The organism is Streptomyces sp. NPDC087270 (assembly GCF_044744625.1).
Taxonomy (GTDB): Bacteria; Actinomycetota; Actinomycetes; order Streptomycetales; family Streptomycetaceae; genus Actinacidiphila.
Genome location: NZ_JBIUYR010000002.1, coordinates 445801 through 561143, shown reverse-complemented (window position 1 = coordinate 561143; position 115343 = coordinate 445801). Strand labels below are relative to the sequence as shown.

Below are 115343 nucleotides of genomic sequence, written 5' to 3'. Positions count from 1 at the left end.
CAGGCCGGCGGCGGCGAGCACGAAGGCGCCGGTGCACAGGCCGATGATCCGGGCACCCTCCTCGTGCGCGCGACGGATCGCGTCCAGCGCCTCGGGCGGCGGGGCCTGGGATATCGAGCGCCAGGTCGGCACCACCACGGTGCCGGCCCGGGCGAGCGCCTCAAGGCCGTAGGGCGCGGTCAGTTCGAGCCCGCCGGTGGTGCGCAGCGCACCCTCCTCGCCGGCGCAGACCAGCAGCCGGTAGCGGGGCACGCCCGCGTCCTGCCGGTCGATGCCGAAGACGGACAGGGGTATGGAACTCTCGAAGATCGGACCACCGCTGAAGAGCAGCACCGCGACGACCTCGGGCCGGCGGCGCGCGGAGAGCTTGCGGATGGCGCGAGGCGATGCCGATGGTGCTTGCGACGGAGTGTCCGCCGCCGTACCGGAACTGGACTCCTGGCTCATGGAGCTCAAGCCCCCCTCGTATCGACGCGTCGTCCCCTCGGTCCTGCACGTAATCCCCCGCTGTCCAGCGCAGTCACCCATGATCAAATCTACTGTGTCAGGTGGGGCGTTAGTGACAAGTTCACCATCTGACGCTAAGTCGACAAGGCAACGTGGCGTAAAGCATTCGATCACGAAGCGTTTCACCCAGGCGGCCCGCTGGGAAGTACGCCTCATGTCGCCGGGACCCCGGACCGCGCCGTCCGCGTCCTGCCGCATCGTAGAACCGCTGGTGGCGCAGGTGTTAGTGCGCACGGCCGCCAACGAATGCGTAACGGCGCCAAGTTGGCCGAAAATCGCTGCTCCGGCGCGGAATGCGCGTACGGCTTTCGCGGGTATTCCGGGGTGAACTTGCACCTGTGTGACCGCCGCCGGCGCGGTGCACGCGGTGCTGGTCGGGCTGGGCGGAAGGTGGTGACGGGAGTTGTCGGGGAGGTGGCCGCAATGCGCCCCCGCGGTGCGCCCGTGCGCCGAACCGTGCAGCCGGTTGGCGCGATGGCGTCGCACTCATTGGCGCGGTGCCGTTGCGCTCTTGGCTTCCCTCCGGCATTCTCCTGGGAACTCCGGGTACGGAAGACGTACGGAAGAGCCTGTGAAGGGCACGTTAGCTCTGTGCAGGCGCTTGCGCCGGCCGTACCCTGGAGGGAGTGGGACGGGAAGTGGTGAACTGGCCGAAACCGGCCGCTGCGGCGGCCCGCCCCGCGAGAAACGTCTTGTCCGCTGCTCGGCGCGTCAGCGCCGCCCTCGCCGAGAATCCGCATCATGGCCGCTCATGAGATTCCCGAGCCCGCCGACGGCAGGCCGCTTGCCGACTCCGCGGCGGTCCCCGAGCTGGCCACCGCGCGGCACCACTCCTGCGACCCGGCCTTCCGGCACGGCGTCGTCGTCGGCTTCGACGGGTCCCTCTCCAGCGAGCGGGCCCTGTCGTACGCGATCGGGATGGCCCGCAGAACGCACTCCGCACTGATCATCGTGCATGTCGCCAACCGGCTGCCCGCCACCGTCTGGGCCGGCTGCGAGCCACCCGTCTTCGTCGACGTGCCCGACCACCGCACCGAGGTGCTCGGTCTGGAGCTGGCCTGCGCCGACCACCTCGCCGAGATCTCCTGGGTGCTGGTGGAGCGCGGCGGCGACATCTGCCACGAGCTGGAGGAGGTCGGCAAGGAGTACGAAGCCGACGCGATCGTGGTCGGCGGCACGCACGGCATGGTCGGCCGGATCTTCGGTTCGGTGGCCGGACGGCTGGCTCGCCGGGCGCAGCGGCCGGTGGTGGTCATTCCGTAGCGGCCCGGCCGGTGCGGGCGCGGTCGGTTCGGCCCGTGCGGCGGGCCCGGCCGGGGTGCGGTCCGGGCCCACCACGGGTGTTCCAGGGGCCGCGACTCACTCCACGGTGACCGACTTCGCCAGGTTGCGCGGCTTGTCGATGTCCCGGCCGAGCGCGAGAGCGGTGTGGTAGGCGAAGAGCTGCAGCGGGATGCCCATCAGGATCGGGTCCAGCTCGTCCTCGTTCTTCGGCACGATGATCGTGTGGTCGGCCTTCTCCTGCTCCTGGTGGGCCACGGCCAGGATGCGGCCGCTGCGGGCCTTGATCTCCTCCAGCGCGGCCCGGTTCTTCTCCAGCAGGTCGTCGTCGGGCACGATCGCCACCGTCGGCATCGCCGGCTCCACCAGCGCCAGCGGGCCGTGCTTCAACTCGGAGGCCGGGTACGCCTCGGCGTGGATGTAGCTGACCTCCTTCAGCTTCAGCGACGCCTCCCGGGCCACCGGGTAGCCCCGCACCCGGCCGATGAACAGCATCGACTTCGCGTCCGCGAAGTGCAGTGCCAGCCGCTTGATCTCCGGCTCGGCCTTGAGGATCTCGTCGATCTGGCCGGGCAGCCGCCGCAGCCCCTCGATGATCCGCCGGCCGTCGGCGACCGACAGGTCCCTGATCCGGCCCAGGTGCAGCGCGAGCAGCGCGAAGGCCACCACCGTGTTGGTGAAGCACTTCGTGGACACCACGCACACCTCGGGCCCGGCGTGCACGTAGGTGCCGCCGTCCGCCTCCCGGGCGATCGCCGAACCCACCACGTTGACCACGCCGAGCACCCGCGCGCCCTTGCGCTTCAGCTCCTGCACGGCCGCCAGCACGTCGTACGTCTCGCCGGACTGCGACACCGCCACGTACAGCGTGTCCGGGTCGACCACCGGGTTGCGGTAGCGGAACTCCGAGGCGGGCTCGGCGTCCGCGGGGATACGGGCCAGCTCCTCGATGAGCTGCGCGCCGATCTGGCCCGCGTGGTAGCTGGTGCCGCAGCCGAGGATCTTGATCCGCCGCACCCCGCGCGCCTCGCGCGGGTCCAGGTTGAGGCCGCCCAGGTGCACCGTGGCGAACTTGTCGTCGATCCGTCCGCGCAGCACCCGGTCCACCGCCTCGGCCTGCTCGGCGATCTCCTTGTGCATGTAGGTGTCGTGACCACCCATGTCGTACGACTCGGCCTCCCACTCCACGGTGGTCGGCGTGGCGGTGGTCCGTGAGCCCTCGGTGGTGTACGTGCGGAAGTCGTCGGCCTTGAGGGTGGCCATCTCGCCGTCCGCGAGCGTGACGACCTGGCGGGTGTGGGCGACGAGCGCGGCCACGTCGGAGGCGACGAACATCTCCTTCTCGCCGATGCCGAGCACCACCGGGGAGCCGTTGCGGGCCACCACGATCCGGTCCGGGAAGTCGCGGTGCAGCACCGCGAGGCCGTAGGTGCCCTCGACCGCGCGCAGCGCCTCGCTGACCCGCTGCTCCAGCGTGTCGGCCTGCGAGCGGGCGATGAGGTGGACCAGTACCTCGGTGTCGGTCTCCGAGGCGAAGACGGTGCCCTCGGCGGTGAGCCGGGCGCGCAGCTCCGAGGCGTTGTCGATGATGCCGTTGTGCACGATGGCGACGGCGCTGTCCGCGTCGAGGTGCGGGTGCGCGTTGGCGTCGCTGGGCGCGCCATGGGTGGCCCAGCGGGTGTGGGCGATGCCGGTGGTGCCGGCGAAGCGCTTGGGCACGCGCGCCTCCAGGTCGCGCACCCGGCCCTTGGCCTTGACGGTCCGCAGCTCGCCGGACCTGCCGGTGATCACGATGCCGGCCGAGTCGTAGCCTCGGTACTCCAGCCGCTGCAGGCCCTCCAGCAGCAGTGGTGCCACGTCACGCCTGCCGATGTAGCCGACAATTCCGCACATGTGCCGTCCCTCTCGGTCGTACCTGTCGGGGGTGCCCGGTGCGCCCCTGAGCGCCCGGTCGGGTGGGGGTGCCCGGTCAGCCGTAGACGATCCGGCGCAGCTGGCGCTGGGAGAGCGCGGCCGGGGCGACCGCCCGGTGCGGCAGCTCCTCGCCGATCCGCTCGAAGATCTCCGTGTTGACCAGCCCCTTCGCCTGGAGCTCGCGGTGCCTGCGGCGGACGTACTCCTCGGTCGTCTCGTCGAAGTAGGCCAGGACGTCCAGCACCACCCGGGACGCCTCGCCGCGGTGCAGCGACGTGGTGCGGACCAGGTGGTCGATGAGGTCTTCGTAGGACGTCCGGTGTTCGGGCACCCGTTGATACTCATCAGATCATCCCTGCTTTGCAAGAATCCTGCCCGTTTTCGGGCACCCCTGCGCGATTAGTGAGGGCCGAACGGGTGAGCGGCGAGCGGATTGTCCAGTATTCCGACGAACTGGAGTGCCGCCGAGGGGTCGGCGAGGTCGACCATGCTGCGGTTGTTCCGGAGCTGGAGCCGGTTCAGGCAGGACCGGGCGAAGCTCGGCGCGAACAGGTCGTGGCGGCGGAAGCGCCCGGCCAGCTCGGGGTGGGCCCGCTGGTAGTCCGCGACGCACTCGGCGACCGTCCGCCAGAAGGCGTCCTGGTCCAGGACCCGGCCGGTGTGCAGGATCGCGGACAGGAAGCGGAGGAAGCAGTCGAAGACGTCCGTGAACACGCACAGCGCCTGCTCGTCGTCCGGGATGGCGGCGCGGACCCGCCGCACCTCCGGCGGCAGATCCGCCTCCGGGTCCATCACCACGATCTCCTCGGCGATGTCCTTGAAGACCACCCGCTCCACCCGGCCGTCGGCGTCGAGCACGAGGATGACGTTCTCGCCGTGCGGCATGAAGGCCAGGCGGTGGGCGTACATGCAGTGCACGACCGGCACCAGGTACGCGTCCAGGTAGCCGCGCAGCCAGCGCTCGGGCGGCTCGCCGGAGCGGGCGATCAGCGCGGCGGCGAAGGAGCCGTCGTCGGGATCGACGTGCAGCAGCGAGGCCATCGTCGCCGCCGACCGCCCCGGGCCCAGCCCGGGCACCGGGCTCTCCCGCCACAGTGCGGCCAGCATCTTGCGGTACGGCGAGCCCGGCTCGGTGGCGGCCTCGTACGGCAGCGGGTGGTAGCCGACGGCGGCGCGCTCGCGCAGGATCGAGAAGCGGGCGGCGGTCAGGGTCGGGTCGGCGGCGACCAGGTCGGCGACCCAGTCGTTGATCGCGGGGGTGCCGGCCATGTACGCGGCGGACAGGCCGCGCAGGAACCCCATGTTGAGGACGGACAGCGCGGTCTTCACGTAGTGGCGTTCGGGGTGGTCGGCGTTGAAGAAGGTGCGGACCGACTGCTGGGCGAGGTGCGTGTCGTCGCCCGGGCCGAGGTGGACGAGGTGCCGCTGGGCGACCTCGCCGGCGAAGGTGGTGGCGAGGCGGTGCTCCCACTGCCAGGGGTGGGCGGGGATCAGGAGGTAGTCGGCGGGGTCGAGGCCGAGGTCGCGGAGGGTCCGCGCGAAGCGCTCCCGGGTGGAGGCGTCCAGCTCGCCCGCGATCAGGTCGTCGTAGCTGAGGCCGGCGCCCACGCTGAAGCGGGCGCGGTCGCGGTGGGCGGCCAGCCAGGTCAGCCGGACGGGGGTGGCGGCCTCCGGGGTGTACACGGCCAGGTCGTGGGCGCCGAAGCCGATGCGGCCACTGTTGGCCACGAAGCAGGGGTGCCCTTCGAGCATGGCGGCTTCGACGGTCTGGAAGGGGGCGCGGCTGAGGGCGGCGGCGCTGGGAGTGGCAGGGGTGGCGGGGGCGCCGGGTGCGTGCCGGGTGCCGTCCGCGCCAGGGGTGCCAGGGCCGGCGGTCGTGCCGTCGCCGGTGTGCTTGCCGTACTTGTACGCGAGCGACGCGAGGGTGGAGGTGATCTCCTCCAGGTACAGCGGCAGGACGTCGTCGCCGAGTGCGAGGGAGGTGCGGAACTCCGCGAAGAAGGCGAGCGCGTCCAGCGGCAGGTCCTCGCCGATGGGGTCCGGGGCGGCCGGGCTCTGGGCACTCTCGCGGGTCCGGGTGAGGGAGGCCGGGTCGAGGTGCCAGTGGTCGAGCGCCAGCCGGTCGGCGCGGAAACGGTACGCCGTGCCGCCGTCGTCGCTGCGGACCGTGTACCACCCGCTGCCGCGCTCCTCGTCGCGGGCCGGCGTCAGCAGCTTCTCGTGCGCGAACTCCGCGAGCGCCTTGCGGACCAGGTGGCGGGTCGCGCGCGCCCACAGTTCCGGGTTCAGGTGGGCGGTGGCCGGGTCCAGGGCCGGTTCCAGGCCCGAGCGGACGGAGGTCGTCATCGCACCCGCCCCCCGTCGAGCGCCGCTTCGTACCCCGCGCGGGTGCAGATGCTCAGCAGCGCCTCCTTCTCCGGCTTGCGTATCCGGCGTATCACCTCGAAGCCGACCGTCTTGTTGAGCGCGTGGACCGCGGTGTTGCGGACGTCCGGCTCGACCACGACGCGGCGTACCGAGGGGTCGGCGAACAGTTCGCCCATCACCGCGGCGATGACCGCCCGGGTGAAGCCGTGCACGGGCCGGTCGGCCGGCGCGACCAGGAAGTGCATCCCGACGTCGCCGGGCTCGGCGTCGTACAGCCCGGGCAGTTCCACCCGCGCGGGGTCGTACCGCTCCAGCAGGCAGACGGGTTCGCCGTCGGACGACCCGATGAACGCGTCCTGGTACGGCGCCTGCGCGATGTCCGCGTAGGCGCGCTCGACGTCGTACCGGCTCGCGTCGGACATCAGCCAGAACGACGCCTTGGGGTGGGTGACCCAGGTGTGCAGCAGGCCGGCGTCGGCGGGCGGGTCGACCGGGCGGAAGGTGAAGCGGGCGGGGGCGGTCATACGGTGAACTCCTGGAAGGCGATGGCCGTTTCCACCCGGTACGGCTCCTCGCCGTCGAGCAGGTGGCGGATGATGCGGGAGTTGCGGTAGGCGGCCATGCCGAGGTCGGGGGCGGCGAAACCGTGGGTGTGCAGCTCGGCGTTCTGGACGTAGATGCCGCGGCCGGTGACGTCGATCGCGTAGTCCCGGCTGACGTCGTAACGGCCCTGGTCGTCCCAGCGGATGCGGTCGCGGACCGGGTCGAGGAAGTCCGGCACCTGGTAGCGGTAGCCGGTGGCCAGCACCAGGCCCTCGGTGGTGAGGGTGTGCGTGCGGTCCTGCTCGTGCTGGCGCAGCCCGAGGGTGTACGTGCCGGTGGCCGGATCGTGATCGGCGCTGTCCAGCGAGGTGTTGGTGAGCAGGCGGGTGGGGACCTTGCCGCGGCGGCTCTTGGCGTAGAGCAGGTCGAAGATCGCGTTGATCAGGTCGGAGTCGATGCCCTTGTACAGGCTCTTCTGCGTGCTGTTGAGCGAGTCGCGGACCGGGGCGGGCAGCGCGTGGAAGTAGTCGATGTACTCCGGTGAGGTCATCTCCAGGGTGAGCTTGGTGTATTCGAGCGGGAAGAAGCGGGGGGAGCGGGTCACCCAGGTGAGGTGGTAGCCGAGGGCGTCGATGTCCTGGAGCAGGTCGTGATAGATCTCGGCGGCGCTCTGCCCGCTGCCGACGATGGTGATGCTCCGCTTCTCCTGGAGCCCGGGTTTCGCCGCCAGGTAGCGGGAGTTGTGCAGGAGGTCGCCGCCGAGGCCGTCCACCGCGGAGGGCAGGTGGGGCGGGGTGCCGGTGCCCAGCACCAGGCGGGGCGCGTGGTACGTCTCACCGTTCGCCGTCCGCACCTCGTATTCCGCGTGGCGCTCGTCGTAGACCACCTCGGTCACGGTGCGCTCGAAGCGCACCGAGGACAGGCGGGCGGCGGCCCACCGGCAGTAGTCGTTGAACTCCTCGCGCAGCGGGTGGAAGTTCTCGCGGATGTAGAAGGGGTACAGCCGGCCGGACTGCTTGAGGTAGTTGAGGAAGCTGAACGGCGACGTGGGGTCGGCGAGGGTCACCAGGTCGGACATGAACGGGGTCTGGAGGCTGCTGCCCTCCAGGAACATGCCGGAGTGCCAGTCGAAGTCGGGCTTGCTCTCCAGGAACACGCCGCGGGGGTGGGGGAGCGGGGCGGTGAGGCAGGCGAGGCCGAGGTTGAAGGGACCGAGGCCGATGCCGATGAAGTCGAGCGCGTCGCCGGAGCCGGCCGGTTCCGTAGCCGTGGCCGCGGCGTTGCGGGGGTCACGAGGCGTGGACAAGCGTCTCTCCCGTGGTCGTGGTGGCGAGGTGGCGGTCGGCGTGCCCGGCGAGCAGGTCGAGGACCGCGGTGATGTCGGCGAGCGTGGTGTTCGGGTTGAGCAGGGTGAACTTCAGGTAGTGGCTGCCGCGGACCTTCGTGGCGGCGACCACGGCCTGGCCGGCGGCGGACACCGCCTGGCGGGCGTGCAGGTTGGCGCGGTCGATGTCGGACGGGGTCGCGATGCCGGACGGCAGCCAGCGGAAGACCAGGGTGGACAGCGTGGGGCGGACGACGACCTCGAAACGGGGGTCGGCGTCCAGCGCCGTCCAGGCCGCGTCGGCCAGGTCCAGCACCTCGTCGAAGAGCGCGCCCACCCCGTCGGCGCCCATCACCCGCAGCGTCATCCACAGCTTGAGCGCGTCGAAACGGCGGGTGGTCTGGAGCGACTTGTCCACCTGGTTGGGGATGCGCTCGGCCGCCGCTCGGCGGGGGTTGAGGTAGTCGGAGTGGTAGGTGGCGTGCCGCAGCGTGCCGCGGTCGCGCACCAGCACGGCACTCGAACTGACTGGCTGGAAAAAGGACTTGTGATAGTCGACGGTCACGGAGTCGGCGGCCTCGATGCCGTCGAGCAGGTGCCGGCGGGTGGTGGAGGCGAGCAGCCCGCAGCCGTAGGCGGCGTCCACATGCAGCCAGACGCCGTGCCGGGCGCAGAGCGCGGCGAGGGCGGGGAGCGGGTCGATGGAGCCGAAGTCGGTGGTGCCGGCGGTGGCCACCACGGCCATCGGGACCAGCCCGTCGCGGGCGCACTGCTCCAACTCACGTGCGAGCGCCGCGGGTTGCATCCGGCGGTCGCGGTCGCAGGGCAGCGTGATGACCGCGTCCGCGGACAGGCCGAGGAGCTTCGCGGACTTGCGGACGCTGAAGTGGCCGCACTCGGAGGTCAGGATGCGCAGCCGGGCCGGATCGGCGCCGTGACCGACCGCCTCCTCCCGGGCCAGCAGCAGCGCCTGGAGGTTGGACTGGGTGCCGCCGCTGGTGAACACCCCGTCGGCGGCCGGGCCGAGGCCGATCCGGGCCGCCGTCCAGTCGATCAGCCGGCGCTCGATCAAGGTGGCGCCGGCGCTCTGATCCCAGGTGTCCAGCGAGGAGTTGACCGCGCTGAGCACGGCCTCGGCGGCGATCGCGGGGATCGCCACCGGGCAGTTGAGATGGGCGAGATAACGGGGATGGTGGAAGTAGACGGCGTCGCGCAGATAGACCGACTCCAGCTCCTCCAGGGCGGCGGCGGTGTCGCCGAGGGGCTGGTCGAGGTCGACGGCGTCGACCCGGGGAGCGAGGGCGTCGGGGCTGATGCCGGTGAACGGCCGGTCGGTCGCGGCCAGGGTGGCCGCCACCCGCTCGACTCCCTCGGCGACGGAGCGCCGGTACTGCTCCGTCGTGGCGTCACTGAGCAGGTGTGAGCGCATGGGTGGACCTCTCACTGGGGGGATGAGTTAGGTTAGCCTAACCTAACTCACCGGCCCCGGTGGGCCCACCCCAGCACTTCTGCCCCTTTCGCCGGCTACCTCTGCCGCGTTATTCGGACAATCCCAACTCCCTTGCGATCAGCATCCGCTGGACCTCGCTGGTGCCCTCGCCGATCTCCAGGATTTTGGCGTCCCGCCACATCCGGGCCACCGGATACTCGTTCATGAAGCCGTATCCGCCGTGGATCTGGGTGGCCTCGCGGGCGTTGGTCACCGCGATCTCCGAGCTGTAGAGCTTCGCCAGCGCCGCCTCCTTCTTGAACTTCTCCCCGCTCACCAGCCGCGACGCCGCGTCCCGCCAGGCCAGTCGAGCGGTGTGGGCGCGCATCTCCATGTCCGCGAGCTTGAACTGGATCGCCTGGTTGGCGCCGATCGGCCGCCCGAACGCCTTCCGCTGCCGCGCGTAGGCCAGGGACTCGTCCAGGCACCCCTGCGCCAACCCGGTGGCCAGCGCGGAGATCGCGATCCGCCCCTCGTCCAGAATCCGCAGGAACTGGGCGTATCCCCGGCCCTCCGCACCCAGCAGGTTCGCCGCCGGCACCCGGCAGTCCGCGAACGACAACTCCCGGGTGTCCGAGGCGTTCCACCCGACCTTGCTGTACTTCTTCGACACCGTGAACCCCGGGGTGCCGGACGGCACGATGATCGAGGAGATCCGCGGCCGGCCGTCCTCCTTGCGACCGGTCACCGCGGTCACCGTGACCAGGCCGGTGATGTCGGTGCCGGAGTTGGTGATGAAGCACTTCGTGCCGTTGATCACCCACTCGCCGCTCGACTCGTCCAGCCGCGCGGTGGTCCTGGTGCCGCCCGCGTCCGAACCGCACTCCGGCTCGGTCAGCCCGAAAGCACCCAGCATCTCGCCCGAGCACAGCCGCGGCAGCCAGGTCCGCTTCTGCTCCTCCGTGCCGAACCGGAACACCGGCATCGCGCCCAGCGACACCCCCGCCTCCAGGGTGATCGCCACCGACGAGTCGACCCGCGCCAACTCCTCCAGCACCAGCCCCAGCGCGAAGTAGTCCCCGCCCATCCCGCCGTACTCCTCCGGGAACGGCAGCCCGAACAGGCCCATCCGCCCCATCTCCCGCACGATCTCGTACGGGAACTCCTCCCGCTCGTAGAAGTCGCCGATCTTCGGTGCGATCACATCGCGGGCGAACTCCGCCACGGTCGCCCGCAGCGACTCGTGCTCCTCGGACAGACGGTGGTCGATCGACATGGCTACGGCTCCCGGTGGGTGAGGGCGCGGACGGTACGGGACGGGCTCGGCCGTCCCAACTGCTCCGCCATCCAGACGCTTGTGGCGCTGAGGCGGTCGAGGTCGACCCCGGTCCTGATGCCGAGTCCGTGCAGCATCCAGACGAGGTCTTCGGTGGCGAGGTTTCCGGTGGCGCTCTTGGCGTAGGGGCAGCCGCCCAGGCCGCCGGCCGAAGCGTCGACGACGCCGACGCCCCGCCGGAGTGCGGCCAGCGTGTTCGACAGGGCCTGACCGTAGGTGTCGTGGAAGTGCACCGCGAGGTGTCCGATCGGGACCCCGCCGGCGGTCAACTCGTCCAGCAGCGCCACCACATGGCCCGGCGTCGCCACCCCGATGGTGTCGCCGAGGCTCAACTCGGTGCAGCCCAGCTCGTACAGCCGCCTGGCCACCCCCGCCACCTGCCCGACCGGTACCGGGCCCTCCCAGGGGTCGCCGAAGCACATCGACAGATAGCCGCGCACCCGTACTCCCTCGGCCCGGGCCCGCGCCACCACCGGCTCGAACATCGCCAGCGACTCCGCCACCGTCCGGTTCAGGTTCGCCCGGGCGAAGGACTCGGTGGCGCTGCCGAACACCGCGATCTCCCGCACCCCCAGCTCCAGCGCCCGCTCCAGCCCCCGTGCGTTCGGCACCAGCACCGGCAGCCGCAGCTCCGGGTCCCGGGCCAGGTCGGCCAGGAGCGGCATCAGCTCGGCCGCGTCCGCCAACTGCGGCACCCACGTGGGGTGGACGAAGCTGGTCGCCTCGATCGTGGTCAGCCCCGCTTCCGCCAGCCGGTGCACGAACCGCGCCTTCACCTCCGTCGGCACCGTCGACTTCTCGTTCTGCAGGCCGTCACGGGCGCCGACTTCATGGATGCGGACGTACTCCGGCAGTCCCGGCATCGGCACCGCCATCGGCAGGCCCGCGGGCAGCCCCTCCGTGCGACTGCTCGTGCCCGCTTCCGGGCTGCTGCCGCTGCTCCCGCTGCTCCCGCTGCTTCCGTCAGTCCCGTCAGTCCTGCCGGCACCGCCGGTCCCGGTGCCGCGCACCGCCGATCCGTCGCCGGCCGTCATGACGCCTCCCCGGAGCCGAGGGCCGAAGCGTCCGGGTCGCCGTCCGGCGCCACCACCGCCAGCACCTGGTCCATCGCCACCGTGCTGCCCGCGGTGACGTCGATCTCCGTCACCGTGCCGTCATGCGGCGCGGCGATCACGTGCTCCATCTTCATGGCCTCCACCACCAGCAGACTCTGCCCCGCCACCACCTGCTCGCCCTTGGCGACCTTCACCACCGTGACCGTGCCCGGCATCGGCGCGGTCAGCGCACCACCCCCGGCGCCCGCCGCCGCACCCCGCAGCGCCGCCGCCACCGGGTCGTACGACTGCACCCGCCAACTGTCGCCGTCCCGGCCGAGCCACTCGCCCGCCCGGTCGAAAGCCGACGCCCTGTCCTCGCGGTACAGCACCACCCGCGAGCCGGTCACATCGATGCGTGCCCGCACCGGCGGACCGTCGCCGATCCGCACCCGGCCGTCGCGCACTCCCACCCGCACCGGCTCCCGGCCCGGCACCCGCAGATGGTGCACCGTCCAGGCCGGCTCCCCGCCCAGCCGCCACCCGCTCGGCACCGAGAACGGGTCGACCCACCCGCCGTCCTCCGCCGGCGCTGCCAACTCGCGCTGCCGCAGCAGCGCCGCCGCCTCGTACACCTCGTCCGGCACCCCGTCCGGCAGCAGCCCGGCCGCGTCCCGGTCGATCAGCCCGGTGTCCAACTCGCCCGCCACCACGGCCGGATGCGCGAGCAGCCGCCGCAGGAACCCGGTGTTCGTCTCCAGGCCCAGCACCACCGTGCCGGCCAGCGCCGCCCGCAGCCTGCGCAGCGCTGTCGCCCGGTCCGGGCCGTGCGCGATCACCTTGGCGAGCATCGGGTCATAGGCGGTGCCGACCTCGGTGCCCGCCGCCAGACCGGAGTCCACCCGCACCCCGGGCCCGGCCGGGTCACGCAACTCCAGCACGGTGCCCGCCGACGGCAGGAAGTCCACCGAGCCGTCGCCCGGCCGGGCCGTCTCCGCGCAGATCCGCGCCTCGATCGCGTGCCCGGTCAGCGTCACGTCCTCCTGGCCGAAGTCCAGCGGTTCCCCGCAGGCCACCCGCAGCTGCCACTCCACCAGGTCCAGCCCGGTCACCAACTCCGTCACCGGGTGCTCCACCTGGAGCCGGGTGTTCATCTCCATGAAGTAGTACGCGGCCGGGTCCGCGCCGGGCACGATGAACTCCACCGTGCCCGCGCCGGTGTACCCGCACGAACGCGCCGCCTGCACCGCCGCCTCGCCCATCGCCGCCCGGGTGGCCGGGTCCAGCAGCACCGACGGCGCCTCCTCGATCACCTTCTGGTGCCGGCGCTGCAACGAGCACTCCCGCTCGCCGAGGTGCACCACATTGCCGTGCGCGTCGGCCAGCACCTGGATCTCGATATGGCGCGGCCGGTCGATCCACCGCTCCACCAGCAGCGTGTCGTCCCCGAACGAACCGCGCGCCTCCCGGCGGGCCGCCGCGATCTCCTCTGGCAGCCGCGCCGTGTCCCGTACCAGCCGCATGCCCTTGCCACCGCCGCCCGCGGACGGCTTGAGCAGCACCGGCATGCCGATCTCCCGCGCCGCCTCGGCCAGTTCGTTGTCGGTCAACCCGCTGCCGCTGCTGCCGGGCACCACCGGCACCCCGGCGGCCTGCACGGTCTGCTTGGCCCGGATCTTGTCGCCCATCAGCTCGATCGCGTCGGCCGGCGGCCCGATGAAGACCAGCCCGGCCTGTGCGCAGGCCCGGGCGAAGCCCGCGTTCTCGGCGAGGAATCCGTATCCGGGGTGGACGGCCTGAGCACCGGCCGCGCCCGCCGCCCGCACCAGCTCGGACGCCGACAGGTAACTGTCCACCCGCACCGCGGTGTCGGCCTCCCGCACATGCCGGGCGCCGGCGTCCGCCTCGGTGAACACGGCCGCCGACCGCACTCCTGACTCCCGCAGGGTGCGCATGACCCGCACCGCGATCTCTCCCCGGTTGGCCACCAGCACGGTGTCGAACATCGCCGGCCGGCTCGGGGTGGTGTTGCTGCTCATCTCGGCCCTCACATCCGGAAGACGCCGTAGCCCGGCGCGGTCGGATCGGCTTCGGGCAGTGGCGCGTTGGCACAGGCGGTCAGCGCCAGACCCAGTACGGTGCGGGTCTCCAGCGGGTCGATCACCCCGTCGTCCCACAGCCGGGCCGTCGCGTAGTAGGCGTTGCCCTGGGTCTCGTACTGCTCGCGGATCGGAGCCTTGAAGTCCTCCTCCGCCTGCTCGCTCCACTTCTCGCCGGCCGCGGCCAACTGGTCCCGCTTCACCGTCGCCAGCACCGAGGCGGCCTGCTCGCCGCCCATCACGGAGATCTTGGCGTTGGGCCACATCCACAGGAAGCGGGGGCTGTAGGCCCGGCCGCACATGGAGTAGTTCCCGGCGCCGTAGGAGCCGCCGATCACCACCGTCAGCTTCGGCACCCGGGCGCACGCCACCGCCGTCACCATCTTCGCGCCGTGTTTGGCGATGCCGCCCGCTTCGTACTGCCGGCCCACCATGAAGCCCGAGATGTTCTGGAGGAAGAGCAGCGGGATGCCGCGCTGGTCGCAGAGTTCGATGAAGTGCGCGCCCTTGAGGGCGGATTCGGCGAACAGGATGCCGTTGTTCGCCACGATGCCGACCGGATGGCCCTGGAGGTGGGCGAATCCGGTGACCAGCGTGGTGCCGTACTCCGCCTTGAACTCCGCGAAGCGGCTGCCGTCGACCAGCCGGGCGATCACCTCCCGCACGTCGTACGGCGTACGGGAGTCCGCCGGCACCGCGCCGTACAGCCCCGCCGGGTCCACCGCGGGTGGTTCCGCGGGCCGCACCGTCCACGGCGGCGCGCCCCGGGCCGGCAGGGTGGCCACGATGTCGCGGACGATGCTCAACGCGTGCGCGTCGTCCTCGGCGAGATGGTCGGTGACACCGGACGTCCGGGAGTGCACCTCGCCGCCGCCGAGTTCCTCCGCGGTGACCACCTCTCCGGTGGCGGCCTTCACCAGGGGCGGGCCGCCGAGGAAGATCGTGCCCTGGTTCCGCACGATCACGGCCTCGTCGCTCATCGCCGGGACATAGGCACCGCCGGCGGTGCACGAACCCATCACCGCGGCGATCTGCGGGATGCCGCGGGCCGACATGGTGGCCTGGTTGTAGAAGATCCGGCCGAAGTGGTCGCGGTCGGGGAAGACCTCGTCCTGCCGGGGGAGGAAGGCGCCGCCGGAGTCCACCAGGTAGACGCAGGGCAGCCGGTTGTCGAGCGCGACCTCCTGGGCCCGCAGGTGCTTCTTGACGGTCATCGGGTAATAGGTGCCGCCCTTGACGGTGGCGTCGTTGGCCACCACCACGACCTCGCGGCCCGAGACCCGGCCGATGCCGGCGATCACCCCCGCCGCGGGGGCCTGGCCGTCGTACATCCCGTCGGCGGCGAGCGGAGCAAGTTCGAGGAAGGGGGAGCCGGGGTCGAGCAGTCCGTCCACGCGGTCCCGCGGCAGCAGTTTTCCCCGGGAGGTGTGCCGTGCGCGCGCCTTCTCTCCGCCGCCGAGCCGCGCGGCGGCAAGCTTGTCACGCAGAGTCGCCGTGAGTGCGGTGTGCGCCTGCGCGTTGGCGCGAAATGCCTTCGATGCCGGATCTGCGGCACTGGACAGGGCGGGTGCTGCCATGGGTCGGCCCCCCGGGTGTTAGCGAGCGTTAACCTGATGACTCCACGTTAACGCTCGCTAACGGGATTGTCTAGACTCGATTTCATGAGTCCGACCAAGGCTGTGGAAAACCGGCGCGAGCAGATCCTCCGAGAGGCCGCGCGGCTCTTCGCCGAGCGCGGGTTCCACGGAGTCGGCGTGGACGAGATAGGGGCCGCGGTCGGCATCAGCGGCCCCGGGCTGTACCGGCACTTCGCCGGGAAGGACGCGATGCTCGCCGAGTTGCTGGTCGGGATCAGCGGGCGTTTGCTGGCCGCGGGCCGGATGCGGGTCGCGGAGACCACGGAGCCCGCCGAGACGCTGGACGCGCTGATCCGCGGCCACATCGACTTCGCCATCGACGACCGGCCGCTCATCACCCTGCACGACCGCGAGCTGGACCGGCTGCGCGAATCCGACCGCAAACTCGTCCGCCAGCTCCAGCGGCAGTATGTGGAGGAATGGGTGGCGGTGGTCCGCCGGGTGTACCCCGGCGCCACCGAACTGGAGGCCCGAGCCGCTGTCCACGCCGTGTTCGGCCTGCTCAACTCCACGCCCCACCTCGGCGCGCAGTCCGGCCTGCCCGACCGCGCCGGGATGGCCGCTCTTCTGCACCGCCTCGCGCTCAGCGCGCTGGACGCCCTCGGCGGCGGCCCTGCCCTGGACAGCGGTGACGACCGGCGGGTAACTTTCTGAGCGCTTGCTTAATTCTCGGATGGGAGGCGCGCTGTGCGTCGTACGGTGTTCAACGAGGACCACGAGGCGTTCCGCGAGACGATACGCGCCTTCATCGAGGCCGAGGTCGTCCCCGTCTACGACGAGTGGCTGGCGGCCGGGCAGGTACCGCGGGAGTTCTACTACAAGCTCGGTGAGCTCGGTGTGTTCGGCATCGAGGTGCCCGAGGAGTTCGGCGGCGCGGGCGAGCGCAGCTTCAAGTTCCAGGCCGTGATCGGCGAGGAGCTGGCCCGCGCCGGTGTCAGCTTCGGCGGCAGCAGCGTGCACGTCGGCCTCTGCCTGCCGTACGTGATGGCGTACGGCACCCAGGAGCAGAAGAAGCGCTGGCTGCCCGGCTTCGTCAGCGGCGAGACCATGTTCGCCATCGCGATGACCGAGCCCGGCACCGGCTCCGACCTGGCCGGCATGAAGACCACCGCGAAACTCGCCGACGACCGCAGCCACTACGTCCTCAACGGCGCGAAGACCTTCATCACCGGCGGCGTCCACGCCGACCGCGTGATCGTCTGCGCCCGCACCGCCCCGCCCACTCCCGAGGACCGCCGCGCCGGCATCTCGCTCTTCGTCGTCGACACCAAGTCCGACGGCTACGCGGTCGGCCGCAAGCTGGACAAGCTCGGCCTGAAGACCTCCGACACCGCGGAGCTGTCCTTCACCGACGTCCGCGTGCCGGTGGAGGACCTGCTGGGTGAGGAGGGCAAGGGCTTCTCCTACCTCGGTCAGAACCTGCCGCAGGAGCGACTCGCCATCGCGGCCGGCGCCCACGCCCAGGCCGCGGCCGCGATCCGCTTCGCGCAGGCGTACGTCCAGGACCGCACCGTCTTCGGCAAGACCGTCGCGTCGTTCCAGAACACCAAGTTCGAACTCGCCGCCTGCAAGGCCGAGGTCGACGCCGCCGAGGCCGTCGTGGACCGCGCGCTCGAAGCCCACGACCGGCGCGAGCTGTCCGCCGCCGACGCCGCCTCGGCCAAGCTCTTCTGCACCGAGGTCGCCGCCCGTGTCATCGACCGCTGCCTCCAGCTGCACGGCGGATACGGTTACATGAACGAGTACCCGATCGCCCGCCTCTACGCGGACAACCGGGTCAACCGGATCTACGGCGGAACCAGTGAGGTCATGAAGTCGATCATTGCCAAGTCGATGGGCCTGTGAACGAGAAACCGACACCCCTGCAGTCCCTGCTCGGCCTCCTCGACCTGGAGCGGATCGAGCAGGACATCTTCCGCGGCTTCAGCCGCTCGGCCGTGGTGCCGCGCGTCTTCGGCGGGCAGGTCGCCGCGCAGGCGCTGGTCGCCGCCGGCCGCACCGTGCCCGAGGAGCGCGCCGCACACTCCCTGCACGCGTACTTCCTGCGCCCCGGCGACCCGGGCGCGCCGATCGTCTACCAGGTGGACCGGATTCGCGACGGCCGGTCCTTCACCACCCGGCGGGTCGTCGCGATCCAGCACGGCCAGCCGATCTTCCACCTGTCGGCGTCCTTCCAGATCCATGAGGACGGCCTGGAGCACCAGGAGGCGATGCCGCCGGCGCCCGACCCCGAGACGCTCCCCAGCGCCGACGAACTGCTGCCGGCCCACGCCGACAAGTTCCCCGATCCGACGGTCATCGACCGGCTGCTCGAAGCGCGGGCCGCCGTCGACCTGCGCTATGTCGAGGACCCGCCCTTCCTCACCGCGGGCGTGCGCCGCGAACCCCGCTCCCAGGTGTGGTTCCGCACCCGTGGCAAGCTCGCCGACGACCCCTTGCTGCACGTCTGCCTGGCCACCTATGTGTCGGACATGACGCTGCTCGACTCGGTGCTCCTCGCGCACGGGCGCGGCGGCTGGGCGGTCGGCGACGTGGTGGGCGCCAGCCTCGACCACGCCATGTGGTTCCACCGCCCTTTCCGCGCCGACGAGTGGCTGCTGTACGACCAGCAGAGCCCGTCCGCCTCGGGCGGACGCGGACTGGGCACCGCGCGCATCTACACGCAGGACGGCGCGCTGGCCGTGTCGGTGATCCAGGAGGGCCTGGTCCGGGTGCCGTGGGACTGAGGCCGGCACGCCCCGCAGAGGGTCCCGGTCGGCGATAGGGGGGCGGGGTCGGCGATCGGGGTCGGTGTCCGGGCTCCGACGCTCCCTGGTCCCCGGTTCCTAGTCGCGGGTCTTGCGGGTTCTGGTCCTTCGGGTCCGGGGGTCCGGGCGGTGCCGGCCGCCACCGCCCGGCCGGGGCGCCGCCGGGCGGCGCCGCAGGTCGGCCGCGTCCAGCAGGTAGGAGGCCATCGGCGCGTAGAAGTGCGGCTGCACGTTGTCGTCGAGCGGCACGCTCACCAGGACGCTGCCCTCGGACTCGCCGACGAACAGCGCCGGGTCGTTGGAGTCCGCGAAGCCGACCGTGTCGATACCGCGCGCCCCCGCGCAGCCCGCCCAGCCGTGGTCGGCCACCACCAGGTCGGGCAGCCCCCGCCCGTCGCGCTCCAGGGCGTTGAGCACCTCGGTCATCGGTTCCGGTGAGTGGGTGTGCACCAGGCCGCCACCCCGGTGCAGCATGAAGACACCGCCGAGGTAGCGGATCTCGCCGCCGTCCGCGTACAGGTTCTCCGCCGGTCCGACCACCTGGCAGCCGACCGCCCGCAAGGCCCCGGCAAGTACGTTGTGCACCGCGAACAATCCCGCGGGATGCCCGCTGGCCAGCAGGACCGTGGAGCGGCTCTCCGCCGCCTTCTTCAGCACCTCCGCCATACGGTCCAGGCCCTCGACGGTCAGCTCAGGATCGATGGTGTCCTGCCCGTGCACGTGCTCGGGGTCGGCGACCACCCCGCAGCGCTCCGCCATCAACTCCAGCACCGCCGACTCCTCGGTCCACCGGTCACCGAGGTCCAACCCGAACCAGAAGTAGCGGTTGCCCTCGGCGAGCTCCCGGTAGTGGTCGAGGTTGTTCTCGCGCGTGGTCGCGACGTCTCCGGCGATCCGGGTGCGTATCAGGTGCGAGACGAGGGCCTGGCGGGTGGGGGTGGCAGGCAGCGGGTCCATGGGCATGGAGACATTCTCCCGCCCCCGCGTCCCGGTATGCGACGTGCCCTGGATCGACGCCGAGGCGTAATCACCGTCGCCGATTGGAGGAAACGTACATTTCGGGGGCCGATGGGGGACCGTAGGGTCGGCGGGCACCGGCCGTACCGAGAAGCGCCGTACCGAACCGCCACACCGAGAAGAGGCAGCCACATGAGCAGCGCCCAGCCGCGCGGCCCCGTCGACTCCTCGCGTGTCCCGCGCTACGCGGGCCCCGCGACCTTCGCCCGTCTGCCCCGGCTCGACGAGGTGGGCAGTGCGGACGTCGCGGTCGTCGGCGTGCCCTTCGACACCGGGGTGTCCTACCGCCCCGGCGCGCGGTTCGGCGGCAACGCCATCCGCGAGGCGTCCCGGCTGCTGCGCCCGTACAACCCGGCGCAGGACGCCGCCCCCTTCGCGCTTGCCCAGGTGGCCGACGCGGGCGACATCGCCGCCAACCCGTTCGACATCGGTGAGGCGGTCGAGACCATCCAGACCGCCGCAGACGACCTGCTGGCGACCGGTGCCCGCCTCATGACGCTCGGCGGCGACCACACCGTCGCCCTGCCGCTGCTGCGCGCGGTCGCGCGCCGGCACGGGCCGGTGGCCCTGCTCCACTTCGACGCGCACCTCGACACCTGGGACACGTACTTCGGCGCCGCGTACACCCACGGGACGCCGTTCCGCCGCGCGGTCGAGGAGGGCATCCTCGACACCTCGGCGCTCTCCCACGTCGGAACCCGCGGCCCGCTGTACGGCAGGAAGGACCTCGACGACGACGAGAAGATGGGCTTCGGCATCGTCACCTCCGCCGACGTGATGCGCCGCGGCGTCGACGAGGTCGCCCAGCAGCTGCGGGAGCGGATCGGTGACCGGCCGCTGTACATCTCGGTGGACATCGACGTCCTCGACCCCGCGCACGCCCCCGGCACCGGGACCCCGGAAGCCGGCGGCCTCACCTCACGCGAGCTCCTGGAGATCCTGCGCGGCCTGTCCGGCTGCCATCTGGTGTCGGCCGACGTGGTGGAGGTCGCCCCGGCCTACGACCACGCGGAGATCACCTCGGTCGCCGCTTCCCACACCGCCTACGAGCTCACGACGATCATGGCCCGGCAGATCGCGGCAGCCCGCTGAGCCGTCCGAATCACTCGAAGTGATTACGACCAAGGTCGCACTCATGTGCGACCTTGGTCGTTGGTTTTGTTGCGGGAGGATGAAACGCGCGGTGCGGCGCGTTGGGAGCGTCGGCAGGACAAGCGGCGGCGGGTCGCGGGACGAACGTGGTGGAGGACGGCGTGGCGAAGGCGAGACCGGGGGCAGCGGCTGAGGACGGCCCCGAGCAGGGCTGGCTCCGGAGGCTGAGCGGCTATGCCTGGCGGTACAAGCGCAGCGTGCTGCTGTCGCTCGGCGCGTCCCTCGCGGGCATGGGCGTCACCGCCCTGGTCCCGCTGGTTCCCAAGCTGATCATCGACGACGTCATCGTCAAGCACGACAGGCCGCTCGCGCCGTGGGCCATCGCCCTGGTGGTCGCCGCCGTCGTCGTCTACGTGCTGACGTACCTGCGGCGGTTCTACGGCGGGCGCCTCGCCCTCGACGTCCAGCACGACCTGCGGGACGAGATGTTCCGGTCGATCATGCGGCTCGACGGCCGCCGCCAGGACGAGCTGAGCACCGGGCAGGTCGTCGGCCGCGCCACCAGCGACCTCCAACTGATCCAGGGGCTGCTGTTCATGCTGCCCGTCATGATCGGCAACCTGCTGCTCTTCCTGCTCTCCCTCGTGGTGATGCTCGTCCTCTCCCCGGTGCTGACCCTGGTCGCGCTGGCCGTCGCCCCCGCGCTGTGGTTCATCGCCGACCGCTCCCGCAAGCGGCTCTTCCCCGCCACCTGGTACGCCCAGGGCCAGGCGGCGGCAGTCGCCGGCGTCGTCGACGGGTCGGTCACCGGGGTGCGGGTGGTCAAGGGCTTCGGCCAGGAACAGCAGGAGATGGGCAAGCTGCAGAAGGTCAGCCGCCGCCTCTTCGCGGGCCGGCTGCGCACCGTCCGGCTCAGCGCCCGCTACACGCCGGCGCTCCAGGCGGTCCCCTCGCTCGGCCAGATCGGCATGCTCGCGCTCGGCGGCTGGATGGCCACCCGCGGCCAGATCACCCTGGGCACCTTCGTCGCCTTCTCCACCTACCTCGCCCAGCTCACCGGCCCGGTCCGGATGCTCACCATGATGCTGACCGTCGGCCAGCAGGCCCGCGCCGGAGTCGAGCGCGTCCTCGAACTCATCGACACCCGCCCCACCCTCGACGAGGGCACCAAGACTCTCCCGCCGGGCGCCCCCGCCACCGTCGACTTCGACAACGTCTCCTTCGGCTACAGCGCCCAGCGCCCGGTCCTCGACGGCTTCGACCTGAGCATCGAGCCCGGCGAGACGGTCGCCGTCGTCGGCGCCTCCGGCTCCGGCAAGTCGACCGTCTCCCTGCTGCTGCCCCGGATGTACGACGTGACCGGCGGCGCCGTGCGGATCGGCGGTGTGGACGTCCGCGAGCTGACCTTCGAGTCGCTGCGCTCCGCGATCGGGCTGGTGCCCGAGGACAGCTTCCTGTTCTCCGACACCGTGCGGGCCAACATCGCCTACGGCAAGCCCGACGCGACCGACGAGGAGGTCCTGGCGGCCACCCGCGCCTCCCAGGCCCACGACTTCATCACCGCCCTGCCCGACGGCTACGACACGGTCGTCGGCGAGCAGGGCCTGACCCTCTCCGGCGGCCAGCGGCAGCGCGTCGCCCTGGCCCGCGCGATCCTCACCGACCCGAGGCTGCTGCTCCTGGACGACGCCACGTCCGCGGTGGACGCCCGGGTCGAGGCGGAGATCTTCGACGCCCTGCGCCAGGTGATGCGCGGCCGTACGACGCTGCTGATCGCCCACCGCCGCTCCACCCTGTCCCTCGCCGACCGGATCGCCGTCCTGGACGCGGGGCGCCTGGCCGACCTGGGCACCCACGACGAACTGCAGGCGCGCAGCCCGCTCTACCGTGCGTTGCTCACCGACCCCGAGGCGCTCGGCGCCGACGTGGTCGACCTCGACCCGGCCGGCGCCGCTGTGTCGCGGACCGTCGAGCGGTGCGGACACGAGATGGCCGCGGACGGCACCTGCGCCGACCCGGAGTGCCTGCTGCTGGCCGAGGAAGAAGCGGTGGCCGAGGCCGAATCGGTGCGGGACGCGGCCGCGGGCATCACCCCGGAGCTGTGGCCCGAGCACCTCCGGGTGGACGAGGACGACGATCCGTCCGGCGGCGGCACATCGGCGCCGGCGGCCGCGCGCAGGACCGCGGCGGGCCCGGGCGGAATGGCCGGCGCGCTCGCGGGGATGCCCGCCACTCCGGAACTCCTCGCCAAGGTCGCCGCCTTGCCGCCCGCCCTCGACACCCCCGACATCGACGAGGAGCGCGCTCGCTCCGCCGACCAGACATTCGGGCTCGGCAGCATGCTCCGCGGTTTTCGCACCCCTCTGCTGCTCAGCCTGCTGCTCGTCGCGATCGACGCGATCGCCGGACTGCTGCTGCCGGTCCTGATCCGGCACGGCATCGACGCGGGCGTGCGCAGGCAGGCGCTGGACGCGGTCTGGGTGGCCTCCCTGCTCGGCCTGGCACTGGTCCTGCTGCAGTGGGTGGTGGAGTGGGGTTCGACCCTGCTCACCGGCCGCACCGGCGAACGCGTCCTGTACACCCTGCGCGTGAAGATCTTCGCCCACCTGCACCGGCTCGGACTGGACTTCTACGAGCGGGAGCTGTCCGGCCGCATCATGACCCGGATGACCACGGACGTGGACGCCCTGTCCACCTTCCTGCAGACCGGTCTGGTCACGGCGCTGGTCAGCGTGCTGACCTTCGTCGGCATCCTGGTGGCCCTGCTCGCCATCGACGTGCAGCTCGCTCTGCTGGTCTTCGCCACCCTGCCCCTGCTGGTGATCGCCACCTGGGTCTTCCGCCGCAAGTCCGTGCGCGCGTACGAGTCCGCCCGCGAGCGGATCGCCGTTGTCAACGCCGACCTGCAGGAACACGTGGCCGGTCTGCGCGTGGTCCAGGCGTTCCGCGGTGAGCAGCACGGCGCCCGGCGCTTCCTCAGCCGCAGCGACGAATACCGCACGGCCCGGGTCCGCGGCCAGTTCCTGATCTCGGTGTACTTCCCGTTCGTACAGCTGCTGTCCAGCGTAGCGGCCGCGCTCGTGCTGATCGTCGGCGCCCACCGGGTCAACGCGGGCACCCTGACCGCGGGCGCCCTGGTCGCCTACCTGCTCTACATCGACCTGTTCTTCTCCCCGGTGCAGCAGCTCTCCCAGGTCTTCGACGGCTTCCAGCAGGCCTCGGTCTCACTCGGCCGCATCCGTGAACTGCTGCGCCGGCCCACCACCACACCGCAGGCCCGGGACCCGCGGCCGGTGCACCGCCTGCGCGGCGAGATCACCTTCCAGGACGTCTTCTTCCGCTACGGCGGCGCCGACGCCGAAGGAACCGACGCCCTGGCCGGCATCGACCTGCGGGTGCCCGCCGGCCAGACCGTCGCCTTCGTCGGCGAGACCGGCGCGGGCAAGTCCACGCTGGTCAAACTCGCCGCTCGGTACTACGACCCGACCGGCGGTGCCGTCCTCGTCGACGGCACCGACATCCGCGAGTTCGATCTGACCGGCTATCGGCAGCAGTTGGGCGTCGTCCCCCAGGAGCCGTACCTGTTCGCGGGCACCATCCGCGACGCCATCGCCTACGGGCGGATGGACGCGACCGACGCCGAGGTGGAGGCCGCCGCCCGCGCGGTGGGCGCCGACGGGATGATCGCCTCCCTCGAAGGCGGCTACCTCCACCACGTCGCCGAACGCGGCCGGAACCTGTCCGCGGGCCAGCGCCAGCTCATCGCCCTGGCCCGCGCCGAACTCGTCGACCCCGCCGTCCTGCTGCTCGACGAGGCCACCGCGGCACTCGACCTCGCCACCGAGGCCCTGGTCAACCAGGCCGCCGACCGGCTGTCCGTCCGCCGCACCACCCTCGTGGTCGCGCACCGGCTCAGCACCGCGGCCCGGGCCGACCGGGTCGTGGTCCTCGACCACGGCCGTGTCGTCGAGGACGGCACCCACGAGGAACTCCTCGCCCGCGACGGTCGGTACGCCGGGCTCTGGCGCACTTTCACCGGCGAGGTCCGTTCGGCGGCCTGACCTCCGCCGCCGCGAACCCGTCACCCGGCCCGTCACCCAGCCGTCACCCAGTCCGGGTGACGGGCCGGGCTACGCGGCCTGCTGCCAGTGCGCCCGGAGCGTGTCGACGGCGGCCGTGATCGACGGCCGCCGTGCCGCGCCCTTCCGCCACAGCGCGTACAACCGCCGCACCGGCGCGGGCTCCAGCCGCAGCACCCGCACCCCCTCGGGCAGCGGCCCCCGGCCCAGCCGAGGCACCAGCGCGATGCCCAGCCCGGCCGCCACCAGTGCGACCTGCGTGCCGTACTCCCCGACCTGGTACGCCATGTCCGGTTCGGTACCGGACTCCCGCAGCGTCCGCACCAGCCAGTCGTGGCACACCGAGCCCGGCGGCTGGCAGATCCACCGCTCCCGCGCGATGTCCGTCCGCAGCACGGACCCCCTTGCCGCCAAAGGGTGTTCGGCGGGCACCAGCACGTCGCACCGGTCATCACCGATGACCGCTCGCCCCAGCCCGTCCGGCACGGGGAGCGGCGCGATGTCCCAGTCGTGCGCCACCGCCAGGTCCACCGCGCCCCGCAGCACCAGATCGACCGACAGGTGAGCGTCCACCTCCACCAGCCGCAGATCCAGCACCGGGTGCGCGGCGGCCAACTCGGCCAGCACCGGCGGCAGCAGCCCACAGGCCGCGGTCGGGAACGCCGCCACCGTCAGCCGCCCGCTCGGCCGGCCGCGCTGCTCCTCCAGCGCGACCTCGGCCGACTCCACCACCCGCATCAACTCCTGCGCCGCGGCCACCAGCAGCCGCGCCGCATCAGTCAGCGCCACCCCGCGGCCCTGCCGCTCCAGCAGTACCGACCCGGCCTCGCGCTCCAGCTTCGCGATCTGCTGGGACACCGCCGACGGTGTGTACCCCAGCGCCGCGGCCGCAGCACCGATCGAGCCGTGCGTGTGCACCGCGTGCAGCGCTCTCAGCCGTCCCAGATCGAGCACGCCCGCGTTCTCCCTTCCCTCTCCTGGCCGACGCCCGTCCGGGCCGGGCCCGTCGCCGACCGGCGCTCCAGCGCGCCCGTACTCCTCGGGCCGCTCAGGCCGACTCCGACAGCAGCCGAACCAGATGCTCCCGCCCGGCCTCCAGCAGACCCGGCAACTCCTCCGCCTGCGGATACCACCTCTTCTCGTACTCCCAGCACAGCCAGCCGTCCCACTCGGCGCGGCTGAGCACCTCGACCGTCTCGGCCAGCGGCAGCGCCCCCTTGCCGAGCGGCAGCGGCGTCCGATCCTCCGTCGAGGAGATGTCCTTGACCTGTACATAGCCCAGGTAGGGCGCCAGCGCCGGGTACGTCGAGGACGGCTGCTCCCCGGCGAGCCACGTGTGCATCACGTCCCAGATCGCGCCCACGGCGTGGTGCCCGACGGTGCCCAACACCCTCGCCACGTCGGCGCCGGACCGATGCGAGTCGTGTGTCTCCAACAGCACTCGGACCCCTCGGTCGGCCGCGAGCGGCGCCACCGCGGCCAGCCGCCGTTCTGCGAGGGCGTCCGCCTCGGCGGCGGCCAGGTCGCCGCCACCCGGGAAGACCCGGACGAAGGACGCGCCCAGGTCCGCGGCCAGATCCACCGCGGCCTCTACCTCGGCCAGCACCGGACCGTCCTCGCCGGGTGCCGCCATTTTCGCGTAGGCGGCGACAGTGAGAACGGCGATGTCGGACGCCGCGAACTGCTCGACCACGCGGGCACGTTCACCTGCGGAAATCCCCGGGTGGACCGGTTCCTCCTCGCTCGCGCGCAACTCGACGCCGTGGTAGCCGTGCTCTGCCGCGAGCCGCACGACCTGCTCGATGGGCAACGCGGGAAGTCCGAGGGTGGAGAAGGCGAGTTTCATTCGCCGGACACTAGGCACGGGCCCGCCCGCGGTCAACCGGGGTCAGGTATCCCTGAGCTGCCGTGCCGCCTGCGTATCACGCCTGATACGACCTCCTTTCGGCTGTGGCCTCGGCTTCGGAGCGGCTTCCGGATTCGGCTACAGGGCCAGACGCCAGTCCTGGCCCATCAGCTCCCGGCCGAAGCTGCGGTGCGGTTTCTGGGCGACCAGTTCGAACCCGGCCCGCTCGTAGATCCTTCGGGCGCCGGCCAGCACGTCATTGGTCCACAGGACGAGTTCGGTGTAGGCGGCCTGGCGGGCGAAGGCGATGCACGTGTCCACCAACCGCCCACCTATCCCGTGGCCACGCGCTGCCGGATCGACCAGCAGCAGTCGCAGCCGCGCGGTATCGGGCGCGTCGTCCCGCATGCAGAACACACATCCCGCCCGCTCGCCGTCGAGTTCGGCCACCCACATCGCCTCGCGCTGCGGATCGTGGTCCGACGCGTAGTCCGCGACGATGCGCGCGACGAGGGTTTCGTAGTCCTCGTCCCAGCCGTATTCCGCCGCGTACACCGCGGCGTTGCGCTCGATCGCCCACCCAAGATCGCCCGGGCGGGGGGCACGCAGGGTCACGCGCGGGCCGGTGGTGATCCGGTGGTCGTCGTGCAGGATCTCGCGAACCGTGCTCATCGCATCGGTCAGCCGTGGCCGGTCCTCCGGAGCTATCCGGCCGACCAGGGAGCCCACGGCCTCCTGGGAACGCTCCTCCAGCAGCGAGGCCGCTTCCTTCCCCCGTGCGGTCAGCTCTATCCGCTGCCTTCTCGCGTCCTGCTCGGAGGGCCTGCGGGTGACGAGCTGCCGCTCCTCGAACTTCGACAGCATTCGGCTGAGATGGCCCGCGTCGAGCGACAACTCCATCCGCAGGTCAGCAGCGTCGGTGCGCCGCGCGTGCGCGAGTTCGTACAGCACGCGAGCCTCGGTGAGCGTGAACGGTGTGTGCAGGTGGCGGCTGTAGTCGAGCGCGCCGATGAGGTTGGTGTAGAACCGGTTGAACTCGCGGATCTCCTGAACTGCCATGACGACCTCGGCCTTCCGTTATTCCTTTGCCTGAGTCAAAGGTATGCCCGTGCCGAGGCTGTGTGGAAGTCCCTTTTTCCAGCCTGTGGATAACTTTCAGCGAGCGGTGGCCGCCGGCGGCGCGGTGGAGCTGCGGACCATCAGCTCGGTGGTCACGGTGGCGACCGAGCCGGGCGGCGGGGCCGACCGCCCCAGTACCAACCGGCCGGCCCGCGCGCCGGCCTCATGGAGCGGGATGCGGACCGTGGTCAGCGCCGGCGAGGCGTCCGCAGAGAACGGCAGGTCGTCGAAACCCGCCACCGAAATGTCGCCGGGCACGCTCAGCCCGCGGTCGCGCAGGGCGGCGCACACTCCGAGCGCCGCCGTGTCGTTGGCGGCCACGATCGCGGTCACCGTGGGGTCCTTGCGCAGGAGTTCCAACGCGCCGTCGTAACCGGAGGAGCGGTCGTATCCGCCGTGTACGACGGGTTGGCCCGGGATCTCGCCGGGGTCTGCCCCGTTCGAGGTCTGCGGCGCGAGCCCGTAAGCGGCCAGGGCCGCGCGGTGGCCTTCGAGCCGGTGCCGTGTCGTGCTGCGCTCGACCGGGCCGGCGACGCAGCCGATCCGGCGGTGTCCCAGTGACAGCAGGTGCTCGGTCAGTCGCCGCGCCCCGCCCCGGTTGTCGAAGGCGATGGTCATGATGCCCGGCGCGGTTTCGGGCAGCGGGGGGCGACCGCACAGCACGATCCGGGTGCCGGAGGACGCCAGCCGGGCCAGCCGGGTGGCCACCGCGGCGGTGTGCCGCTCATCCTCGACCGCGCCGCCGGTCAGCACCACGCCGGCTGCGCGCTGGCGTTCGAGCAGGGTGAGATAGGTGAGTTCGGACTCGGGTGATCCACCGGTGTTGCAGACGACCGCGAGCTTGCCGCCGCTCGGGGGGTTGCCGGGACCGGCGGCGATCTCGCGTTGCAAGGCGCTGGCGATCAGGCCGAAGAAGGGGTCTGCCACGTCGTTGACGAGGACGCCGACGAGATCGGAGCTGGCCGCCGCGAGTGCTCTCGCCTGCCCGTTGACGACGTAGTCCAGCTCCGCCACGGCCCGCCGCACCCGTTCCCGGGTGCTGCCGGCCACAGGGTAGTTTCCGTTGAGCACTCGGGAGACGGTCGCCGACGACACTCCCGCGCGCGCCGCGACGTCGGCCAGTGTCACTGCCATATCGGTCCTGACCTCCTTGTGCGGCGGCCGGGATCGTGACCACCCGGACCGGCGTCGTACGGCCGCCGACCACCGCGGCACATGCTCTCACCTCGATGGCGCGCGCGGCAGCGGCACCATCCTCGAATGGTCCACCATGCCAGCAAGCGCTTACATCCGCATCCAGGAGAGGGTTGTCCATCGCCACCCTTGCAAGCTAGCGTGACGCGGAAGAAAGCGCTTGCTATACGTGAGTACCTCACAGCCGGCCTTCGCGCCCCACCCCCAACCGCTCAGGAGAGGCCCCCATGACACGCAAGACCGTGCGGATCGCCATGAACGGCGTCACCGGACGCATGGGCTATCGGCAGCACCTGGTCCGATCCATCCTCAGTCTGCGCGAGCAGGGCGGCCTCGACCTCGGCGACGGCACCGTTCTGTGGCCGGAGCCGATCCTGGTCGGCCGCCGAGAGCACGCACTGCGCGCGATCGCCGAGCAGCACGGCATCGAGCACTGGACCACCGACCTCGACGCCGTGCTCACCGACCCCTCGGTCGAGATCTACTTCGACGCGCAGGTGACCTCCGCCCGTGAGGAGGCCGTCAAGCAGGCCATCGCGGGGGGCAAACACATCTACTGCGAAAAGCCGACCAGCACCACGCTGGCCGGGGCTCTTGAACTCGCCAGGCTCGCCAACGAGGCCGGCGTCAAGCACGGAGTGGTGCAGGACAAGCTCTTCCTGCCCGGCCTGCGCAAGCTCCGACGCCTGGTCGAAGGCGGCTTCTTCGGCCAGATCCTCTCCGTCCGCGGTGAGTTCGGCTACTGGGTCTTCGAGGGCGACTGGCAGAGCGCACAGCGTCCGTCGTGGAACTACCGCACCGAGGACGGCGGCGGCATCGTGGCGGACATGTTCCCGCACTGGGACTACGTGCTGCACGAGTTGTTCGGCCGGGTGCGCAGCGTGCAGGCGCTCGCCACCACGCACATCCCGCAGCGCTGGGACGAGCAGGGCAAGCCGTACGACGCCACCGCGGACGACGCCGCCTACGGCGTCTTCGAGCTGGAGGGCGGTGCGATCGCGCAGATCAACTCCTCCTGGGCGGTGCGGGTCAACCGGGACGAACTCGTCGAGTTCCAGGTGGACGGCACCCATGGCTCCGCCGTCGCAGGTCTGCGCAACTGCCGCGCCCAGCACCGCTCGGCCACCCCCAAGCCGGTCTGGAACCCCGACCTGCCCGCCACGGAGTCCTTCCGCGACCAGTGGCAGGAAGTTCCCGACAACGCCGACTTCGACAACGGCTTCAAGGCCCAGTGGGAGCTCTTCCTGCGCCACGTGGTGCTCGACGAGCCGTGGCGGTGGGACCTGCTGGCCGGCGCCCGAGGCGTGCAACTCGCCGAACTCGGCCTGAAGTCCTCCGCGGAAGGCCGCCGCTTCGAGGTCCCGGAGCTGTCGCTGTGACCATCCTGCTGCCCGACGTGTCGGGCGAACCACGCGCCTACCAGCCCAGGACGGAGTCGGTCGTCCACTCCGCCGGCCTGCCGCTGCGCAGCAGGGTGGTGTACTCGGCGGCCCATGTCGTCGCCGACCCGCTGCGCACCGCCGCCGACGCACCCGCGGCCGTCGACTGGGACGCGACCCTCGCGTTCCGCCGCCACCTGTGGAGCCATGGGCTCGGGGTGGCCGAGGCGATGGACACCGCACAGCGCGGGATGGGCCTGGACTGGCCGGTCGCGGCGGAGCTGATTCGACGATCATCCGCCGAGGCGCGCGCGGTGGGCGGCCGGATCGCCTGCGGTGTCGGCACCGACCAACTCGCCGGTCCTGCCGCCTCCGAGGTGACCCTGGTCGAGGTCACGGCTGCCTACGAGGAGCAGCTGGCGGTGGTGGAAGCGGCCGGCTCGCAGGCCATCCTCATGGCCTCGCGTGCCCTGGCCGCCGTCGCCAAGGGGCCGGACGACTACCTGGAGGTCTACGGGCACCTGCTGCGGCAGTCCGCGGAACCGGTGATCCTGCACTGGCTCGGCCCGATGTTCGACCCCGCGCTCGCCGGCTACTGGGGGAGCGACGACCTCGACGCCGCGACCGAGACGTTCCTGGAGGTGATCACCGCCCATCCGGACAAGGTCGACGGCATCAAGATCTCGCTGCTCGACGCGGACCGCGAGGTCGCGCTGCGCCGCCGCCTGCCGGAAGGAGTGCGCTGCTACACCGGCGACGACTTCAACTACCCCGAGCTGATCGAGGGCGACGACGAGGGCTTCAGCCACGCCCTGCTCGGCATCTTCGACCCGCTCGCACCGCTGGCCGCCGCCGCGGTCAGCGCACTGGACACGGGGGACGTGGCAGGGTTCCGAGGGCTGCTGGACCCGACCGTCGGCCTGTCCCGGCACCTCTTCGAGGCGCCCACCCGCTTCTACAAGACCGGTGTGGTCCTGCTCGCCTGGCTGGCGGGACACCAGGAGCACTTCACCATGGTCGGCGGCCTCCAGTCCGCGCGCTCCCTCCCGCACCTCGCGCGGGCGTACGAACTCGCCGACCGGGTCGGGCTGTTCCCCGACCCCGCACTCGCCGAAGCCCGGATGCGCGGGCTGTTGGCCGTATACGGAGTGGACGCATGACCGAGACCCAGGCCGCCGCACAGGGCCTTGAGCGCCTCAGCATCAACCAGGAGACCCTCAAGCAGTGGTCACTGCCCGAACTCGCCGAGGGCTGTGCGGCTCTCGGCATCACGTCGGTCGGGTTGTGGCGCGCGCCGGTCCAGGAGTTCGGCGTGCGGGACGCGGCCGCGCTGATGAGCGACCACGGGATCAACGTCACCTCGCTGTGCCGCGGCGGCTTCTTCAGCGCGTCCGACCCGGCACAGCGGGCCGAGGCGCTGGACGACAACCGTGCGGCGATCGATGAGGCAGCCGTGCTCGGCACCGGCACCCTGGTGCTGGTCTCCGGAGGTCTGCCCGAGGGCGACCGCGACATCGCCGCCGCCAGGGAGCGGGTCGCGGACGCGATCGGCGCGCTCGTGCCGTACGCGGCGGAACGTGGTGTGCGGCTGGCGATCGAGCCCTTGCACCCGATGTTCGCCTCGGACCGCTGCGTGGTCTCGACCCTGGGCCAGGCCCTGGACATCGCGGAGCGTTTCGCGCCCGAACACGTCGGCGTCGTGGTGGACACCTACCACCTGTGGTGGGACGACCGTGCGGAGGGGGGGATCGCCCGGGCCGGTGCGGGCGGCCGGATCGCGTGCTTCCAGGTCGCGGACTGGGTGACGCCGCTGCCCGAAGGGGTGTTGCTCGGACGCGGACAACTCGGTGACGGCTGTGTCGATCTGCGGGGATTCCGCGCGCGCGTCGACGAGGCCGGGTACCGGGGACAGGTGGAGGTGGAGATCTTCAACCCCGCCTTGTGGGCCAGGAAGGGCACGGAGGTGCTTGCGGAGGTCGCGGAAAGGTATCGGCAGCACGTGCTCTGAGAAGATCTTGGAATTTTGTCGTCCGCGGTACAACCCTTCCTCCACCTGGCGTGTCGTACATGGCATCAGGGCTCCTGGAGGGGGTTCAAGGAGCCCGGCTGGTACGCCCGAGGGGGGCTTCGGGAGTACAGGGGGAGGGAAGAGGGGTCCGGCTTCGGCCGGGCTCCTCTCCGCTTGTCCCTGCTTGCCATCGGGGTTGTCCACAGCCGCACGGGTGACCGACGACGCGGTGTCGGTCACTGCGAGTACCTTCGGAGCAGATCACCGACCGGCCCGAAGGGAGCCCGCAGATGGGTGAGGCGCCGCACCTTTCGGTCCTGGAGGGCGTCCTCGAGCGGATCACGTACGCCAACGAGGACAACGGCTACACGGTCGCGCGCGTCGACACCGGCCGCGGTTCCGGCGATCTCCTCACGGTGGTCGGTGCCCTGCTCGGCGCACAGCCCGGCGAGTCCCTGCGGATGCACGGCCGTTGGGGCTCCCACCCGCAGTACGGCAAGCAGTTCACCGTGGAGAACTACACGACGGTCCTGCCGGCCACGATCCAGGGCATCCGCCGCTACCTCGGCTCGGGGCTTATCAAGGGGATCGGGCCGCGCATCGCCGAGCGCATCGTGGATCACTTCGGTACCGACACCCTGGAGGTCATCGAGACCGAGGCGGCCCGCCTGGTCGAGGTGCCGGGACTCGGGCCGAAGCGGACGAAGTTGATCGCCGTCGCGTGGGAGGAGCAGAAGGCGATCAAGGAGGTGATGGTGTTCCTCCAGGGCGTGGGGGTGTCCACGTCGATCGCCGTGCGGATCTACAAGAGTTACGGCGACGCCTCGATCTCCGTGGTGAAGAACCAGCCGTATCGCCTTGCCTCCGAGGTGTGGGGCATCGGGTTCCTGACCGCAGACCGGCTCGCCCAGGCGGTGGGCATCCCGCACGACAGCCCTGAGCGGGTCAAGGCCGGTCTTCAGTACGCCCTTTCGCAGGCCACCGACGGCGGCAACTGCTTCCTGCCCGAGGAGCGGCTGATAGCCGATGCGGTGAAGCTGCTCCAGGTGGACATCGGCCTGGTGATCGAGTGCCTGGGGGAGTTGGCCGACGAGGAGGGGGTGGTGCGTGAGCGCGTGCCGTCGCCCGACGGCGACGGCGAGCCGATCAAGGCGGTGTACCTGGTGCCGTTCCATCGCGCGGAGATAGCGCTCGCCGCCCAGGTGCTGAGGCTGCTGCGCGGCCCGGAGGACCGTATGCCGGCCTTCCAGGACGTGGCCTGGGACAAGGCGCTGTCCTGGCTCGCTGACAAGACCGGTGCGGATCTCGCCCCCGAGCAGCAGGAAGCGGTGCGACTGGCGCTCACGCAGAAAGTGGCGGTGCTCACCGGCGGTCCGGGCTGCGGCAAGTCGTTCACGGTGCGCTCAGTGGTCGCCCTCGCCACGGCCAAGAAGGCCAAGGTGGTGCTTGCCGCGCCCACCGGCAGGGCTGCCAAGCGGCTCGCCGAGCTGACCGGAGCCGCCGCGTCGACCGTGCACCGCCTGCTGGAACTCAAGCCGGGCGGCGACGCGGCCTACGACCGCGACCGGCCGCTCGACGCGGACCTGGTGGTGGTCGACGAGGCGTCGATGCTGGACCTGCTGCTGGCGAACAAGCTGGTGAAGGCGGTGCCTCCGGGGGCGCACCTGCTGTTCGTCGGCGATGTGGACCAGCTGCCGAGCGTGGGCGCGGGGGAGGTGCTGCGGGATCTGCTGGCACCGGGCGGGCCGGTCCCGGCAGTGCGGCTCACCCGTATCTTCCGCCAGGCCCAGCAGTCCGGTGTGGTGACGAACGCGCACCGGATCAACTCCGGGGTGCCACCGGTCACCCAGGGGCTGGCCGATTTCTTCCTCTTCGCCGAAGAGGACTCGGAGGAGGCGGCCAGGCTGACAGTGGACGTGGTGGCCCGACGAATTCCGGCCAGGTTCGGTCTCGACCCGCGCCGCGACGTCCAGGTGCTCACTCCCATGCACCGCGGCCCGGCCGGCGCGGGCGTGCTCAACGGACTGCTCCAGCAGGCCGTCACGCCGGCTCGCCCCGATGTGGCCGAGCGCCGGTTCGGCGGGCGCACCTTCCGGGTCGGCGACAAGGTCACCCAGATCAGAAACAACTACGACAAGGGCGCCAACGGCGTCTTCAACGGCACCGTGGGGGTCGTCATCAGCCTCGACGCGGTCGAGCAGCGACTGACGGTGCGGACCGACGAGGACGAAGAGGTCGGCTACGACTTCGACGAGCTGGACGAGTTGACGCATGCCTACGCGGTCACGATCCACCGTTCGCAGGGCAGCGAGTATCCGGCAGTAGTGATCCCCGTCACTACCGGCGCCTGGATGATGCTCCAGCGCAACCTGCTTTACACCGCCGTCACCCGGGCGAAACGCCTGGTCGTGCTGGTGGGCTCCCGTCGTGCGATCGGGCAGGCGGTGCGCACGGTCTCCGCGGGTCGCCGCTTCACCGCTCTCGACCATCGGCTTGATCTGGGCGCAAAATAGGCACTCCGTGCCACTTTTCGGCCCGATGGCCGACCCCGAGTGCACACCCCAGTGCCAAATGGGGGACAGTGGACCTAGTCAGGGCACCTCGAAGAAGAGGCAAAACCGTCGGTGAGGGAATGACGTGAGCGACAACTCTGTAGTACTGCGGTACGGGGACGGCGAATACAGCTACCCCGTTGTGGACAGCACCGTCGGCGACAAGGGCTTCGACATCGGCAAGCTGCGTGCCGACACCGGGCTGGTCACCCTGGACAGCGGCTACGGCAACACCGCGGCGTACAAGTCCGCGATCACCTTCCTCGACGGTGAGCAGGGCATCCTGCGTTACCGCGGGTATCCGATCGAGCAGATCGCCGAACGCGGTTCCTTCCTGGAGACCGCGTACCTGCTGATCAACGGTGAGCTGCCGACCGTCGACCAGCTCTCGGAGTTCCAGGGCCAGATCACCCAGCACACCCTGCTGCACGAGGACGTCAAACGGTTCTATGACGGCTTCCCCAGGGACGCCCACCCGATGGCGATGCTGTCCTCCGTGGTCAGCGCGCTGTCGACGTTCTACCAGGACAGCCACAACCCGTTCGACCCCGAGCAGCGCGACCTGTCCACGATCCGGCTGCTCGCCAAGCTGCCGACCATCGCGGCGTACGCGTACAAGAAGTCCGTCGGCCAGCCGGTGGTCTACCCGCGCAACGACCTGGGCTACGTCGAGAACTTCCTGCGGATGACCTTCTCCGTCCCGGCCGAGGAGTACGAACTCGACCCGGTCGTGGTCAGCGCCCTGGACAAGCTGCTCATCCTCCACGCCGACCACGAGCAGAACTGCTCGACGTCCACGGTCCGGCTGGTCGGCTCCTCGCAGGCCAACCTGTTCGCCTCGATCTCCGCCGGCATCAGCGCGCTGTGGGGGCCGCTGCACGGTGGCGCGAACCAGTCGGTGCTGGAGATGCTGGAGCGCATCAAGGCCGAGGGCGGCGACGTCGACTCCTTCATCCGCCGGGTGAAGAACAAGGAAGACGGCGTGAAGCTGATGGGCTTCGGGCACCGCGTCTACAAGAACTTCGACCCCCGGGCGAAGATCATCAAGGCGGCGGCGCACGACGTCCTCTCGGCGCTCGGGAAGTCCGACGAGCTGCTGGACATCGCGCTCAAGCTGGAAGAGCACGCGCTCAGCGACGACTACTTCGTGTCGCGCAAGCTCTACCCCAACGTGGACTTCTACACCGGCCTGATCTACCGGGCGATGGGCTTCCCGACCAGCATGTTCACCGTGCTGTTTGCGCTCGGTCGGCTGCCCGGCTGGATCGCCCAGTGGCACGAGATGATCAAGGAGCCCGGCTCCCGCATCGGTCGGCCGCGGCAGATCTACACCGGTGTCGTCACCCGCGACTACATCCCGGTCGAGGCCCGCTGACCTGGGCACACGCACAAAGAGAGCGCCCCGCGACGGATCCCCCCACGGGTCCGGCACGGGGCGCTCCCGTTTCCCGGAGCGGATCCCCCCACGGGTCCGTACCGGGCGTTTTTCGGCGGCTGCGCCAAGCCGGGACGATAGGGCCGGGAGGGCCGCTCAAGCTCCCCGGCGTCGCCCCGGCGACGCAACTCGATCCATCCCCCAAGACGGACCGTACCTCAACCCCCCGCACCGGCTCCGCCGGGGGCCGGTGTTCAAGACATAAGACCCACGAAACACCGTAATGGTTACGTTCCAAGTGGTGTGATCTACGTCTCTTTGGTGAAGGTGTTTTCGCAGGCTACCCCGCGCGCTGCCGGTCCAGTGCGATCCCGTAGCGTGCTGTTTCTCCTCGAGGGGCGGAGCACATGGCAGAGAACGGGACAGCGGTCCGGGACATCGTGGTGACCGGTGGCGGCACGGGCATCGGCCTGGCCATCGCGATCCGGTTCGCGGAGGACGGCCACCGCGTCACGATCGTCGGCCGCCGCCGCGAGGTGCTGCACGCCGCCGCGGACGAGTTGCGTACCGAACGCGGCCTGGATGTCACCCCCGTCGTCTGCGATCTGGCCGATCCCGACGACGTGGAGGCGGTCCTGTCGCAACTTCCCGAGCGGGTCGACGTCCTGGTCAACAGTGCGGGCAGCCGTGAGCTCGCGGTCGGCGCCGGCCCGCACGGGCTGCTGGCCCGCTGGCGCGGCGACTTCGAGCGGAATGTCCTGACGGCGGTGCTGCTCACCGAGTCGTTGCGGGACCGCTTCACCGACGGCGGCCGCGTCGTGACGGTGACCTCGGTCGCCGCACTGCGCGGCGGTGGCTCCTACGGGGCCTCCAAGGCCGCTCTGCACGCCTGGAACCACTCCCTGGCCGCCCAACTCGGTCCGCAGGGCGTCACGTGCAACATCGTGGCTCCTGGGACGGTGGCGGGCACCGAGTTCTTCGGGTCGCGGCTCAACGACGCCGAGCTGACCCGGCGCGCCGGGCGCACCCTGGTCGGCCGGGTCGGGCGGCCTGCGGACGTTGCGGCGGCAGTGCTCTTCCTGGCCTCCCCGGAGGCGGGCTTCGTCACCGGGGAGATCCTCCAGTGCAACGGCGGCGAGTTGCTCGGGCGCTGACCCTGGGTCTGGGCCCTGCCGGGCCGGCGCGCCCTGGCCCCTGGCCCCGCCTCGTATCCGGCGCCCGGGTGTGTTCGGCGGCGCGGTCTGCTCCTCGCACCAACTCGATCCCGCCACCTCACCGAGCGTCTCCACCCACAGGAGTAGGACCGCTGCGCCCCGAGGATGAGATTTCCGGGGAATCGGCGGAGAAGTGCCCCTACACCGCCAAACCCGCTTGCCGTGCCCCCGGAACCGCTGTCAGCGTTGATTCCAGGGGGTGGGAAGAGGGGCGGTGATATGGACGTTGCACTGAACGTGTCGTCATTGGACTTCACCTCAGGTCTCGCCGAGCACCTGCGGGGTGGCAACGTCTTCTGGGCGTACGCGCTGCTGGCCGCGACGACGGCTCCGCCGCTCGTACCCAACGCCGTGTTGCTCGTCACCGGCGGTGTGATGGCAGCTGAGGGCCGCCTGGACATCGCCCTCGTGCTTCTCGTGGTGGCGGGCAGCGCCGTCCTCGGCGACATGCTGCTGCACCGCGCCGGACGCGCGCTCAGCGGCCGGGTCCTGCAACGCATGCGCCGCCGGCCCCGCCAGGCGGCCCTCCTCAAATGGGCGGCCCTGCGCATTCAGCGACACGGGGTGCCCTTCGTCATAGGCGTCCGCTTCCTGCCCAGCGGCCGGGTGATAGGCGGCCTGGCGGCGGGCGTCGTACGCTATCCGGCTCGGCGGTACGCGATCGGTGCGGGCGTGGCGGAGGCGGTGTGGGCGTCATATTCGGTGGGGGCCGGATACATCAGCGGTCGGGCCGCCTCGAACTCGTTCTACGCGCTCTCCCTGGGACTCGGCATATCCCTGCTGGTCGCGGGGGTCGGCACGATCGTCCAGTGGGTCTCGCGCGGCCGGGACCGCAGGCGCGGTGAAACCGCCCGGCCCTCGCCCGTCGTGGCGGCGTCCCTCGTGGCCGGCGTGGGTGGCGGTGCGGCCGGCGTCGCGACGGCTGCCGGTGGTTCTGGCAGCACCTTGGCCCCGAACCCGCTCCCGCCCCCGACACCGGCCGCAGCGGCTTCCTCGGTGCCCGTCCCCCCCGAGCGACCACCGCCCCTCTCGGTGCCGACTGAGGGCAGGGAGATTCTGCCCTCCCCACTGCCGCCCCCGGACAATGACGCGGATGACAGTTCCTGTCCGCTGACCGGGCGCGGTACGTAGCCATGTCCGGGCCGGGGCGCACCCCCGGCCCTCTTCCCGGCCCGCGCGCGGTGCGTCCTTGTTGCCGCCGCGGGTCGGGCCGTCCCATGGGGCTCAGCCGGGGTCCCGGCGTCCCCTGTTGCCTGGGCGCCTGGCGCTCCACGACCGAATCGTGTCCGCGTACCAGAAGGGCTTCCCGCCCCGCACCACGTCGGGGTCCGGCAGGTGCCCGTGTTTGCGGTAGGAGCGCACGGTGTCGACCTGCACGCGGATATGGGCTGCGATGTCCGCGTACGACCACAGAGTCCGATCGGTCATGAAGAACCTCCATGCGACAGGGATGTCGATCAGCACCTTCGTCCGGTCAACGACGGGGTGCGACGACCGCATGCGGTTGTTGATCTTCTGTGACACGGAACCCGTGTAACGGTGACATCCCAGGTCGCGGCAGGTACGACTGAAGTGTTGATCACACCGGAACTGTTATCGGTCACTCGTTCGAGTCAACCGCGGGTGCGGATCGTTTCGGGTCGGCGAGGTTGCGGGAGACTTCGAGTGCGGGACGATCTCGCTTCGTTCGCTTCAGTCCTTCTGCTCGGGCTCGCCGGCCACGACTCGCAGCATGTGGGCGGCGGTGGCAGTCATCGCGTCGCGTGCCGGGCGCAGGTAGCGGCGCGGGTCGACCGCCGTGGGGTTGGCTGCGAGATGGTCGCGTACGGCGGTGGTGAAGGCGATGTTGAGTGCCGTGCCGATGTTGACCTTCGACATTCCTGCGGCGACCGCCCGCCGCAGTTCGCCGTCGGACACACCGGACGAGCCGTGCAGGACCAGCGGCACGCCCACGGACTCGCGCAGCCGGCCGATGAGTTCGTGGTCGAGGTGGGCAGTGCGCTCGGTCATGGCGTGCGAACTGCCCACCGCGACGGCCAGTGAGTCCACACCAGTGGCGGCGGTGAAGGATGCCGCTTCCGCCGGGTCGGTGCGCACTCCCGGGGCGTGCGCGCCGTCCTTGCCGCCGACCTCGCCGAGTTCGGCCTCCACCCACACCCCGTGGGTGTGGGCGAACTCGGTGATGCGGGCGGTGGCGCTGACGTTCTGCTCGTAGGGCAGGACGGACGCGTCGAACATCACCGAGGTCACGCCGGCGGCGACCCCGGCACGGAGAAGCGCCTCGTCCTCCACGTGGTCCAGGTGGAGGGAGACGGGCACGGATGCCGCTGCGGCGACGGCAGCCGCGCCGGCGAGCACACCGTCGAGGCGGCCGCCGTGGAACTTCACGGCGTTCTCGCTGATCTGGAGGATGACGGGCAGGCCGGTCTGCTCGGCGGCGGCGGTGATCGCCTCGGCGTGCTCCAGGGTGATCACGTTGAAGGCGGCCACGCCACCACCGGACGCGTGGGCGGCGAGGACGAGTTCGGCGGTGGCGGCGGTCGGCATGCGGGCTTCCTCGGGGTCCGGGTCCCCCTGGGCGGCGCGGGGACCGGTGGGTCGGCACGGAACGTGCCGACGGTTCGGGCGGGTTGATCAGCCGTGGGAGCGGCGGACGGGAGGTGCGGAGCGGGTGCGGACGGAATCGGACGGATCGTCAGCGGTGGAAGGGAGGTGGGTGGTGATGGGACTCACGAGAGGATGACCGAGCGGGTCAGGTTGCGCGGGCGGTCGGGGTCGTAGCCCTTGGCCTCGGCGATCGCGACGGCGAGACGCTGGGCGCGGATCAGGTCGGCCAGAGGATCGGCGGCGGGCCGGTGCTCGAGGTGACCGCCGACGGCGGCGACGTTCGCGGCCAGGCCCTCGGGCAGCGGGCCGAAGGACCAGGCGACGCGGCCGGGGCCGGTGATGCTGATCGGACCGTGGCGGTACTCCATGGCCGGGTATGCCTCGGTCCAGGCACCGGCGGCCTCGCGCATCTTCAGCGCGGCCTCCTGGGCCAGGCCGTAGGTCCAACCGGTGCCGAGGAAGGTGATCTGCTCGGCGGCGAGTGCCTCGGATGCCAGTTTGTCGCTGACGGCGGTGCGGGCATCGGCGATCGCGGTGGTGAGGTCCTCACCGAGGTGGGCGCGGAGCAGGGCCAGTGCGGTGGTGGCGAAGCGGGTCTGCACCACGGACTGCTCGTCGGCGAAGTCGAGGACGACGATCTCGTCGGCGGCCTGCATCACCGGGGTCTTCGGGTCGGCGGTGATGGCGGTGACCGGAGTGGAGCCGAGCAACTGCTCGCAGGCCCTGAGTACTTCGGTGGTCGTGCCGGAGCGGGTGATCGCGAGCACCCGGTCGTAGCTGCGGCCGAGCGGGAACTCGGAGGCGGCGAAGGCGTCGGTCTCGCCGTGCCCGGTGCTCTCGCGCAGGGTGGCGTAGGACTGGGCCATGAACCAGGACGTGCCGCAGCCGATGACCGCGACCCGTTCGCCGCGGGCCGGCAGCTTGCCGGACTGCCCCGGGGCGAGGTCGGCCGCGCGCTGCCAGCAGTCGGGCTGGGTGGTGATCTCGGTGGTGGTCAGGGATGGGGCGGCCATGCGGGCTCCTCGGGCAGGGCGGGGCGCGGTGGTGCGCGGGCGGGTGTCGTGCGCGTACTTCGGTCAGTGTAGATGATTGATTCTGCTTGAAGAGAGGGTGTAATGAACAAGAGTGTGCAGTTCGGTGTTGTCATGCCGACCACGCGGGGATCAAAGGCGGCTCGACGGGAAGCGGCGGGGGCGGGCCGTGGGCTCCACGGTCGACGGTGGACCGGAGATCGCCTTGCGGCGGTTGGGTCTCCGCCGCGCGGGCGAGGCCGCGTGGCGGCGGTCCGGACCAGGGGAGCTGTTCGAAGGATGCTCGGGCGAACGGATGCTGGGGGAGGAGAAGAAGGGCGAACGCGCCTTGTTCCGCGAGTGGTTGGCGGCGGTCGAGCAGCGGTCATCCGATGGCTCGGCCGAGATGAGCTGCTGGGCGCAGCGGCCGCGTGGCATCGCGGAAGGCCGCCGTCGTCGGAGGGAGGACGAGACGCTGCTGCCGGCCAGGTCGGCGAAGATGCCGGCGGGGTGGCGGGGGCAGTCGGACGATGGTGCGCGGGCGGGAGCGCGGCAGCGCGGCGGCGTGGGTGCCGTGGATCGCCGGTGGGGTGGCGCCGGTGGGGGCGAGGGGGATCGGCGGGCCCGGCGCCCCGCGCGACGGCGTTTGTCGAACCGCCGGTGCTGGAAAGTGCGGTGCGGGGGCCGGGCCCGGGCTTGGAAGGGGGAGGGGGCGCGCGTCAGCTTTCGGTGAGCTCGTCCGTGGCGATCCGCCCCGCCTTGGCGCTGCGCAGCAGGAAATCGGCTATCAGCGCCAGTTCATCGTCGTCGTACCCCGCGCACACGTCGTCCATGGCGTGGCTGAGGCCGGAGAGGAGATATGCGATCTCGGCTTCCTTCTCCTTGATCACTTGGACGAGTATCGCCCGGCGGTCGCTCGGGTTGGGGGTGCGGACCACCCACCCACCGCGTTCCAGCCGGTCCAGCACGCCGGTGAGCGTGGCCGGATGGAGCCCCGCGCGCCGGGCCAGTGCCGTCGGGCCCGTCGGGCCGTGCCGGCTGATCAGGTCCAGGCACTCCAGGTCGGCGTCTCGGAGGTCCAGGTGCGCCCCTACCTGGTGGTTGAGTAGCGTGAGCTGCACGTTGAGGTCCCGCACGTGCTCCTTGATGCGGTTCGTCAGCCGTCTGCGTCGCCGGGCTGTCGAAGTCGCCCCGGACAGTGTGGAGTCCATACGCAACGATCCCTCGCATCGTTTGCTTGCTCGCCGGGGTGGCCCATGACCGCCCGCGCGATCGCCCCGGCGGCGAGCGCGATGCCGGCAGGTGCTCGAAGCCTGCCGGGGGCAGCTCAGGCGCACACCTTCTCACACCGCTCATTCACGCTCGTAGCCCTTTCGGGCAAACCATGCCCGTTCCTGCTCACCTGAGTTCGGGTTCGCGGGAGGGGAGATGCGCTGGTGAAGAGGAGGGGAAGGGGAGGCGATCGCGACGGTCCGCGGGGACGCTCCTCGTCGGCCGGAACTCGTCCACGGCGCCGGCGGTGCCGGGCCGGGCCGGGGTGGCGTTTCCGTCGGAGAGTGGGGCGGTCGCCCTTCGTTTCAGGGCGCGTGAGGGTGGTGCGGGTCGGTCAGGCGGCGTGCCGCTGCGGCGGGGAGTCGGCTTTTGGGGCGGCTGTCCGGTCGTATTCGGTCACGGCCCGGTCGGTTTCGCTGCCTCCGGCTTCATCCTCGGCCGCGTCCACGGCCAGCTCGGCTCCGACGACCTCCGCGCGGATCGCCGAACAGGACCGGCTGATCAGTCGTGACACGTGCATCTGGGATATGCCGAGCTGGTCGGCGATCATGCTCTGGGTCATTCCGCGGAAGAAGCGGAGGTAGAGGATGTGACGCTCGCGTTCGGGCAGGCGGCACAGCTGCGGCTTGACCGCCTCGCGGTCGAGGACGACGTCGAGCGCGGGGTCCGGGGCGCCCAGCGTGTCGGCCAGTGACATGGGCCCGGTGTCCATCGGCTGCCGGCACTGCGCGTCCAGCGACAGCGAGCTGAAGCTCTCCAGTGCCTCCAGGCCGGCGGCGGCTTCCTGTTCGGTGAGGTCGGCGTGCTCGGCGATCTCGGCCGCGGTGGGTTCCCGGCCCGGTCGGCTCTGCGCCAGTTCCTGGTGCGCGGCCCGCACCCGGGCCCGTAGTGCCTGCACCCGGCGCGGTACGTGCACCGACCACATGCAGTCGCGGAAGTGCCGCTTGATCTCGCCGTCTATGGTCGGCACCGCGTAGCTCTCGAAGGCGGTGCCGCGCGCCGGGTCGTACCGGCTCACGGCCTTGACCAGGCCGAGTGCGGCCACCTGCCGCAGGTCGTCCAGCGACTCGCCGCGGTTGCGGTAACGGCCGGCCAGGCGGTGTGCCATCGGCAGCCAGTCCGTGGCGATCTCCTGGCGCAGCCGTTCCTTGGACGCGCCGTCCGGCAGCCGGGCGAGGCGGCGGAACGCCTCGGCGGTGTCGGGGGCGTCGTCGTGCGGATGCCTGCCGCGCGGGGAAGCGGGTGTGTGCGCGGGTGTGGGCATGGACGCGGGGGTGGAAGCGGAGACGGAAGGGGACATCGATCACCAGCTCCTCGCACTACGACCCCGCGGGGCTACGGTCGGTCACCGCCGGGGAGGGGGCCGAATGGGGTGTGCCCGGTCGCCGATCCGACAAACCACCGTAAACAGGTCAAATAATCCAATCGTGTACAAATTGGCGTTGCGTGGCTTCGTTGCGCCCCGTCCCGAACGGCGCTCCTGTCCGCCCCTGGCCGGGTGCCTTCCGGAGCCGGCGCCGCACCCGGCGGCCCGGGCGGCTACCGCCCCTGTGTCCCGCATCCCCGCGGGGCGGCCGAGCCTCGGCTCAGCCGTAGAGCACCGGGTTCAGCGGTGACCCAGGCACGCCGCCCACCTTCGTGCCCGGCAGCCACATGGCCAGGTCGGATCGCTGGAAGTCGTTCGTCGGCTCGGCCACGGTGATGTCGGCGGCCATGTAGATCACGGTCATCACCCGACGGGCGGTCGCGGAGCGGTTCGGGGCGGCCCGGTGGAAGGTCCAGCCGCCGTGGAAGCTGGCGTCGCCGAGGCGGTAGGGCGTTTCCTCCACCGGGAAGTCCTGCGTGGCGAGTGCCTGCCGCAGCGCGCGTTCGGAGTCGTCGCTGATCGGCAGGTCGCGGCCGAACGCGAAGCGGTGACTGCCCGCCGCGAACGACAGCGGACCCATCTCGGCAGGCGTCTCCTGGAGCGGCAGCCACACGGTCACCGTCCGGTCGCTCGACAGCGGCCAGTAGTACTGGTCGGCGTGCCACGGGGTGATGCCGCCGCCGGGCTCCTTGTACAGCGCCTGGTCGTGGTAGAGGCGTACCGACGGAACGCCGAGCAGTGCGGCGGCGATGCCGGCCAGTCGCCGCGAGAAGACCAGCTCGCGTACCTTCGCGCTGTGCTGCCACAAGTTGGTGACCTGGAGGAACGCCTTGCCGTACGTGTCGCGTTCGGCCAGCGGCAGGTGCTGGGTGTTCAACTCCACGACCTTGGCGGTGATTTCCGGTTCATATGCCTCGACGGTGCTGGCGGCAAGCACGCCGGACAGCTTGGCGAAGCCCTCCTCGTGGAACCGCCGGACCGCGGCCGGTTCGATGGCGTACGGAGTGCTCAGGTCTTCCTCGGGCGTCGGCGTCATGCGGCAAGGCTCCCGTCCGGCGCCTGACCGGGCCACGCCTGAGATGGCCGGTTCTGGTACTTTCCTGCCCGCCGGATGTCCCGATGCACGCCGACAAGGGCATGTGAGTAGCATGCGCGCGGTATTCGAGTACGTCGTCCCCACCGCACCCCTGAGCTGGAAGCTCTTCGCGCGCCGCGAAGCCCGCTTCGACTTCCAGTGGCACTTCCACCACGAGTACGAGTTGACGCTGATCGTGCGCGGCAACGGCACCCGTATCGTCGGTGACTGCGTACAGCCCTACGGGCCGGGTGACTTGACGCTGATCGGCCCGGAGATGCCGCATACGTACGTCTCGACGCCCGGGCGGGTCGGGCGGGTCGGACCGGTCGGACCGGTCGGGCAGGAGGCGGTCGTCGCGCAGTTCCGGCGGGACTTCCTCGGGCCCGACCTCTTCGACCGCCCCGAGTTCGCCGATGTGGCGCGGTTGCTCGAACGGGCCGCCCGCGGGCTCCACTTCCCGTCGCGATCGGCCGCGCCGGCCGAGCGGGTGGAGCCGGCCAGGCCTGGCGGGCGGACCGAACCGTTCGATCCCACCGGTCTCACCGCCCTGCCCACCCTCCCGCCACCAGAGCGCACCCTCGCGCTGCTTCGCCTCCTCGTCGACCTGTCCACCCGCGAGCCGGCGATCCCGCTGGCCGGCGCCCGGCACGTGCCCGCCCTCAATCGCGCCTCGGGCGACCGTGTCGACGCGATCGTGCGGCTGCTGCACGCGTGCTACACCCGCCCGATCGGCCTGGACGAGATCGCCGGGGCCGCCCACATGTCACCCACGTCGGTGAGCCGCTTCTTCCGCCGCACCACCGGCATGACCCTCACCGACTACCTCAACCGCCTGCGATCGAGGTGGCCTGCCATCTGCTGCGCGACACCGACCGGCGGGTCGCCGACATCGCCGCTGACTGCGGCTACGCCAACCTCGCCAACTTCAACCGCAGGTTCCGCCAGTTCAAGGGGCTGCCGCCGCGGGAGTACCGCGCCGGGTTCCGCACGCCGTAGCGCGTCGGCCCCGGGGGCGTATCCGGATCACTCCGGAACCGGGGCCCAACGCCCCTGCCGACGGGACGACTTCGGCGCAGACTGGGCGCAGCGGTACGGGTCCGCGACGTGAGCCGGGGCGGCGGCGGAGATGGCGTCAGGGGCGGAGCCGGGGCGACGAACTTTGCCAAGCCGAGTCCAGGATTTCGCCTGGGCTGTGGTGATCACCGCGAGGACTCGTGATGTCCTGTACATGTCATATCGGACAACCCCCACGCGAGGTGCGCATGTCCCGCCCGCACATCCGTCCCGCCTGCCTGCTCGCGGCCGCCGCCCTGGTCGCGGGCGCGGCCGGCGCCGTCGGCACGGCAGGAACCGCCGGAGCCGCCACGACCGGAGCCGCCACGACCCGGGCCGGCGCGAACGGAGCCGCCACGACGACCACGGCCGCCGGGCCGTCCGCCGCCAGCCCCTCGGCGGTCACGTACACCCTGGTCACCGAGCCGTCCGCCGGTTACGGCGCCATCTACGACCTGATCGGCTCGGCGACGACCAGCATCGACCTCACGATGTACGAACTGACCGACACCACCGCCGAGCACGACCTCGCCGCGGCCGCGGCCCGCGGGGTGACGGTCCGGGTGATCCTCGACCAGAACCTGGAGAAGTCCAACAACACCGCGGCGTACACCTATCTCAACGCCAACGGCGTGCCGACCCACTGGGCCTCCACCAGCTATGCCGCCACCCACCAGAAGACCCTCACGGTCGACGACGCCACCACCGCCATCATGAGCGGCAACCTGACCAGCCAGTACTACTCCACCAGCCGCGACTTCGCCGTCATCGAGAACAACTCCCTCGACGTCAAGGCGATCGAGAAGGTCTTCGAGGCCGACTACGCGGGCACCGCGATCACCCCCACCGACGGCGACCACCTGGTGTGGAGCCCCACCGACGCCCAGTCGAAGATCCTGGCGATCATCAACGGCGCCACCACCAGCCTGTCGGTGGAGAACGAGGAGATGGGCTACGCCACCGTCGTCACCGCGCTGGAGAACGCCGCCAAGCGCGGCGTGAACGTCGAGGTCACCATGACCAACGACGACAACGAGTACGCCGACGAGTTCGACGCCCTCACCGCGGCCGGCGTCCACGTCCGCACCTACGCCTACACCGCGTCCCTCTACATCCATGCCAAGGCGATCGTCGCCGACTACGGCACCAGCGCCGCCACCGTCGACGTCGGCTCCCAGAACTTCTCCAGCGCCTCCCTCAACAAGAACCGCGAACTCGGCTTCATCACCACGTCCGCACCGATCATCTCCGGTATCAACACGGCGCTCGCCTCCGACTACGCCGGCGGCACCGCCTGGTCCTGACCCCCGCGGGGACGCACCCGGCCCGCCCTTCCGCAGTGACCGCGGCCCCGCGGCCCCGGGATCACCGGGAGGGAGGGCCGGCCGGCGCCTGGTTCAGGCCGCTGGTCGGTGCGTGGATCAGGCCGTCTGGCCGGCGCGTTGGCGGTCGCGGACGCGGGAGCCGAGACGGTTGGCGACGAAGGGGCAGATGATCCAGAGCACCCATCCGTAGGTGGTCGCGAAGAAGACCGGGATCGAGAGGGCGAACCCGATGGTGACGCCGTGCAGGTCGCGGCCGTCGCCCGGGCCGGAGGGTGCCGGGGCGCCTCCTGTGCGCAGGTGCTGCTCGGTCAGGCGGCGGGTCGCCGCGAGCAGCGCGAGGCCGGCGATCACCTGCAGGAGTGCGTAGAACCCGAAGCGCAGGGCGTGCGTGGCGACACTGTCGTGATCCTCCGTGGTGAGCATCTTGGTCGCCAGCGGGTTCAGGACGATCACCAGCAGCCAGAGCATGTTGATCGACCGCGTCGGCGCGTCGGCGCGGTGGACGCGGTGGTGCCGGCCCCACGACGCTGAGATGACGGCGAAGCCGATCAGGAACGCCAGGTAGTGGCCGTCGTTCGACTGCCCGTGAGCGCCGCGCGGTCGACCTCACCCGCCACCGGAGTCGGACGGCCCCGAGCCGCGGGGGAACCGTCGGTTCCGGAACGCGGCGGTGGCATCGGACCTACGGGCGATCGGGCGTCAATCGGCCTGTGTACGGGGCGAGTTGTGCGGTGGCCCCTGATCCGAGCTGAGCCGGTGAACGCTCTTGCGCACGGAGCGACTTGGGTCTGCGGGAGAATTCCCCCGACGACTCGCCCCAGCCTGGGCCGTTCCGGTCCGGGATCGGACGGGCACCGGAGCGGGACCGGACCGCGAACGGACTGGACAGGAGCTGACGCGATGGCCACCGCCGACCTTGACGGAGTCGCCCTCCACTACGAGGTGAGGGGCACGGGACCGCGACTGCTGTTCCTCAACGGGTCCGGCGGGACGCTCGCCGAGGCGGCGCCCCTGATCATCCCCCTGACCAGCCACTTCGAGGTGGCCGCCTTCGACCAGCGAGGCATGGGCCGGTCGGCGCCCGCCGCCGGGCCGTACGGCATGGCCGACCTCGGTGCGGACGCGGCGGCGCTCGCCGACCACCTCGGCTGGCCGACGTTCCGGCTGCTCGGCTTCAGCTTCGGCGGGATGGTCGCCCAGGAACTTGCCGTCACCCGACCGGGCCGGGTCGAGCGACTGGCGCTGCTGTGCACTTCGTCCGGCGGCCGCGGCGGCTCCTCCTTCCCGCTGCACACGCTGGGCCAACTCCTCCCGGGCGAGCGGGAGACCCGGTACGCGCGCCTCCTCGACACCCGCTTCACCGCCGAATGGCTGGCCGGCCACCCTGGCGACCGCGCTCTGGTCGCCCCGATGCGCGGTCGGCTGACGTCGGACAAGCCGGACCGGATACGGCGGGGCGAGGACTTCCAGTTGCGTGCCCGGGCGGACCACGACGTGTACGACCGGCTCGCGGCGGTCACCTGCCCGACGCTGGTCGCCGCCGGTCGCTACGACGGCATCGCGCCGGTCGCCAACAGCGAGGCCATCGCCCGGGCCGTTCCTGACACCGAACTGCGGCTTTTCGACGGCGGGCACCTCTTCCCGTTCCAGGACCCCACCGCGCTGCCGGCGATCGTCGACTTCCTCTCCCGGTGACCGTCCGCCGAAGTGGGGCCGCCCGCGTCACCGCCGCCGACATAGTGAGCCGGCGGCCGCACGGGCGGAATGATCCGGGAGGTAGCCGGAGCAACCGAGGCAACAGCCGCCTCAGGGGCTGAAACCAGCCATCCGCGGCAATGATTCACAGGAGTCCACACCCCCGCAAAAGCGAAAAAGAAGGATAATGTGACCGCTGGTAGCCGCCCCTCGGTCCTTCCGTGTGGTGCCCCCGGCAGGACTCGAACCTGCGGCCAAGTGCTTAGAAGGCACCTGCTCTATCCACTGAGCTACGGGGGCCGGACAGTGGCCGCGGCTGTCTCCGCCCCTGGGTGGTTCCGTGACCTCGTACCGGGGTCAAGGATAGGGCGACAGATACCCGCTGCCGCGTGCTTCACCCGCGTGACACGTTGTGGAGGTTCGGTGAAGCGGTCCGATAATCCCAGGTGGCCGCGGAAGCCGCATCGCTTTTGACGGGTCGAAATGCTGCTGTTGTGCACTCGTTATGCCGGTGGCTCATTCCGCCCCCTGGCTCCCGTGCGTCCCATCGGGGTCTCGTAAGACGCGAATAGGGCAAATCGTCTCGAATAGGCTTCGAAATCACGCCAATGTGGGGCATTGTGCCATTGTGGTGATCTTGGACGTACGGCCCGAGCTGCTCGATGCGCTGTCCGCACTGCGTGACGGTGTCGACGCCGCACGCTTCCCCTTCCCACTGCCCGGGGCCGCCCGGGCCCGCCGAGCCCGTCAGGAACTGCTGACCCAGCTCGACGACTACCTCGTCCCCCGGCTCAAGGCACCGGAAGCACCGCTCCTGGCGGTCATCGGCGGCTCCACGGGCGCCGGGAAGTCCACCTTGGTCAACTCGCTGGTCGGCCGCCGCGTCAGCCCCTCAGGAGTGCTGCGGCCCACCACCCGCACCCCGGTGCTGGTCTGCCATCCCGAGGACCGGGCGTGGTTCGCGGACCCGAGGGTGCTCCCGGGACTGACCCGCATCTGGTCGGTGCGCCAGCGCTCCCGCGCGGACGAGGACGGCCAGGACCGCTCCGACGCCGAGCGCCACGGGTCCGAGCGGGCCGAACTCCGCCTGGAGGCCGACGACTCCCTGCCCCGCGGCCTCGCCCTCCTCGACGCCCCCGACATCGACTCCCTGGTCAGCCACAACCGCGAACTCGCCGCCGAACTCATCTGCGCCGCCGACATCTGGATTCTCGTCACCACCGCCTCCCGCTACGCCGACGCCCTCCCCTGGCACCTGCTGCGCGCCGCCAAGGAGTACGACGTCACCCTCGCCACCGTCCTCGACCGGGTGCCGCACCAGGTCGCCGACGACATCAGCCGCCACTACGCCGCCCTGCTCACCAAGGCCGGTCTTGGCGACGTGCCCCGCTTCACCGTCCCCGAACTGCCCGAGTCCGCCGCCGGAGCCGGGCTGCTGCCGCAGACCACCGTCGCCGCGCTGCGCGCCTGGCTGGCACACTGCGCCGAGGACCCGGCCGCCCGGCAGCACGCCGCTCGCCGCACCGCCGTCGGCACCCTCGACTCGCTGCGCGGCCGACTGCCCGCCCTGGCCGCGGCTTCGGCCGCCCAGCACGCCGCCGCACAGCGGCTGACCCGCGCCGCCGAGGACGCCTACGAACAGGCCGCGGCCCGCGCCGCCGCCGCCGTCGAGGCCGGCAGCCTCCTGGCCGGAGAGGCGCTCGCGTATTGGCAGGGCTATCCGGCCTGCGGCCCAGACGCGCTGCAGCGCGCCCTGGCCGAGGAACTGGCCGCCTTGCTGCGCACCGAGACCGACGCGGCCGACGACCGTGTCGCCGAGGCGTGGCGGCATGAGCCGGCAGGTGCCGCCCTGCTCGACGAACCCACCGCTCGCCCCGACCGCGACCGGGTCGCCGTCGCGGCCCGCATCGACAAGGGCGTACGCCGGTGGAGGCGCGGCCTGACGGACCTCGCCTACGCCGCAGCCCGGGCGTCCCGCTCCGCCGACCGGCCGGCCGCCGACCCGGAGGACGTCGCCACCCTCCTGGCCACGGTGCTGCTCGGCGGCAGGTCCGGCCGGCCCGCAGGCGAACGGCTGGCCGAAACGCTCGGTGCCCAGGCCGCCGTCCGGCTGCGCGATGCCGCCCGTGCCCTGCTCGACGACGCTGTCGCCGGGCTGCTGTCCCGTGAACGCGAACGCCGGCTCGCCCCCGTGGACGGCTACGACGTCACCGCCGGTCAGCAGTCCGCCCTGATCGCCGCTCTGTCCGTACTACAGAAGGAGAGGTGACCCGGTGGCCACCAGCCCCTCGGCCCTGGACGTCCCGAACGCATCCGCCGAGCCGTCGGTGGTCGACCCGCTGACCGTACGGGTCGAGGCGCTCGGCGAGCTGCTCGGCTTGTCCAGGACCCGGATCAGTCCGGATGAGCTGGCCGAGAGCAGCGAACTGCTCGCGCGGGTCGGTGAGCGGCGGCGGCTGTCACTCGACCACACCGTGGTGGCCATGGCCGGGGCGACCGGCAGCGGAAAGTCCACGCTCTTCAACGCGCTGACCGGGCTCGAACTGTCCGCCACGGGTGTGCGCAGGCCCACCACCTCACGACCGGTGGCCTGCGCGTGGCAGCCGGAGCGGGCGGCCGGGCTGCTGGACCGGCTGGGCGTGGCCCCGCAGGACCGCTACGCCCGCTACGGGTTGCGGGACATGTCAGCGCCCGCTCCCGCGGAGACGGGGGCGGAAACGGAGCTGGAGGCACGGCCGCAAGGGCGCCCGGAGCGGCAGGAGCACGTACTGCCGTGCCTGCCCGGTCAGTCCGGCGCACCCGATGGCGCTTCCCACTGTTCAGTTGGCGACGGCGCCGAGGCCGGCGGGGACCTCGGTGACGTCAAGGAGCAGAGCCTCGACGGGCTGGTGCTGATCGACCTCCCCGACCACGACTCCGCCGCCACCGGCCACCGCGAGCAGGTGGACCGCCTGCTGCGGCTGGTGGACGTCGTCGTCTGGGTGCTGGACCCGGAGAAGTACGCCGACGCGGCACTGCACGAGCGCTATCTGCGGCCGCTGGCGGGGCACGCCGATGTCACCGTGCTGGTGCTGAACCAGGTCGACCGCCTCCCGGGGGACACGGCCGACCTCGTCCTCGACGACCTGCGGCGACTGCTCGACGAGGACGGGCTGGCGGTCGGCGAGCACGGCGAGGCGGGTGCCGTCGTGCTCGCCGCCTCCGCACTCACCGGGCAGGGCGTGCCGGACCTGCGCGCCGTGCTGGCCCAGATCGTCTCCGAACGCGCCGCTGCGGGGCGGCGGCTGGCGGCGGACATGGACCGCATGGCGAGCGGACTCCAGCCGCTCTACGTCGGCGAGGGCGGCGCCGGGCTCACCGATCCGGCGCGCGAGGAGTTCGTCGACCGGCTCGCGGACGCGGTGGGAGCGGCCGGTGCCGGTCAGTCGGCGGAGAAGGAATGGTCGAGTGCCGCGTGGGACGCCTGCGGCACGCCGTGGAGTCGACTGATGGGAGAACGGGCCGGCTCTGCGGGCTGTTCCCGTTTCGTCCGCAAAATGACCGGTTCACTCGGTCGGCGTACAAATGGGCCGCGGTGGGCCGAGGTTCGGCCGCCCGCGCAGCTCGCGAAGGAGCAGAGCGGTCCGTCCGGGCTGCGGCCGACGGCCTCCCGGCCGGTGATCGACGAGGCGGTGCGCGGGCTTTCCGCCGACGCGGCCCGCGGACTGCCGGTGCCGTGGGCGAGAGCGGTGCGGGACGCGGCGCGGCGCGGCGGGGAAGGACTTCCGGCGGCACTCGACGCCGCGGCGGTCCGGGCCCGGCCGCGTACGCCGGAACGGCCCGGCTGGTGGTCGGTGGCCGCGGCCGTCCAGTGGCTGCTGATGGCTCTCGCGCTGGCCGGAGTGGTCTGCCTGAGCGCGGTCGGATCGGGCTCTCTGGACATGTCGTGGTGGCCGCCGCTCGTCACGGTCGCGGTGGGCGGGGTCGGCGGTCCGCTGGTCTCCGGGACGTGTCGGATCGCCGCGCGGGGACCGGCCAGAAGGTACGGACAGGCCGCCGAGCGGCGGCTGCGGGACGCGGCGGCGGACTGCGGCCGGGCCCGCGTGCTCGAACCGGTCGCGGCCGAGCTGATGCGCTACCGCGAGGTCCGCGAGCAGTACGCGGTCGTGGCCGGCTCCGCGCCGGCGTCCGCCCGGCTCCTGCCGGCGGGCAGGCCGTCGGATCAGCGGACCGGCGAGGTGCCGGCGCCGGCCGGAAACCGCGGGGATCGCCTGTCTCACTCGTCCGAGTGACGAAGTTATCCACATCCGGCGAGTTATCCACAGTTTCCGGATCTTTTTTCCTCGGTCGTCCGATTTCGCGCACGATGGTCTTGTCGCGTTCCGCAGGGGAGCGCGGCGGACGAAAGGAACGCGCGATGAACGAGACCTTGGTGACTGTCGTGGGAAATGTGGCGACCGAGCCCGAGAGCCAGGTGACGGCCACCGGCCTGATCGTCACCCGATTTCGGCTGGCCACCACCACGCGCCGCTGGGACGCCGAGCGCGGAGCGTGGACCGACGGCGCGACGAGCTTCTACACCGTGCGCGCGTGGCGGAACCTCGGGAGCAACGTGAAGGAGTCCGTCTGTCTCGGTGAACCACTGCTCGTGCAGGGCAGGTTGCGGATCAGGCAGGACGAGAAGGACGGCCGGCGCTACCTCGCGGCGGAACTGGAGGCGGTGGCGATCGGACACGATCTGGCCCGCGGCGTGGCCCGGTTCAGCCGTTCCGGCGGGGGTGGCGGGGTGAGCGCGGCCGCACGGGCGGAAGCGCGCGCGCCGGAACCGGAGTTGACGGCGGCCGGGCCCTGAGTGGCTGCCGCGTGAATGCGCCCCGGCATTTCTGGCGTGAATTGCGTCAATGATTTATCGACAATGACGGAAACATGTCCGTGGTCGCGTAACGATTGAGATTCGAATGCCGCTCAGGCTGCTCTCGGCTGTGGTCATGCCATCTGCGGTTCCTAGGATTTCGGCGTTCGTATGCACGGGGGCTCGGCACAGGCGGGGCCAACCCTCATCACGACCAGGCGCCCCGCCCGGAGGGGAAAACTCATGTCCAAGACCTACAGGCGGGGCGCAGCCCGTCTCGCGGCGGCCGGCGTCACCGCCGGCCTGCTCGCGGTCGGCGCCTTCGCCGGAGCGACCACGGCCGGCGCCGACAGCGGCACCGGCTCGGCCGGCGACACCGCGTCGTCCGGTGGCGCGACCGGCACACTCGGCGATCTCGTGCCGGGTATGTACGGTGGCGCGACCGTCACCAGCAAGGACGGCAAGCCCGCGGCGGAGCAAGCCGGGCTGTTCAAGCTGAGCCTCAGCGACGGCACGACCGTCTACACCTACTGCATCGACCTCTACAACGGCGCCGACACCAGCGGCAAAGCCGCCTACCACGAGGTCCCCTGGAGCGCGACGTCCCTGACCCAGCAGGGTCGGGACAAGGACGTGGCCGGGAAGATCACCTGGATACTCCAGCACTCCTTCCCGCAGGTCAACGACCTCGACGCGCTGGCCAAGACGGCGGGATCGGGGTCGCTGACCAAGGAGACCGCCGCGGCCGGCACCCAGGTGGCGATCTGGCGGCTCTCCGACGACCCGAAGGCGGCCGCGGACGATCCGGCGGCGGAGAAGCTGGCGGACTACCTCGACCAGTCCGCGCAGGCCGTAGCGGAGCCGTCGCCGTCGCTGGAGCTCACTCCGTCCTCGGTGTCCGGCAAGTCCGGCGGGCGGATCGGCCCGGTGACCGCGCACACCAGCGCGAGCGGGGCCCAGGCGGTGCTGGCCTCCGACGCGCCCGCCGGCGTGAAGCTGGTGGACGGTGACGGCAAGCCGGTCACGTCGGTCTCGGACGGCAGCCAGCTCTACTTCGACGTGCCCGCGGGCACCAAGGAGGGCGGCACGTCGGTGACGGTGTCGGCGACCACGAGCGTGCCGGTCGGCCGCGCCTTCGCGGGCACCAACTCGAAGGACGGCGGGTCGAGCCAGACCATGATCCTGGCCGGCACCAGCCAGACCGAGATCAAGGCCACGGCAGCGGCCACGTGGGCGGACCAGGGCCCGATACCGGCGCTGACCGCGCAGGTGAACTGTGCGAAGTCCGGTGTGGACGTCAGCGCCACCAACAAGGGCGACGAAGCGTTCACCTTCACCCTGGAGGGGAAGACCTACACCATCGCCCCCGGCAAGTCGCAGACGATCACGGTCCCCGTCGCCGAGGACCAGGGCTACAAGATCGACATCGCGCTGCCCGACAAGTCGGTGAAGACCTTCAAGGGCGTGCTGGACTGCAAGGCGGCCACGCCGCCCCCGACCCTGCCGGCCAACCAGCCGAGCCCGGCGTCCGGGACCGGCAACCTTGCCGAGACCGGTAGCAGCAACTCCACCCCGCTGATCGCGGGCATAGCGGTCGCCCTCGTGGTGGTCGGTGGGGGAGCGGTCTTCTTCTTCCGCCGCAGCGCCAAGAAGAACTCCGCCACCTCGTAGGACCGTAGCCGGGGAACGGCAGCCGGACGGGCGGTCCCACCCGTCCGTCCGGCTCCGGGCCACGGTCCGGGCCGCTGCCGTCGTGCGGGGCCGGGACCGCGGGCCTCGGCCGGGGCAGGGGGTGAGGGGCTGAGGGGCTGACCTACCCGTTCGCCCCGGCGGGTGGACGTACGGCAAGATGGGGCGTATCTGCCCTCACGCGGCGGAGCCGCACATTGGCCCTTCTCGATTGCCGGACGGTTTCTCTTGGCTGAGTACATCTACACGATGCGCAAGACGCGTAAGGCGCACGGCGACAAGGTCATCCTCGATGATGTGACGCTGAGCTTCCTGCCGGGCGCGAAGATCGGTGTGGTCGGCCCGAACGGTGCCGGTAAGTCCACCGTGCTGAAGATCATGGCGGGGCTGGAGCAGCCGTCGAACGGGGATGCGTTCCTGTCGCCGGGCTACAGCGTGGGGATGCTGCTCCAGGAGCCGCCGCTGGACGAGTCGAAGACGGTCCTGGAGAACGTGCAGGACGGCGTCGCGGAGACCAAGGCGAAGCTCGACCGGTTCAACGAGATCGCCGAGCAGATGGCGACGGACTACTCCGACGCGCTGCTGGACGAGATGGGCAAGCTCCAGGAGCAGCTCGACCACTCCAACGCGTGGGACCTCGACGCGCAGCTCGAGCAGGCGATGGACGCGCTGGGCTGCCCGCCCGGTGACTGGCAGGTGACGAACCTCTCCGGTGGCGAGAAGCGCCGGGTGGCACTGTGCAAGCTGCTGCTGGAAGCGCCCGACCTGCTGCTGCTGGACGAGCCGACCAACCACCTGGACGCGGAGTCCGTGCAGTGGCTGGAGCAGCACCTGGCGAAGTACCCGGGCACCGTGGTGGCCGTGACCCACGACCGGTACTTCCTGGACAACGTCGCGCAGTGGATTCTGGAGCTGGACCGCGGCCGCGCGCTGCCGTACGAGGGCAACTACTCGACGTACCTGGAGAACAAGGCTTCCCGGCTGAAGGTCGAGGGGCAGAAGGACGCCAAGCGGCAGAAGCGCCTGAAGGAGGAGTTGGAGTGGGTCCGCTCCAACGCCAAGGGGCGGCAGGCCAAGTCGAAGGCCCGACTGGCCAGGTACGAGGAGATGGCCGCCGAGGCGGACAAGATGCGGAAGCTGGACTTCGAGGAGATCCAGATCCCGCCGGGCCCGCGGCTCGGGTCGGTGGTGGTCGAGGTGGACCACCTGCACAAGGCGTTCGGCGACAAGGTGCTGATCGACGACCTGTCGTTCACCCTGCCGCGCAACGGCATCGTGGGTGTCATCGGGCCGAACGGCGCGGGCAAGACCACGCTGTTCAAGATGATCCAGGGCCTGGAGCAGGCGGACACCGGCAGCATCAGGGTCGGCGAGACGGTGAAGATCTCGTATGTCGACCAGGGCCGGTCGAACATCGACCCGAAGAAGACGCTGTGGGAGGTCGTCTCGGACGGCCTGGACTACATCAACGTCGGGCAGGTCGAGATGCCGTCGCGGGCGTATGTGTCGGCGTTCGGCTTCAAGGGCCCGGACCAGCAGAAGCCGGCCGGGGTGCTCTCCGGCGGTGAGCGAAACCGGCTGAACCTCGCGCTGACCCTCAAGCAGGGCGGGAATCTGCTGCTGCTGGACGAGCCGACCAACGACCTCGACGTGGAGACGCTGTCGTCGCTGGAGAACGCGCTGCTGGAGTTCCCGGGTGCGGCGATGGTCGTCTCCCACGACCGGTGGTTCCTGGACCGGGTGGCGACGCACATCCTGGCGTACGAGGGCGACTCGAAGTGGTTCTGGTTCGAGGGCAACTTCGAGTCGTACGAGAAGAACAAGGTCGAGCGACTGGGGCCGGACGCGGCGCGCCCGCACCGGGCCACGTACAAGAAGCTGACGCGCGGCTGATGGCGCGGCACGTCTTCCGCTGCCCGATGCGCTGGGGCGACATGGACGCGTACGGCCATGTCAACAACGTGCTGTTCCTGCGGTATCTGGAAGAAGCGCGGATCGACCTCATGTTCCGGCTGGCGGATCGGGAGGGCGGCGGGACGTTCGCGGGCGGTTCGGTGGTGGCCAGGCACGAGATCGACTACCTGCGGCCGCTGGTGCACCGGTACGAACCAGTGGCGATCGAGACGTGGGTGGAGAGCATCAACGCCGCGTCGATGACGGTCAGGTACGAGGTGAAGGACGAGGACGCGGTGTACGCGCGGGCGGCGACGGTCGTGGTGCCGTATCTGCTGGCCGAGCAGCGGCCGCGGCGGATCACCGAGGAGGAGCGGGCGTTCCTGGAGCGCTACCGCGATGAAGGGGCCGTGGTCGGGTGAGCGTGCGGCTCGGCTTCGCCGAGGGACCGGGCGGGGCGGCGGTGGTGGAGGCCGACCTCGCCGCGTTCCTCGGGCGGCTGGTGAGGTGGGACAAGGCCGCGGTGGTGCGGCTTCGTTCCGCGGAGGGGGAGGCGGCGCTCGGCGTGTTCGGGCAGCCGCCCTTCGGCGGGGTGCTGGCGGTCAAGAGCCTGGCGCTCGGCGGCGACGGGATAGCGTCGGTGGTGGACGCCACCGTGTCGGCCGGGCAGTTGCTGGAGGCGGTCGGGGAAGCGGTGGGCGGCGGGCTGTTCACGGTGCCGCCGTCCGTCACCGGCCCGGCCTGGGCCGGACTGCTGCCGCCGCGCGAGGGATGGCGCCGGGTCGCGGAGATGCAGGCGACGGTCGTGCGGGAGGTGGCGGCACGGGCGGTCGCGGAGTTCCGGGACCGTACCGAGGCGCTGGTGCCCGAGCGGCGTGGCCGGGCGGAGCTGGACGCGCTCGCGGAAGAGCTGTGGAGCAGGCCGCTGCCCGGCGGCGGGGCCGGGGTGACGCTGCGAGTGGTGCATGCCGCGCACGCCCTCGGGTTCCTGCCCGCGCGGCGGTCCGGCGAGGCAGCGGACGAGGCCGTCGCGGTGCTCGCGGCGGGCCCGTGGGTGCGGCTGCGCACCGGGTACGGGTCAGTGGCGATGCGCGGGGCGTCGGGGGCGTCCGGACTGACGGTGTCGCCGTTCTGACCGGGGGCCGACGCCGCTGACGGTGTCGCCGGTACCGGCCCGCCCGAGCCCGAGCCCGGGTTCGGGTCCGGGTCCGGGTCCCGGTTCCCGCGGCTACTCCTCCGGGCGGTCCGGCCACACCCCGATGTGGTCCGGCTCCAGTTCCAGCAGCACCCGGGAGCGGATGTCCAGCGCGTCGGTGTAGTCGCGCGGGATCTGGAGCCGTCCGGCGCGGTCGACGGTGGCGTACTCCCGGGCCACCACCGACTCCTGGCCGTGCTCGTCGACTTCGGTACGGCGGACCACCTCGGAGGCGGTGCGGCCGTCGCGGATGGCGACGGTGCGCCGGACGGCGTTGGACACCGCGTGGTCGTGGGTGACCACGACGACGGTGGTGCCCAACTCCTCGTTGGCGGTGCGGAAGGACGCGAAGACCTGCTCGCCGGTGGCCGAGTCCAGCTCGCCGGTCGGCTCGTCGGCGAGGATCACCGAAGGGTTGTTGGCGAGGGCGACCGCGATCGCGGCGCGCTGCTGCTCACCGCCGGACATCTGGCCCGGCTGCCGGTCCCGGCAGTAGCCGACGCCGAGCATGTCGAGGAGTTCGGCGGCGCGGGCGGACCGGCGGCGCTTGGTGCGCAGGCCGGTGCGGCCGGCCAGTTGCATGGGCAGCACGACGTTCTGGGCCGCGGTCAGGTACGGCAGCAGGTTGCGGGCGGTCTGCTGCCAGACGAAGCCGACCATGTGGCGGCGGTAGCTCAGCCGGGCGGCGGCGTCCATGGCGAGCAGGTCGTAGCCGCCGACGGAGGCCGCGCCCGCGGTGGGGACGTCGAGGCCGGCGAGGATGTTGAGCAGCGTGGACTTGCCGCTGCCGGACGCGCCCACCAGCGCCATCAGTTCGCCCTTGCCGACCAGCAGGTCCAGGCCCTGAAGGGCCTGCACCTCGACACCGTCCGCGGTGAAGATCCGGACCAGGCGGTCGCAGCTGATCAGCGCGTCGTGCCCGTACGCGGGGCCGTCGCGGCGGGCGGCCGCCTGCTGCTCCAGGTCGGCGAGGCTGCGTACCGCCGAACGCCCATCGGCCGCGCCGGCCGCGCCGGATGAGCCCGCCGCGCCGGATGAGCCACCCGTCACTGCCGAGCCAGTCGTATCCGCTGCGCCCACCGGGCCGGTGGAGCCCGCACCGCCCGCCGCTTCGCCCGCGCCTCCGGAGCGAGCCGGACCCGTCCCTGACGCCGAGGCCGACGCTGCCGCCGACGATCCCGCGTCCCCGGAATCCCCGTGCGTCCCGTTCCCCCGCGCTTCCCCGCTCATACCCGGTCCCCCGCTCTCAGTTCCGTGCTTTCCCGCCGCCGCCCGGCCAGCCACGCCTGCGCCAGCAGCACCGCACAGGCCAGTATCAGCAGCCCTGCCGACGGCAGGGCAAGGGCCCAGGGGTTCGCGCGCAGCCCCAGCCCGAAGTCGACCGCCGTGATGTCGCGCGGTTCCGTACCGAAGGTGAGCGCGCGCAGGTCGATGCCCGGGCCGAGCAGCGGGATCACCGCCAGGCCCACCAGCACCCCGCCGACCGCGCCGAGCAGCACCTGCGGCAGCATCTCCAGCAGCACCAGCCGCCGCGCCTGGCTCCGGGTCATGCCCATCGTGCGCAGCCGGGCCAGCAGGGTGGTGCGGCCCGGTGCCGCCTGGAGCAGCGACAGCAGCAGCGCCAGCGCGCTGTAGCCCGCTCCCGCCGCGACCGCCGCCAGGTACAGCCGGCGGGCACCGTGCTGGAGCGGGGTGTCCGCGAGCGAAGCCCGCTCCTCGCTGCGCAGCAGCACCGACACCGACGAGACGTCGGACGCGGCCACCTCGCGCAGCGCCTTCGCGTCGATGTGCCGGCCGGGTGCCGCCATCGCCAGAAGGGTCGTCGGCGCCGTCTGCTGCGGGTACTGCTCGGCCTCCGGGTGCATGGCCTTGAGCGCGGCCGCCGAGACGATCACGAAGTCGCCGCCGGGCGCGGCCGGGGTGGTCGGCAGGACGGCAGCGGTACGGATGGAGACGGAGCCGAGATCGGTGGCGACCGGCACCGTCTTCCGGCCGATCTGCCCGGCCAGCCCGGGCGACAGCACGGCGGGCAGCACCGGCTGGCCTGCCTGCCCCGTCTGCTCCGTCTGCCCCGTCTGGCCCCCGTGCCCGGACAGCGCGTGCGCCGGGAAGGAGGGCAGCCCGACCGAGCCGGTCAGCTTGTCGTACGCGGCGGGGTCCACCAGCACCACCGCGTACGACCCGTTGAACGTCGCATCGGCCGAGTGCTGCTCGACCCGCGCCGTGGTGGTCATGCCGATGCCGGGCACCTTCCGGACGCGGCCCGGGAGTTGGGGCGACAGCGTGGCGGTGACCGCGTCGATCCGGGCGTCCGCGCCGACCGTCGCCGTGGCCGCCCGGTCCCTGCCGTGGTTGATCCCGGCCAGCACGGAGCCGCCGAAGGACGTCACGGTCAGCGCCACCAGCACCGCCAGCAGCGGCAGTTGACCGGTGGCGGGGGAGCGGCCCGCGCGGGCCAGGCCGAGGTGGGTGACCGCGCCGGTCAGCCGCGCCGCGGGACGGGCCAGCAGCCGCAGCGGCACCGGGTACAGCCGCAGCAGGACGAGCGCGGCGCCGATCGCCACCAGTACGGGCGCGGCGGCGAGGAACGGGTCGTTGCCGGGGCCGCTGCCCCCGCCGGTGGCGGTGCCGCCCGAACTCCCGCCGCCCCGCTGGCGAAGCGCCACGACCGCGCCCACCACCAGCACCACCACGGTCAGTTCGACCACGAGCCGGCGCCGCGACGGCCGGGCCGAGACCACGTCCTCCCGCCCGCCCGGCCCCGGCCGGCGTACCGCGAAGGCGGCCCGCAACGGCAGCGCGAGCACCACGACCGCGGTGACCAGCGCGGCCAGCAGCACCGGCAGCAGCCAGCGGCCGGTCGGCAGCAGCAGGAGCGCGAGCAGCGCGCCGGCCACCCCGCCGGGCACGGCCGCGGCCGCGGTCTCCGCCGCGAGCCGGCCGGTGACGCCGCGCAGCGAGCCACCGCGGGCGCGCAGCAGCGCGATCTCGACCCGCCGCCGCTCGGCGGCGAGCCCACCGGCCATCAGCAGCACGGCGAGCGCGGTGGTGGCCACGCCGACCGCGGCGATCAGCACCAACGGGGTGGTGGCGTCGCGCTCCCGGAGGAAGCCGGTGAGCACGGTGCCGAGCGCGTCGCTGACGCTCACCTGCGCGCCGCTCGCGTCCTGCAGCTTGACCGCCAGCGGGCCGCCGCTCAGCGACGACAGCATGTTCTGGAGCGCCGGGACACCGTGCGCGGTCAGCCGGCCGATGTCCAGCGGTTCGTACCAGTAGACATTGACGCCCGCGCCGAGCTCCGGCAGCGAGTCGGCGGCGTCGCGGTGGGTGAGCAGCGTGAAGTGCCAGTACGCCTTGGGTTCCTCGCCGCGCTCGCCGGGCTGGGAGCCGAGGACCGGCCCGAGCAGGTCGGGGTCCTCGTTCCAGTACGACGACGTGGGGTCGAGCGGGGCCACGATGCCGGTGATGTGCACGGTCAGCGGTTTCGAGTTCGTCCCGCTCGGGTGGACGGTCTGGCCGACCTTCAGATGGAGTTTCCGGGCGGTCCTCACCGTCACGGCGGCGTCGATGGGCGGCGGCCGCTGTCCGTCGGAGACCGCGGGCGGCGGTTGCGGCATCCGGCCGGCCACCAGCCGGGCGTGCGCGCCGAGATCGGCCTGTGCGACGAGGTCGGCGGTCGGGGGGTGCGAGGACGGACGCGGCAGGCCGGGGTCGGGGACCTCGGACGCCTGGCCGGTGCGCGCCCCGTACACCGCGGAGTGCGGGGCGAGCGGGGTGGTGCGCGCCAGCAGCGAGTGGACGGCGCTCTGGACGGCGTCGAGGGTGGTCACGTCGAGCGGGTTGGTCCCGTAGAGCCCCTGCTGCGGGTTGTAGCTCTCGGTCAGGGCGATCCCGCGGTCCTGGTACTGGCCGGCCCGCACCGCGTGTTGCAGCGCCCGGTCCTCGTAGCGGTCCACGGAACGCGGCAGGCCCGCCGCGAGGAACGCGGTGACCAGGACGAGCCCGAAGGTCGCGAGGGCCGCGTGGCGGGCGGCGCGCAGCCGCACCCGCACCCAGGCGAGTCGCACGTCGTCGCCGGGCAGGCCCGCGCCGTCCGCCGCGCCTGAGCCGCCTGAGCCGCCTGAGCCGCCTGAGCCACCGCCCGACGCCCCGCCCCCGCCCCCGTCCACGCCCCCGCCGTCTCCCGCTCCCGCTTCCGCTCCCGCGCCGCCCTCCGGCTCCCACGCCCCGCTGTCGTCCCGCTCTCGCGCCGCCATCTCAGTCCTCCCCCTGCCGCCGCAGTGCCGTCGCCGGATCGCCGCGCCGTGCCGCCGTCGCCAGGACCACCAGCACCGGCACCACCACGACCTCCGCGAGGAGTTCGAGCAGCCGGCCGGCCGGCAGCCGTACGACCAGTGACGGCGTCGGAGTCGTGGCCTGCGGGGTCAGCACGATCAGCGGCGTCACCAGCCGGGTCAGCAGCGCACCGAGCGCGGCGCCGACGATCAGCGAGACCAGCACCAGCAACCCCTGCTCGGCCGCGATCACCCGGGCCAGCTGGCGCCGGGGCGCACCCAGGGCCCGCAGGATCGCGAACTCCGCGGTGCGCTCGCGGACCGCGCCCGCCGAGGAGACCGCGAAGCCGAGCGCGGCCAGCACCACCGCGGCCACCACGGCGGCCGGCAGCGCCGACTGCGGGCCCGCGCCCAGCGGGTCGGCGCGCAGGTCGGCGGCCGTCTCGTCGGCGACCAGGACGGTGTCGACGTCGGCGCGGGCGCGCAGCGCGGCGGCGACCTCGGCGGTCCGGCCCGGCCGCGCGGCCAGCCACCACTCGGTGGGTTCCATCGCCTGCGCGTCGTGGTACTGCAGGTACTGGTTGACCGCCCGCAGGTCGACCACCATGCCGCCGACGTCCTGGTTGCCGCCCGTATCCGATCCGGCGTCCGTCCCCGAGCCCGACCCGGCGCCCGAATCCGCGCCCGACCCGCCGGACCCGTTCCCGGCGTCCGCGCCCTGGCCGTCGCCGAGCCCGGGGATCGCCTTGACCGAGCCCACGATGCGCACCGGCACCGAAATTCCGCCGAGTTGGACGCTGACGCTCTTGCCGACCTTCGCCTGCTGCGACGTGAGGAAGGCGTCGGTGGCGACAGCCGCCGGGGTCGGCGGTGCGGGCGTGTCCGCCCCGGCATGTACGGTCGCGGTCGCTATCGGGCTGTAGCTGTCCTGGGGCGCCTGCGCGGCGCCGGTGTCGTAGTCGAGCGTCATGGTCGTGCCCCCGCCGACCCGTGGCACGCCCGCCCCCGGCGCTCCGGCGGTCGGCGCGCCGGCGCCCGGCAGTTGCTCGAACGAGGGGCCGTCGATGGACGCCGTCGCCGACCACTTCTGGACGGGTACCGTCAGCGGGCGGACGGTGCCCGTGTCGTCCGCGACCCGCGTGGCCGACATCGTCAGCGTGTAGGTCCGCTCCTTGACCGGGATGTCGAAAGCGATGTCCAGGCCGGTGACCCGCAGCGGACCGGCGGGCGCGCCGCCGGCCGCACCGGACAGCGCGGCGATGTCGAGGACCAGCGGGTGCGGTCTGCCGTCGGGTTGCAGGTCGCCGACGGCGGCGGTGTACGGCACGCCCTCGGCGTCCAGGACGGTGACGCTGACGTGCTGGACGGCGTCCGCGGTCACGGGACCGCCGCCCGGTCCGGGCCGCAGCACGGCCTCGAACGTCACCTTGCGGGCGTCGGCGGGCAGCGGGAAGCCGCCGCCGGCGCGGACGCCCTTGCCCAGCGGCGCCAGCACCGTGGCGGCCGACCGTCCGCCGGTGAGGTCGGAGCGGAACAGCATCGTCTTCCCGGCCCGCGCGGAGTCGATGGCCAGCACGGTCGCCGTACGGTCCTGGTCGAGGTAGAGGCCGGTGTCCGCGGCGGGCGCGGCGGCGGCGAGGCCGGGCTGGTGCGCGAAGATCCCGGGCTGCCCGAACGGCGGGGTGGTCATGCCGGTCACCCGCAGGTCGGCGCCGACCGCGTACCGGGCCTGGTCGCGCTGCGAACGGTCCCAGCTCGCGCTCTGCCCGATCGAGAAGACGCCCATCGCGATCGCGAGCACCAGCAGCAGCGCCGCTCCCGCGCCGCGCCGCGGCCGCCGGGCGAGTTGCCAGCCGGCGAGCGCCAGCGGCAGGGTCCGGCCGCGTGCGGCCCGCCGCTCGCCGAGCTTCGCGACCAGCGGCAGCAGCCGCAGCACCAGCACGGTGCCGGCCAGCAGGCACAGCGCGGGCGCGGCGACCAGGATCGGGTCCACCCCGAGCCCGCCGCCCGCGTTGGCGCTCAGCGCGCCGCTGCCCGAGGCACGCCGCTCCAACTGCCAGTAGGCGATCCCGGCGACCACCAGCAGCCCCACGTCGGCGCCCGCCTGCACCGCGCCGGGCAGGGAGCGGCGCCGGGCGCGCTCGGCCCGCTCGGCGGCGTAGGAGCCGCCGGTGCGCAGCGCGGGCGCGATCACCGCGCCGGCGCAGGCCAGCGCGGCGGCCACGGCGACCAGCCAGGCCAGGCCGGTGTCGCCGGAGCCGAGACTGACGCCGGTACGGGCCATGGCGCCGGTGCCGGCCAGCTCCCGCGTGACCGGCCCGGCCAGCAGCGGGGCGAGCAGGGCCGCGGGCACCGCGAGCAGCAGCGCCTCCCACCCGGCCAGCCGGGCGACCCGGGCCCGCGATCCGCCGCGGGCGCGCAGCAGCGCGGTCTCCCCGGCCCGTTCCTCGGCGAGCAGCCCCGCCACCAGCAGCAGCGCGAAACCGGCCAGGATCACCAGTTGCAGCGCGCCGATCAGCAGCGTGGAGCGGGTCACCAGCATGCTGCGGCGCAGCGCGTCGAGCAGGTCGGGCAGGCCGCTGGTGCCCTCGGTGACGGCGGTGGTCCGGTCGTCGTGCAGCGCGTCGAGGGTCTGCTGGACGCCCTTCTCCAGCGTGTCCATGTCGTGTGCGGTGGACTGCCGGAAGTCGCCGGTGGCCTGCCAGGCCATCGCGGCGGCCTTGACCCGGCCGGAGTCGAAGCTGCCGGGGTCGGCGAGCATCGGCCCGTAGGTGGTGAACGCGACCGTGTGCGCGCCCCGGCCGTCCAGCGGGTCGAGGTGCCAGTACGGGGAGGACGGGTCGCGCGGCTGGAAGATCCCGCTGACCTGGACCTTCAGCGGGGCGCCGCCGAGCCGGTCGGCGAGGGTGAGGACGTCGCCGGGCTCGGTGCCGAGGATCAGCGCGGCCACCTGCGGCAGCGCGACCTGCACCCGGGCCGCGCCCCGCTCGGCCGCGGTCGGCCAACTCCCCTTCACCAGCCGGACTTCGGCGCGGTCGAAGGTGGCCAGCAGCGTCAGGTCGGGCTCGCCGTTCGCCGACTGGGCCGAGGAGCGCGGCCGCTTCGGCAGGCCGTAGGGGCCGGAGCGGGTGCTGCCGTGGACGCTGGTGGGCAGCCCGGTGAAGGAGCCGCGCAGGTGCTTGCGCACCGCCGCGTCGAGCGCCTTGCGGTCCGTCCCGTTCAGCTGGGTCTGCACCTCGACCGTCGACCGCGCGGCCGCCTGGTGCTGGAGGGTGCGCCGCAGGGCCGCGTCGCCGATCGCGCCGGTGAAGGCGGTGAACGTCGCGAGCACGCACGTGGTCAGCAACACCGTGAGCAGGGCGGCGGCGAGAAGCAGTCGGTGTGCGCGGACACGCAGCAGCACGAATCCGGTCACATGTTCCCCCCGTCATGTACTGACGGGATGCTCTCAAACCGCGCAGCGGCGCAGAACCCGGACCGCGGATGTCGCAATCCGATCGTGATGGTCCGCCGAGCGGACGCCGGGCCGGCCCGCCGGGCGGGAAAGTGCGGTCCGCAGCGGTGCGTGGCCCACCGGCCACGCGGGGTCAGCCCGGGGTGTTCACCATCGACGCGGCGGCGTACACCAGGTAGTCCCACAGCTGGCGTTCCTGCTCGGCGGGCAGCGCCAACTCGTCGACGGCCACGCGCATATGGCGCAGCCACGCGTCGTGGGCGGCGCGGTCCACCGCGAAGGGGACGTGCCGCATCCGCAGCCGGGGGTGGCCGCGCTCGTCGCTGTAGGTGCGCGGGCCGCCCCAGTACTGCATCAGGAAGAGGGTCAGGCGCTCCTCGGCCGGGCCGAGGTCCTCCTCGGGGTACATCGCGCGCAGCTCGGGGTCGTCGGCGACGCCCTGGTAGAAGCGGTGTACGAGGCGGCGGAAGGTCTCCTCGCCGCCGACGAGTTCGTAGAACGTCTGCTGCTGCAACTCGCCGCGCCGGATCTCATTCACCCTTCCATCGTCGCAGATGCGGCGAGCGGCCCGCCGTGGTGTCCCGGTTCGTATCCCCGCCGCTCCGGGCGCACGATGGAAGCATGGGCGCGACAGGGCCCGACGGGCGGCGCGAGGGGCGATTCGAGCGGCGGTACGCCACCGCCGCGGGGTCGCTGCGGGCCCGGATGGTCCGCCGGATCGAGTCCGGCGGCGGCCTCACCGACCCCGCCTGGCGGGCGGCCTTCGCGGAGGTCCCGCGGCACCTCTTCGTCCTGGACGACCAGGACACCGGGTACGGCGGGGAGCCGGGGCCCGGCGGGGAGTACGGCGGGGGATACGACGAGGAGTACGGCGAGGAGTACGGCGAGGGGTTCGCGTACGGCGAGGGGCCGGTTCACGGCCGCGGTCCGGTGGCCGCGTCGCACCGCCGCGCGATGAGCCGCCTCACGGGTGCCTACGCGGACCGGCCGATCGCCACCCGCGTGGTCGGCGGTGAGCTGGTCTCCTCCAGCAGCCAGCCGTCGCTCATGGCGCTGATGTGCGAGGCGCTGGACGTGCACGGCGGGGAGCGGGTGCTGGAGATCGGCGCGGGCACCGGCTACAACGCGGCGCTGCTGGCCCACCGGCTCGGCCCGGACACGGTCACCACCATCGACCTGGAGCCGGAGATCACCGCCGCGGCCCGCGCCCACCTGGACGCGTACGGCACCGAGGCCGCCCGCTCGGTCGTCGTGGTCACCGGCGACGGCGCCCTCGGGCACCCGCCTCGCGCCCCTTACGACCGGGTCATCGCGACCTGCGAGCTCCCCTTCGTGCCCCCGGCCTGGCTGGAGCAGTGCACGCCCGGCGGTCTCCTGCTGCTGCCGCTGGCCACCGGCCTGGTCGCCCTCACCGTGCACGGCCCGCGCCAGGCGGAGGGCCGGTTCCTCTCGACGCCCGCCTACTTCGTGCCCCTGCGCGGCGGATCGGGCGCCCCCGACGGCGCCGCCGAACACGGCCTCGCCGCCGAGGTGTTCGGCCAGAGTGCCTTCGGCGGCATCACCCGCCCCGACCGCACCCGCTACGGCCTCACCGTCGACGGCCCCCGCCAATGGCTCTGGCGCGACAGCCCCGAGGGCCCCCTGACCTGGCCCCTCACCACCACCTGACACCGGCCGCGCCGGCACCCGGAAGCGCCCGCCGCACCGCTCAGGCGCGGTGCAGCGTGATGGTCGTCCACGCCCCGACGTGCACACGGTCCCCTTCGGCGAGCGGCACCGGAAGATACGGCCGGATCGGGTCCTCCGCCAGGTTCACCGTGGTCCCGTTGGTGGAGTCCTGGTCGACCACCGACCAGGAGCCGTCGGGCTGCTGGACCAGCACCGCGTGATGGTGCGAGACCCCGGGGTCCTCCGGCGAACGGGACAGGTCGATGTCGGGCGCCTCACCCGTGCTGTGCCGGCGGCGGCCGATCGTGACCTGGTGCCCGGTGAGCGGCAGTTGCACCTCGGGGGAGTAGGCGGGGAAGTACAACTGCTCGGCGTCCGGGCCGCTGCGCGCCATCATCGCGGTGAAGTACGCCCGGTCGGCGGTGATCACGGCCACCCAGGCGGTACCGGTGCCGGTCGCGACGGACAGCGGCGGCTGCTGCCCGACGGCGGTGGTGGCCGGACCACTTGAACCACCCTGCTCGCCGGGCCCGTTCGGCCCGCCCTGCGGAACGATCACCGGCCCGCTGGCCGGCCCGCTGGCCGGGCCGCTGACGGGTCCGCCGAGGGTTCCACCGGAAGCCCCGCCGAGGGTTCCGCTGCCGGGTCCTCCCACCGGCCCGCTGACAGGCCCGCTGACCGGTCCGCCCGACGTCGTCCCGCCGGTACCGGGCACCGACCGCACCGACCCGGACGGCGGGTCGAGCAGGAAGTCCCCCGAACCGGAGGTGACCGAGTCGTCCGGCAGCGCCTCCGCCGGCCGGTTGATCTGCGACGGCCGCGACCGCTGCGATTCGTACCGCTGGTACGGCGGGATGCCCGGCGCGGTCGGCTGCGGTGGCACCACGGTCGCCGCGTGGGTGCGGAAGTTGTAGCGGCACTGCTCGCAGAACAGCGCCGAGCCCTCCCGCGGCGTCCCGCAGTTCGGACAGCACTCCTCGCCACCCCCTGCCGGCTCGCCCGTGAATCCGGGCGGCGACGGCGACGAGGGCGGCGGCGAGACCGGCGAGGCCGAGGACGACGACGCGGAGGACGCCGGCCGCGACCCCGCGGCCGGTGCCGGCATCAGCAGGCCGCAGACCTCGCACCAGTCGGTGGCGCTGGTCTGGTGGCCGTTGGCACAGATCGGCATGGCGTCGGCTCCCCCTCCGCCCGGTCGGGCGGCTCCCAAGGTTGTGCGCGAGCACGTAGTACCCGACGGTTACTTTTTCACGCGTACGGTCTTTGTCGACCGCGTCTCCAAGGTCATCTCGTCGGCGTCGGCGACCTTGGGCTTCAACCGCACAGTACCGTTCACCGCGTCCACCACGTCGACCACCTTCGCCAGCAGCTTGGAAGTGTCCTCGTTGCCCGAGGCGCTGGCGAGCTGCACCGCGCGGCCCAGCTTGGCGGTCGCGGAGTCCAGGTCCCCGGACTTGCGGGCCTCCAGGCCCTGCTGGATGGCCTGCGCCAGCTCGGCCTGCCCGGTGTAGTGCGCCACCTGCGGGCTGATCCGGGTCGAGGCCGCCATGTCGTCGGTCCACAGCGCCCGGACCAGCCCCTGCGCCAGCACCTGCGTGGTGCCGTCGGGCTCCGGCAGCACCAGCGACACCCGGGCCGCGAGCATCTCCTGGCCGACGACGGCCGGCGGCACCTTCACGCAGACGTGGTAGTCGCGTGACTCGTCGCCCCATGACCCGGTCGGGTAGTCGCCCATCCGCGGCCCGGTCTCCGCACGCCGCTCGGTGAGGTCCTCCACGGTCGGCGCGACCTGCTTGACGAAGGCGATCTCGGCGTTCTGCGGAGTCCACAGCCGCAGGCCGACGTCCGCGACCTCCTTGCCCATCGCGTTCTCCATCATCGCCTGGAAGTCGCCGGCCAGACCGGCCGGGTCGGCGACGATGTCCACCGTGCCGAGCAGCGCCGAGGCGATCCCGGTGACCTCCTTGACCTCCCAGTCCGTGCCCACCCCGCGCGCGTCGCAGGTGAAGCGGCCGGAGCAGGCGTCCAGGGCGCTTTGCAGGTCCTCCGGCTTCTCGTGCTCGTTGCGGCCGTCGGTGAGCAGGATGCCGTGCCGTATCGCCACGTCGGAGCCGGCCAGCAGCCGGTCGGCGAGCCGCAGCCAGGTGCCGATCGCGGTGCCGCCGCCCGCGGTGAGCTTGCGCAGCGCCTGCTTGGCCTGCGCGCGGGTGTTCGGATCGGCCACCGCCAGGCCGCCGTTGGCCGGGTAGACCTCGCGGGCCTGGTGGGTGCCGGCCACCACCGCGAACGACACCCCGTCGCGCAACGTGTCGATGGCGACCGCGGTCGCGTCCCGCGCGTTGCGCATCTTCGTCGGCGGGTACTCCATCGAGCCGGAGCAGTCGACCATGATGACCACGCCGGCCGCCGCCGCGTCGCCCGGCAGCGGGCGGCCGCCCGAGGTGCCGCCGCCGGTCGAGGTCACCGTGACGATCGCGTTGACCTCGCGGCCGCCCTCGGGCAGGTACTCGTTCTGGTACACGTCCACCGAGAACTGCGGCACGTTCGACTTCGAAAGACTTGGCATCGCTTCCTGTGCTCCTTCACGCCATTGCTCGTCCGCCCCCCGCCGTGCGCGTCGCGCCGGCGAGAGCTAGGCGGAGGGGAATCCTGCCCGTGCGACGCTTGCCGGGAACGGCAGCACCGCGACCGTTACGTTGTCGTGGCCGCCGCCGTCGAGGGCCAGGCCGAGCAGCGAACGCGCGCTCGCCAGCGGCCGGACACGGGCGTCGGCCGGCAGCGCCTCGGCCATCTCCGCGGCCGATTCTGCGTAGTTCCACAGTCCGTCGGTGCACACCACGATCACGCCCGGGCCCTCCGGCTGGAAGGCCGCCACGTGCGGATCGACCTCCACCGCGTCCGCGCCCAGCCAGCCGGTGATCGCGTGCGCCCGCTCGTCGGCGTACGCCTCGGCCTCCGACATCAGCCCGGCCGAGACCATCCGCGCCGCCCACGAGTCGTCCTCGGTGAGGCGTGCGGCGGGCGTGCGGCGGTCGTCCGGGACCCAGTACGCGCGGCTGTCGCCGATCCAGCCGACGGTGAAGACCGGGCCGGTGATGACCGCGCTGACGCAGGTGCACGCCGGGGCGTTGTGGTGCGCGGTGATCGGCTCCGGCGACTCCTCCTCGGCCAGCGCGCCCACCGCGTCGAACGCGGCCATCAGCGCGTCGCGCATCGCGTCGTCGGGGGAGGTGCCGCGTTCCAGGGCGGCGAGCAGCGACTCGCTGCCGGCGGCGGAGGCCGCGGCGGAGGCGTCGTCGGGACGGTAGGCGGTGGACACGCCGTCGCACACCACGGCCACGACGGCGGCGCTGCCGTCGGGCAGGGCGGCGGTGCCGAGCATGAACGCGTCCTCGTTGCGGTGGTGCCGCAGGCCGCGGTCGCTCACCGCGGCCACGCCCTCCAACTCCTTCTCCTGGTGGTCGCGTTGGCGGGGCTGCGCGTGCCCGCAGTGCTCGCAGTAGCCGTCGTCGTCCACCCCGCCGAGGCCGCAGGCCACGCACACCGTGCCGGTCGTGGCCGAACGGCCGGTCGAGCCGGTCCCGTCCTTGCTCCCGGTCGCGGTTCCGGTTCCGGTCCCGGTCGCGGCCTGGCCGCCGCCCGCCGTCGCTTCGCCTTCGCCGGCGTCGTCGCCGCTCTCGCTCTCGTCGGAGAGCCGGGCGGTGAAGCCGAGCGGGAGGGTGTCCTCGGAGGACCCGCTGCGCGGGGGAGCGAGCAGGAAGGCGCCGGTGGCGTCGGCGGCGGCGCCGTTCACGGCGGGCGCGGCGGCGTCGGGACCCGGCGCGTGCGGCGCGGGAGCACCCGGCGCCGGAACACCCCGCGCAGGAGCACCCTGCGCCGACGCTTTCGGCTCCGACGTATCCGGCTCGGGCTCGGGCGGTGGCACGCTCAGGTCGCGGCCGCAGCCCCCGCAGAACCGGTCGTCGGGGGCCTGGGGTTCGGAGCAGCCCGGGCAGATCGTCGGGCGGGCCGTGGGCGCCGAGGGCGCCGACTCGGGCAGTGGTGGCATCGGTTTACACCCAGGTCCTGGGGCGGAAGCGGTTGGCCCGCTCCACCAGTTCGATCCTCGTACCGCCCTGGCGGGCCAGCCGGGCGAGCACCCGGTAGGACCGCTCAAGGCCGAACCGCAGTCCGCGCTCGTCCAGTTCGGCGCCGAGCACCGGCCCGGTCGGCGCGGTGCCCGCGCCGGTCCGGCCGGCCAGCACCCAGTCCAGCGCGCTGCCGTACACCTCCGTGGCGAGCTGCTCGCGACGGTCGTGGTCCAGGCCCTGCCGCTGGAGGTCCTCCACCTGGCGGGCCGCCGCGTGCAGGTCGGGCAGCAGCGGCTCCTGCGGGGCCCGGTCGCGCAGCCGGGCGCGTATCGCGGCGACCCGGGCGGCGGTGTAGTGGATGGAGGACTCGGGCACCGACTCCAGCGCGCGCACCGCGCCGACCCGGTCACCGGACTTCAGCAGCACCCGGGCCAGCCCGAAGGCCGCGCTGACGTAGCTGTGGTCGGTGGTCCACACCAGGCGGTAGTACTCGGCGGCGTTGTCGAGCTGCCCGAGCACCTCCGCGCAGATGCCCAGGGCGAGCTTCGGCGAGGGCTCGCCGGGGAACGCGTCGTAGACCGCGTCGAAGCTGAGCGCCGCCGTCGCGTGGTCGGCGGTGCACAGGCCGACCAGCCCGCGGTGCCAGACCACCCGCCAGTCGGCGCTGTCGTCGCCGGAGCCGTCGAGGCCGCTCAGCACCGCCTGGGCGCCCGCGGTGTCGTCCAGCTCCAGCAGGGCCCGCAGCTCGCGCAGCCGCTTCTCCACGGAGTCGATCGGCGCCGACCGCAGCGCGGTCACCATCTCGCCGGGGGCGGCGGCCGCGATGCCGGCCAGGAAGCCCGCGTTGGGGTCGGTGGAGTCCACATGCGGTACGGGCAGCGCGAGTACGGCCGCGGCCGCGTCGAGCCGGGAGACGATCGGCCGGCCCGGACCCCAACCGCCGCCCGCCTGAGCCCCGGTGGGCGCCTGCGGTGCGACGGGCAGCCCGGGCGGCGGGGTGGCGCCACCCGTCGCGGGCCCGAACACCCCGGCCGGCGCGGCCTGCGCGACCTGCCCGGGAAGCGCCGCGGGGGGCGCGCCCGGCAGCACCGGCGCACCCGCGGGAGCGGCCGGCAGCGCCGGGGCGCCCTTGTCCCTTCTGGACCGCCGCTTCCCGTCGGGCGGGCGCACCGCGCCGAGCCGCGAGGTGTCGCCGGTCACCGGCCGCACCAACTGGGTGTCCACCACCCGCAGTTCGGGACCGAACAGGGTGGACAGGGCCGGCCGCGGCGAGCCCGACTCCAGGGCGACGACCTCCCGCAGCACGCCGAGCAGCTGGTCGGACATCTCCTCGGCCGAGGCGAACCGCTTGTGCGGGTCCGGGTCGGTGGCACGCACCAGCAGCCGGTAGAAGGACTCGTAGCGCCGGAAGACCTCGATCTTGTCCGGGTCGGGCAGGCTGTCCACGAAGACGTTGGTGTAGCCCTGGAAGTCGAAGGTCAGCACCGCCAGGGTGCGGGCGACGGTGTAGAGGTCGGAGGCGACCGACGGGCCGACCTCCGCGACCTCCGGTGCCTGGTAGCCGACCGTGCCGTATATCGCCGACTCGGTGTCGTCCATCCGGCGCACCGCGCCCATGTCGATCAGTTCGAGCCGGTCCTCGGTCTGGATCGCGTTGTCCACCTTGAAGTCGCAGTACAGCAGGTTGCGGCTGTGCAGGTGGCCGAGCGCGTCCAGCGCCTCGATGGCGAACGCGATGGCCTGCGCGACCGGCAGCGGCTCGCGCTTGCCGTCGGGGGCGCGGCGCTCGTTGGCGATCTCCTTGAGCGACTTGCCGCCGACGTAAGCCATCACGATGTAGCCGTCGAGGGTGCCGGTGCGCTGGTCGAGGTGCTCGACGAAGTTGTAGATCCGCACAATGTTGGGGTGCTCGATCTCGGCGAGGAAGCGCCGCTCGGACAGCGCGGCGGCCAGCGCGTCCTCGTCGCCGGTGTCGAGCAGGCCCTTGAGCACCACCCAGCGGTCGGAGACCGCCCGGTCCACCGCGAGGTAGATCCAGCCGAGTCCGCCGTGCGCCAGGCAGCCCATCACGTGGTACTGCCCGTGCACCAGGTCGCCCGGGCGCAGCTTGGGCGTGAAGGAGTACGGGTGCCCGCACTTGGTGCAGTAGCCCTCGGTGCGGCCGGGCCGCCCCTCGCGGCTGCGGCCGACCGGCGCGCCGCAGTCGCCCTTGCTGCAGTAGCGCTTGCGCTCGGGTACCTCGGGGTTCTCCAGCACCGCGGCGGCCGGGTCGGGCTTCGGCACCGTCGGCACGCTGACCAGGCCGGCGCCCAGCTTGCCGCGGGTGGGGCCGCTGCCGGTGCCGCGGGTGGTGCGCACCGACACCGAGCGGCCGGTGGAGCGGCCGGCCAGCGACTGGGAGAGCCGGCCCGACACCGAACGGCGGGACGCCTGGGAGGTGGAGGAGCGGGACGAGCGGGAGGAGTGCGCGGAGGAGCTGCCGGCCGAGGACTGCCCGGAGTCCGCGCCGGAGCGCGCGCCGGGGACGGCCGCGCCGCCCGCACCGCCGGAGCCCGCGCCGAACCCGCCCGCGGCGCCCGCGCCCGGCACCGGTCCCGCGGGTGCGGCCACCACCACGGGCGCCAGACCGCAGGTGCCGCAGTACAGGTCCCCGCCGCCCATGTCCTCCAAGGTCCCGTCGCAGCCGGGTCGCTGGCACTCGCTCACGGTCTCCCCCTCAGCCTTTCCCTGTCCCTGACGCCATCTTCGTACTGCTGCCGATCCTCGCGCGCGGGTCCGTGGCCGCGGCCGAAGCCGCACCCGAACCCGGACCCGAACCCGTGTCCGTATCCGTGCCTCTACGGGTGACGGTCGCCGCGGTCGTGCGCGGGTGCCCGCTCATGCCGGCCCCCGGCGGTCGGTGGGGGTGCGCGGGGTGCTGCCCAGCTCCGTGACCGCCTGCTGGTAGCGGCGTACGGCCCGTTCGGCCGCGCCGAGGTCGCACGGCGCGCTCCACAGCAGCCGCCGCGCCTGGTCGTACCGTTCGATCAGCACCGGGTCCTCGGCCATGCCGAGCCGGGCCACCTTCGCCCGGTACGCGTCGAGCCGGCCGCGCAGCTCGGCGCGGACCGCCAGCGGGGCGGTCACCGCGGTCAACGACTCCCGGGCCCGCAGCAGTTCGTCGTCGGCGTGCCCCTCCAGGCTGTCCAGCAGCGGGGAGAGCCGGTGCCATTGCGCGGTCCTGGCGAACTCCTCGGCCGCGCCGAGCTGTTCGTGCAGCGCGGCGGCCGGGCCGCTGACCGCGGGCACGTCGGAGGCGAGGATCTTCGACAGCACCTCGACCCGGGCGCCGCGGGCCTCGGTGAGGGTGCGGTCGGCCCGCGACATCACGTCGCGCAGCCGCCCGAGACGGTGTTCGGCGTCGTCGCGCACGTGCAGGACCGCCTCGACCTCGCGGCGGATCTCCTCAAGGCGCCGGCCGGCGTCGTCGTAGCGCGAGGTGTCGGGGCGGCCGGGGGCCGGGTGCGAGTTCCAGAAGGCCAGCGGGTCGGAGACCGTACGGGCCCGGAGCTGCGTCAACTCCTCGACCAGCGCTTCCAGTTCGTCACCGGCGGGGTGGCCGCCCGGGCGGACGCCGACCGAGTGCGCCAGCGAGCGGACCCGCTGCGTCTCGGCGGCCAGCAGGTCGATCCTGGCCGGCAGCGCGGACCACACCGCGTCGGCGGCGGCCACCGTCTCCATGGCCTGGTCGTACCAGCTGTTCATCCGCCGGACCAGTTCGTCCAGGCTCATCTGCTCGCTGACGCGGGCCGGTCCGGTCAGCGAGCGCTCGTGGTCCGGCACGGTGCCGCCCAGCACGGTGATCCCGTCGCCGCGCAACAGCTCGGTGAGCCGGGCGAGTTCGGTCTGGGTCGGCCAGCGGCGGCGGGCCCGCAGCTCGCGGGCGGCGGTCAACGCCTCGGTGTACGCCTCGAAGTGCGCCCACAGCGCGGTGACCGCCGTGTCGGTGCGCTGCCACCGCTCCTTGGTGACACCGGTCAACTCGGCGCCTTCGAGCAGCCTGCGCCCGGAGTGGTCCTGGAGGGCGAGCAGGGAGGTCTCGACGGCTTCGTGCTCGGCGCCGAGCCGTTCCAGCGCGAGATCGACGTCCTCCCGGCCCATCACCGGTCCGGATGCTCCCACGACCGCCATCACACCCTCTTCCCGTCTGCCGTGCCTGCCCTGCCCGCTCCGACTGCCGTGATCGTCGCCGTGCCCTTCGTGCCTGCCCTGCCTGCCCTGCCCGTTCTGCTCAGCGTGGCCCGCGTGTTCCGCGTGTTCCGCGTGTTCCGCGTGTCCCGGGTGTCCCGCGCGTGCGCCGTGCCGGCCGAGCCCGCCGTACGCGTCGGAACACCCCTTCCCTTATTTGTACTTCGGTTGCGGCGGTCCCGTGACGTCCGGCAGGTCCTTGGCGAGCCAGGTCTGGTACTGGTGCATCCACTCGCTGCTCGCGCCGCCCGCCTCGTAGGCCACCAGCACCTGGTTGACCCGGCGCACCAGGTCCTGGTCGTCCAGGTTCATGGCCACACCGTACGGCTCCTCGGTGACGGGAGTTCCCACCAGGTGCACGGTCGGGTCCTGCGCGGCCTGTCCCGCGGCGAGCGCGTTGTCGGTGAACACCGCGTCGACCATGCCGAGTTGCAGCAGCACCAGGCAGTCCAGCTGGTTGTCGACCAGCTTGATCCTCGCGCCGTGTGCACCCTGCTTCAGCTTGGCCTCCCCGGTCGAACTCGACGCGGTGCACACCGTCTTGCCCTTGAGGCTGTCGTTGTACCCGGTGATCGGCGAGTCCTTCGGGACCAGCAGTTGCTGACCGGCTTCGAAGTAGGCGATGGAGAAGGCCACGTCCTTCAACCGGGAGCAGGTGATGGACATGGTGCGCACCACCATGTCCACCTTGTGCTGCTGTATGTCGGTCACCCGCTTGTTCGTCGGCACGGTCAGGTACTGCACCTTCGCCGAACTGCCCAGGATGTTCTGGGCGATGGCCTTCACGATCTCGATGTCGAAGCCCGCGATGGCGCCGGTCTCCGGGTCGCGGAAGCCCCACAGGTAGCTGTTCTGGTCCACGCCGACGATCAGCCGCCCGCGCTTCTTGATCCGTTCCACGGCGGCACCGTCGGTGGAGCCGGACGACGGCGACAGGCTCGCCTCGGGCGTGGTGCAGGTGCCGGAGTCGGTGGCGGCGGCGTCCCGCGCGTGCGCGACCGGCCCGCCGCTCGCGGGCGACGACGTACGCCCTGCCCCCGAGGCGCCGCCGAACGGCCCGACGCCCAGCGGGCTCAGCGCCGCCGTGACGGTCAGCGCGCAGGCCGCCGCCATCGCCGCGACCCCGCCCCATCCACGTGCCGTACGGCTCACCGCGACCTCCCTCGTCTCCACCCGGCCGGACCGGCCCCACCCTCGGTACGTTCGCACGCCGCTCACCGGTACTCCGACAGGCGCCGCCCGATGCCGATCAGCGCGGCGCCCGCGGCGAGCGCGGCCAGCAGGCCCGCGCCGTACGGCAGCAGCGACAGCGCGCCGCGGCCGTCGGTCGCGGACTGGTGGAACTCCTTCTGCTCCTGCGCGACGGCCTTGCCCAGGCTGGTGTCGACCGCGCTGAAACTCTCCTGCGTGGTGTTCGCCACCGTGAACTCGCCGCCGCTGTTCTTCACGCCGATCACCTCGGCGACCGCGGTGGTGTAGTCGCCGCCGTCGTCGGCCGCGCGCTCGCGGGTGTGCCGCTGCCGCCACGCGCTCGCGTTCTCGATCGCGGAGCGCACCGGGGCGCGGCCCGCCTCCTTGTCGGCGAGCGCCAGCGCCTGGGCCAGCTCGCCGCCGCCCTTCGCGCTCGCGGCGGTGGACTTGCCGGCCAGCGTGGCCATCTCCTTCTCGAACTTCGACTCGTACTCGCCGCCGGAACCGCGCGCCACCAGCGTGAGGTTCTCGTCGCCGCGGGCCTGGAGCACCGCGATCCGGGCGTTGTTGAGCACCTGCATCGACTTCGCGCCGTGCGTGTACGAGTCGGCGAGCTCGGTACGGGCCAGGGTGTGCGCCGCGACCAGCCACAGCAGCACCACCGCGGACGCCGCGGTCGCGGTCAGCATGCCCCGGTTGAACACCCGGTTGGTACGGCGGTAGTGGCGGCGCTGCGCCCACACCAGCGCGGCCAGCGCGATCACGCCCAGCGCCCACGACGCGTACGGCAGCGCCTTCGCGTCGGAGTAGTCGGAGCCCAGCCGGGCGTTCTCGGCCTGGTACAGCTTGTCGGCCGCGTCCAGCAGGCCGCCCTGCTTGCGCATCTGCGTGTCGGCGTACCGCAGGTAGGCGCCGCCCAGCGGCAGGCCCTGCCGGTTGTCTGCCTGCGCGGTCGCCACCAGCTCGGTGTACTGCGGGAGGTGGCTGTTCAGCGTGGCGATCTGGGTGCGGGCCTCCTGCGAGCCCGCGCTGTTCGCGGCGGCGTCGGCGATCAGCTTGGCGGCCGTGGTGATGTCCCTCTGGTAGCGGTCGGACACCTCCTTCGGCTCCTCGCCGCCGACCAGGAAGCCGCCCGCGACGGTGGCGTCCGCGTCCGCGAGGGAGCGGTAGATCTCGGCGGCGTTCGCGCTCAACGGGGCGCTGTGGTCGATCACGTGGCCCGCGGCGGACTGCCGTTCGGCGACCTGCCACGCGGTGACGGCGCCGAACGCGATGACGAGGACGGCGAGGACCGCGCCGATCAGGCGGAGCCGGCCGGGCTCGGTGGTGGTCGCCGCGCGGAGCCGGGCCGTGGACTCCGCCCAGGCGCGGCGCGGGGCCGCTCCCGGTGCGGCGGCGTGCTCCGGCTGCACCCCGGGGTGCGGCCCACCGGTCAATCCCCCTGCGTACCCCTGGACCTGGCTTCGGCCTTGGCTCTGCACAGGCACGCCACCTGTCGGCGTCTGCGTCACGCGCCCTCCCCACGATGCGGTCAGCTTGCAGCAGCAGTATGGCTGCCGCCGCCTACCTCTGCACACGCCTCCGGCGGCTGCACGGTTCCGTGGGCACCCTTTGCCCGAGAGGGTGCCCACTTCCCGGCACGGGGGTGCCCTGATGGGGCGCGGGGCTATGCCTGTTCAGCCGTCCATCGGCCGGTGGCCTGGATGCGACTTCGGCTGCCCCTTCTGGCCGGTGGCGAACTGACGCGCCGTCGTGGCTGGTCGCGCAGTTCCCCGCGCCCCTTGGTGGTGGGTGGTTGCGCGGTTTCCCGCGCCCCTTGGTGGTGGGTGGTTGCGCGGTTTTCCGGGCCCCTTGGGGGTGGCTGGTCGCGCAGTTTCCCGGGCGCCTTGGGGGTGGCTGGTTGCGCGGTTTCCCGCGCCCCTTGGGGGTGGCTGGTCGCTGTGGGGGGAGGTTCGCCGTTCGGGGGCGCGGGGAACTGCGCGACCAGCCCTCCACGGGCCGGTGGTCCCGGGGCGGACGGGACATCCGTCCCCGGGGGGACAGGGGCGCCCTACGGGTAGTGGGTGCGGAGGGTGGACTGGGCGGAAGCGGGAGCGGAGGTGTGGTCGAGGCCGAGGAGGGCCGCCCCGAGCACCGGGGGCGCCGTGACCACGTGGGCGCGGGCTTTGGGCGCGGTCGAGGCGAGCCCCGCGGTGATCCCGCCCATGAGACGGGGATTGCTCGCGGCCATGACACCACCCCCGAGGACGACGTCGGCCTCGTCGTCGAGGAGGTCGAGCCGCCGGAGCGCGACCGTCGCGAGGCAGACGATCTCCTCGGCCTGCCGGTCGACCACGGAGCAGGCGACCGGATCACCGGCGTCGGCGGTGGCGAAGAGCACGGGCGTGAGTTCGTACCGCCGTACGTACGGTATGCGTTCCAGGTGCAGCGCCTCGATCAGCTCGTACATCGTGCGCAGCCCGAAGTGCGCGGGCAGCGAGGTGGCGAGCGCGGTCGGCTCGCCGCGCCCGTCCTCCGCGCGCGCGGCGAAGTACAGCGCCTCCTCCGCCAGTCCGGACCCGCCGCCCCAGTCCCCGGAGATCTTCCCGATCGCGGGGAACCGCGCGGTGCGCCCGTCCGGCAGCAGGCCGACGCAGTTGATGCCGGCGCCGCACACCACGGCGACGCCGCGCGGCTGTTCGACGCCGGCCCGCAGGATCGCGAACGTGTCGTTGGCGACATACGTGCTGCGCGCCCACCCGCACGCGTGCACCGCCGCCTGCAACTGCTCTTCCTCGACCGGCAGATCGGCGTTGGCCAGGCACGCCGAGGTGTGCTCGGCCAGCGGCCGGCCGCCGCGGTCGCCGGCCGCCGGCAGCCCGGCGGCCGCGGCCGCGCGTTCCACCGCCTCGGTGACGACCGCGACGGCCGGGTCGATCCCGACGATCGGCGGCTGGAAGCCGCCGCCGCGGGCGCTGCCGAGCACCCGTCCGTCGGCGGCGACCAGCGCGACGTCGGTCTTGCTGTTGCCCGCGTCGATGGCGAGGACGCCACCGGGGACGAGCGGCTCCGAAGTCACGCCCACGCGAAGTGCTCCCGGTTGTGCGCGATCAGACGGTCCGTCAGACCTTCGGCGTACTCGTACTGCCCGATCAGCGGGTGGGCCAGCAGGGCGGCGAACACCCGGTCCCGGCCGCCGCGCAGCGCCGCTTCGAGCGCCAGGTCCTCGTACGCGGTCACGTTCGCGACCAGGCCGGCGAAGAGCGGCTCCAGCGGCGGCACCGGCAGCGGCGTGGCGCCGGTGCCGTCGACGAGCGCGGGCACCTCGATGACGGCGTCGTCGGCGAGGAAGGGCAGGGTGCCGTTGTTGTAGGTGTTGACCACCTGCACGTCGCCGCTCCACGAGGGCGACCCGGCGCGCAGCAGCGAGGAGGCGAGCGCGACGGCCGCCTCCGAGTAGAACGCGCCGCCCCGCTTGGACAGCAGCTCCGGCTTCTCGTCGAGCGCCGGGTCGCCGTACATCTCCAGCAGCTGCTTCTCCATCGCGGCGACCTCGCTGGCCCGCGACGGCTTGCTGCCCAACTCCCGCACCACCGCGTCGTGCTGGTAGAAGTAGCGCAGGTAGTACGACGGGACGACGCCGAGCCGGTCCACGATCCCGCGCGGCATGTGCAGGTCCTCGGCGATGGCGTCGCCGTGCTCGGCGAGCAGCTTGGGCAGCAGGTTCTCGCCGTCCGGGCCGCCCAGCCGCACCCCGCGCTCCCAGGTGAGGTGGTTGAGCCCCACGTGGTCGAGGTGCACCTGCTCGGGTGCCACGTCCAGCAGCCGCGCGAACTTGCGCTGGAAGCCGATGGCCACGTTGCACAGCCCGACCGCCTTGTGCCCGGCCTGGAGCAGCGCCCGGGTCACGATGCCGACCGGGTTGGTGAAGTCGATGATCCAGGCGTCCGGCGCGGCCCTGCGCACCTGCTCGGCGATGTCCAGCACCACCGGCACCGTGCGCATCGCCTTGGCGAGGCCGCCCGCGCCGGTGGTCTCCTGGCCGATGCAGCCGCACTCCAGCGGCCACATCTCGTCCTGGTTGCGCGCCGCCTGCCCGCCGACCCGCAGCTGGAGCAGCACCGCGTCGGCGCCCTCCACCCCGGCGGCCACGTTGTCGGTGGTGACGATCCGCCCGGGGTGGCCCTGCTTCGCGAAGATCCGCCGGGCCAGCCCGCCGACCAGCTCCAGCCGGTCCGCGGCCGGGTCGATCAGTACCAGTTCCTCCACTGGCAGGGTGTCGCGCAACCGCGCGAACCCGTCGATGAGTTCGGGTGTGTATGTGGACCCGCCGCCCACGACCGCCAGTTTCATCCCTTGACTCCTGTCAGGGTCACGCCTTCGATGAAGGCTTTTTGAGCGAAGAAGAAGACCACGATCACCGGGGCCATCACCAGAACGGTGGCCGCCATGGTCAGATTCCAGTTGGTGTGGTGGGCGCCCTTGAAGGACTCCAATCCGTAACTGAGGGTCCACGCCGCCGGGTTGGAACTGGCGTAGATCTGCGGGCCGAAGTAGTCGTTCCAGCAGTAGAAGAACTGGAAGAGGGCGACCGCGGCGATCGCCGGGCGGATCATCGGGACGATCACGGTGAGCAGGGTGCGCAGTTCGCCGCAGCCGTCGACCTTGGCCGCCTCGGTGTACTCCTTGGGGATGGTCAGCAGGAACTGGCGCAGCAGGAAGATGGTGAAGGCGTCACCGAAGGCCATCGGGATGATCAGCGGCCACAGCGTGCCGTCCATGTGCAGCTGCTTGGTCCAGAACAGGTACATCGGGATGATGATCACCTGGGGCGGCAGCATCATGGTGGAGATCACCAGCACCATGATCAGATTGCGGCCGCGGAAGCGGAACTTCGCCAGCGCGTAGGCGACCGGCAGCGACGACACGACGGTCAGCACGGTGCCGGCCACCGAGTAGACCAGGGTGTTGCGCCACCAGGTCAGGAAGCCCGGAGTGTCCCAGACGGTACGGAAGTTGGACCACTCGAAGGGGTGCGGCCACAGCGACCGGGTGAGCGCCTGGTTGTCGCTCATCAGCGCGGTGAGCACCACGAAGACGAACGGCAGCACGAAGAACGCGGCCGCGGCGATGCCCAGCGAGTGCACGCCGATCCAGTGCAGGGTGCGCCTGCGCCGGGCGGCCTTGAGGGCGCGGGGGTCGGGGGCGTGGCCGGTGCGGGACGGCGCCGATCCGGCGGCGAGGGTGGTGTCGGTCATGTGCGTCATCTCGGGTCAGTCCTCCGCGGCCAGGAAGCCGCTGCGGCGCCGCATCAGCAGGGCCGTGAACGCCATCGCCAGCGCGAACAGCACCAGGGCGACCACGCACGCGGAGCCGTAGTCGAAGCGCTGGAAGCCCAGGTTGTAGACGAGTTGCGGCAGGGTCAGGGTGGACTTGTCGGGGTAGCCCGGCTCGAACTGCTGGCCGGAGTTGCCGATGATGCCGGAGGCGACCTTCCCGGCGACCAGTGGCTGCGTGTAGTACTGCATGGTCTGGATGACGCCGGTGACCACCGCGAACATCACGATCGGCGAGATGTTCGGCAGCGTGACGTACCGGAACCGGGACCAGGGGCCCGCGCCGTCCAACTCGGCTGCCTCGTACTGCTCCTTGGGGACGTCGAGCAGCGCGGCCATGAAGATGACCATCAGGTCGCCGATGCCCCACAGCGCCAGCGTGGTGAGCGCGGGCTTGGCCCAGTGCGGGTCGGTGAACCAGCCCGGGGTGGGCAGTCCGAGCCCGCCGAGGATGTTGTTCACCGGGCCGGTGCCGGGGTTGAGCAGGAAGACGAACGCCATGGTGGCGGCGACCGGCGGGGCCAGGTACGGCAGGTAGAACGCGGTACGGAACAGGCCCGCGCCGGTCTTGATCTTCGTGATCAGCATGCCGATGCCCAGCCCGAAGATCACCCGGAGGGTGACCATCACGATGACCAGCCACAGCGTGTTGCGCAGTGCCGGCCAGAACAGCGGGTACTGCGTGAAGACGTACGACCAGTTCTTCCCGCCGGTCCACGTCGGCGGGTTGAAGCCGTTGTAGTGCATGAACGAGAAGTAGACGGTGGACAGCAGCGGGTAGGCGAAGAAGACGGCGAACCCGATGATCCACGGGGAGAGGAACGCGAGGTTCCGCAGGGCGGCTTTTCTGCGCTTGGCGCGCAGCAGGGGGTGGACGGCGCTCATCACTTGGCCTGCGCGATGTCCTTGTCGACCTGCGTGTCGACGCCTTCGAGCCCGGACTTGAGGTTCTTGGACTTGCCGGACTCGTAGTCGTAGCCGAAGTCCTGCAACGTCACCTGGTAGGCGCCGCCGTTGACGCTCGGCGGGGTGGTGGTGCTGGCCGGGTTCAGCGCGATGTCGATGAAGGTCTTGAAGCCCGGGTCCTGGTCGAGCTTCGGGGACTTCAGCGCGGCCAGCGTGGAGGGCACGTTGTGGATCGCGTTGGCGAAGGAGACGACCGCGTCGGTGTCGGTGGTCATGAACTTCACCAGCTCCCAGGCGGCGTTCTTCTTGGTGCTGGTGTTGGCGATGCCGACGATGGTGCCGGTGACGTAGCCCTTGCCGTAGCTGCTCGCCTGGTTGTCGGGCACCGGGAAGGGCGCCACGCCCAGGTCGTTCATGCCGGCGTCCTTGGCCATGCCCAGCCGCCACTCGCCGTCGATGCCCATCGCCACCTGGCCGGTCTGCAGCGGGTTCTTCGCGCCGAACTCGTCACCGAAGGTGTTGCGGTACTTCTCCAGCTTGGAGAAGCCACCGAGCGACTTCACCATGTCCTGCTGCCAGTTGAACATCGCGGCGAAGCCGGGGTCCGACGCCATCTGGGCCTTGCCGTTGGCGTCGAAATAGTGCACGCCCCACTGGGCGGCGAAGTGGCCCGGGGTGGACTCGTAGCCGTGGAAGTCCGGCATGAAGCCGAGCTGGGAGTAGGAGTCGCCCTTGGACTTGGTCAACTTCACGGCGTCGGCCTTGAGTTCCGACATCGTCTTGGGCGGGGCGGAGATGCCGGCGTCGGCGAACTCCTTCTTGTTGTAGTACAGCCCGTACGCGTCGCCCAGCAGCGGCAGCGTGCACTGCACGCCGTTGAACTGGGTGTACTCCTGCATCGTCTTCGGGAACGTGGTCGCCGTGTCGATCTTCGACTTCTTCAGGAACGGCGAGAGGTCGGTGAGCGCGCCGGAGGAGCAGAACTGGCCGACGTTGTCGGTGGTGAAGGAGGACACCACGTCGGGGGCCTTGCTGCCGCCGGCCCGCAGCGCCTGGTTGATCTTGTCGTCGGTGATGTTGCTCTGCACCTTGACGTGGATGTTCGGGTGCAGCTTCTCGAAGCGGGCGACGTTGTCGTTGATCGCCTTCAACTCGTTGGGCGCGGACCAGCCGTGCCAGAAGTTGATGGTCACGTCCTTGCTGGCGTCGTCGGTGGCGCCGGAAGAGCTCTGGCCGGTACACGCGCTCGCGAGCAGGGATATCGCGGCGGCGGCGGCGACGGCCGCGGCCTTCGTCAGACGGGACACTGCGCTTTACCTCCGGGAGGTGGGGGTGGGGGCGGGGCGGTTGAGGGTGTGCGGTGCCGACGGGACGGCGCGTGGCTGCCGTTCCGCTGTTCTCGGCGGGTGCGATGTGGTGCGGTGTGCTGCGGTGCGGGTGTCGGGCTCGGCGGGTGCGGGTGCGGGTGCGGGTGCGGGCGTACGGGGCTGCGGGTGGCGGTCGGTCGGCGGCAGGCGGTCGGCGGCGGCGGGCGGGGACGGGTCAGCGCGAGGTGTCGAACACCTCGTCGCGGGTGGTGGCGAGCGCGCTTTCCAGGGCGCCGCTGAGTACGGGATGCATCTCGACCGTGCCGAGCACCAACCGGGGCCGGGGTACGGCCAGTTCGGCCAGCTCGGCCTGGATCATGGCGCGCAGCGGCTCGCCGCCGGCCACCGTCACGTTCCCGGCCAGCACGATCAGCTCCGGGTCGAGCACCGCGACGATCGAGGCCAGGCCGATGGCGTGGCCGGTGGCGCAGCGGGCGAGCAACTCGGCGTAGGGACCGGTGGGTTCCCCGCTGCCGTCCTCACCCGCCGCCTCCTCGTAGTACGCGGCCGCGCGGCACAGCACCGCGGTCGCGGCGTCCTCCAGGCTGCCCTCGGGGATGTCGAGGCCCAGTTCACGGGCGGTCCGCAGCACCGCGTTGCACCCGGCCAGCTCCTGGAAGCCGCCGTTGTTCGCCTTGACGACGTTGCGGACCAGGGGGGTGCCGGGCACCGGCAGGAAGCCGACCTCGCCGGCGCCGCCGGTCCAGCCGCGGTGCAGCTTGCCGCCTATCACGAACGCGGCGCCGATGCCCTCCTCGTTCCACAGCAGCGCGAAGTCGCCGTGCCCGCGGGCCGAGCCGATGCGCTGCTCGGCGACCGCGGCGAGGTTCACGTCGTTGTCGTACTCCAGTGGCATCGGCAGCGCGGCGGCCAGCTCGTCGAGCAGGCTGGGGGAGTGCCAGCCGGGCAGGTGGCTGGCGTAGCGCAGCCGTCCGGTGCTCGGGTCGAACGCGCCGGGCGTCCCGATCACCAGCCGGTGCAGGTCGGAGCGGTTCAGCCCGGCGGCCTTCACCGCGCCCTCCAGCGCCCGCAGCACGTGCTCCACCGCGCTGCCCGCGCGGTGGCTCGGCGTGGGCAGCCGGAAGTCGCCCACGGTGCGGCCGGTGATGTCGGCGACCGCGGCCCTGATCCGCTCGGTCTTCACGTCCAGGCCGGCGACGTAGGCGGCGGCCGGATTCACCGAGTACAGCTGGGCGTTGGGCCCCGGGCGGCCCGCGGTGGTGCCGGTGGCGAGCACCAGCCCGGCCGCCTCCAGCCGCGCGAGCAGCTGCGACGCGGTCGGCTTGGACAGCCCGGTGAGCTTGCCGATCCGGGTCCGGGACAGCGTTCCGTGCTCCAGCAGGAGGTCGAGCGCGGCGCGGTCGTTCATGGCGCGCAGTACGCGCGGCGTTCCTGGGGTGCCAGCCATGCGCGCCATCCTCCCTCAGTTCACTGTTAGGAAACTTTCCTATTGGCGAATGTCAAGGTAGGCCCGCTGTCAGTGGAGCGTCAAGGGGGCTCGGCGCAGCCTCGTCCAACTCGTTACCAAGTGGGGGTGCGGCTTCGTCGTGACGCCGGTTGCGGCCCCGGGCGGCGGGGGTCGGTCGGCCGCCGGTCGCGGCGTCAGCGCGCGCGGGTGGTGGCCAGGCCCAGGGCCTGGCGGACGGCGCGCTCCTGCGGCACGGAGTTCTCGCCCTGGAGGGTGTGCGTCGTGCGCTTGATGCCGGTCGGGGACGCGCTCTCGGAGGCGTCGCGCCACTGCGCGGCGAGCGCGCGGACCCGCTGGAGCAGCGCGTTGGCCGGACCCTGGGCACTGGCCGGCCAGTGGTGCCCGTCGAGCAGTTGTGCCTCGGTCGTGAACGAGTCGGCCACTCCGGCCGCCCACAACTGGTAGGAGCTCAGGTCGTCCTCGCCCTGCGACCGCGGGGTCGTTGCGAGGGCGGACTCCGGCCGGTCGGCGGCGTCGAGGTAGGTGTACTGGTCGGGGCGCAGCGAGGTCTTGTCGTGGCGCAGCACCGTCGTGGTCGGGGAGCCGCCGCGCGGCACCCAGTAGCAGATGATGTCCTGGTCGCCCGCCGCCCACTCCGCCCGCGTCGGCAGCAGCGACCGGGCCAGGTCCACGGTCGGGGAGAGCGTCCAGCTGTCCATGTCGTAGGCGGTGACGAGGTTCTTGCAGTCAGCCTCGGCGGTGCCGGTCAGGTCGTCCGGGGCGGGGTAGGGAAGGTGGCCCTGGGAGAAGGTGAACCGGCCGTACACCTCCGCGGTGTGCGGCTGCGTGCAGGGCACGATGTGTACGGGCGCGAGCGGCATCGTGGCGCCGATGAGGGTGAGGGTGCGGTCCGCCGTGAAGCAGTCGCCGAGGGCCAGGTGCCGGGGGTCGGGGTCGGCGGTGTGCGGGTTCGGGGTCGGCGTGCTTGCCGTAGGAGCGGCGGCGCGGTGCTGGTGGTGCGGTGCGGCGCCCTGGCACGACGCCAGCGCGAGCGGGACGAGGAGGGCCGCCGTGGCGGCCCTGGACACGCGACGGACGGTCGACCGGCTCATCCCCAGATCCCCCCAGATCCTCGCGCCACCGCGTGGCGGGCCCGACGACCGTACCGCCCGGCCGGTCACCGTGTCAGGGCGATTCCGCCGCGGGGCCGGACCTTTCCGCCGGCGGGGCCGGGCGCTTGCGCCGGGTGCGCCCGCTCAGCGGCGCTGGCGGTCGGAGTAACTGCGCACCGCGCGAAGGAAGTCCAGCTCGCGGAAGGCGGGCCAGTACGCCTCGCAGAAGTACAGCTCCGCGTAAGCGCTCTGCCACAGCAGGAAGTTCGACATGCGCTGCTCGCCGCTGGTGCGGATGACCAGGTCGGGGTCGGGCTGCCCGGCGGTGTAGAGGTGCCTCGCCACGTCCTCGACGTCGATCTCCTCGGCGAGTTCGCCCAGCGTCCGGCCGGACTCCGCCTGCTCGTAGAGGTGTTCGCGCAGCGCGTCGACCACCTCCTGGCGGCCGCCGTAGCCGATGGCGAGCGTGACGTGTGCCCCGGTGGCGCAGTCGCGGGTCACCTCGACGGCCTCCTTGAGCACCTCGGCCGTACGGTCGGGCAGCGCGTCCAGCGAGCCGGCGATGTGCATCTGCCGGCGGGAGTCCGGGCGGGCGAGGCGCCGGCCCACCAGGTCCTCGATCAGGCCCATCAGGAAGGCCACTTCGGCGCTGTCGCGGCGGGCCAGGTTCTCCGTGGAGCAGACGAAGACGGTCACGTGCCGGATGTCCAGGCGGTCGCACCAGGACAGCACGTCCTCGACGTGCTCGCCGCCGGCCTTGTGCCCCAGGCTCGGGTTGGCGATGCCCATCTGCCGGGCCCAGCGCCGGTTGCCGTCCATGATCAGCCCGATGTGCCGCGGCAGTGGCGCGGACGCGGCGACCCGGCGGCGCAACCGCCGCGTGTAGAGGGCGTAGAGAGGGTCGGCCATGCGCATGCCGCGGTCCTTCCGGAGGAGTGCGGAACCTGTCAGCGGACCCGCCATAATACGAAACGATGACACGCGCCGCGTGTTACGTCCCGCGGGCCGGAATTCGGCACCCGGGTGCGCGGCGTCCCGAGCGCGTCGCCCGCGGTCCCCTGGCCGCCGGCGGCCTGCCGGGCACCCGGCACCCCGGACACCCGGCTCGCCGGGAACCGTCCCCCACCCACCCTCCGGTGCACAGGAGTTGACCCCATGCGGACGAACGACGCCCAGATGCTGGTGCTGAGCGCGCTGGCCGACGGGCCCCTGCACGGGTACGCCGTCAACAGCGCGGTCGAACGGATGACCGGGGCGCGGCTCGGCCGGGGCAGCCTGTCCGGCGCGCTGGCCCGGCTGGCGGCGAAGCGGCTCGTGGAGTACCTGGACAACCGGCCGGGGCAGCGGCAGCGCCCGCTGCGGCTCACCGCCGCCGGGCGGGAGGTGCTCGCCCGCGAGGCGCGGTCGCTGGCCAGGACCGCGGACGCCGTGTTCGAGGCGGCCGTGCCCGACCGGATCGCCTACCAGGACCGGCTGGCCGCCACCGGCGCCGCCCGCGCGTACAAGCGCGCCGCGCTCGACACCCTCGCGATACGGCCCGGCCACACCGTCCTCGACCTCGGTTGCGGCCCCGGCACGGACCTGCCCGCCCTCGCGGACGAGGCCGGCCCGGGCGGCACCGTGCTCGGCGTCGACCGCGACCCCGACATGGCCGCCCGGGCCCGTACCCGTACCGCCCTCCTTCCTTCCACCCACGTCCAACTGGCCGACCTGCACGCCCTTCCCTTCCCCGACGCGACCGTCGACCGGGCGCACACCGACCGGGTCCTCCAGCACGTGGCCGACCCCGCCCGCGCGCTCGCCGAGGCCCGCCGCGTCCTGCGCCCGGGCGGACTGCTGGTGATGGCCGAACCCGACTGGGAGACCCTCTCCATCGACCACCCCGACCTCGACCTCACCCGCGCCTACACCCGCCACCTCACCGACCGCGTGGTCCGCAACGGCGCCATCGGCCGCCAACTCCCGCGCCTGGCCGCCGCCGCGGGCTTCACCGTCCCCGCGGTCCTCCCCGTCCCCACCGTCTTCCGCGACCTGCGCACCGCCGACCAGGTCCTCGGCCTCCAACGCACCACCGAACGCGCCCTCGCCGCCGGCTACTTCACCCCCCACACCGCCGCCGCCTTCCTCGACCACCTCACCCACGCCCCCTTCTTCGCCGCGGTCACCCTCCACATCACCACCGCCCAATCCCCACCCACCCCCTGACCCGTCCGAGGCGGCCCCGCCCGGTACTCCGGGGAGACAACGGCGCAGGCCGTCCGGTGGGGCGGACGGCCTGCGGGGGTTGGGGGTGAAGGGAGTGGGGTTGCGGGGAAGTCAGTTCTTGGTGGTGGGGCCGTGGGACTGCTTCGGCATGGTCTGGGTCGCTCCCGGGCGGGGTGGCATCGGCTGGGCCGCGGCCGTGGTCTGGGCGGCGAGGTTGGCCGCCGTGGTGCCGGGCTCGAACTGCGGGTTGCTCGGGGCCGGTTTGCGGTCGTGCAGGCGCAGCGCCCCGGTGAAGTCGCCGAAGGTGCGGCGGCGCCACTTGCTGATCGGGGTGAACGTGACCGGGCCGTTGCCGGACAGGCCGCCGGCGGCGGTGAGGGTCTCGATGAACTGGAGCCCGGAGGTGTGGTCGGAGACCTCGGAGAAGATCCGGCCGCCCACGGTCCAGGGGGACACGATGATGCACGGCACCCGGAAGCCCGCGCCGACCGGCAGGCCGCCGCCCGGGGTGCCCTTCGGCGAGGCCACGGTCACGAACTCTTCGGGGTACTTGTGCGGTTGGGGGACGGGCGGCGGCACGTGGTCGAAGAACCCGTCGTTCTCGTCGTAGTTGAGCACGAACACGGTCGAGTTCCACAGGTCCTCGTTGGCCGCGAGCGCCTCCAGCTTCGACGCGAGGTACTGCGCGCCGGCCGCGGGGAGGTTCGGCGGGTGCTCGTCGGCCGCACTCGGCATGTACAGCCAGGACACGTCCGCGAGAACGCCGTTGGCGCAGTCCTCCTCGAACCCGAGGTTCGGGTCCGCCGCGGCGGTCGGGCTGGTGGGGTCGCCGACCCGGCCGGGCGTGCCGTCCCCGTACAGCGTGCCGCCGCTCATCACGGAGTTGTACAGGGCGGCCGGCAGGGTGGTCCGGTTCTGGAAGTTGGCGAACCACGAGAACACGTTGAACCCGCTGGTCGCTCCGGAGAAGTACGTCTTGACGCTGTACCCCGCGTCGTACAGGATCTCCGCCGCCGACGGGTGCGTCATCGGGTTCGGCGTCACGGTCTCCAGCACCGGTCCGCCGAACTTGCCCTGCGGGTCGTTGGTGCCGGACATCCACACCAGCCGGTTCGGGTCCGTCGGGCCCAGGATCGAGCAGTGGTAGTTGTCGAGCAGGGTGAACGACTCGGCGAGCGCCCAGTGGAACGGGATGTCCTCGCGGGTGAAGTACCCCATCGTGTAGGAGCCGTTGACCTCGCCGTCCGAGGCGAGGTGGGTGGTCATCCAGCCGTCCATCGCGCCGTGGTTCCACGAGGCGTGCTGGTCGCGCCAGTCGTGCGACAGCGACGGTATCGCGGCCGCGCCGGTGCTGATGGTGGACATGTGGAACGGTTCGAGGTAGCCGTCGGGGTTGGCCGGATCGGGCTGCTTGAAGACCGAGTCGCCGTTCGGCAGCCTGATGGCCGTCGGGTCGCTGAACCCGCGGGCACCGGGGAAGGTGCCGAAGTAGTGGTCGAACGACCGGTTCTCCATCATCACGTACACGACGTGCTTGACCTGGGACAGGCTGCCCTTGGCCGGGCTCGCGGCCGCGGCCTTCGCCAGGCTCTCCGGAAGCACGCCGGCCGCACCGGCGGCGCCGGCCAGCGTCGCCGCACTGGTGATGAACCGGCGGCGGGACATGCCCGAGCGGGCGGAACCGGAGCGGGCGGAACCGGAATGGGCCGAACCCGTGCGGGCGGAACCGGAATGGGCCGAACCCGCGCGGGCCGAACCCGCTTGTTCGGAAGCGGTGTTGCTCATCGTCTCTCTTCTTCGTCTCGTGAGGGCCGGGTCAGGACTTCGCGGGGGCCACCGGGCCGGCCGCGGCGCCGGACTGGGCGACACCGAGCACCTGGGCGACGGCGTTGTTGCGCGTGTCGGCGATGTACAGCAGGTGGGTGGACAGGTCGACCGCGACCGCGATCGGGGTGTTGAGCTTCGAGGCGGTCGGCGCCGCGCCGCTGCTCTCCCCGCCCGGCGCGGCCGAGGAGTTCACCACGGTGGTGATGGTCCCGTCCGGCGTGACCTGCCGGATCGCGTTGTTGAAGGTGTCGGCGACGAACAGGTCGCCCGCGCCGTCGACGGTCACGCCCTGCGGGTCGTTGAGGCGTGCCGCGGTGGCCGGTCCGCCGTCGCCGGCGAACCCGCCGAGCCCGTCGCTCGCCTTGGCCGCGGCGTGGTTCCCGGCCACCGTGGTGACGGTCCCGGTCCTCGCGTCCACCCGGCGGATCACGTTGTTGGCCGAGTCCGCGATGTAGAGGTTGCCCTTCGCGTCCAGCGCCAGCCCGTTCGGCTGGTTCAGCTGCGCCCGCGTGGCCGCCTTGCCGTCTCCGGCGTACCCGGCCCGGCCGGTGCCGATCACCCGGACGACCTTCCCCTTCGAGGACACCTCGACCACCCGGTTGTTGTGGGTGTCGGAGACGTACACGTTCCTCGCCGCGTCGACCGCCACCGCCGCGGGGCCGTCGAGTTGGGTCGACAGCGCGCTGGAGGAGGTCCTGCGGCCCGCGGTCCCGGTGCCGGCGAACCGCCGGATCAGCCCGTCCGGGGTGATCTCGCGGACCACGTTGTCGCCGCTGTCCGCGATGAAGACGTCGCCGCCCGCGTCCACCGCGGTGCCGGCCGGCTGGTACAGCGTCGCGTCGGTGGCCTTGCCGTGGTCGCCCTTCTCCCCGTTGTCCTCCAGGGAGCCGGCGATGATCGCGGTGTCGCCGTTGCGCAGCTTGGCCACCACGTTGTCGCCGGTGTTCGAGACGTACACCGAGCCGTCGCCGACGCTGGTCAGCTCCGCCCGGACGTCGGCCTTCGCCTGCGCCCCCTGCGCGGAGTTGCCGCCGACGGACACGCCCGCGGGCCGGTACAGCGAGCCCGGCGTGACGTTGGGGACGACGGCGCCGGTGCCCGGGTCCACGTGGGTGCCCGGAATGTCACCGACCGACGCGTACGGCATCGTCTGGAGGACCGGACCCGACGGCACCGCGCCCGAGCCGATGGTCAGGCTCAGGTTGTCGGCCGTGCCGTCGCTGTTGGCGCCGCTGCTGACGCCGACCGTGGCCACCGTGACGAGGATCTTCGCGGCGCCGGCCGGGACCGTGCCGTACCACGCCTGGTGGACCAGGCTGGAGACGTTGTTGCGCTGGGCCGCGGTGACCGGGCCGATGATGCCCGCGCCGAGGGTGGCGCCCTTGGCGTCCTCGAACGTGGCCGTGACGGTCGCGTAGTCGCTCTGCGTCGAGTAGCCGCCGAGGTCGCCGGCGAGCTTGAACGGCTGGCTGTCCGTGCCGAGCGAGCCGACGTCGATGGTCTGCGTGCCGGTGGTGGCGATGCCCGGGATCGAGACGGTGCTGGGGTTCGTGCCGCCGTAGAAGACCCGGCTGCCGGTGACGCCGGGGTACGTCGACGCACGCGACTCCTGCGTGCCGTCGGGTGCGTTGAGCGGGGAGGCGCTGGTCCAGCAGTCGGCGACGGTCTGGTCGTCGCCCAGCGGGGCGCCGAGCGCCGTCGCGGCGGTGTAGTCCTCCGCGCCGGGGTTGGCGATCAGGTTGGCGTTGAGCGCCGGGGTGACCTGGTCGGCGGCCGGGCAGGGCGCCGTGTAGGTCTGGCCGACCGACTTCTGGCCGATGGTCAGGTTCAGGTTGTCGGCCGCGCCGTCGCTGTCGCGGTCGTCGTCGACGGCTGCCGTGATGATCGTGACCAGGACCTTCTGGGTGCCTGCCGGGATCGTGCCGTAGGTGCCGTCCGACAGCAGCGCGGAGGTGTTGCCGCGCTGGGCCGCGGTGGCCGGGCCGATGGACGCCGTGCCGAGAGTCGCGCCGTCCGTGCCCTCGAACGTGGCGATGACCTGGGCGAAGTCGCCCTGCGACGCGTTGCCGCCCACCTCGCCGGTCAGCTTGTACGGCTGCCCGTCCGCGTGCAGCGAGCCGACGTCGACGAGCTGGGTGCCGCTGGTGACCATGCCCGCGGCCGAGACGCCGTCGGGGTTCGAGCCGCCGTAGAAGACCCGGTCACCGGTGACGCCGGGAGAGGTCGAGGGCGCCGACTCCTGCGTGCCGTCGGGTGCGTCGAGCGGGGAGGCGCTGGTCCAGCAGTCGGCGACGGTCTGGTCGTCGCCGGCCGGCGCGCCGAGCGAGGTGACCGGGGTGTGGTCCTCGGCGCCGGGGTTGGCGATCAGGTTGGCGTTGAGCGCCGGGGTGACCTGGTCGGCGGCCGGGCAGGGCGCGGTGTAGTGCTGGCCCGAATCGCTCGGGGCGATCGTCAGGTTCAGGTTGTCGGCCCGGCCGTCGATGCCGTAGCCGGCGCTGACGCCGGTCGACGCCACGGTGACGAAGATCTTCTTCGTGCCGGCCGGGACCGTGCCGGCCGCCGCTTCCGGAATCAGGCTGGTGATGTTGCCGCGCTGGGCGGCGTTGACCGGGGCCAGGGCCGCGGAGCCGAGGGTGGCGCCGTCGGCGTCCTGGAACGCGGCGGTGACGGTGGCGTAGTCGCTCTGGGTGGTGTAGCCGCCGATCGCGCCGGTCAGCGTGAACGACTTGCCGCCCGCGTCCAGCGAGCTGACGTCGATCATCTGGGTGGCCGTGGTGGTGACGCCCACGATCGAGACCTGCGGGGAGTCGTAGTCGTAGCCGCCGTAGAAGGTGCGGCTGCCGGTCTGGCCGGGAGCCGACGACGAGGTCGACTCCAGGACCGCGCCCGGCGCGTTCATCGGAGAGGACGCCTCCCAGCAGTCGGGGACGTCCTGCGTGTCCCCGGCCGGGGCGCCGAGCGAGGTGACCGCGGTGAAGTCCTCGGCGCCGGGGTTGGCGATCAGATTGCTGTTCAGGGCGGGAGTCACCACGTCCGCGGCCGGGCAGGCGGCGGAGTACCGCTGGCCGGTGGTCGCCGCGGTGGCGGTGCTGCCTTCGGCGTCGGCCCCTGCGAGGCCGAAGACGGTCAGCGCCGCGGCGACTGCCGCCACGGTTCTCCAGCCGACCTTGAAGTGAGAGATCATGGCCCTTATTGATGTGCAGGGCAACGGATTCCGCGCGGATCGTTTCGGGCGGGATGATGACGCCTGTGTGAACAGTCGTCAGCCGCCCTACGAATAACGCCCGTTCTGCCGGTTTGGGGTGCGTGTCGGCGGTGCGGTACGGGGGTTGGCGGGGCCGACTCGGCGTGGTGTGGCGCGGCGCGGCGGGGTGTGGCGCGGCGTGGCTCCGGGTGGTGCGGCGCGTGCGGTTCGGCCGGGTTCGGCGGGGGCGGCCAGGCTCGACGCGGCTCGGCCTCGTCCGGCTCGGCCCGGTCCGGCGCGGCCGCGCGGTCGGCCGTCGCCCCGGCACCGCCGCTTACCCTGGTGCCCGTGCCCGCCTCCCACCTGCATCGCGTCGCCGTCCTCGTGCTCGAAGGGGCCAAGCCGCTCGACGTCGGGATTCCCGCGCAGGTCTTCTCGACCCGCGCGAGCATGCCGTACGAGGTACGGGTGTGCGGTGCCGCGCCCGGGCTGGTCGCGGGGGGCGACGGGCTGTCGTACCACGTGGCCGACGGCCTGGACGCGCTCGGCTGGGCCGAGATCGTCTTCATCCCCGGCTACCGGTTCCCGGACCGGGAGGACCCGCCGCGGGCCGTCGTCGACGCGCTGATCGCGGCCCACGAGCGGGGCGCGCGGCTCGCCGCGATCTCGACCGGCGCGTTCGCGCTCGCCGCCACCGGTCTGCTCGACGGGAAGCGGGCCACCACGCACTGGCACTACACCCGCGCGCTCGCGGCGAAGCATCCGCGGGTCCGGGTCGACGAGAACGTCCTGTTCGTGGACGAGGGCAGCGTGCTGACGTCGGCCGGCGCCGCCTCGGGGATCGACCTGTGCCTGCACGTGCTGCGCCGCGAGCTGGGGGTGGCCGCGTCGAACCACGCGGCCAGGCGCCTGGTCGCGGCCCCGTACCGCAGCGGCGGCCAGGCGCAGTACGTGCCGCGCAGCGTGCCCGAGCCGCTGGGGGAGCGGTTCGCCGCCACCCGCGAGTGGGCGCTGCGCCGGCTCGGCGAGCCGCTCACCCTCGACGTGCTGGCCCGGCACGCGGCGGTGTCGCCCCGTACGTTCTCGCGCCGCTTCATCGAGGACACCGGGTACACGCCGATGCAGTGGGTGATGCGGGCCCGGGTGGACGTGGCGCGCGAGCTGCTGGAACGGTCCGAGCGGAGCGTCGAGCAGATCGCGGCGGACGTGGGCCTGGGCACGGGGGCGAACCTGCGGATGCACTTCCAGCGCACGCTGGGGACGACGCCGAGCGAGTACCGGCGTACGTTCACGCGCGGCGAGTAGCGGGGTCCGGGGCGGGCGCGGCGCGGGTGTGACTGGCGCGGGGACGCCTGTGGCGCGTGCGTGGCCGGGGGCGGTGCGGGTGCGGGACGCTTGTGGCGTGCGCGTGGCGCGATCCTTGCGAACCGTGGCGCTCGGGCCTACGCCGTACGCCGCCGCCGCGCGCGAACCTGGGTGGAGAACGCGAAGAGACTTCAGGAACTGGGGACACCACTCATGACCCGCATCGCCATCAACGGATTCGGCCGCATCGGGCGCAACGTGCTGCGCGCGCTGCTCGAACGGGACACCGACCTGGAGGTCGTGGCCGTCAACGACCTCACCGAGCCGGCCGCCCTCGCCCGCCTGATCGCTTTCGACTCGACCTCCGGCCGGCTCGGCCGCCCGGTGAGCGTCGACGGCGACGTCCTCGTCGTGGACGGCCGCCGCATCAAGGTGCTGGCCGAGCGCGAGCCGGCGCAGCTGCCGTGGGCTGACCTCGGTGTCGACATCGTGCTGGAGTCGACCGGCCGGTTCACCTCCGCGAAGGCCGCGCGCGCCCACCTCGACGCGGGCGCCCGGAAGGTCCTGGTCAGCGCGCCGTCCGACGGTGCCGACGTGACCCTCGCCTACGGGGTCAACACCGACGCGTACGACCCGGCCCTGCACACGATCGTCTCGAACGCCTCCTGCACCACCAACGCGCTCGCGCCGCTCGCCGCCGTCCTGCACGACCTCGCCGGCATCGAGCACGGCTTCATGACGACGGTGCACGCGTACACGCAGGAGCAGAACCTCCAGGACGGCCCGCACCGCGACCCCCGCCGGGCCCGCGCCGCCGGCGTCAACATCGTGCCCACCACCACCGGCGCCGCCAAGGCGATCGGCCTGGTCCTCCCCGACCTCGACGGCAAGCTCTCGGGCGACTCGATCCGCGTGCCGGTCCCGGTCGGCTCGATCGTCGAGCTCAACACGACCGTCTCCCGCGATGTCACCCGCGAGGACGTCCTGGCCGCCTACCGCACCGCGGCGCAGGGCCCGCTCGCCGGCGTCCTCGAGTACTCCGAGGACGCCCTCGTCTCCTCCGACATCACCGGCAACCCCGCCTCCGCCATCTTCGACTCCGCCCTCACCCGCGTCGACGGCCGCCACATCAAGGTCGTCGCCTGGTACGACAACGAGTGGGGCTTCTCCAACCGCGTGATCGACACCCTCCAGCTCCTCACCACCACCTGACCCTTCACCTCCCCCAACTCCCCCTCCCCGTCAGGGCGTCCGCGTGGCCAGCCCGGTGGGGACGGGGGAGGAGGCGGCGTCTTTCTGGGGGTATTCGTCCACCACCTTGAGGACGCGGGCGACGTTCTTCCCGTAGTCGACGCAGCCGCTCTGCACGTTGACGGTGACCACCCGTTTGCCGGTCTCGGGACTCTCAGGCAATTCGTACGTTCGCACGGTGAGGTCCCCACGCGTCGCCGAGAAACGCTTGCTGCCTGCGGGGGCGAGGTCCCAGCCGACCGTCTTGAGCCGGGCCACGAGGGTGGCGTCGATCTGAGCCTCCGATTCCTTGCCGGTCAACCCGGCCGCGAAATAGACGATCCTGTAGTCCAGTCGGGGCCGTTTGCCCGCGCAGTACTCGAAGGTGCCGTCGGTGACATCCCAGCCGTTCGTCACGTCGTGAACGGCCCGGTAGATCTTCCAGTACTCCTTCGCCACCGGCCGCCGTTGCTTGTCCGCGAGGCTGGTGGCGCTCGGTGCACTGCCGCCGCACGCGGTCACCAGGGTCAGCAGCAGTCCGCCGAGCGCGGCGCCTGCCGTCCGGTGCCTCATGGTTGGCCTCCTCCAGACCGTCGAAGTCGCCCTCGTCCCGTTTGCTGTCATACGAGTCCGTCCTCCTGGCAGTGGCCAGGCTGCGCCGTCGCGTCAGCATCGGTATCTGGTCGCGTGCCCAGGCGAAGTGGGCGTCGAGTTCGCCGAGTTCGCCGAGTTCGGTGGTCAGGAGTCCGAAGGGGTTCGCTTTCGACCGCCAGTCGTTGACGGCCGCCTGCGCGGAATCGTTGCCGTCGACGGTCGGTCTATGCCGCTGAAGTCGTCGCCGTCACCCTGCGGTTTTCCCATGCGTCCCCCCCGGGCCGTATGTGGCAAGTGCCGTCACGCGTCGGAGCTGTGTGACGGGTGGGGCCCAGTGTGCCAAGTGCTGACGGAAAGTGTCCACCTGTCTTCGAGAAGTGATCGTTGAGGGAGCGGAACGAGTGCGGGGAGGGGGGCTCTGCCGCGGTGACCCGCGCCGCCGCGGACGGCGCCGGTACGAGCGAGGAGAGAACGGGCTTCCCCTCCGCTTCTCTCCGCCCGGCGGCACCGCTAGTGTCGACTCCTGCTCGATCCGCACGTCGGCCCTGAACCGGACGCCGACCGCGGGTCTTGCTTCCCGATCTCACTACTCGACGTTTCTGCCGGCGATGGAGCCGACGCGGAGGCGGCCGCGGACTTCGATTCCGCCCCGCCCGCGTCACCATGGACGACTCCTGGTGGTGGGAGGGCGGTGCCCGCGAACGGGCGCCGCCCCCGGACCGCCCCACCGCGCAGCGGAAGGTTCGCCGTGACACCACGGCACTGGTTCCGTCGTATCGCACCCGAATCCCGCCCCACCGCAAGGGAGTTGGGGCGTGCCGCGCCCGGACTCCGCCGTGCCGCGCGGAGGTCCCGTACCCCCGTGGCGGCTCGGACGGGAGCAGCCTCCTACCGTTCCGCCCTGCGGACTCCCGGCGCGTCGGCCTTCTTCCTGGCCGCCGCCCCCGCCCGGGTCGGCGTGGCCATGGCCGGCCTCGGCATCGTCTGGCTGATCCACGGCGAGACCGGGTCGTTCGGGGTGGCCGGCCTGGTCACCGGCGCGTACGCCGTGGCGGAGACCCTGGTGGGCCCGCAGACGGCCCGCCTCATGGACCGGCTCGGGCAGCCGCGCGTCCTCGTCCCCCTCCTGTGCGCGCACGCCGTCGCGCTCGCCGCCCTCGTCACGCTGGCCTTGGCGGGGGCGCCCACGGCGTCGCTGATGGCGGCCGGCCTCGCCGCCGGCGCGACCATCCCGCAGGTCGGCGCGCTCTCGGCGGCCCGCTGGTCGGCGCTGCTGCACGGCAGGCCGGAACTCCCCGCGGCCTTCGCACTCGAAACGATCAGCAGCGACGCCGCGTTCCTCCTCGGCCCCGCCCTCGCGGTGCTGTCGGCGACTCGGCTGCACCCGGCCGCGGGCACGGTGCTGGCGGGGGCGCTCGTCGTCGGCGGTGGGCTGGCGTTCGCGGCGCAGCGCCGTACGACCCCGGCGCCGGGAGGCCCGCCCGCCCCGGCCCGTATGCCCAGCACGGCGCGCCCGAGGACGCTGTGGACCCGGAACTTCGCCACCCTGCTGGCGGTCAACCTCGCCCTGGGCGTCTTCTTCGGCTCGACGCAGGTCTCGGTGAGCGCCTTCGCCGACGCCCACCACGCGGCCTCCTCGGCCGGGTTCCTGTACGGACTGATGAGCGCGGCAAGCCTGTTGGCCGGACTCGCCTACGGGCGGCACCGCCCGCACACCCCGCCCGCTGCCCAACTGCCCCTGATCCTCAGCTTTCTGGCCGGTGCGTCGCTGCTGCCGCTGCTGGCCGACACCCCATTGTGGTTGGGCTGCGCGCTCCTGCTGCCCGGCGTCGGCGTCGCGCCGTGCATCATCGTCTGCTCGACGCTCGTCGAGTCGGTCGTGGACCGGTCGGTCCTGACCCAGTCCTTCACCTGGACGAACTCCGCGTGCGCGGGGGGCATCGCCGTCTCCGCCGCCGCGGTCGGCCGGCTCGTCGACGGCCCGGCCGGCACCCGCGCCGGCTTCAGCGTCCCCCTCCTCGCCCTGACCGCGACAGCCGCCCTGACCTGGTCCACCCGCCGCACCCTCACCGCCACCACAACTGCCGAAGGCCCCAAGGTTGTTACGGCGGCGCCCGACCCGACGTCGGCCGCCCCGTGACCACCCCGGTTCCGCAAGGCATACGTGGAAGGCGACGCGGTCAGGGAGTTCGGCCGAGGAGAGCGCGGAGGCCGGTGCGTACGGCGTCCCAGTCCGTGCGGGGGGCGTGGGCCAGGGCACGGGGGAGCCGGCGGGCACGCTCGTGGTGGTCGCGGCGCAACTGCTCGACGTCCAGCCGGACATCGGACGCGGCGCCGAACTCCGCCAGTTCGGCGATGCGTTGGTCCATCGCGGCGAGCAGCGCACGGTCGAGTTCGGCCACGGCCGCGACGAAGGCACTGGTCGGTACGGTCACCCGGCCGGTCCGCGGGCCGGTGAACTCGATGACGCCCTCGGGGTCGGGTTCGTGGCGCCAGGCGACGGTCACGGTGTCGTCGTCGCCGACGACGGTGCGCCAGAGGCGGACGGCCGGGGCGATGCGCAGATAGCCGGTGTAGAGGTAGCCCGCGCCGTGCCAGGTCAACGTGGCGTCGGCCTCGGGGGTTTCCACGGTGTCGAGGTGCGGCCACTCCTGGGCGACCTCGGCCGCGATGCCCACGAGGTCCGGCGGCACCGGCTCCATCGCCCCCGACACGAGCGCGAGCACGTCCTCCCACAGGCGGACGACGTAATACTCCACGTACGGGTGCGGTGCGCCGCGGACGTCACGCTCGCCGCGCAGTTCCCGAACGGTTCGCGCGGAGGTACCGCAGCAGTTCGTGGCCGCCGGCGTCGATGCCGTACCACCCGTCGGTCAGCCCGAACCAGTGCAGTTCGCGCCCGGCGCCCCACGGCTCGACCTCCGCCAACGGAGTCAACCCGAACCGGAAGCGGATCACGGGGTCTACGGGCCCGGCGGCGTCAACGGGGGCAACGGGGTCAACAGGGCCAACGGGGTTCACCCGTCCAGTATCCCCGCGGGCACGCCGCCCCCGTGGGTCAGATCCCGTGCGCCCGGCCGCCGTTCAGGCGGCGTCCTCGGGGTACCAGCGCAGCTCGATCGTGTTGCCGTCGGGGTCGAGGACGTAGAGGGACTGGGCGTCTCCTCGCGCGCCGAACCGCTTGCCCGGGCCGTCCACGACGGTGAACACGCCCGATTCCACGACTTCGTGCCAGTCCAGGGGCTCGACGACCAGGCAGAGGTGGTCCACGTTGGACTCGCCCCGGGGGTTCGCCACCAGGTCGATGATGGTGGTCGGGCTCACCCGGACCGAAGGGAACGGGGCCTTGCCCGCACGCCATTCGTCCACGCGCACCGGCTCCAGGCCCAGCGGCCCGCAGTAGAAGGCGAGGGCGCGGTCGACGTCCTCGACATTGAGCACCAGATGGTCAAAAGCGATGACGCGCATGGGGGTCTCCCTGGTCGGGGTGTGCGGGGGTGTGCCGGGTGTGCGGGTTGTGCGGTTGGGCGGAGTCCGGCCGATCCGGCACTCGGCCGATCCCGTACCGGAGCCGGTCCCGTAGCGGACCGATCCACCACCAGGAAAGTACCCGTCCGGCGATCACGGCCGCGATCGGTCGTCGGTCCTGGTCCGGGGGCCCCGGCCTACCGCCGCCGGTCCTGGTCCGGGGGTCCTCGCCCACCGCGGTCGGTCCTAGGCTCCAAGGCCCGACGCCAAGGTCCGACGCCCAACGCCCCCTGGTCCGACTCCCGTTCGCCCGACGGGTCAGCCGGGTCCGTCGCCGGCGGCCGCGAGGAGCGGCACCACCAGATCGCTGATGGGCGTCGGGATGCCGTGGGCCCGGCCGCGTCGCCGTACGACACCGTTGCGGATGTCCCATTCGAGCGGCCGGCCCGCCGCGCGGTCGGCGAGGATGGAGGTGCCCATGTCGGCCGGGTAGGCCCGGAATCCGTCGACGATCTCCTGCGGCACCTCGTCGCCCAGGACCGCGCCCTCGGCCCGGGCGACCGCGAGGCACTCCCGCAGGTAGTCCAGGGACAGCCGGGCGATGTCGTCGCGGGCGAACATGCCGCACCGGCGGCCGGTGAGGACCATCAACCCGGCGGCCGCGTTCTGCAGCAGCTTCCGCCACGCCACGGACGTGAAGTCCTCCGCCACGTCGACCGAGCACCGGGTGTCGCGCAGGGCGTCGAGCACCACGCGGCCGGCAGGCGTGTCCGGCACGGTCAGGCGGGCCTCGCCGCGCAGCCACACCGAACCGCCGGGCTGCACCTGGGCCGGGAACCACACGACCGAGGGCAGCACGGGGCAGCCGGGGACGTGGGGCGCGACGGCCGCTTCCTGCTCGACGCCGTTCTGCAGGACGCAGACCACGGTGTCCGTGTCGCACAGCGCCGCCAACCACGGTGCCGCCGCGTCCACTTGCGTCGATTTGACGGCGAGGAAGACAAGGTCGACCGGCTCCTCGGTCTGCGCCGGATCGATCCGCACCGGCCCCGGGACGACGACCAGACCGTCGGCGTCCCGGGGTTCCACGCACGGTTCCGGGCCCGGTCCCACGCGCAGTTCCAGGCGCTCGCGAGCCGTGCGGCCGCAGAGCATCGGGGTGCGGCCGGCCTCATGGAGCGCCGCCGCGACGGTGGTGCCGATCGCCCCCGGACCCACCACTGCGACGGTCGGGGGCAAGGGAGTTGTCCTCTTCGCCGAGGAGTCGATCTGAGCCATGGCCGCCAGGTTACTCTGTTACGTATGGACGACGGAACAGGTAATCGCGTTTCGCGACGCGGCGACGACCCACTCACGCGCTGGCTCGGGATCGTGCAGGCCCGCAGCGGTGATCTCGCCGCGAGCGAGGCGAAGGTGGTGAAGCTCCTGCTCTCCGATCCGCTGTTCGTCGGCACGAGCACCACCGCTCAAGTCGCCGCCCGCGCGGGCGTATCCGCCCCGAGCGTGGTCCGCGCCGCGCGAGCGATCGGGTTCGACGGCTTCACCGAACTCAAGCTGGAGATCGCCCGCGCCCGCGGGACCACCGAGTTCTTCGCGCCCTCGGAAGCGCTCACCGAGAACGCCTCGACAGCCGCGGTGCTCGAGACGTCCATACGAACCGGCCATGACGCGCTGACCGCGCTCGGCGGCGCCCTGGACCTCGCGGCTCTCGACGAAGCGGTCGGCGCGGTGCAAGGAGCGGGCCAGGTGGTCGTCATCGGCGCGGGTACCTCCGCCGCGGTCGCCGCGGACGCCGTGTTCCGCCTCCGCGCACTCGGCGCGAGGGCTGTCGCCATCCCGGACCACGAGTCGGCGATGATCGCGATGCGGCTCCTCCGCCCCGACGACGTGGTCATCGCCGTCAGTTCGACCGGACGCACCTCGTCGACCCTCAGCGTCGCCGATGCCGCCTCCTCCGCCGGCGCGACGCTGATCGCGATCACCAACCAGTACGACACGCCGCTCGCGGTCCTCGCCGACATCGCCCTCGTCGTCGGCGGCGCGCCGCTGCCGACGCAGATGGCCGCCGCGGGAAGCAGGCTCGCCGACCTCGTGGTCGTCGACGCGCTGGTGGCCGCCCTCGCCATCCGGGACCCGGAGCACAGCCGCCGAGCCGAGCGCGCCGGCATCGACCTCCCCGACATCACCTGATGCGGGGCGGCACGATCGCCATCGTCCTGGTCGCCGCGGTCGCGCACGCGATCTGGAACACGGCGTCGAAGTACAAGCGGGGCGACACCGTCCTGTTCGTCTGGGCCTACACCTGCGCGGCGGCGCTGGTGTGCGTCCCGCCCGGCGTCGTCCCCGTGATCACCGGTACGCAGCCGCTCAGTTGGCAGCTTGTGGTCGGCTCGACGGTCTCAGCCGTGATGCACGTGGTGTACTCCCTGACCCTGCAGACCGGTTACGACCGCTTCGAACTCGGCGTGGTCTACCCCGTCGCGCGCGGGACCGGGCCTGTCGTGACGATGCTGTCCGCGATCCTGCTCCTCGGAGAACGGCTCAGCGCGATCGCGACGCTCGGCGCCGTCGTTGTCGTCGTCGGCATAGTCGTCGTCGCCGGCAACCCGTTCCGCGGCGGTGGGCGCCAGGCGTTTCACGGCGTGCTCTGGGGCGCCGCGACCGGTGCCACGATCGCCGCCTACACCCTCTGGGACAGCCACTCGGTCACTTCCCTGCACCTGGCCCCGGTGACCTACCTCGCCGGCACGTTCCTGCTCCAGGGCCTGATCCTGGCGCCACGCGCGCTCCGCCGGCGCGACCAGATCCCGACCGCCCTCCGGGTCAACGCGGCGCCGATCGTCACCATCGCGGTCTTCTCCCCCCTCGCCTACGTCCTCGTCCTCACCGCCATGCGGACCGCACCCGTCGCACTCGTCGCGCCCCTGCGCGAGTCCTCCATCGTCATCGGATCGCTCCTCGCCTGGCGGCTCTTCCACGAAGCCCACCTCGCGCGCCGCGTCATAGGCGCCGCGATCGTCCTCGCCGGCATAGCGGCGATCAGCCTCTGACCCGAGCGCCCTGTCGGAGCCCTACGATGGGAGAGGTGAACCACCCCGTCGTCGGCCCCGAGCGTCCGCGAGATCCGCCGGCCACCCGACCGGCTGAGATCCCGGGTCTCCTCGCTTCCGACGCGAGCCGGCGATGAGACACGGGGAGCCGGTGTTCCTGTACGACGCGGGGAGCCGGCGGAGGCTTCCGCTCCCACCCCCGGCTGAGGGGCCGGTCCTGCTGTCGCCGACGCCCGCCCCACCCTCGCCGACCATAGGGGACGCACGAGCCGCCCTGACGGCCGAGGCGTTGCGCCGGCTGCTGGTCTGGAAGGGGTACGAAGTCGTTCGGGGGCTGCCGCCTCTGGGCGGCGGCTGTCCTGCGTCCGCAGCCGGGCGCGTGTGCGTCCACGTAGCCGCATCGCCGCCCGCCGGCGTGACGGGAACGCTCTGCCACATGGTCGTCGACGTGGTCTGGATCAGCAGGTTCAGCATGTACCTGTCCGCGGACTGGCACCGCGAGCGGCGTCTGCCGACCCTCGACGAGCTCGCGGACCTCGGCGTGTCGCTACCCGATGTCGCACTGGGCCTCCTCCTTTCCGGGCACTACCGCCGTCCACGGAAGGTCGACCGCACGGATCTGCGCCGCGGCATCGCCTTCCGGGACGCACCGACCGTCCGCCGTCGGTGGGCGCGTCTCACGGAGCGTCTCGAACCACTCCCCGAGGTCCGGTCCCATGCCGATGCCGTGGCGCTGCTGTCCCCGGACGGCAGACGCGTTCTCGCGGGGTTCGACGCGGCGATGAGCGGCGACCTGAACACCCCTCGTGCGCTGGCGCTGCTGTACCGGGCCCAGCGGGACCGCCAGGGGCTTCCTGACTCCGACCGGGCGGTGCTCGCCGCGACCGCCCGCACGCTGGTTCCGGTGACGATGACGATGGCGGCCCCCCGAGGTGACGCCGGCGCCGCGCCGAACGGCCCTGGGGAACAGTGGACTTGACCTTCGACGAGTGGCCGTGGCGAAGCGGCCCAAGGCGGGAAGCACGCGCGCGGCAGCTCAGCGCAGGACCAGGTCCGGGTGGGCCGGGTCGGTGTTCCTGACCACCGCGTCCGCCCGTTCGAGGGGGCGCACCTGGCGGGCGTACGCGGTCTCGTCGGGCTGGTACCTCGCGCGGTACCGCTCGCGCATGGCGCCGGGCTCGGGGTCCGCCGTCCACAGGGCGTCGCGTACGACGAAGCGCTCGACGGCCACCTCCGTGTCGACCTCGACATGGACCCAGAAGTCCCAGAGTGCTTCCAACTCCGGTTCCCTCAGGAACGCGCCGTCCACCAGCAGGACGGCGGAGTCGGGCGCGGTGAGGAGCGGGCGGTCGAGCAGGGAGCGCCTGGTCCAGCCGTCGTACGTGGCGGTGCGGTAGCGGCGGTCACCGCCGGGACCGAGCGGGGCGAGCAGTTGTCCGCGCAGGGCCCCGGTGTCGTAGACGCGCCGGATGGGCCACTCCCGCTGGAGGTCCGGCCGCTCGACGGCCGGGCGCCGCAGCTCCGGCGGCACCTTGAACAGGTCGGCCGAGGCGCGGACGGCGGGACGGTCGCGTGCGATGAGCCGCTCGGCGAGTTCGGTGGCGAGGGTCGTCTTGCCGGAGGCGGTCGCCCCGTCGACGGCCACCCGTACCGGGTGATCCCGCCGGTCCGCCGTGATCCGGTCCAACAGCCGCTCCAGCACGGCGAGTCGGGCCGCACCCGGTGGCGCGGGCGCCGGCTGAGGCGGGACGTCGCCCGGGTGAGCTTGCAGGTGCGCGCCCATCGGGGTCAGGCAGCGCCCCTGGCCGGTCTCGATGACGTAGACGTCGTGGACGACCCACTCCTCGGGGGTCCGCGGATCGCTCCGCACCCGCCGCAGCGCGGCCACCGCCTCCCCGATCTCCGCCTCCGGCCAACCCAGTCGGGCCAGAAAGCGGGGAAGCCCCGCCTGAACGGCCGCGGGCAACTCGACGAAGCACGCCAGCGCGTGGAGCAGGTCCTTGCGCAGCGGGTCGTACCCCGTGCTCATCGCCGGAAGCGCCCGGACGACACGCGTCAGCCGGCGCGGGTCCGCGTGGCGCGGCCGCGCGTGCGTCTCGTACGGCTCCCGGGAGTAGCGGACCGCGAGGGGCACGCTGCCGTCCATTCCTCGCTCCTCGTCCGTCGTCCTTCTCCCGCTTCCCACCGCCGCTGACCAGGGCCGCCGGGGGCGTTGTCACATTCCGGCGGGCTGTCTCGTCAGAGGGGCGTCAACGCAGAACAGTGCGACAGTACGGCAGAGGCAGGGAACACGATGGATGCTCGGTTGAAGGTCATGAACAACCCGGTCGGGGTCAAGGCGCTCGGCCACCTCATCAAGGCGGGGAAGGCGGTGGACGACTCCGCCATGCCGTCCGCGACGCTGGAGCTGGTGAAGATCCGCGCCAGCCAGATCAACGGCTGCGGGGGTTGCCTCGACATGCACACGAAGGACGCCCTCCACGCGGGGGAGAGCTCCGTACGCCTCAACATGGTCGCCGCCTGGCGGGAGGCCACGGTCTTCACCGACGCCGAGCGCGCCGCGCTGGAGCTGGCGGAGCAGGGCACGCGGATCGCGGACGCGGGCGGCGGTGTCACGGACGAGGCGTGGGCGAACGCCGCGAAGCACTACGACGAGGAGCAACTGGTCGCCCTGGTGACGACCATCGCCGTCATCAACGCCTTCAACCGGCTGAACGTCATCGTGCGGCAGCCGGCCGGTGACTACGTGGCCGGCCAGTTCGACTGACGGCGCTCCTACGACCTCGGCGTACGTCGCGCCCGGCCACGGGGTGGGCGCGACGGCCGGGGCGGCCGGGGCGGGCGGTCAGTCCTCCCCGACGCTGTAGTCGAGCAGGACGACACGGTCGTCGAGCACCGCGGTGCCGAGCAGGCTCAGCCGCATGTCGGGCAGGTCCGCGAAGACCGGGCCCTCGCCGGCGGTGCCGTGGATCGTCGGGAAGAGCATGATGCGCACCCGGTCCACCAGACCGAGCCGGAAGAGGCTGCGGACGAGCGACGGGCTGCCGATGGTCCGCATCGGCAGCCCGTCCGGCAGGGCCTTCAGCCGGGGCACGGAGGTTTCCACCGGCTCATCGACCACCGTGGTGTTCGCCCAGGTCAGCGGCGGGTTGAGGGTCTTCGAGAAGACGATCTTGGGCAGCTCGGCCATGCGCGGGAAGGTCGGGTCGTCGTGCTGCGCGACGATCTCGGCCATCTCGCGGTACGTCGTGGCGCCCATGAGCATCACATGGTCCTCGGCGAGCTGCGCGTCGATCCACCCGTACAGGCCCGGGGCGCCGTAGCCCCAGTACGGCGCGGGCTGCGGCCCGCCCCTGCCGTATCCGTCCACGGTGCTGAACATGTCCACTCGCAACTCACGCACGATTCCTCCTGGCTGACGGACTGGCTGACGGACCGGCCGGCGGACCGGCCGGCGGACCGGCTTACGGACCCGCCGACGGACTCAGGAACCGACCGGCCGGCTCCTGCGCGTCGGCGGTTCACCCGGGTTGACGATCGGGACGGCGCGAACTCATCGGTCGGCAGGCGGCGGGCCACCGACCGCCGCGCGCAGACCGCGCGGCGCACCCCGGTGCGAGGGGCCCGGGAGCGGCGAAATCCCTTACGTAGCACGGGCGTCGGCGAGAGTTCACGCACTCGTAACGCCCTGTGAGGACAACCCGGGCGGAGGTCGCGCGGTCGTCCTTGTCGGGGGAAATCCACACCGGATCGGCGCAACGCCGGAGCCTCGGCTCCCCTCCACACAAGTAGTCGCGCGTGCCCGCGCCGTGCCGCCGGACCACCGGCGGGCGTCGGGGCCGGGGGAGGAAACGGTCGGTATGGATGCAGGCTCGTATCCGGGCGGCGGGGCAGTGGCGCAACGACCACCGGCATCGGTGGACGGCACCGCGGCGCCGGCCCGGCACGAGGGGGCGCGGGAGGGGGCGGAACAGGCGGAACCGGGCGGTTCGGCGCCTGGGTCCGCGGCCACCCCCGCCCAGTGGCACCGCGGGATGACGCTGATCGGCACGATCAGCCTGTTCATCGGGACCCGCGGCACCTGGACCGAGGCGATGGGCAGGCACCCGTCGCTCGCCGCCCTCATCTCGGTCTGCTACGCCGGGATTCTCGTCGCCGGCGTCGCCGCCTGCGCCGTGCGGACCCGCCGCGCGCTGGCGAGAGTCGACGCGGGCGTCCTCGTGATCGCCCTCGTCCTGGTCGTCTGCCGCTACGCGCTCCACCACGCGGGCGCCGACGAGGGAGTGCTGACCGCCCAGGCCGCCCACGCCATCGCGCACGGCCGGCCCATCTACGACCAGCCGTGGCCATGGCTGTTCGAGCACAGCGGCATCGCGCTCACCAAGACCATGAGCGGCGGCGCCGACTACACGTACGGCTACCCGCCGCTGACCGCGCTGCTCACCGCGCCCGTGCACCTGGTGGTGCACAGCACCGCCGCGGCCACGATGGTGAGCACCGGCGCCCTGATGGCGGGCGCCGTCGTGCTGTGGCTGATGCTGCCCGCGCCGTGGCGGTCCGCGGCCACCGCCGTGTGCCTCGGCTTCGACCTGCTGCCGCAGTACGCCCGCGAGGGCTACCCGGCCATGCTCGCCTTCGCCCTGCTGGTCCCGGTCGTGGTCCGCTGGCCGGAGACCGGCGCCGGCGGCCGGCTCGGACGCGCCGGGGTGGTGCGCGCGGTCTGCCTCGGCGCGGCCTGCGCCTCCCAGCAACTCGCCTGGTTCCTCACGCCGTTCCTGCTCGTCGCGCTCTACGCGGTGCGGCGCGGCGAACTCGGCAGGCGCGAGGCGCTGGCGCTGACGGCCCGCTACACGGGCACCGCCCTGGTGTCCTGGGGCATCCTGAACGCGTACTTCGCCGCGCAGGACCCGGTGGGCTGGCTGCACGGCATCATGCTGCCGCTGACGCAGAACGCGATCCTGCACGGGCAGGGCGTCGTGGACATCTCGTACTACTTCACCGACGGCAGCAGCCGGCTGAGCTTCTACTCCTACGCCAGCGTGCTGCTCCTGCTCGGCCTGCTCGCCGCCACCTGCCTGTTCGTGCGGCGGCTCGGGCTCGCGGTCACGGTGCTGCCGTGGGCGTCGTTCTACTTCGCCACCCGCTCGCAGGACGGCTACTTCCTGATGCTCACGCCGCTGTGGCTGGCGACCCTCGCGACCGTGCCCGCCTCCGCGCTGGCCCACGCCTGGCAGCCGCGGCTGCCGGAGCGGCTGCGCGGCCGCCGCGCCAAGGCGGCGGTGGTGGCCGGGCTGCTGGTCCCGTCGGTGCTGTGCGTGGCGGTGGCCGTCGCGAGCCCGCCGCCGCTGTCGATGACCATCACCACGCAGCCGGCCCGCGCGCACCACGGGCTCACCTCCGTGACCGTCCGGGTGACCAACAAGGGGTCCGCCACCCTGACCCCGCACTTCGCGTCCCGCAGCGGCCAGGGCTCCTCCGGCTGGTGGGCGATCCGGTCCGGCGCCCGCACCCTGCCCCCGCACGCCTCCACCACCTACCGCCTCACGCCCCCCGGCGGCTACCGCGGCTTCCCCCCGCACCAGCACCTCTACCTGACGGTCTTCACCGCCGACCCGATGACCATCACCTCGGGCCTCATCCCTTCGAAGGGAGCCCCGCCCCGCTGAGCGCGGGCGGGCGGATCATGAACACGTCGATCGGGTCCTCGGACTCGACGGTGAAGCCGTGGCGCTCGTAGAGGCGGCGCGCGCCGCTGCCCTGGAGGACGATCAGGCGGGTGGTGACGCCCTCCTCGTCGGCCCGGGCGAGGAGCGAGCGGAGTACGGCGGTGCCCAGCCCGCGGCCCTGGTGGCGGTGGGCGAGGTAGAAGTGCTCCAGGACGCGGGAGCCGTCGTCGGCGGGGCGGAAGGTGACGGACCCGGCGACGTCGGAGCCCACCGTGATGAGCGAGGTGTGCTTCTGCGAGAAGCCGTCCCGCACCCGCTGCCGCGCCCGGTGGTCGTCGTACCGCCCGAGCCGCTCCAGGTCCGCGCGCATGACCGCGACCTTCAGCTCGGCCACCGTCTCGACGTCGGCCGGCGTCGCGGGGCGCAGCGACCAGCCGGCGGCGGAATCCGCGGGGCGCGGCGCGTGATCGGCGGCGGAATCCGCAGGGCGCCGCGTCTGACCGGCGGCGGAATCCGCGGCGGTCCGGTCGGTGGCCGGCCCGGTCACCGTGCCGTCAGCCGTCCTGTTCCCGCCCGCGCTCCTGGCCACGGCATCGGTGCTCATTCGTTCCCTCCCTGGGTGTCGCCCGCCTCCGCGGCGCCTGCCGCGGCCGGGGGACCGTCCTCCACGCTTCCGGACTGGGCCGGCACGGGGACGGCGGGGCCGCCGGTGATCACGATACCCTCGCGGGCGAACGCGTGTTTGATTCGCCAGCGCAGCTCGCGGGAGACGTTCGCGGCCTGCCCGGGCATCGTGCGGGCCTGGGCCTGCACCACCACGGAGTCCGTGCCGACCGACTCCAGGCCGAGCACCTTCACCGGCTCCCACAGCCGCTCGTCCCACGGGGACTCCTTGGCCATGTCGTCGGCGGTCGCCGCGATCACCGCGCGGGCCCGCTCCAGGTCCTCGCCCGCGCCGACCTGGACATCGACCACGGCGGTGGCCCAGCCCTGGCTGAGGTTCCCGATCCGCTTCACCTCGCCGTTGCGGACGTACCAGATCTCGCCGCCTTCGCCGCGCAGCTTGGTGACCCGCAGGCCCACCTCCACCACCGTGCCGGACGCCACGCCCGCGTCGATGACGTCGCCGACGCCGTACTGGTCCTCCAGGATCATGAAGACCCCGGAGAGGAAGTCCGTCACCAGGTTGCGGGCGCCGAAGCCGATCGCGACCCCGGCCACACCCGCGCTGGCCAGCAGCGGCGCCAGGTTGATCTTCAGCACGGACAGCACCGTCAGCGCCGCGGTGCCCAGGATCAGGAACGAGGCCACGCTGCGCAGCACCGACCCGATCGCCTCGCTGCGCTGCCGGCGCCGCTCCGCGTTGACCAGCAGCCCGCCGAGCGCGGTGTTCGCGGCGACCTCGGCACCCCGGTTCATCCGCTCGATCAGTCGGCTGATCGTCTTGCGTACCACCGAACGGAGTACGACCGCGATCGCGACGATCAGCAGGATGCGCAGTCCCGAGCTGAGCCAGTTCGCCCAGTTGTCGTCGACCCAGCTGCTGGCCTGTGCCGCCGAACGGGGGACGTCCGTGAAAGGCAGCGTGTTCTGGGGCTGCGGCGTCGGGCTGGACACGTACGAGACCTCCGTCGAAGTGCGAAGGGTCCAATCTAACGGCGCGAAAAACATGTGAACGATGTCGTTCCGTTGCACGTTGGAAGGGCGGAAGGGCTCTGATCGGGGGATGTATGGAGGGTGAGGCGGCGTTGCCACACCAGGGGAAGTGAGATGGGAGGAGCAGAAGTGTGGTCCAAAACACCTTCGGTCCGTTACCCGGGCATGGTGGCGCGGTGCACCGCATTCCGGAGAGACTGAGGCCAGATCGTCCCGGCGCGAGCCACGCGCCGCCGGCGCCAAAGGAGGCATCCGTGCCGCATGTCCTGGTCCTGAACGCGTCGTACGAGCCGCTCGGCGTCGTACCGCTTCGCCGCGCACTCATCCTCGTGCTCAACAACAAGGCCGTGTGCCTGGAGGAATCCGGCGCCTACCTGCACAGCGAGACCCAGGCGCTGCCCGCGCCGAGTGTCGTGAAACTCACCAAATTCGTCCGCGTCCCCTTCCGGGGCACCGTGCCGCTGACCCGCCGGGCGCTGTTCGCCCGCGACGGGGGCAAGTGCGCGTACTGCGGGGCCGCCGCCACCAGCGTCGACCACGTCATCCCGCGCAGCCGTGGCGGCCAGCACGCCTGGGACAACGTGGTGGCGGCGTGCAGACGCTGCAACCACGTCAAGGCCGATCGCCATGTCGCCGAGCTGGGATGGCGGCTGCGCCATCAACCGGCCCCACCGTCGGGGCTGGCCTGGCGGATCATCGGGACCGGTCATCGGGACCCGAGGTGGCTGCCATACCTGCAACCCTTCGGCGCGGATGACGCCCTGGCCCGGATCGACGGCATATCAGCCTGAGATCCGGGCTCAGCTATTTTCGAAACGATGTCCCCGACCCCGCGCGTACGCGGGATCGGGGACACCGTCGTGCCTGGGCGGCCGGGAGGCCAACGTTCGCTACCGGGTCGTGCCGACCGCGTAGATCTCCAGGTTCTTGTTGACGTAGCTCTGGTCCGGGTCGGAGACGGGCACGTCGATGGCCACCTTCAGGGACTTGGAGTGGGTCTCGTTGGGCGGTGTGATGATCATGGTGGTGTACGTGTAGCCGCTGCTCTTGTCGCTGCTGCCGTTGAGCGCGTAGTAGAGGGAGAAACCGTTCCCCTGGCCGGGGGCCAGCTTGACGGTGGGCGTGGTGCCGGGGTCACGGCGGGGGACGTCGACGGACCGGCCCGAGCTCCCCCGCAGGGAGACGCCCGCGAAGCCGTGCATCGTGCAGGACTTCTGGCCGATGTTCGTGAAGTCGACCAGCTCCAGTCCCTCTCCCGCGGGGCCGCGCGTCGCCGAGATGGCGAGGTCGGAGGTCTTGCACGTGCCGCTGGAAGCCGAGCCGGAACCGGAGTTCGAGGAGCCGGAGCCGCCGCCCGTGCTGCTGGAACCGCCGGAGCTGCCGGAGCTGCCGGAGACGCTGCCGGACGTACCGCTGGAACCGCTGCCGGAGGAGCCGTCCTGGCCGCCCGTGGTGCTGGGCGCCGACGTCGCGTCGGACGCGCCGGGCGCGGAGCTGGGCGCCAACGTCTGGCCGGCGTCGCTGGACGAGGTCGCCCCGGCGGTGTCGGACGACGTCGGTCCGGAGGCGCTGGAGTCGTCGGGGCCGCAAGCCGTCAGGGACAGTCCGGCGGCCACGGCGACCAGAGCGATGACCGAGAGCCTCTTGCTGCTGCGCATTGCCACTCCGTAGATCGATGCCGGCCCACATGGTGCGGACCCTTCTGCGTTCATGGAGTTCCGCCGCACCCGGGCCGGTTGCCCGCGGCCATGACCGCGACAACCCCGTGACACGTGGGCCGCATGATCGCGACAGACGGAACGCGACGGCGGCATCCGCCACGCCTGCACCACGGGTACGCCTGCGCCACGGGTACGGCCGCACGCCGTGCGGCACACGCGGCCCCACCGCCAACAGGTGGGCCGTGCGGGCCTTTCCGGAGGCCGGGCCGGCCCGTCGCCCGCCCCGGCAACGTGGCCGGAAGGCCGCCGAGGAGCCGCCCGTGAGTTATCCACAGGGGCTCCGCGGGTGAACGCCCGGACGTGCGAGGATGGTCGTGCCATCGGGGGAGATCCGGTGAGCGGGACCCGGGTGAGCGATATCCGGATCGATCCGTTCGACAAGTTCGGTAGCGAAGGAGAGGGCCGTCGTGGCTGGTACGAACCTCACGCGTGTGGAGGCGCAGGAGCGTGCGCGCCTGCTCACCGTGGACGCGTACGACATCGAGCTGGACCTGCGCGGCGCCCAGGACGGAGGAACCTTCCGCTCGGTCACCACCGTGCGCTTCGCGGCGAGCGAGCCCGGGTCGAGCTTCATCGACCTGGTCGCCCCCGCCGTGCACGAAGTGGTGCTCAACGGCACCTCGCTCGACCCGGCCCAGGTGTTCGCCGACTCCCGGATCGCGCTCGACGCGCTGCCGGCCGGTCCCAGCGAGCTGCGGGTCGTCGCCGACTGCGCGTACACCAACAGCGGTGAGGGTCTGCACCGTTTCGTCGACCCGGTCGACAAGCAGGCCTATCTGTACACGCAGTTCGAGGTGCCGGACGCGCGGCGGGTCTTCGCCAGCTTCGAGCAGCCCGACCTCAAGGCCAGCTTCGCCTTCACCGTCAAGGCGCCCGCCGGCTGGACCGTCGTGTCGAACTCTCCGACGCCCGAGCCGCCCGCCGACGGCGTGTGGGTCTTCGAGCCCACCCCCCGCATCTCGTCGTACATCACGGCGCTGATCGTCGGTCCGTACGCGGCGGTGCACAGCACCTGGGAGGGCGAGGGCGGCCGCAGCGTGCCGCTGGGCGTCTACTGCCGCCCGTCGCTCGTCGAGCACCTGGACGCCGAGGAGATCTTCGCCGTCACCCGGCAGGGCTTCGACTGGTTCCACGACAAGTTCGCCCACCCGTACCCGTTCGCCAAGTACGACCAGCTCTTCGTCCCGGAGTTCAACGCCGGCGCGATGGAGAACGCGGCCGCGGTCACCATCCGGGACCAGTACGTCTTCCGCTCCAAGGTCACCGACTCGGCCTACGAACTGCGGGCCGAGACGATCCTGCACGAGCTGGCCCACATGTGGTTCGGCGACCTGGTCACCATGGAGTGGTGGAACGACCTCTGGCTCAACGAGTCGTTCGCCACCTACACCTCCATCGCCTGCCAGGCGCACGCCCCCGGCTCGAAGTGGCCGCACTCCTGGACCACCTTCGCCAACAGCATGAAGACCTGGGCGTACCGCCAGGACCAGCTCCCCTCCACCCACCCGATCATGGCGGAGATCAACGACCTGGAAGACGTCCTGGTCAACTTCGACGGCATCACCTACGCCAAGGGTGCCTCCGTCCTCAAGCAGCTCGTCGCCTACGTCGGAATGGACGAGTTCTTCGCGGGCGTGCAGCAGTACTTCAAGCGCCACGCATGGGGCAACACCCGGCTGTCGGACCTGCTCGGCGCGCTGGAGGAGACCTCCGGCCGCGACCTGAAGTCCTGGTCGAAGGCATGGCTGGAGACCGCCGGCATCAACGTGCTGCGGCCGGAGATCGAGATCGGCGCCGACGGCACCGTCACCTCCTTCGCGGTCCGCCAGGAGGCGCCCGAGCTGCCGATCGGCGCCAAGGGCGTGCCGGTGCTGCGTCCGCACCGCATCGCCATCGGTGCGTACGACCTGAAGGACGGCGCCCTGGTCCGCACCCGCCGGGTCGAGCTGGACGTCGACGGCGCTCTCACCGAGGTGCCCGAGCTGGCCGGCACCCCCCGCCCCGATGTCTTCCTGCTCAACGACGACGACCTGTCGTACGCCAAGATCCGGCTCGACGAGCAGTCCCTCGCCGTGGTCCGCGACCACCTCGGCGACTTCACCGAGTCGCTGCCGCGCGCACTGGTCTGGGCCGCCGCGTGGGACATGACGCGGGACGGCGAACTGGCCGCCCGCGACTACCTGGAGCTGGTGCTGCACGGCATCGGCAAGGAGAGCGGCATCGGTGTGGTGCAGACCCTGCACCGCCAGGTCAAGCTGGCCCTCGACTCGTACGTGGCGCCGCAGTGGCGGGAGACCGGTGTGGCCCGCTGGACGCAGGCGTCCCTCGACCACCTGCG

Annotated in this window: 89 protein-coding genes, 1 tRNA gene and 1 pseudogene (2 of these 91 only partly in view); 36 read left to right on the top strand and 55 right to left on the bottom strand. The window is 72.2% G+C overall.

The features are described 5' to 3' along the window. Positions 1-447 carry the start of a helix-turn-helix domain-containing protein gene (locus ACIPAE_RS05840; RefSeq protein ID WP_402443324.1) on the bottom strand. It extends 1017 nt beyond the left edge of the window, so 447 of the gene's 1464 nt are visible here — the first part of the coding sequence; the start codon lies at positions 445-447; its stop codon lies beyond the left edge, outside the window. Positions 448-1248: 801 nt separating this feature from the next. Between ACIPAE_RS05840 and ACIPAE_RS05835 the strand changes: the two genes are divergently transcribed. Continuing rightward, positions 1249-1770 carry a universal stress protein gene (locus tag ACIPAE_RS05835; RefSeq protein WP_328464365.1) on the top strand — a complete coding sequence of 174 codons (522 nt, stop codon included), beginning with the start codon at positions 1249-1251 and terminating at the stop codon, positions 1768-1770. A gap of 96 nt (positions 1771-1866) precedes the next feature. Here ACIPAE_RS05835 and glmS read toward each other — a convergent pair whose 3' ends face one another. The 10 genes from glmS to ACIPAE_RS05785 form a co-directional block, all read right to left on the bottom strand. Beyond that, entirely contained in the window at positions 1867-3681 is a 1815-nt protein-coding gene (glmS, locus tag ACIPAE_RS05830) for a glutamine--fructose-6-phosphate transaminase (isomerizing) (RefSeq protein WP_366410515.1), read from the bottom strand. 76 nt (positions 3682-3757) lie between these two features. Continuing rightward, positions 3758-4033, bottom strand: coding sequence for a hypothetical protein (locus ACIPAE_RS05825; RefSeq protein WP_328464361.1), 276 nt, complete (start codon positions 4031-4033; stop codon positions 3758-3760). 68 nt (positions 4034-4101) lie between these two features. Next, complete coding sequence (locus ACIPAE_RS05820; protein WP_402443119.1) at positions 4102-6048, bottom strand: IucA/IucC family protein; 1947 nt, start codon at positions 6046-6048, stop codon at positions 4102-4104. Then, positions 6045-6593, bottom strand: coding sequence for a GNAT family N-acetyltransferase (locus ACIPAE_RS05815; protein WP_402443118.1), 549 nt, complete (start codon positions 6591-6593; stop codon positions 6045-6047). Before ACIPAE_RS05815 ends, ACIPAE_RS05820 begins: the two co-directional genes overlap by 4 nt. Beyond that, on the bottom strand, positions 6590-7918 hold the full coding sequence (locus ACIPAE_RS05810) for a lysine N(6)-hydroxylase/L-ornithine N(5)-oxygenase family protein (protein WP_402443116.1): 1329 nt from the start codon (positions 7916-7918) through the stop codon (positions 6590-6592). Before ACIPAE_RS05810 ends, ACIPAE_RS05815 begins: the two co-directional genes overlap by 4 nt. Beyond that, positions 7902-9365 (bottom strand): pyridoxal phosphate-dependent decarboxylase family protein, encoded by a 1464-nt coding sequence (locus ACIPAE_RS05805; protein ID WP_402443115.1) that lies wholly within the window; start codon positions 9363-9365, stop codon positions 7902-7904. The genes ACIPAE_RS05810 and ACIPAE_RS05805 overlap by 17 nt, the downstream gene beginning before the upstream one ends. Positions 9366-9474: 109 nt before the next feature. Then, positions 9475-10641, bottom strand: a complete 1167-nt coding sequence (locus tag ACIPAE_RS05800) for an acyl-CoA dehydrogenase family protein (protein WP_328464351.1) — start codon at positions 10639-10641, stop codon at positions 9475-9477. A gap of 2 nt (positions 10642-10643) precedes the next feature. Further along, positions 10644-11576 (bottom strand): hydroxymethylglutaryl-CoA lyase, encoded by a 933-nt coding sequence (locus ACIPAE_RS05795; protein WP_402443322.1) that lies wholly within the window; start codon positions 11574-11576, stop codon positions 10644-10646. Positions 11577-11731: 155 nt separating this feature from the next. After that, a complete protein-coding gene (locus tag ACIPAE_RS05790) occupies positions 11732-13741 on the bottom strand; it encodes an acetyl/propionyl/methylcrotonyl-CoA carboxylase subunit alpha (protein ID WP_402443321.1) in 2010 nt (669 codons plus the stop codon). Positions 13742-13782: 41 nt separating this feature from the next. Next, complete coding sequence (locus ACIPAE_RS05785) at positions 13783-15411, bottom strand: carboxyl transferase domain-containing protein (protein ID WP_402443113.1); 1629 nt, start codon at positions 15409-15411, stop codon at positions 13783-13785. Between the two features lie 84 nt (positions 15412-15495). Between ACIPAE_RS05785 and ACIPAE_RS05780 the strand changes: the two genes are divergently transcribed. Genes ACIPAE_RS05780 through ACIPAE_RS05770 form a run of 3 tightly spaced genes read left to right on the top strand, consistent with a single transcriptional unit; the run spans position 15496 to position 18197 of the window. Then, positions 15496-16125 (top strand): TetR/AcrR family transcriptional regulator, encoded by a 630-nt coding sequence (locus tag ACIPAE_RS05780; RefSeq protein WP_328464348.1) that lies wholly within the window; start codon positions 15496-15498, stop codon positions 16123-16125. 33 nt (positions 16126-16158) lie between these two features. Then, positions 16159-17316, top strand: coding sequence for an acyl-CoA dehydrogenase family protein (locus ACIPAE_RS05775; RefSeq protein ID WP_366410521.1), 1158 nt, complete (start codon positions 16159-16161; stop codon positions 17314-17316). Then, positions 17313-18197, top strand: a complete 885-nt coding sequence (locus ACIPAE_RS05770; RefSeq protein ID WP_402443110.1) for an acyl-CoA thioesterase — start codon at positions 17313-17315, stop codon at positions 18195-18197. Before ACIPAE_RS05775 ends, ACIPAE_RS05770 begins: the two co-directional genes overlap by 4 nt. Positions 18198-18296: 99 nt before the next feature. Here ACIPAE_RS05770 and ACIPAE_RS05765 read toward each other — a convergent pair whose 3' ends face one another. Further along, a complete protein-coding gene (locus ACIPAE_RS05765) occupies positions 18297-19181 on the bottom strand; it encodes a phosphatase (RefSeq protein ID WP_402443108.1) in 885 nt (294 codons plus the stop codon). Between the two features lie 186 nt (positions 19182-19367). Between ACIPAE_RS05765 and speB the strand changes: the two genes are divergently transcribed. Then, on the top strand, positions 19368-20327 hold the full coding sequence (speB, locus tag ACIPAE_RS05760) for an agmatinase (protein ID WP_328464344.1): 960 nt from the start codon (positions 19368-19370) through the stop codon (positions 20325-20327). 161 nt (positions 20328-20488) lie between these two features. Beyond that, positions 20489-24388, top strand: a complete 3900-nt coding sequence (locus ACIPAE_RS05755; RefSeq protein ID WP_402443106.1) for an ABC transporter ATP-binding protein — start codon at positions 20489-20491, stop codon at positions 24386-24388. A 69-nt stretch (positions 24389-24457) separates the two neighbouring features. Here ACIPAE_RS05755 and ACIPAE_RS05750 read toward each other — a convergent pair whose 3' ends face one another. From ACIPAE_RS05750 to ACIPAE_RS05735, 4 genes are all read right to left on the bottom strand, one after another. Further along, a complete protein-coding gene (locus tag ACIPAE_RS05750) occupies positions 24458-25360 on the bottom strand; it encodes a LysR family transcriptional regulator (protein ID WP_329369261.1) in 903 nt (300 codons plus the stop codon). Between the two features lie 94 nt (positions 25361-25454). Next, positions 25455-26252, bottom strand: coding sequence for a sugar phosphate isomerase/epimerase family protein (locus ACIPAE_RS05745; protein WP_402443104.1), 798 nt, complete (start codon positions 26250-26252; stop codon positions 25455-25457). A gap of 138 nt (positions 26253-26390) precedes the next feature. Beyond that, entirely contained in the window at positions 26391-27311 is a 921-nt protein-coding gene (locus ACIPAE_RS05740; protein ID WP_366410526.1) for a bifunctional helix-turn-helix transcriptional regulator/GNAT family N-acetyltransferase, read from the bottom strand. A 96-nt stretch (positions 27312-27407) separates the two neighbouring features. Then, complete coding sequence (locus ACIPAE_RS05735; protein ID WP_402443102.1) at positions 27408-28505, bottom strand: LacI family DNA-binding transcriptional regulator; 1098 nt, start codon at positions 28503-28505, stop codon at positions 27408-27410. 287 nt (positions 28506-28792) lie between these two features. On the opposite strand from ACIPAE_RS05735, the gene ACIPAE_RS05730 reads away from it, so the two are divergent. The 7 genes from ACIPAE_RS05730 to ACIPAE_RS05700 all read left to right on the top strand — a co-directional run bounded on the left by ACIPAE_RS05730 (position 28793) and on the right by ACIPAE_RS05700 (position 38224). Beyond that, positions 28793-29944, top strand: coding sequence for a Gfo/Idh/MocA family protein (locus tag ACIPAE_RS05730; protein ID WP_402443100.1), 1152 nt, complete (start codon positions 28793-28795; stop codon positions 29942-29944). Further along, positions 29941-31104, top strand: coding sequence for a dihydrodipicolinate synthase family protein (locus tag ACIPAE_RS05725; RefSeq protein ID WP_329369268.1), 1164 nt, complete (start codon positions 29941-29943; stop codon positions 31102-31104). The genes ACIPAE_RS05730 and ACIPAE_RS05725 overlap by 4 nt, the downstream gene beginning before the upstream one ends. Next, positions 31101-31952: a sugar phosphate isomerase/epimerase family protein gene (locus ACIPAE_RS05720; protein ID WP_402443097.1), complete on the top strand. Its 852-nt coding sequence runs from the start codon at positions 31101-31103 to the stop codon at positions 31950-31952. The genes ACIPAE_RS05725 and ACIPAE_RS05720 overlap by 4 nt, the downstream gene beginning before the upstream one ends. A 290-nt stretch (positions 31953-32242) precedes the next feature. Further along, complete coding sequence (locus ACIPAE_RS05715) at positions 32243-34465, top strand: ATP-dependent RecD-like DNA helicase (protein WP_402443095.1); 2223 nt, start codon at positions 32243-32245, stop codon at positions 34463-34465. A gap of 124 nt (positions 34466-34589) precedes the next feature. Beyond that, positions 34590-35879 carry a citrate synthase gene (locus ACIPAE_RS05710; protein WP_329369273.1) on the top strand — a complete coding sequence of 430 codons (1290 nt, stop codon included), beginning with the start codon at positions 34590-34592 and terminating at the stop codon, positions 35877-35879. Between the two features lie 407 nt (positions 35880-36286). Continuing rightward, positions 36287-37033, top strand: a complete 747-nt coding sequence (locus tag ACIPAE_RS05705; protein WP_329369275.1) for an SDR family oxidoreductase — start codon at positions 36287-36289, stop codon at positions 37031-37033. 279 nt (positions 37034-37312) lie between these two features. After that, positions 37313-38224, top strand: coding sequence for a DedA family protein (locus ACIPAE_RS05700; RefSeq protein ID WP_366410531.1), 912 nt, complete (start codon positions 37313-37315; stop codon positions 38222-38224). Between the two features lie 93 nt (positions 38225-38317). Here the strand turns inward: ACIPAE_RS05700 and ACIPAE_RS05695 are convergent, their stop codons facing one another. From ACIPAE_RS05695 to ACIPAE_RS05670, 6 genes are all read right to left on the bottom strand, one after another. Then, positions 38318-38521, bottom strand: coding sequence for a MarR family transcriptional regulator (locus ACIPAE_RS05695; RefSeq protein WP_328464320.1), 204 nt, complete (start codon positions 38519-38521; stop codon positions 38318-38320). Positions 38522-38785: 264 nt separating this feature from the next. After that, positions 38786-39640, bottom strand: coding sequence for a class II fructose-bisphosphate aldolase (locus ACIPAE_RS05690; RefSeq protein WP_329369277.1), 855 nt, complete (start codon positions 39638-39640; stop codon positions 38786-38788). 182 nt (positions 39641-39822) lie between these two features. Then, entirely contained in the window at positions 39823-40713 is an 891-nt protein-coding gene (locus ACIPAE_RS05685) for an SIS domain-containing protein (RefSeq protein WP_402443091.1), read from the bottom strand. 716 nt (positions 40714-41429) lie between these two features. After that, positions 41430-41921, bottom strand: a complete 492-nt coding sequence (locus ACIPAE_RS05680) for a MarR family transcriptional regulator (RefSeq protein ID WP_328464314.1) — start codon at positions 41919-41921, stop codon at positions 41430-41432. A gap of 395 nt (positions 41922-42316) precedes the next feature. Then, positions 42317-43246: a SigB/SigF/SigG family RNA polymerase sigma factor gene (locus ACIPAE_RS05675; protein WP_366410546.1), complete on the bottom strand. Its 930-nt coding sequence runs from the start codon at positions 43244-43246 to the stop codon at positions 42317-42319. A 322-nt stretch (positions 43247-43568) separates the two neighbouring features. Then, positions 43569-44384 (bottom strand): phytanoyl-CoA dioxygenase family protein, encoded by an 816-nt coding sequence (locus tag ACIPAE_RS05670; RefSeq protein WP_402443089.1) that lies wholly within the window; start codon positions 44382-44384, stop codon positions 43569-43571. On the opposite strand from ACIPAE_RS05670, the pseudogene ACIPAE_RS05665 reads away from it, so the two are divergent. The 3 genes and pseudogenes from ACIPAE_RS05665 to ACIPAE_RS05655 all read left to right on the top strand — a co-directional run. Further along, a pseudogene (locus ACIPAE_RS05665) lies at positions 44341-44718 on the top strand (AraC family ligand binding domain-containing protein); the annotation flags it as partial. The gene ACIPAE_RS05670 and the pseudogene ACIPAE_RS05665 sit on opposite strands and share 44 nt — an antisense overlap. A 419-nt stretch (positions 44719-45137) precedes the next feature. Next, positions 45138-45422, top strand: coding sequence for a helix-turn-helix domain-containing protein (locus tag ACIPAE_RS05660; protein WP_402443319.1), 285 nt, complete (start codon positions 45138-45140; stop codon positions 45420-45422). A 266-nt stretch (positions 45423-45688) separates the two neighbouring features. Beyond that, positions 45689-46783: a phospholipase D-like domain-containing protein gene (locus ACIPAE_RS05655; RefSeq protein ID WP_402443087.1), complete on the top strand. Its 1095-nt coding sequence runs from the start codon at positions 45689-45691 to the stop codon at positions 46781-46783. Between the two features lie 117 nt (positions 46784-46900). Here the strand turns inward: ACIPAE_RS05655 and ACIPAE_RS05650 are convergent, their stop codons facing one another. Beyond that, on the bottom strand, positions 46901-47272 hold the full coding sequence (locus ACIPAE_RS05650) for a hypothetical protein (protein ID WP_402443085.1): 372 nt from the start codon (positions 47270-47272) through the stop codon (positions 46901-46903). A gap of 432 nt (positions 47273-47704) precedes the next feature. Here ACIPAE_RS05650 and ACIPAE_RS05645 point away from each other — a divergent pair, with 432 nt between their 5' ends. Next, positions 47705-48499 carry an alpha/beta fold hydrolase gene (locus ACIPAE_RS05645; RefSeq protein WP_402443083.1) on the top strand — a complete coding sequence of 265 codons (795 nt, stop codon included), beginning with the start codon at positions 47705-47707 and terminating at the stop codon, positions 48497-48499. Between the two features lie 224 nt (positions 48500-48723). Here ACIPAE_RS05645 and ACIPAE_RS05640 read toward each other — a convergent pair. Continuing rightward, positions 48724-48799 (bottom strand) — tRNA-Arg (locus tag ACIPAE_RS05640). Positions 48800-49127: 328 nt separating this feature from the next. On the opposite strand from ACIPAE_RS05640, the gene ACIPAE_RS05635 reads away from it, so the two are divergent. The 7 genes from ACIPAE_RS05635 to ACIPAE_RS05605 all read left to right on the top strand — a co-directional run bounded on the left by ACIPAE_RS05635 (position 49128) and on the right by ACIPAE_RS05605 (position 58047). Continuing rightward, on the top strand, positions 49128-50768 hold the full coding sequence (locus ACIPAE_RS05635) for a dynamin family protein (RefSeq protein ID WP_402443082.1): 1641 nt from the start codon (positions 49128-49130) through the stop codon (positions 50766-50768). Between the two features lie 4 nt (positions 50769-50772). Next, positions 50773-52770, top strand: coding sequence for a dynamin family protein (locus ACIPAE_RS05630; RefSeq protein ID WP_402443080.1), 1998 nt, complete (start codon positions 50773-50775; stop codon positions 52768-52770). A gap of 125 nt (positions 52771-52895) precedes the next feature. Then, positions 52896-53330, top strand: coding sequence for a single-stranded DNA-binding protein (locus ACIPAE_RS05625; protein WP_329369291.1), 435 nt, complete (start codon positions 52896-52898; stop codon positions 53328-53330). A 243-nt stretch (positions 53331-53573) separates the two neighbouring features. Next, positions 53574-55001: a thioester domain-containing protein gene (locus ACIPAE_RS05620; protein WP_329369293.1), complete on the top strand. Its 1428-nt coding sequence runs from the start codon at positions 53574-53576 to the stop codon at positions 54999-55001. A 246-nt stretch (positions 55002-55247) separates the two neighbouring features. After that, positions 55248-56912, top strand: a complete 1665-nt coding sequence (gene ettA, locus ACIPAE_RS05615) for an energy-dependent translational throttle protein EttA (protein ID WP_402443077.1) — start codon at positions 55248-55250, stop codon at positions 56910-56912. Continuing rightward, positions 56912-57334 (top strand): thioesterase family protein, encoded by a 423-nt coding sequence (locus ACIPAE_RS05610; RefSeq protein ID WP_329369297.1) that lies wholly within the window; start codon positions 56912-56914, stop codon positions 57332-57334. The genes ettA and ACIPAE_RS05610 overlap by 1 nt, the downstream gene beginning before the upstream one ends. Then, on the top strand, positions 57331-58047 hold the full coding sequence (locus ACIPAE_RS05605; RefSeq protein WP_402443076.1) for a hypothetical protein: 717 nt from the start codon (positions 57331-57333) through the stop codon (positions 58045-58047). The genes ACIPAE_RS05610 and ACIPAE_RS05605 overlap by 4 nt, the downstream gene beginning before the upstream one ends. A 93-nt stretch (positions 58048-58140) precedes the next feature. Here the strand turns inward: ACIPAE_RS05605 and ACIPAE_RS05600 are convergent, their stop codons facing one another. The 4 genes from ACIPAE_RS05600 to ACIPAE_RS05585 all read right to left on the bottom strand — a co-directional run bounded on the left by ACIPAE_RS05600 (position 58141) and on the right by ACIPAE_RS05585 (position 66373). After that, positions 58141-59070, bottom strand: a complete 930-nt coding sequence (locus ACIPAE_RS05600; protein ID WP_366410549.1) for an ABC transporter ATP-binding protein — start codon at positions 59068-59070, stop codon at positions 58141-58143. Positions 59071-59333: 263 nt separating this feature from the next. Further along, complete coding sequence (locus ACIPAE_RS05595; protein WP_402443074.1) at positions 59334-62363, bottom strand: FtsX-like permease family protein; 3030 nt, start codon at positions 62361-62363, stop codon at positions 59334-59336. Between the two features lies 1 nt (position 62364). Next, complete coding sequence (locus ACIPAE_RS05590; protein WP_402443072.1) at positions 62365-65796, bottom strand: FtsX-like permease family protein; 3432 nt, start codon at positions 65794-65796, stop codon at positions 62365-62367. A 172-nt stretch (positions 65797-65968) separates the two neighbouring features. Further along, positions 65969-66373 (bottom strand): globin, encoded by a 405-nt coding sequence (locus tag ACIPAE_RS05585; protein WP_328464284.1) that lies wholly within the window; start codon positions 66371-66373, stop codon positions 65969-65971. Between the two features lie 83 nt (positions 66374-66456). Between ACIPAE_RS05585 and ACIPAE_RS05580 the strand changes: the two genes are divergently transcribed. Continuing rightward, entirely contained in the window at positions 66457-67503 is a 1047-nt protein-coding gene (locus ACIPAE_RS05580; protein WP_402443070.1) for a methyltransferase domain-containing protein, read from the top strand. A 40-nt stretch (positions 67504-67543) separates the two neighbouring features. Here ACIPAE_RS05580 and ACIPAE_RS05575 read toward each other — a convergent pair whose 3' ends face one another. From ACIPAE_RS05575 to uppS, 15 genes are all read right to left on the bottom strand, one after another. Next, a complete protein-coding gene (locus ACIPAE_RS05575) occupies positions 67544-68674 on the bottom strand; it encodes an FHA domain-containing protein (protein WP_366410540.1) in 1131 nt (376 codons plus the stop codon). A 69-nt stretch (positions 68675-68743) separates the two neighbouring features. Next, positions 68744-70069: a VWA domain-containing protein gene (locus ACIPAE_RS05570; RefSeq protein ID WP_329369308.1), complete on the bottom strand. Its 1326-nt coding sequence runs from the start codon at positions 70067-70069 to the stop codon at positions 68744-68746. Positions 70070-70135: 66 nt separating this feature from the next. Continuing rightward, positions 70136-71551, bottom strand: coding sequence for a PP2C family protein-serine/threonine phosphatase (locus ACIPAE_RS05565; RefSeq protein ID WP_402443068.1), 1416 nt, complete (start codon positions 71549-71551; stop codon positions 70136-70138). Between the two features lie 4 nt (positions 71552-71555). After that, complete coding sequence (locus ACIPAE_RS05560) at positions 71556-74234, bottom strand: tetratricopeptide repeat protein (protein ID WP_402443317.1); 2679 nt, start codon at positions 74232-74234, stop codon at positions 71556-71558. Between the two features lie 216 nt (positions 74235-74450). Next, positions 74451-75743 (bottom strand): hypothetical protein, encoded by a 1293-nt coding sequence (locus ACIPAE_RS05555; protein WP_402443066.1) that lies wholly within the window; start codon positions 75741-75743, stop codon positions 74451-74453. Positions 75744-75953: 210 nt separating this feature from the next. Beyond that, positions 75954-76913, bottom strand: coding sequence for a glutamate ABC transporter substrate-binding protein (locus ACIPAE_RS05550; protein WP_402443315.1), 960 nt, complete (start codon positions 76911-76913; stop codon positions 75954-75956). A gap of 101 nt (positions 76914-77014) precedes the next feature. Further along, a complete protein-coding gene (locus ACIPAE_RS05545; protein ID WP_402443064.1) occupies positions 77015-78427 on the bottom strand; it encodes a hypothetical protein in 1413 nt (470 codons plus the stop codon). A gap of 614 nt (positions 78428-79041) precedes the next feature. After that, positions 79042-80055 carry a BadF/BadG/BcrA/BcrD ATPase family protein gene (locus tag ACIPAE_RS05540; protein ID WP_328464273.1) on the bottom strand — a complete coding sequence of 338 codons (1014 nt, stop codon included), beginning with the start codon at positions 80053-80055 and terminating at the stop codon, positions 79042-79044. Then, positions 80046-81323 carry a 6-phospho-beta-glucosidase gene (locus ACIPAE_RS05535; RefSeq protein ID WP_402443062.1) on the bottom strand — a complete coding sequence of 426 codons (1278 nt, stop codon included), beginning with the start codon at positions 81321-81323 and terminating at the stop codon, positions 80046-80048. Before ACIPAE_RS05535 ends, ACIPAE_RS05540 begins: the two co-directional genes overlap by 10 nt. Further along, entirely contained in the window at positions 81320-82228 is a 909-nt protein-coding gene (locus ACIPAE_RS05530; protein ID WP_328464269.1) for a carbohydrate ABC transporter permease, read from the bottom strand. Before ACIPAE_RS05530 ends, ACIPAE_RS05535 begins: the two co-directional genes overlap by 4 nt. A 15-nt stretch (positions 82229-82243) precedes the next feature. Further along, positions 82244-83191: a sugar ABC transporter permease gene (locus tag ACIPAE_RS05525; RefSeq protein WP_329369321.1), complete on the bottom strand. Its 948-nt coding sequence runs from the start codon at positions 83189-83191 to the stop codon at positions 82244-82246. Next, entirely contained in the window at positions 83191-84519 is a 1329-nt protein-coding gene (locus ACIPAE_RS05520; protein ID WP_366413810.1) for an ABC transporter substrate-binding protein, read from the bottom strand. The genes ACIPAE_RS05525 and ACIPAE_RS05520 overlap by 1 nt, the downstream gene beginning before the upstream one ends. A gap of 235 nt (positions 84520-84754) precedes the next feature. After that, entirely contained in the window at positions 84755-85996 is a 1242-nt protein-coding gene (locus ACIPAE_RS05515; protein WP_402443059.1) for an ROK family protein, read from the bottom strand. A gap of 185 nt (positions 85997-86181) precedes the next feature. Further along, the gene (locus tag ACIPAE_RS05510) at positions 86182-87075 is read right to left on the bottom strand and encodes a septum formation family protein (protein WP_402443057.1); all 894 of its coding nucleotides are present in this window, start codon (positions 87073-87075) and stop codon (positions 86182-86184) included. A gap of 168 nt (positions 87076-87243) precedes the next feature. Next, positions 87244-88014 (bottom strand): polyprenyl diphosphate synthase, encoded by a 771-nt coding sequence (gene uppS / locus ACIPAE_RS05505; RefSeq protein ID WP_329369328.1) that lies wholly within the window; start codon positions 88012-88014, stop codon positions 87244-87246. 240 nt (positions 88015-88254) lie between these two features. On the opposite strand from uppS, the gene ACIPAE_RS05500 reads away from it, so the two are divergent. After that, positions 88255-89304, top strand: coding sequence for a methyltransferase domain-containing protein (locus ACIPAE_RS05500; protein WP_402443055.1), 1050 nt, complete (start codon positions 88255-88257; stop codon positions 89302-89304). A 111-nt stretch (positions 89305-89415) separates the two neighbouring features. On the opposite strand, the gene ACIPAE_RS05495 is transcribed toward ACIPAE_RS05500, so the two are convergent. Next, positions 89416-90969, bottom strand: a complete 1554-nt coding sequence (locus ACIPAE_RS05495) for a phospholipase C (RefSeq protein ID WP_402443313.1) — start codon at positions 90967-90969, stop codon at positions 89416-89418. A 151-nt stretch (positions 90970-91120) separates the two neighbouring features. Next, positions 91121-94315 carry a hypothetical protein gene (locus ACIPAE_RS05490; protein WP_402443053.1) on the bottom strand — a complete coding sequence of 1065 codons (3195 nt, stop codon included), beginning with the start codon at positions 94313-94315 and terminating at the stop codon, positions 91121-91123. A gap of 348 nt (positions 94316-94663) precedes the next feature. Here ACIPAE_RS05490 and ACIPAE_RS05485 point away from each other — a divergent pair, with 348 nt between their 5' ends. Together ACIPAE_RS05485 and gap are read left to right on the top strand one after the other, a co-directional pair. Next, positions 94664-95620, top strand: a complete 957-nt coding sequence (locus tag ACIPAE_RS05485; RefSeq protein WP_328464251.1) for a helix-turn-helix domain-containing protein — start codon at positions 94664-94666, stop codon at positions 95618-95620. Positions 95621-95833: 213 nt separating this feature from the next. Beyond that, positions 95834-96832, top strand: coding sequence for a type I glyceraldehyde-3-phosphate dehydrogenase (gene gap, locus ACIPAE_RS05480; RefSeq protein ID WP_329369339.1), 999 nt, complete (start codon positions 95834-95836; stop codon positions 96830-96832). A 30-nt stretch (positions 96833-96862) separates the two neighbouring features. On the opposite strand, the gene ACIPAE_RS05475 is transcribed toward gap, so the two are convergent. Next, positions 96863-97423: a hypothetical protein gene (locus ACIPAE_RS05475; protein WP_402443050.1), complete on the bottom strand. Its 561-nt coding sequence runs from the start codon at positions 97421-97423 to the stop codon at positions 96863-96865. Positions 97424-98306: 883 nt separating this feature from the next. Between ACIPAE_RS05475 and ACIPAE_RS05470 the strand changes: the two genes are divergently transcribed. Next, positions 98307-99584, top strand: a complete 1278-nt coding sequence (locus tag ACIPAE_RS05470) for an MFS transporter (protein ID WP_402443048.1) — start codon at positions 98307-98309, stop codon at positions 99582-99584. Positions 99585-99624: 40 nt separating this feature from the next. Here ACIPAE_RS05470 and ACIPAE_RS05465 read toward each other — a convergent pair whose 3' ends face one another. The 4 genes from ACIPAE_RS05465 to ACIPAE_RS05450 all read right to left on the bottom strand — a co-directional run bounded on the left by ACIPAE_RS05465 (position 99625) and on the right by ACIPAE_RS05450 (position 102190). Continuing rightward, complete coding sequence (locus ACIPAE_RS05465; RefSeq protein WP_402443046.1) at positions 99625-100203, bottom strand: DUF5984 family protein; 579 nt, start codon at positions 100201-100203, stop codon at positions 99625-99627. Between the two features lie 25 nt (positions 100204-100228). Then, positions 100229-100402: a DUF5984 family protein gene (locus tag ACIPAE_RS05460; RefSeq protein ID WP_402443044.1), complete on the bottom strand. Its 174-nt coding sequence runs from the start codon at positions 100400-100402 to the stop codon at positions 100229-100231. A 126-nt stretch (positions 100403-100528) separates the two neighbouring features. Continuing rightward, positions 100529-100912: a VOC family protein gene (locus ACIPAE_RS05455; protein ID WP_329369347.1), complete on the bottom strand. Its 384-nt coding sequence runs from the start codon at positions 100910-100912 to the stop codon at positions 100529-100531. 318 nt (positions 100913-101230) lie between these two features. Then, positions 101231-102190 carry an oxidoreductase gene (locus ACIPAE_RS05450; RefSeq protein ID WP_402443042.1) on the bottom strand — a complete coding sequence of 320 codons (960 nt, stop codon included), beginning with the start codon at positions 102188-102190 and terminating at the stop codon, positions 101231-101233. A gap of 24 nt (positions 102191-102214) precedes the next feature. Between ACIPAE_RS05450 and ACIPAE_RS05445 the strand changes: the two genes are divergently transcribed. The 3 genes from ACIPAE_RS05445 (at position 102215) to ACIPAE_RS05435 (ending at position 104941) form a co-directional block, all read left to right on the top strand. Further along, positions 102215-103102, top strand: a complete 888-nt coding sequence (locus tag ACIPAE_RS05445; protein WP_329369351.1) for a MurR/RpiR family transcriptional regulator — start codon at positions 102215-102217, stop codon at positions 103100-103102. Further along, a complete protein-coding gene (locus ACIPAE_RS05440; RefSeq protein ID WP_329369353.1) occupies positions 103102-103962 on the top strand; it encodes a DMT family transporter in 861 nt (286 codons plus the stop codon). Before ACIPAE_RS05445 ends, ACIPAE_RS05440 begins: the two co-directional genes overlap by 1 nt. A gap of 436 nt (positions 103963-104398) precedes the next feature. Next, on the top strand, positions 104399-104941 hold the full coding sequence (locus ACIPAE_RS05435) for a DALR domain-containing protein (RefSeq protein ID WP_402443039.1): 543 nt from the start codon (positions 104399-104401) through the stop codon (positions 104939-104941). Positions 104942-104998: 57 nt separating this feature from the next. On the opposite strand, the gene ACIPAE_RS05430 is transcribed toward ACIPAE_RS05435, so the two are convergent. Then, positions 104999-106108 carry a hypothetical protein gene (locus ACIPAE_RS05430; RefSeq protein ID WP_402443037.1) on the bottom strand — a complete coding sequence of 370 codons (1110 nt, stop codon included), beginning with the start codon at positions 106106-106108 and terminating at the stop codon, positions 104999-105001. Positions 106109-106255: 147 nt separating this feature from the next. Here ACIPAE_RS05430 and ACIPAE_RS05425 point away from each other — a divergent pair, with 147 nt between their 5' ends. Then, entirely contained in the window at positions 106256-106729 is a 474-nt protein-coding gene (locus ACIPAE_RS05425; RefSeq protein ID WP_329369358.1) for a carboxymuconolactone decarboxylase family protein, read from the top strand. A 78-nt stretch (positions 106730-106807) separates the two neighbouring features. Here the strand turns inward: ACIPAE_RS05425 and ACIPAE_RS05420 are convergent, their stop codons facing one another. Further along, positions 106808-107365 (bottom strand): dihydrofolate reductase family protein, encoded by a 558-nt coding sequence (locus ACIPAE_RS05420; protein WP_329369360.1) that lies wholly within the window; start codon positions 107363-107365, stop codon positions 106808-106810. A 457-nt stretch (positions 107366-107822) separates the two neighbouring features. Here ACIPAE_RS05420 and ACIPAE_RS05415 point away from each other — a divergent pair, with 457 nt between their 5' ends. Beyond that, entirely contained in the window at positions 107823-109628 is a 1806-nt protein-coding gene (locus ACIPAE_RS05415) for a hypothetical protein (protein WP_366413794.1), read from the top strand. Here the strand turns inward: ACIPAE_RS05415 and ACIPAE_RS05410 are convergent. Further along, positions 109597-110232, bottom strand: a complete 636-nt coding sequence (locus ACIPAE_RS05410; protein ID WP_402443034.1) for a GNAT family N-acetyltransferase — start codon at positions 110230-110232, stop codon at positions 109597-109599. The two genes, ACIPAE_RS05415 and ACIPAE_RS05410, sit on opposite strands and share 32 nt — an antisense overlap. Then, positions 110229-111299: a mechanosensitive ion channel family protein gene (locus ACIPAE_RS05405; protein WP_402443311.1), complete on the bottom strand. Its 1071-nt coding sequence runs from the start codon at positions 111297-111299 to the stop codon at positions 110229-110231. The genes ACIPAE_RS05410 and ACIPAE_RS05405 overlap by 4 nt, the downstream gene beginning before the upstream one ends. A gap of 239 nt (positions 111300-111538) precedes the next feature. On the opposite strand from ACIPAE_RS05405, the gene ACIPAE_RS05400 reads away from it, so the two are divergent. After that, a complete protein-coding gene (locus ACIPAE_RS05400; protein WP_103889250.1) occupies positions 111539-112075 on the top strand; it encodes an HNH endonuclease in 537 nt (178 codons plus the stop codon). A gap of 99 nt (positions 112076-112174) precedes the next feature. On the opposite strand, the gene ACIPAE_RS05395 is transcribed toward ACIPAE_RS05400, so the two are convergent. Next, positions 112175-112942: a DUF4232 domain-containing protein gene (locus ACIPAE_RS05395; protein ID WP_402443032.1), complete on the bottom strand. Its 768-nt coding sequence runs from the start codon at positions 112940-112942 to the stop codon at positions 112175-112177. A gap of 470 nt (positions 112943-113412) precedes the next feature. Here ACIPAE_RS05395 and pepN point away from each other — a divergent pair, with 470 nt between their 5' ends. Continuing rightward, positions 113413-115343, top strand: partial view of an aminopeptidase N gene (gene pepN / locus ACIPAE_RS05390; protein WP_366413321.1) — the 5' portion only. It continues 655 nt past the right edge of the window; only the first 1931 of its 2586 coding nucleotides appear in the window; the start codon lies at positions 113413-113415; the stop codon falls past the right edge of the window.

Excerpts from the sequence above, each read along its gene's own strand:
- speB (WP_328464344.1), top strand. The coding sequence starts at position 19,368 with ATGAGCAGCGCCCAGCCGCGCGGCCCCGTCGACTCCTCGCGTGTCCCG.
- ACIPAE_RS05835 (WP_328464365.1), top strand. The coding sequence starts at position 1,249 with ATGGCCGCTCATGAGATTCCCGAGCCCGCCGACGGCAGGCCGCTTGCC.
- ACIPAE_RS05705 (WP_329369275.1), top strand. The coding sequence starts at position 36,287 with ATGGCAGAGAACGGGACAGCGGTCCGGGACATCGTGGTGACCGGTGGC.
- ACIPAE_RS05740 (WP_366410526.1), bottom strand. The coding sequence starts at position 27,311 with ATGGCAGTTCAGGAGATCCGCGAGTTCAACCGGTTCTACACCAACCTC.
- ACIPAE_RS05410 (WP_402443034.1), bottom strand. The coding sequence starts at position 110,232 with ATGAGCACCGATGCCGTGGCCAGGAGCGCGGGCGGGAACAGGACGGCT.
- ACIPAE_RS05790 (WP_402443321.1), bottom strand. The coding sequence starts at position 13,741 with ATGTTCGACACCGTGCTGGTGGCCAACCGGGGAGAGATCGCGGTGCGG.
- ACIPAE_RS05475 (WP_402443050.1), bottom strand. The coding sequence starts at position 97,423 with ATGAGGCACCGGACGGCAGGCGCCGCGCTCGGCGGACTGCTGCTGACC.
- glmS (WP_366410515.1), bottom strand. The coding sequence starts at position 3,681 with ATGTGCGGAATTGTCGGCTACATCGGCAGGCGTGACGTGGCACCACTG.
- ACIPAE_RS05805 (WP_402443115.1), bottom strand. The coding sequence starts at position 9,365 with ATGCGCTCACACCTGCTCAGTGACGCCACGACGGAGCAGTACCGGCGC.
- ACIPAE_RS05490 (WP_402443053.1), bottom strand. The coding sequence starts at position 94,315 with ATGATCTCTCACTTCAAGGTCGGCTGGAGAACCGTGGCGGCAGTCGCC.
- ACIPAE_RS05500 (WP_402443055.1), top strand. The coding sequence starts at position 88,255 with ATGCGGACGAACGACGCCCAGATGCTGGTGCTGAGCGCGCTGGCCGAC.
- ACIPAE_RS05745 (WP_402443104.1), bottom strand. The coding sequence starts at position 26,252 with ATGAAACTCGCCTTCTCCACCCTCGGACTTCCCGCGTTGCCCATCGAG.
- ACIPAE_RS05795 (WP_402443322.1), bottom strand. The coding sequence starts at position 11,576 with ATGGCGGTGCCGATGCCGGGACTGCCGGAGTACGTCCGCATCCATGAA.
- ACIPAE_RS05610 (WP_329369297.1), top strand. The coding sequence starts at position 56,912 with ATGGCGCGGCACGTCTTCCGCTGCCCGATGCGCTGGGGCGACATGGAC.
- ACIPAE_RS05450 (WP_402443042.1), bottom strand. The coding sequence starts at position 102,190 with ATGGCTCAGATCGACTCCTCGGCGAAGAGGACAACTCCCTTGCCCCCG.
- ACIPAE_RS05405 (WP_402443311.1), bottom strand. The coding sequence starts at position 111,299 with ATGTTTTTCGCGCCGTTAGATTGGACCCTTCGCACTTCGACGGAGGTC.
- ACIPAE_RS05780 (WP_328464348.1), top strand. The coding sequence starts at position 15,496 with ATGAGTCCGACCAAGGCTGTGGAAAACCGGCGCGAGCAGATCCTCCGA.
- ACIPAE_RS05735 (WP_402443102.1), bottom strand. The coding sequence starts at position 28,505 with ATGGCAGTGACACTGGCCGACGTCGCGGCGCGCGCGGGAGTGTCGTCG.
- ACIPAE_RS05580 (WP_402443070.1), top strand. The coding sequence starts at position 66,457 with ATGGGCGCGACAGGGCCCGACGGGCGGCGCGAGGGGCGATTCGAGCGG.
- ACIPAE_RS05700 (WP_366410531.1), top strand. The coding sequence starts at position 37,313 with ATGGACGTTGCACTGAACGTGTCGTCATTGGACTTCACCTCAGGTCTC.
- ACIPAE_RS05550 (WP_402443315.1), bottom strand. The coding sequence starts at position 76,913 with ATGGCGGCGGCCTGCGCGCTGACCGTCACGGCGGCGCTGAGCCCGCTG.
- uppS (WP_329369328.1), bottom strand. The coding sequence starts at position 88,014 with ATGCGCATGGCCGACCCTCTCTACGCCCTCTACACGCGGCGGTTGCGC.
- ACIPAE_RS05670 (WP_402443089.1), bottom strand. The coding sequence starts at position 44,384 with ATGACGCCGACGCCCGAGGAAGACCTGAGCACTCCGTACGCCATCGAA.
- ACIPAE_RS05765 (WP_402443108.1), bottom strand. The coding sequence starts at position 19,181 with ATGCCCATGGACCCGCTGCCTGCCACCCCCACCCGCCAGGCCCTCGTC.
- ACIPAE_RS05625 (WP_329369291.1), top strand. The coding sequence starts at position 52,896 with ATGAACGAGACCTTGGTGACTGTCGTGGGAAATGTGGCGACCGAGCCC.
- ACIPAE_RS05440 (WP_329369353.1), top strand. The coding sequence starts at position 103,102 with ATGCGGGGCGGCACGATCGCCATCGTCCTGGTCGCCGCGGTCGCGCAC.
- ACIPAE_RS05425 (WP_329369358.1), top strand. The coding sequence starts at position 106,256 with ATGGATGCTCGGTTGAAGGTCATGAACAACCCGGTCGGGGTCAAGGCG.
- ACIPAE_RS05525 (WP_329369321.1), bottom strand. The coding sequence starts at position 83,191 with ATGAGCGCCGTCCACCCCCTGCTGCGCGCCAAGCGCAGAAAAGCCGCC.
- gap (WP_329369339.1), top strand. The coding sequence starts at position 95,834 with ATGACCCGCATCGCCATCAACGGATTCGGCCGCATCGGGCGCAACGTG.
- ACIPAE_RS05620 (WP_329369293.1), top strand. The coding sequence starts at position 53,574 with ATGTCCAAGACCTACAGGCGGGGCGCAGCCCGTCTCGCGGCGGCCGGC.
- ACIPAE_RS05535 (WP_402443062.1), bottom strand. The coding sequence starts at position 81,323 with ATGAAACTGGCGGTCGTGGGCGGCGGGTCCACATACACACCCGAACTC.
- ACIPAE_RS05820 (WP_402443119.1), bottom strand. The coding sequence starts at position 6,048 with ATGACGACCTCCGTCCGCTCGGGCCTGGAACCGGCCCTGGACCCGGCC.
- ACIPAE_RS05555 (WP_402443066.1), bottom strand. The coding sequence starts at position 75,743 with ATGGCGGTCGTGGGAGCATCCGGACCGGTGATGGGCCGGGAGGACGTC.
- ACIPAE_RS05690 (WP_329369277.1), bottom strand. The coding sequence starts at position 39,640 with ATGCCGACCGCCGCCACCGCCGAACTCGTCCTCGCCGCCCACGCGTCC.
- ACIPAE_RS05395 (WP_402443032.1), bottom strand. The coding sequence starts at position 112,942 with ATGCGCAGCAGCAAGAGGCTCTCGGTCATCGCTCTGGTCGCCGTGGCC.
- ACIPAE_RS05785 (WP_402443113.1), bottom strand. The coding sequence starts at position 15,411 with ATGGCAGCACCCGCCCTGTCCAGTGCCGCAGATCCGGCATCGAAGGCA.
- ACIPAE_RS05680 (WP_328464314.1), bottom strand. The coding sequence starts at position 41,921 with ATGGACTCCACACTGTCCGGGGCGACTTCGACAGCCCGGCGACGCAGA.
- ACIPAE_RS05645 (WP_402443083.1), top strand. The coding sequence starts at position 47,705 with ATGGCCACCGCCGACCTTGACGGAGTCGCCCTCCACTACGAGGTGAGG.
- ACIPAE_RS05720 (WP_402443097.1), top strand. The coding sequence starts at position 31,101 with ATGACCGAGACCCAGGCCGCCGCACAGGGCCTTGAGCGCCTCAGCATC.
- ACIPAE_RS05730 (WP_402443100.1), top strand. The coding sequence starts at position 28,793 with ATGACACGCAAGACCGTGCGGATCGCCATGAACGGCGTCACCGGACGC.
- ACIPAE_RS05565 (WP_402443068.1), bottom strand. The coding sequence starts at position 71,551 with ATGCCACCACTGCCCGAGTCGGCGCCCTCGGCGCCCACGGCCCGCCCG.
- ACIPAE_RS05815 (WP_402443118.1), bottom strand. The coding sequence starts at position 6,593 with ATGACCGCCCCCGCCCGCTTCACCTTCCGCCCGGTCGACCCGCCCGCC.
- ACIPAE_RS05575 (WP_366410540.1), bottom strand. The coding sequence starts at position 68,674 with ATGCCGATCTGTGCCAACGGCCACCAGACCAGCGCCACCGACTGGTGC.
- ACIPAE_RS05495 (WP_402443313.1), bottom strand. The coding sequence starts at position 90,969 with ATGTCCCGCCGCCGGTTCATCACCAGTGCGGCGACGCTGGCCGGCGCC.
- ACIPAE_RS05570 (WP_329369308.1), bottom strand. The coding sequence starts at position 70,069 with ATGCCAAGTCTTTCGAAGTCGAACGTGCCGCAGTTCTCGGTGGACGTG.
- ACIPAE_RS05515 (WP_402443059.1), bottom strand. The coding sequence starts at position 85,996 with ATGGCGCGCATGGCTGGCACCCCAGGAACGCCGCGCGTACTGCGCGCC.
- ACIPAE_RS05595 (WP_402443074.1), bottom strand. The coding sequence starts at position 62,363 with ATGGCGGCGCGAGAGCGGGACGACAGCGGGGCGTGGGAGCCGGAGGGC.
- ACIPAE_RS05695 (WP_328464320.1), bottom strand. The coding sequence starts at position 38,521 with ATGACCGATCGGACTCTGTGGTCGTACGCGGACATCGCAGCCCATATC.
- ACIPAE_RS05445 (WP_329369351.1), top strand. The coding sequence starts at position 102,215 with ATGGACGACGGAACAGGTAATCGCGTTTCGCGACGCGGCGACGACCCA.
- ACIPAE_RS05675 (WP_366410546.1), bottom strand. The coding sequence starts at position 43,246 with ATGCCCACACCCGCGCACACACCCGCTTCCCCGCGCGGCAGGCATCCG.
- ACIPAE_RS05455 (WP_329369347.1), bottom strand. The coding sequence starts at position 100,912 with ATGCGCGTCATCGCTTTTGACCATCTGGTGCTCAATGTCGAGGACGTC.
- ACIPAE_RS05800 (WP_328464351.1), bottom strand. The coding sequence starts at position 10,641 with ATGTCGATCGACCACCGTCTGTCCGAGGAGCACGAGTCGCTGCGGGCG.
- ACIPAE_RS05685 (WP_402443091.1), bottom strand. The coding sequence starts at position 40,713 with ATGGCCGCCCCATCCCTGACCACCACCGAGATCACCACCCAGCCCGAC.
- ACIPAE_RS05715 (WP_402443095.1), top strand. The coding sequence starts at position 32,243 with ATGGGTGAGGCGCCGCACCTTTCGGTCCTGGAGGGCGTCCTCGAGCGG.
- ACIPAE_RS05415 (WP_366413794.1), top strand. The coding sequence starts at position 107,823 with ATGGATGCAGGCTCGTATCCGGGCGGCGGGGCAGTGGCGCAACGACCA.
- ACIPAE_RS05430 (WP_402443037.1), bottom strand. The coding sequence starts at position 106,108 with ATGGACGGCAGCGTGCCCCTCGCGGTCCGCTACTCCCGGGAGCCGTAC.
- ACIPAE_RS05530 (WP_328464269.1), bottom strand. The coding sequence starts at position 82,228 with ATGACCGACACCACCCTCGCCGCCGGATCGGCGCCGTCCCGCACCGGC.
- ACIPAE_RS05650 (WP_402443085.1), bottom strand. The coding sequence starts at position 47,272 with ATGCTCTGGCTGCTGGTGATCGTCCTGAACCCGCTGGCGACCAAGATG.
- ACIPAE_RS05435 (WP_402443039.1), top strand. The coding sequence starts at position 104,399 with ATGGTCGTCGACGTGGTCTGGATCAGCAGGTTCAGCATGTACCTGTCC.
- ACIPAE_RS05560 (WP_402443317.1), bottom strand. The coding sequence starts at position 74,234 with ATGGGCGGCGGGGACCTGTACTGCGGCACCTGCGGTCTGGCGCCCGTG.
- ACIPAE_RS05655 (WP_402443087.1), top strand. The coding sequence starts at position 45,689 with ATGTCCCGCCCGCACATCCGTCCCGCCTGCCTGCTCGCGGCCGCCGCC.